Source organism: Microbacterium lemovicicum (assembly GCF_003991875.1).
GTDB lineage: Bacteria > Actinomycetota > Actinomycetes > Actinomycetales > Microbacteriaceae > Microbacterium > Microbacterium lemovicicum.
On the sequence record NZ_CP031423.1, the window covers coordinates 2,508,453 to 2,622,218 of the forward strand.

General features: G+C 71.8%; 104 protein-coding genes and 1 tRNA gene (2 of these 105 running past the window's edge). 34 read left to right on the forward strand and 71 right to left on the reverse strand.

Annotated elements, in window-relative coordinates; all coding sequences use genetic code 11:
• Positions 1–451, forward strand: partial view of a hypothetical protein gene (locus tag CVS47_RS11750; protein ID WP_127096244.1) — the 3' portion only. It extends 320 nt beyond the left edge of the window; the window shows 451 of its 771 coding nt (coding positions 321–771); its start codon lies off the left edge, out of view; the stop codon is at positions 449–451.
• Here the strand turns inward: CVS47_RS11750 and CVS47_RS11755 are convergent.
• The 5 genes from CVS47_RS11755 to CVS47_RS11775 all read right to left on the reverse strand — a co-directional run bounded on the left by CVS47_RS11755 (position 420) and on the right by CVS47_RS11775 (position 4,580).
• A complete protein-coding gene (locus tag CVS47_RS11755) occupies positions 420–1,316 on the reverse strand; it encodes an SDR family oxidoreductase (protein WP_127096245.1) in 897 nt (298 codons plus the stop codon). The two genes, CVS47_RS11750 and CVS47_RS11755, sit on opposite strands and share 32 nt — an antisense overlap.
• 38 nt (positions 1,317–1,354) lie before the next feature.
• Entirely contained in the window at positions 1,355–3,187 is a 1,833-nt protein-coding gene (locus CVS47_RS11760) for a glycoside hydrolase family 15 protein (RefSeq protein ID WP_127096246.1), read from the reverse strand.
• A 112-nt stretch (positions 3,188–3,299) separates the two neighbouring features.
• Positions 3,300–3,494 (reverse strand): hypothetical protein, encoded by a 195-nt coding sequence (locus CVS47_RS11765; RefSeq protein WP_127096247.1) that lies wholly within the window; start codon positions 3,492–3,494, stop codon positions 3,300–3,302.
• Between the two features lie 169 nt (positions 3,495–3,663).
• Positions 3,664–3,918 (reverse strand): hypothetical protein, encoded by a 255-nt coding sequence (locus CVS47_RS11770; RefSeq protein WP_127096248.1) that lies wholly within the window; start codon positions 3,916–3,918, stop codon positions 3,664–3,666.
• Between the two features lie 80 nt (positions 3,919–3,998).
• Positions 3,999–4,580 carry a bifunctional nuclease family protein gene (locus CVS47_RS11775; RefSeq protein WP_127096249.1) on the reverse strand — a complete coding sequence of 194 codons (582 nt, stop codon included), beginning with the start codon at positions 4,578–4,580 and terminating at the stop codon, positions 3,999–4,001.
• A gap of 117 nt (positions 4,581–4,697) precedes the next feature.
• Between CVS47_RS11775 and CVS47_RS11780 the strand changes: the two genes are divergently transcribed.
• The gene (locus tag CVS47_RS11780; RefSeq protein WP_127096250.1) at positions 4,698–5,723 is read left to right on the forward strand and encodes an LLM class flavin-dependent oxidoreductase; all 1,026 of its coding nucleotides are present in this window, start codon (positions 4,698–4,700) and stop codon (positions 5,721–5,723) included.
• A 25-nt stretch (positions 5,724–5,748) separates the two neighbouring features.
• On the opposite strand, the gene CVS47_RS11785 is transcribed toward CVS47_RS11780, so the two are convergent.
• The 5 genes from CVS47_RS11785 to CVS47_RS11805 form a co-directional block, all read right to left on the reverse strand.
• Positions 5,749–7,170, reverse strand: a complete 1,422-nt coding sequence (locus tag CVS47_RS11785) for an SDR family NAD(P)-dependent oxidoreductase (protein ID WP_241240355.1) — start codon at positions 7,168–7,170, stop codon at positions 5,749–5,751.
• Positions 7,171–7,262: 92 nt separating this feature from the next.
• Positions 7,263–7,751, reverse strand: coding sequence for an NUDIX hydrolase (locus CVS47_RS11790; protein ID WP_164734646.1), 489 nt, complete (start codon positions 7,749–7,751; stop codon positions 7,263–7,265).
• Positions 7,748–8,701 (reverse strand): aldo/keto reductase, encoded by a 954-nt coding sequence (locus CVS47_RS11795; protein WP_127096253.1) that lies wholly within the window; start codon positions 8,699–8,701, stop codon positions 7,748–7,750. Before CVS47_RS11795 ends, CVS47_RS11790 begins: the two co-directional genes overlap by 4 nt.
• Before the next feature lie 28 nt (positions 8,702–8,729).
• Positions 8,730–9,257, reverse strand: coding sequence for a GNAT family N-acetyltransferase (locus CVS47_RS11800; protein WP_206502619.1), 528 nt, complete (start codon positions 9,255–9,257; stop codon positions 8,730–8,732).
• 39 nt (positions 9,258–9,296) lie between these two features.
• Positions 9,297–10,382: a DNA glycosylase AlkZ-like family protein gene (locus tag CVS47_RS11805; protein WP_127096254.1), complete on the reverse strand. Its 1,086-nt coding sequence runs from the start codon at positions 10,380–10,382 to the stop codon at positions 9,297–9,299.
• A 228-nt stretch (positions 10,383–10,610) separates the two neighbouring features.
• Between CVS47_RS11805 and CVS47_RS11810 the strand changes: the two genes are divergently transcribed.
• Positions 10,611–11,663 carry an aggregation-promoting factor C-terminal-like domain-containing protein gene (locus CVS47_RS11810; protein ID WP_241240136.1) on the forward strand — a complete coding sequence of 351 codons (1,053 nt, stop codon included), beginning with the start codon at positions 10,611–10,613 and terminating at the stop codon, positions 11,661–11,663.
• A gap of 62 nt (positions 11,664–11,725) precedes the next feature.
• On the opposite strand, the gene CVS47_RS11815 is transcribed toward CVS47_RS11810, so the two are convergent.
• On the reverse strand, positions 11,726–12,220 hold the full coding sequence (locus CVS47_RS11815) for a metallophosphoesterase family protein (protein ID WP_127096255.1): 495 nt from the start codon (positions 12,218–12,220) through the stop codon (positions 11,726–11,728).
• Positions 12,221–12,272: 52 nt separating this feature from the next.
• The gene (locus CVS47_RS11820; RefSeq protein ID WP_127096256.1) at positions 12,273–12,875 is read right to left on the reverse strand and encodes a M15 family metallopeptidase; all 603 of its coding nucleotides are present in this window, start codon (positions 12,873–12,875) and stop codon (positions 12,273–12,275) included.
• Positions 12,876–12,962: 87 nt separating this feature from the next.
• Here CVS47_RS11820 and CVS47_RS11825 point away from each other — a divergent pair, with 87 nt between their 5' ends.
• Positions 12,963–13,640, forward strand: a complete 678-nt coding sequence (locus CVS47_RS11825) for a response regulator transcription factor (RefSeq protein WP_127096257.1) — start codon at positions 12,963–12,965, stop codon at positions 13,638–13,640.
• Positions 13,637–14,734: a sensor histidine kinase gene (locus CVS47_RS11830; RefSeq protein ID WP_127096258.1), complete on the forward strand. Its 1,098-nt coding sequence runs from the start codon at positions 13,637–13,639 to the stop codon at positions 14,732–14,734. The genes CVS47_RS11825 and CVS47_RS11830 overlap by 4 nt, the downstream gene beginning before the upstream one ends.
• On the opposite strand, the gene CVS47_RS11835 is transcribed toward CVS47_RS11830, so the two are convergent.
• The 3 genes from CVS47_RS11835 to CVS47_RS11845 all read right to left on the reverse strand — a co-directional run bounded on the left by CVS47_RS11835 (position 14,700) and on the right by CVS47_RS11845 (position 17,116).
• Positions 14,700–15,200 carry a VanZ family protein gene (locus CVS47_RS11835; RefSeq protein ID WP_127096259.1) on the reverse strand — a complete coding sequence of 167 codons (501 nt, stop codon included), beginning with the start codon at positions 15,198–15,200 and terminating at the stop codon, positions 14,700–14,702. The two genes, CVS47_RS11830 and CVS47_RS11835, sit on opposite strands and share 35 nt — an antisense overlap.
• Positions 15,201–15,267: 67 nt before the next feature.
• Complete coding sequence (locus CVS47_RS11840; protein WP_127096260.1) at positions 15,268–16,491, reverse strand: MFS transporter; 1,224 nt, start codon at positions 16,489–16,491, stop codon at positions 15,268–15,270.
• 10 nt (positions 16,492–16,501) lie between these two features.
• Positions 16,502–17,116: a MerR family transcriptional regulator gene (locus CVS47_RS11845; RefSeq protein ID WP_127096261.1), complete on the reverse strand. Its 615-nt coding sequence runs from the start codon at positions 17,114–17,116 to the stop codon at positions 16,502–16,504.
• A 98-nt stretch (positions 17,117–17,214) separates the two neighbouring features.
• On the opposite strand from CVS47_RS11845, the gene CVS47_RS11850 reads away from it, so the two are divergent.
• Positions 17,215–17,706 carry a DUF4188 domain-containing protein gene (locus CVS47_RS11850; protein WP_127096262.1) on the forward strand — a complete coding sequence of 164 codons (492 nt, stop codon included), beginning with the start codon at positions 17,215–17,217 and terminating at the stop codon, positions 17,704–17,706.
• A 17-nt stretch (positions 17,707–17,723) separates the two neighbouring features.
• On the opposite strand, the gene CVS47_RS11855 is transcribed toward CVS47_RS11850, so the two are convergent.
• Both CVS47_RS11855 and CVS47_RS11860 read right to left on the reverse strand, forming a co-directional pair.
• On the reverse strand, positions 17,724–19,112 hold the full coding sequence (locus CVS47_RS11855) for an amidase (RefSeq protein ID WP_241240139.1): 1,389 nt from the start codon (positions 19,110–19,112) through the stop codon (positions 17,724–17,726).
• Positions 19,113–19,142: 30 nt separating this feature from the next.
• Positions 19,143–19,361 carry a hypervirulence associated TUDOR domain-containing protein gene (locus CVS47_RS11860; protein WP_127096263.1) on the reverse strand — a complete coding sequence of 73 codons (219 nt, stop codon included), beginning with the start codon at positions 19,359–19,361 and terminating at the stop codon, positions 19,143–19,145.
• Positions 19,362–19,615: 254 nt separating this feature from the next.
• Here CVS47_RS11860 and CVS47_RS11865 point away from each other — a divergent pair, with 254 nt between their 5' ends.
• Entirely contained in the window at positions 19,616–20,113 is a 498-nt protein-coding gene (locus CVS47_RS11865) for a Dps family protein (protein WP_378791040.1), read from the forward strand.
• A 93-nt stretch (positions 20,114–20,206) separates the two neighbouring features.
• Positions 20,207–20,605, forward strand: a complete 399-nt coding sequence (locus CVS47_RS11870; protein ID WP_127096265.1) for a nitroreductase/quinone reductase family protein — start codon at positions 20,207–20,209, stop codon at positions 20,603–20,605.
• Positions 20,606–20,646: 41 nt separating this feature from the next.
• Here CVS47_RS11870 and gnd read toward each other — a convergent pair whose 3' ends face one another.
• The 3 genes from gnd to CVS47_RS11885 all read right to left on the reverse strand — a co-directional run bounded on the left by gnd (position 20,647) and on the right by CVS47_RS11885 (position 22,865).
• Positions 20,647–21,705 carry a phosphogluconate dehydrogenase (NAD(+)-dependent, decarboxylating) gene (gnd, locus tag CVS47_RS11875; protein WP_127096266.1) on the reverse strand — a complete coding sequence of 353 codons (1,059 nt, stop codon included), beginning with the start codon at positions 21,703–21,705 and terminating at the stop codon, positions 20,647–20,649.
• A gap of 105 nt (positions 21,706–21,810) precedes the next feature.
• Positions 21,811–22,143, reverse strand: a complete 333-nt coding sequence (locus CVS47_RS11880; RefSeq protein ID WP_127096267.1) for a DUF3140 domain-containing protein — start codon at positions 22,141–22,143, stop codon at positions 21,811–21,813.
• Between the two features lie 65 nt (positions 22,144–22,208).
• The gene (locus CVS47_RS11885) at positions 22,209–22,865 is read right to left on the reverse strand and encodes an SGNH/GDSL hydrolase family protein (RefSeq protein ID WP_127096268.1); all 657 of its coding nucleotides are present in this window, start codon (positions 22,863–22,865) and stop codon (positions 22,209–22,211) included.
• 235 nt (positions 22,866–23,100) lie between these two features.
• On the opposite strand from CVS47_RS11885, the gene CVS47_RS11890 reads away from it, so the two are divergent.
• Positions 23,101–24,909 carry a glycoside hydrolase family 2 protein gene (locus CVS47_RS11890; protein ID WP_127096269.1) on the forward strand — a complete coding sequence of 603 codons (1,809 nt, stop codon included), beginning with the start codon at positions 23,101–23,103 and terminating at the stop codon, positions 24,907–24,909.
• A gap of 672 nt (positions 24,910–25,581) precedes the next feature.
• Here the strand turns inward: CVS47_RS11890 and CVS47_RS17040 are convergent.
• On the reverse strand, positions 25,582–26,808 hold the full coding sequence (locus CVS47_RS17040) for a GNAT family N-acetyltransferase (RefSeq protein WP_338142366.1): 1,227 nt from the start codon (positions 26,806–26,808) through the stop codon (positions 25,582–25,584).
• A gap of 99 nt (positions 26,809–26,907) precedes the next feature.
• Between CVS47_RS17040 and CVS47_RS11905 the strand changes: the two genes are divergently transcribed.
• The 3 genes from CVS47_RS11905 (at position 26,908) to CVS47_RS11915 (ending at position 31,749) form a co-directional block, all read left to right on the forward strand.
• Positions 26,908–27,927: an XdhC family protein gene (locus CVS47_RS11905; protein ID WP_127096270.1), complete on the forward strand. Its 1,020-nt coding sequence runs from the start codon at positions 26,908–26,910 to the stop codon at positions 27,925–27,927.
• A 157-nt stretch (positions 27,928–28,084) separates the two neighbouring features.
• Positions 28,085–28,897, forward strand: a complete 813-nt coding sequence (locus CVS47_RS11910) for an FAD binding domain-containing protein (RefSeq protein ID WP_127096271.1) — start codon at positions 28,085–28,087, stop codon at positions 28,895–28,897.
• Complete coding sequence (locus CVS47_RS11915) at positions 28,894–31,749, forward strand: molybdopterin-dependent oxidoreductase (RefSeq protein ID WP_127096272.1); 2,856 nt, start codon at positions 28,894–28,896, stop codon at positions 31,747–31,749. The genes CVS47_RS11910 and CVS47_RS11915 overlap by 4 nt, the downstream gene beginning before the upstream one ends.
• Before the next feature lie 4 nt (positions 31,750–31,753).
• On the opposite strand, the gene add is transcribed toward CVS47_RS11915, so the two are convergent.
• The 11 genes from add to allB all read right to left on the reverse strand — a co-directional run bounded on the left by add (position 31,754) and on the right by allB (position 44,829).
• Positions 31,754–32,785 carry an adenosine deaminase gene (gene add / locus CVS47_RS11920; RefSeq protein ID WP_127096273.1) on the reverse strand — a complete coding sequence of 344 codons (1,032 nt, stop codon included), beginning with the start codon at positions 32,783–32,785 and terminating at the stop codon, positions 31,754–31,756.
• Positions 32,786–32,845: 60 nt separating this feature from the next.
• Positions 32,846–33,757: an ABC transporter permease gene (locus CVS47_RS11925; protein WP_127096274.1), complete on the reverse strand. Its 912-nt coding sequence runs from the start codon at positions 33,755–33,757 to the stop codon at positions 32,846–32,848.
• Positions 33,754–34,590: an ABC transporter permease gene (locus tag CVS47_RS11930; RefSeq protein WP_127096275.1), complete on the reverse strand. Its 837-nt coding sequence runs from the start codon at positions 34,588–34,590 to the stop codon at positions 33,754–33,756. Before CVS47_RS11930 ends, CVS47_RS11925 begins: the two co-directional genes overlap by 4 nt.
• Positions 34,580–35,404, reverse strand: a complete 825-nt coding sequence (locus CVS47_RS11935; RefSeq protein ID WP_241240140.1) for an ABC transporter ATP-binding protein — start codon at positions 35,402–35,404, stop codon at positions 34,580–34,582. The genes CVS47_RS11930 and CVS47_RS11935 overlap by 11 nt, the downstream gene beginning before the upstream one ends.
• Positions 35,405–35,426: 22 nt before the next feature.
• Positions 35,427–36,506 (reverse strand): ABC transporter substrate-binding protein, encoded by a 1,080-nt coding sequence (locus tag CVS47_RS11940; RefSeq protein WP_127096276.1) that lies wholly within the window; start codon positions 36,504–36,506, stop codon positions 35,427–35,429.
• A gap of 144 nt (positions 36,507–36,650) precedes the next feature.
• Positions 36,651–38,018 (reverse strand): amidohydrolase family protein, encoded by a 1,368-nt coding sequence (locus CVS47_RS11945; RefSeq protein ID WP_127096277.1) that lies wholly within the window; start codon positions 38,016–38,018, stop codon positions 36,651–36,653.
• 22 nt (positions 38,019–38,040) lie between these two features.
• Positions 38,041–39,339: an allantoate amidohydrolase gene (locus CVS47_RS11950; protein ID WP_127096278.1), complete on the reverse strand. Its 1,299-nt coding sequence runs from the start codon at positions 39,337–39,339 to the stop codon at positions 38,041–38,043.
• 4 nt (positions 39,340–39,343) lie between these two features.
• Positions 39,344–40,576 carry a pyridoxal-phosphate-dependent aminotransferase family protein gene (locus CVS47_RS11955; RefSeq protein WP_127096279.1) on the reverse strand — a complete coding sequence of 411 codons (1,233 nt, stop codon included), beginning with the start codon at positions 40,574–40,576 and terminating at the stop codon, positions 39,344–39,346.
• Positions 40,573–42,180 (reverse strand): AtzH-like domain-containing protein, encoded by a 1,608-nt coding sequence (locus CVS47_RS11960; protein ID WP_241240141.1) that lies wholly within the window; start codon positions 42,178–42,180, stop codon positions 40,573–40,575. The genes CVS47_RS11955 and CVS47_RS11960 overlap by 4 nt, the downstream gene beginning before the upstream one ends.
• Complete coding sequence (locus tag CVS47_RS11965; RefSeq protein WP_127096280.1) at positions 42,173–43,378, reverse strand: acetamidase/formamidase family protein; 1,206 nt, start codon at positions 43,376–43,378, stop codon at positions 42,173–42,175. The genes CVS47_RS11960 and CVS47_RS11965 overlap by 8 nt, the downstream gene beginning before the upstream one ends.
• Before the next feature lie 17 nt (positions 43,379–43,395).
• Positions 43,396–44,829, reverse strand: a complete 1,434-nt coding sequence (allB, locus tag CVS47_RS11970) for an allantoinase AllB (protein ID WP_241240142.1) — start codon at positions 44,827–44,829, stop codon at positions 43,396–43,398.
• Between the two features lie 299 nt (positions 44,830–45,128).
• Here allB and uraD point away from each other — a divergent pair, with 299 nt between their 5' ends.
• The 3 genes from uraD to pucL are packed head-to-tail and all read left to right on the forward strand — an operon-like array spanning position 45,129 to position 46,895.
• A complete protein-coding gene (uraD, locus tag CVS47_RS11975; RefSeq protein ID WP_127096281.1) occupies positions 45,129–45,650 on the forward strand; it encodes a 2-oxo-4-hydroxy-4-carboxy-5-ureidoimidazoline decarboxylase in 522 nt (173 codons plus the stop codon).
• Positions 45,647–45,982, forward strand: a complete 336-nt coding sequence (uraH, locus tag CVS47_RS11980; RefSeq protein ID WP_127096282.1) for a hydroxyisourate hydrolase — start codon at positions 45,647–45,649, stop codon at positions 45,980–45,982. Before uraD ends, uraH begins: the two co-directional genes overlap by 4 nt.
• A 1-nt stretch (position 45,983) precedes the next feature.
• Entirely contained in the window at positions 45,984–46,895 is a 912-nt protein-coding gene (pucL, locus tag CVS47_RS11985; protein ID WP_127096283.1) for a factor-independent urate hydroxylase, read from the forward strand.
• A 184-nt stretch (positions 46,896–47,079) separates the two neighbouring features.
• Here the strand turns inward: pucL and CVS47_RS11990 are convergent, their stop codons facing one another.
• From CVS47_RS11990 to CVS47_RS12010, 5 genes are all read right to left on the reverse strand, one after another.
• A complete protein-coding gene (locus CVS47_RS11990) occupies positions 47,080–48,636 on the reverse strand; it encodes a nucleobase:cation symporter-2 family protein (protein WP_127096284.1) in 1,557 nt (518 codons plus the stop codon).
• Between the two features lie 220 nt (positions 48,637–48,856).
• The gene (locus CVS47_RS11995) at positions 48,857–50,458 is read right to left on the reverse strand and encodes an SDR family oxidoreductase (protein WP_127096285.1); all 1,602 of its coding nucleotides are present in this window, start codon (positions 50,456–50,458) and stop codon (positions 48,857–48,859) included.
• 65 nt (positions 50,459–50,523) lie between these two features.
• Complete coding sequence (locus tag CVS47_RS12000; protein ID WP_127096286.1) at positions 50,524–52,554, reverse strand: helicase HerA-like domain-containing protein; 2,031 nt, start codon at positions 52,552–52,554, stop codon at positions 50,524–50,526.
• A gap of 63 nt (positions 52,555–52,617) precedes the next feature.
• Complete coding sequence (locus CVS47_RS12005; RefSeq protein ID WP_127096287.1) at positions 52,618–53,301, reverse strand: phosphatase PAP2 family protein; 684 nt, start codon at positions 53,299–53,301, stop codon at positions 52,618–52,620.
• Positions 53,302–53,373: 72 nt separating this feature from the next.
• Positions 53,374–54,759 carry a multidrug effflux MFS transporter gene (locus CVS47_RS12010; protein WP_378790312.1) on the reverse strand — a complete coding sequence of 462 codons (1,386 nt, stop codon included), beginning with the start codon at positions 54,757–54,759 and terminating at the stop codon, positions 53,374–53,376.
• Positions 54,760–55,121: 362 nt separating this feature from the next.
• Here CVS47_RS12010 and CVS47_RS12015 point away from each other — a divergent pair, with 362 nt between their 5' ends.
• Genes CVS47_RS12015 through CVS47_RS12025 form a run of 3 tightly spaced genes read left to right on the forward strand, consistent with a single transcriptional unit; the run spans position 55,122 to position 56,988 of the window.
• On the forward strand, positions 55,122–55,832 hold the full coding sequence (locus tag CVS47_RS12015) for a DUF3105 domain-containing protein (protein ID WP_127096288.1): 711 nt from the start codon (positions 55,122–55,124) through the stop codon (positions 55,830–55,832).
• A gap of 9 nt (positions 55,833–55,841) precedes the next feature.
• On the forward strand, positions 55,842–56,525 hold the full coding sequence (locus CVS47_RS12020; protein ID WP_127096289.1) for a DUF305 domain-containing protein: 684 nt from the start codon (positions 55,842–55,844) through the stop codon (positions 56,523–56,525).
• Positions 56,526–56,547: 22 nt separating this feature from the next.
• Positions 56,548–56,988 (forward strand): hypothetical protein, encoded by a 441-nt coding sequence (locus CVS47_RS12025; protein WP_127096290.1) that lies wholly within the window; start codon positions 56,548–56,550, stop codon positions 56,986–56,988.
• 30 nt (positions 56,989–57,018) lie between these two features.
• Here CVS47_RS12025 and CVS47_RS12030 read toward each other — a convergent pair whose 3' ends face one another.
• The 4 genes from CVS47_RS12030 to CVS47_RS12045 all read right to left on the reverse strand — a co-directional run bounded on the left by CVS47_RS12030 (position 57,019) and on the right by CVS47_RS12045 (position 63,361).
• Complete coding sequence (locus CVS47_RS12030; RefSeq protein ID WP_127096291.1) at positions 57,019–59,448, reverse strand: HAD-IC family P-type ATPase; 2,430 nt, start codon at positions 59,446–59,448, stop codon at positions 57,019–57,021.
• Between the two features lie 126 nt (positions 59,449–59,574).
• Positions 59,575–60,552 (reverse strand): carbohydrate ABC transporter permease, encoded by a 978-nt coding sequence (locus CVS47_RS12035; RefSeq protein WP_127096292.1) that lies wholly within the window; start codon positions 60,550–60,552, stop codon positions 59,575–59,577.
• Positions 60,549–61,898, reverse strand: a complete 1,350-nt coding sequence (locus CVS47_RS12040) for a carbohydrate ABC transporter permease (protein WP_378790313.1) — start codon at positions 61,896–61,898, stop codon at positions 60,549–60,551. Before CVS47_RS12040 ends, CVS47_RS12035 begins: the two co-directional genes overlap by 4 nt.
• 149 nt (positions 61,899–62,047) lie before the next feature.
• Entirely contained in the window at positions 62,048–63,361 is a 1,314-nt protein-coding gene (locus tag CVS47_RS12045; RefSeq protein WP_241240143.1) for an ABC transporter substrate-binding protein, read from the reverse strand.
• A gap of 310 nt (positions 63,362–63,671) precedes the next feature.
• Between CVS47_RS12045 and CVS47_RS12050 the strand changes: the two genes are divergently transcribed.
• Positions 63,672–64,712, forward strand: a complete 1,041-nt coding sequence (locus tag CVS47_RS12050) for a LacI family DNA-binding transcriptional regulator (RefSeq protein WP_127096294.1) — start codon at positions 63,672–63,674, stop codon at positions 64,710–64,712.
• Positions 64,713–64,776: 64 nt separating this feature from the next.
• Here the strand turns inward: CVS47_RS12050 and rplL are convergent, their stop codons facing one another.
• Together rplL and rplJ are read right to left on the reverse strand one after the other, a co-directional pair.
• Entirely contained in the window at positions 64,777–65,163 is a 387-nt protein-coding gene (rplL, locus tag CVS47_RS12055) for a 50S ribosomal protein L7/L12 (RefSeq protein ID WP_127096295.1), read from the reverse strand.
• A 49-nt stretch (positions 65,164–65,212) separates the two neighbouring features.
• Positions 65,213–65,728: a 50S ribosomal protein L10 gene (rplJ, locus tag CVS47_RS12060; protein ID WP_127096296.1), complete on the reverse strand. Its 516-nt coding sequence runs from the start codon at positions 65,726–65,728 to the stop codon at positions 65,213–65,215.
• A gap of 324 nt (positions 65,729–66,052) precedes the next feature.
• On the opposite strand from rplJ, the gene CVS47_RS12065 reads away from it, so the two are divergent.
• From CVS47_RS12065 to CVS47_RS12085, 5 genes are all read left to right on the forward strand, one after another.
• Entirely contained in the window at positions 66,053–66,709 is a 657-nt protein-coding gene (locus tag CVS47_RS12065) for a YqaJ viral recombinase family protein (protein WP_127096297.1), read from the forward strand.
• Positions 66,710–66,727: 18 nt separating this feature from the next.
• Positions 66,728–67,120, forward strand: coding sequence for a barstar family protein (locus tag CVS47_RS12070; RefSeq protein ID WP_127096298.1), 393 nt, complete (start codon positions 66,728–66,730; stop codon positions 67,118–67,120).
• Between the two features lie 108 nt (positions 67,121–67,228).
• Positions 67,229–69,076: an MDR family MFS transporter gene (locus CVS47_RS12075; RefSeq protein ID WP_378790314.1), complete on the forward strand. Its 1,848-nt coding sequence runs from the start codon at positions 67,229–67,231 to the stop codon at positions 69,074–69,076.
• 11 nt (positions 69,077–69,087) lie between these two features.
• The gene (locus tag CVS47_RS12080; protein WP_127096299.1) at positions 69,088–69,564 is read left to right on the forward strand and encodes a MarR family winged helix-turn-helix transcriptional regulator; all 477 of its coding nucleotides are present in this window, start codon (positions 69,088–69,090) and stop codon (positions 69,562–69,564) included.
• Between the two features lie 183 nt (positions 69,565–69,747).
• Positions 69,748–70,779, forward strand: a complete 1,032-nt coding sequence (locus tag CVS47_RS12085) for an NADP-dependent oxidoreductase (RefSeq protein WP_378790315.1) — start codon at positions 69,748–69,750, stop codon at positions 70,777–70,779.
• Here CVS47_RS12085 and CVS47_RS12090 read toward each other — a convergent pair.
• Positions 70,766–71,665: a LysR family transcriptional regulator ArgP gene (locus tag CVS47_RS12090; protein WP_127096300.1), complete on the reverse strand. Its 900-nt coding sequence runs from the start codon at positions 71,663–71,665 to the stop codon at positions 70,766–70,768. The genes CVS47_RS12085 and CVS47_RS12090 overlap by 14 nt on opposite strands.
• Before the next feature lie 71 nt (positions 71,666–71,736).
• Between CVS47_RS12090 and CVS47_RS12095 the strand changes: the two genes are divergently transcribed.
• Positions 71,737–72,414, forward strand: a complete 678-nt coding sequence (locus CVS47_RS12095; protein ID WP_127096301.1) for a LysE/ArgO family amino acid transporter — start codon at positions 71,737–71,739, stop codon at positions 72,412–72,414.
• A gap of 34 nt (positions 72,415–72,448) precedes the next feature.
• Entirely contained in the window at positions 72,449–72,724 is a 276-nt protein-coding gene (locus tag CVS47_RS12100) for an acylphosphatase (RefSeq protein ID WP_127096302.1), read from the forward strand.
• On the opposite strand, the gene CVS47_RS12105 is transcribed toward CVS47_RS12100, so the two are convergent.
• From CVS47_RS12105 to CVS47_RS12155, 11 genes are all read right to left on the reverse strand, one after another.
• On the reverse strand, positions 72,721–73,764 hold the full coding sequence (locus tag CVS47_RS12105; RefSeq protein ID WP_127096303.1) for an NAD(P)H-dependent flavin oxidoreductase: 1,044 nt from the start codon (positions 73,762–73,764) through the stop codon (positions 72,721–72,723). The two genes, CVS47_RS12100 and CVS47_RS12105, sit on opposite strands and share 4 nt — an antisense overlap.
• Positions 73,765–73,897: 133 nt before the next feature.
• Positions 73,898–74,587 carry a 50S ribosomal protein L1 gene (rplA, locus tag CVS47_RS12110; RefSeq protein WP_127096304.1) on the reverse strand — a complete coding sequence of 230 codons (690 nt, stop codon included), beginning with the start codon at positions 74,585–74,587 and terminating at the stop codon, positions 73,898–73,900.
• Positions 74,588–74,601: 14 nt separating this feature from the next.
• Positions 74,602–75,033, reverse strand: a complete 432-nt coding sequence (gene rplK, locus CVS47_RS12115; protein ID WP_127096305.1) for a 50S ribosomal protein L11 — start codon at positions 75,031–75,033, stop codon at positions 74,602–74,604.
• 519 nt (positions 75,034–75,552) lie between these two features.
• Positions 75,553–76,383 carry an endonuclease domain-containing protein gene (locus CVS47_RS12120; RefSeq protein WP_127096306.1) on the reverse strand — a complete coding sequence of 277 codons (831 nt, stop codon included), beginning with the start codon at positions 76,381–76,383 and terminating at the stop codon, positions 75,553–75,555.
• A 703-nt stretch (positions 76,384–77,086) separates the two neighbouring features.
• Positions 77,087–78,304: a transcription termination/antitermination protein NusG gene (gene nusG, locus CVS47_RS12125; protein WP_127096307.1), complete on the reverse strand. Its 1,218-nt coding sequence runs from the start codon at positions 78,302–78,304 to the stop codon at positions 77,087–77,089.
• 59 nt (positions 78,305–78,363) lie between these two features.
• Entirely contained in the window at positions 78,364–78,639 is a 276-nt protein-coding gene (gene secE / locus CVS47_RS12130; protein ID WP_127096308.1) for a preprotein translocase subunit SecE, read from the reverse strand.
• Between the two features lie 72 nt (positions 78,640–78,711).
• A tRNA-Trp gene (locus CVS47_RS12135) sits at positions 78,712–78,784 on the reverse strand.
• Positions 78,785–78,993: 209 nt separating this feature from the next.
• Positions 78,994–80,517 (reverse strand): aminomethyl-transferring glycine dehydrogenase subunit GcvPB, encoded by a 1,524-nt coding sequence (gcvPB, locus tag CVS47_RS12140; RefSeq protein ID WP_127096309.1) that lies wholly within the window; start codon positions 80,515–80,517, stop codon positions 78,994–78,996.
• Complete coding sequence (gcvPA, locus tag CVS47_RS12145; RefSeq protein WP_127096310.1) at positions 80,514–81,893, reverse strand: aminomethyl-transferring glycine dehydrogenase subunit GcvPA; 1,380 nt, start codon at positions 81,891–81,893, stop codon at positions 80,514–80,516. Before gcvPA ends, gcvPB begins: the two co-directional genes overlap by 4 nt.
• A 62-nt stretch (positions 81,894–81,955) precedes the next feature.
• Positions 81,956–83,086 (reverse strand): ATP-NAD kinase family protein, encoded by a 1,131-nt coding sequence (locus tag CVS47_RS12150; RefSeq protein WP_127096311.1) that lies wholly within the window; start codon positions 83,084–83,086, stop codon positions 81,956–81,958.
• Between the two features lie 2 nt (positions 83,087–83,088).
• The gene (locus tag CVS47_RS12155) at positions 83,089–84,462 is read right to left on the reverse strand and encodes an aminotransferase (RefSeq protein ID WP_127096312.1); all 1,374 of its coding nucleotides are present in this window, start codon (positions 84,460–84,462) and stop codon (positions 83,089–83,091) included.
• A gap of 114 nt (positions 84,463–84,576) precedes the next feature.
• On the opposite strand from CVS47_RS12155, the gene CVS47_RS12160 reads away from it, so the two are divergent.
• The 3 genes from CVS47_RS12160 (at position 84,577) to CVS47_RS12170 (ending at position 88,041) form a co-directional block, all read left to right on the forward strand.
• Positions 84,577–86,046, forward strand: a complete 1,470-nt coding sequence (locus CVS47_RS12160; RefSeq protein ID WP_127096313.1) for an NAD-dependent succinate-semialdehyde dehydrogenase — start codon at positions 84,577–84,579, stop codon at positions 86,044–86,046.
• Positions 86,047–86,076: 30 nt separating this feature from the next.
• Entirely contained in the window at positions 86,077–86,880 is an 804-nt protein-coding gene (locus tag CVS47_RS12165; protein WP_127096314.1) for an IclR family transcriptional regulator domain-containing protein, read from the forward strand.
• Between the two features lie 78 nt (positions 86,881–86,958).
• Complete coding sequence (locus CVS47_RS12170) at positions 86,959–88,041, forward strand: NADH:flavin oxidoreductase/NADH oxidase (protein ID WP_127096315.1); 1,083 nt, start codon at positions 86,959–86,961, stop codon at positions 88,039–88,041.
• 135 nt (positions 88,042–88,176) lie between these two features.
• On the opposite strand, the gene CVS47_RS12175 is transcribed toward CVS47_RS12170, so the two are convergent.
• The 7 genes from CVS47_RS12175 to CVS47_RS12205 are packed head-to-tail and all read right to left on the reverse strand — an operon-like array spanning position 88,177 to position 95,665.
• Positions 88,177–88,524: a (2Fe-2S)-binding protein gene (locus CVS47_RS12175; RefSeq protein WP_127096316.1), complete on the reverse strand. Its 348-nt coding sequence runs from the start codon at positions 88,522–88,524 to the stop codon at positions 88,177–88,179.
• On the reverse strand, positions 88,521–89,462 hold the full coding sequence (locus CVS47_RS12180; protein ID WP_127096317.1) for a dihydrodipicolinate synthase family protein: 942 nt from the start codon (positions 89,460–89,462) through the stop codon (positions 88,521–88,523). The genes CVS47_RS12175 and CVS47_RS12180 overlap by 4 nt, the downstream gene beginning before the upstream one ends.
• A gap of 42 nt (positions 89,463–89,504) precedes the next feature.
• Positions 89,505–92,201 carry an FAD-dependent oxidoreductase gene (locus CVS47_RS12185; protein WP_127096318.1) on the reverse strand — a complete coding sequence of 899 codons (2,697 nt, stop codon included), beginning with the start codon at positions 92,199–92,201 and terminating at the stop codon, positions 89,505–89,507.
• 3 nt (positions 92,202–92,204) lie between these two features.
• Positions 92,205–93,071 carry an ABC transporter substrate-binding protein gene (locus tag CVS47_RS12190; protein WP_164734647.1) on the reverse strand — a complete coding sequence of 289 codons (867 nt, stop codon included), beginning with the start codon at positions 93,069–93,071 and terminating at the stop codon, positions 92,205–92,207.
• Between the two features lie 58 nt (positions 93,072–93,129).
• On the reverse strand, positions 93,130–93,906 hold the full coding sequence (locus CVS47_RS12195; protein WP_127096320.1) for an amino acid ABC transporter permease: 777 nt from the start codon (positions 93,904–93,906) through the stop codon (positions 93,130–93,132).
• Positions 93,906–94,661, reverse strand: a complete 756-nt coding sequence (locus CVS47_RS12200; RefSeq protein ID WP_315268681.1) for an amino acid ABC transporter ATP-binding protein — start codon at positions 94,659–94,661, stop codon at positions 93,906–93,908. Before CVS47_RS12200 ends, CVS47_RS12195 begins: the two co-directional genes overlap by 1 nt.
• Before the next feature lie 41 nt (positions 94,662–94,702).
• A complete protein-coding gene (locus CVS47_RS12205) occupies positions 94,703–95,665 on the reverse strand; it encodes a VOC family protein (protein ID WP_164734648.1) in 963 nt (320 codons plus the stop codon).
• 173 nt (positions 95,666–95,838) lie between these two features.
• On the opposite strand from CVS47_RS12205, the gene CVS47_RS12210 reads away from it, so the two are divergent.
• The 5 genes from CVS47_RS12210 to CVS47_RS12230 all read left to right on the forward strand — a co-directional run bounded on the left by CVS47_RS12210 (position 95,839) and on the right by CVS47_RS12230 (position 101,090).
• On the forward strand, positions 95,839–96,624 hold the full coding sequence (locus tag CVS47_RS12210) for an SDR family NAD(P)-dependent oxidoreductase (RefSeq protein ID WP_164734649.1): 786 nt from the start codon (positions 95,839–95,841) through the stop codon (positions 96,622–96,624).
• A 13-nt stretch (positions 96,625–96,637) separates the two neighbouring features.
• Complete coding sequence (locus tag CVS47_RS12215) at positions 96,638–97,387, forward strand: SDR family NAD(P)-dependent oxidoreductase (RefSeq protein WP_127096324.1); 750 nt, start codon at positions 96,638–96,640, stop codon at positions 97,385–97,387.
• Between the two features lie 44 nt (positions 97,388–97,431).
• Positions 97,432–98,598, forward strand: coding sequence for a 3-hydroxyacyl-CoA dehydrogenase (locus CVS47_RS12220; protein WP_206502620.1), 1,167 nt, complete (start codon positions 97,432–97,434; stop codon positions 98,596–98,598).
• A gap of 75 nt (positions 98,599–98,673) precedes the next feature.
• Positions 98,674–99,420 carry an HpcH/HpaI aldolase family protein gene (locus CVS47_RS12225; RefSeq protein WP_127096325.1) on the forward strand — a complete coding sequence of 249 codons (747 nt, stop codon included), beginning with the start codon at positions 98,674–98,676 and terminating at the stop codon, positions 99,418–99,420.
• A complete protein-coding gene (locus CVS47_RS12230) occupies positions 99,417–101,090 on the forward strand; it encodes a DUF885 domain-containing protein (protein WP_127096326.1) in 1,674 nt (557 codons plus the stop codon). Before CVS47_RS12225 ends, CVS47_RS12230 begins: the two co-directional genes overlap by 4 nt.
• A gap of 75 nt (positions 101,091–101,165) precedes the next feature.
• Here the strand turns inward: CVS47_RS12230 and CVS47_RS12235 are convergent, their stop codons facing one another.
• From CVS47_RS12235 to CVS47_RS12275, 9 genes are all read right to left on the reverse strand, one after another.
• Entirely contained in the window at positions 101,166–102,260 is a 1,095-nt protein-coding gene (locus tag CVS47_RS12235) for an ABC transporter ATP-binding protein (RefSeq protein ID WP_164734650.1), read from the reverse strand.
• Entirely contained in the window at positions 102,257–103,822 is a 1,566-nt protein-coding gene (locus CVS47_RS12240; protein ID WP_127096328.1) for an ABC transporter permease, read from the reverse strand. Before CVS47_RS12240 ends, CVS47_RS12235 begins: the two co-directional genes overlap by 4 nt.
• 9 nt (positions 103,823–103,831) lie before the next feature.
• The gene (locus CVS47_RS12245; RefSeq protein ID WP_127096329.1) at positions 103,832–104,896 is read right to left on the reverse strand and encodes an extracellular solute-binding protein; all 1,065 of its coding nucleotides are present in this window, start codon (positions 104,894–104,896) and stop codon (positions 103,832–103,834) included.
• A 63-nt stretch (positions 104,897–104,959) separates the two neighbouring features.
• Positions 104,960–108,127, reverse strand: a complete 3,168-nt coding sequence (locus CVS47_RS12250) for a glycosyl hydrolase (RefSeq protein WP_127096330.1) — start codon at positions 108,125–108,127, stop codon at positions 104,960–104,962.
• The gene (locus CVS47_RS12255) at positions 108,124–108,528 is read right to left on the reverse strand and encodes a PPOX class F420-dependent oxidoreductase (RefSeq protein WP_127096331.1); all 405 of its coding nucleotides are present in this window, start codon (positions 108,526–108,528) and stop codon (positions 108,124–108,126) included. The genes CVS47_RS12250 and CVS47_RS12255 overlap by 4 nt, the downstream gene beginning before the upstream one ends.
• A gap of 13 nt (positions 108,529–108,541) precedes the next feature.
• Positions 108,542–109,501 carry an ABC transporter permease gene (locus CVS47_RS12260; RefSeq protein WP_127096332.1) on the reverse strand — a complete coding sequence of 320 codons (960 nt, stop codon included), beginning with the start codon at positions 109,499–109,501 and terminating at the stop codon, positions 108,542–108,544.
• Entirely contained in the window at positions 109,498–110,553 is a 1,056-nt protein-coding gene (locus CVS47_RS12265; RefSeq protein ID WP_127096333.1) for an ABC transporter permease, read from the reverse strand. The genes CVS47_RS12260 and CVS47_RS12265 overlap by 4 nt, the downstream gene beginning before the upstream one ends.
• Entirely contained in the window at positions 110,550–112,394 is a 1,845-nt protein-coding gene (locus CVS47_RS12270) for a dipeptide ABC transporter ATP-binding protein (protein ID WP_127096334.1), read from the reverse strand. Before CVS47_RS12270 ends, CVS47_RS12265 begins: the two co-directional genes overlap by 4 nt.
• A gap of 40 nt (positions 112,395–112,434) precedes the next feature.
• Positions 112,435–113,766: the 3' portion of an ABC transporter substrate-binding protein gene (locus tag CVS47_RS12275; protein ID WP_164734651.1), read on the reverse strand. The gene runs 453 nt beyond the window's last position; the window shows 1,332 of its 1,785 coding nt (coding positions 454–1,785); its start codon lies off the right edge, out of view; it ends in the stop codon at positions 112,435–112,437.

A 113,766-nucleotide genomic window follows, 5' to 3' on the forward strand; every position in this document is an offset into this window, starting at 1 on the left:
TCCGGGGAGGTTCCTGCTCCTCCCCCGCCTGACCGTGTCGCGGGCGACCTTCGCCACGCTGTTGCCCTACCGCACGGACGGCGGCCCCGTGCACGTCTCCGCGCGCCGGTCGGGCCGGCGGCTCCCCGCCGACCTGGCCGCCCTCCGCCACGCGCTCGCCTCCGAGCCGCTGCGTCTGGAGCTGTCGTTCGCGCGCGGGTCGGGGCCGTGGCATCCGTTCGCCGTCGTCACGCTTCGCGTCGACCCCGATCAGGACGATCGGACGCTGCGCTTCGACGCCGTCCGGCACGCGATCCCCGGCGCGCGCGCCTACGAGGCGGTGCGCCTGCTGCGCCAGCCGTCGTACCGGCTCGCGCAGGACGGTTCGGGCCGCACGACGAAGGCCCCCCGCGGGACGCGGAGGGCCTTCCTGGCACGGATCAGGGAGTGGGCATCCCGCCGTTCACGTTGAGCGTCTCGCCCATGACGTAGCTGGACTCGGGCGACGCGAGGAACACGTATGCGGGGGCGAGCTCGGCCGGCTGGCCCATGCGTCCGAGCGGGGTGTCCTCGCCGAAGCTGTCGATCTTCTCCTGGGGCTGACCGTCGCTCACCTGCAGCGGGGTCCAGATCGGTCCGGGGGCGACTGCGTTCACGCGGATGCCCTTCGGCGCGAGCTGCTGGGCGAGCGCCTTGGTGAAGGCGTTGATGGTGGCCTTCGTCGAGGCGTAGTCCACCAGGATGTCCGACGGCGAGTACGCCTGGATCGACGTGGTGTTGATGATGGCCGAGCCGGGCGTCAGGTGCGGCAGCGCGGCCTTGGTGATCCAGAACATAGCGTAGACGTTGGTCTTGAAGGTGTCGTCGAACTGCTCGTCGGTCAGCGTGGTCAGGTCTTCGTTGAAGACCTGCTTGCCGCCGTTGTTCACGAGGATGTCGAGGCCGCCCAGACCCTCGACGGCCTGGGCCACCAGGTCGCGGCAGTAGTCGGGATCGCGCAGGTCGCCCGGGATGGTGAGAACCGTGCGGCCCTCGTCGCGCACGAGGCCGGCGATGCGCGCGGCATCCTCCTCCTCCTCGGGCAGGTACGACAGCACGACGTCGGCGCCCTCGCGGGCGAAGGCGATCGCGGTGGCGGCTCCGATGCCGGAGTCTCCGCCGGTGATGAGCGCCTTCCGGCCGGTGAGGCGACCGGTGCCGCGGTAGGTCTTCTCGCCGAGGTCGGCGCGCGGCGTCATGTCGGCGTCGAGTCCGGGCTCGGGCTGGTGCTTGGCCTCGGGCTGGATGTCGGCGTACATGGCGGTGGGATCGGTGAAGGTGTACTGGTCCGTGGACATTCGTCTCTTCTCTCGTCGGTGTTCAGGTCTGTGGCGAGTCAGGGGGTGAGTTCGTCGATCGTGAGCGCCGCCGTGATCAGGGCCAGGTGGCTGAGGCCCTGCGGCAGGTTGCCCCAGAAGGAGCCGTCGGCGGGGTCGATCATCTCGGCATAGAGGCCGACGTCGTTGGCGTCGTCCACGAGCGCGTCCATCGCCTCGACGGCCTCCTCGTGACGGCCGACGCAGGCGAGGGCGGCGGCACGCCAGAAGCCGCACGCGACGAAGGCGTACTCCTCCTTCTGCATGCCGGAGTAGCGGTAGAGGTGGTGGCCGGCGCCGAGCTCCTCGGTGAGCCGGTCGATCGTGGCCGACATCCGCTCGCCGCGGTCGAAGCCGCTGGGGGCGTGGAGCAGCACCGAGGCGTCCAACTCCGTGGTGTCGGGGTGCATGACGTACGCTCCGGCCGCCTCCGACCAGCAGTGCTCCGCCACCCAGGCCTCGATGCGGTCGCGCTCGACGCGCCAGCGCTCGGCGCTGCCGGGAATCTGGCCGACCTCGGCGAGATGCACGGCGTCGCGCAGCGCCTGCCAGCAGCCCATCTTCGAGGAGGTGTAGTGGTGGTGCTCCGGAAGCTCCCACATGCCGGCATCCTCGTTGCGCCACACGTCGCACGTGCGATCGGCGATCTCGGCCAGCAGGCGGCTCGTGCCGATGTCGAGCACGTTGCCCGCATCGACGTACGTGCGGCAAATCGCGATGAGGTCTCCGTAGACGCCCAGCTGCAGCTGCCCCTGCGCCGGGTTGCCGGTGACGACGGGGCCGATGCCGCGCCATCCGTCGACGTCGTACTCCCGCGTGCCGTCGGGTACCGTGCCGTCGAGGCCGTAGAAGATGTGCAGCTCCGGCCCGTTCTCACGGATGGTCTGCAGCATCCACGACAGGGCGGCGTGCGTCTCCTCGCGGAGTCCGAAGCGCACGAGCGCGTGCACCGTGTATGCGAGATCCCGCACCCAGGCGAAGCGGTAGTCCCAGTTCTTGTCACCGCGCGGATTCTCGGGAAGCGACGTCGTGGCCGCTGCCGCGATCGCGCCGGTCGGGCTGTAGATGAGGAGCTTCAGCGCCAGCGCGCTGCGCTGGACGGCCGCGCGCCATGGGCCGTCGTACGAGAATTCCGACGACCAGTGCTCCCAGTTGGCGATGGTCCGGTCGATGCCGATGTCGACGTTCGCCGGGACGGGAACGTGCAGGGGCTCGTCGTGGGTGGCCACGATGATCAGGAGCGATCGCGACCCCTTCTCCGTGGCGAAGGCGCCGGCGATCTCGGCGACGCCGTCGGTGATGGCCTTCGGCCGGCCATGGCCCTCGCCGACGACGGCGATCGCGGTCTTCCCCGTACGGATCATCGGCCCCTGCGGCGTCTGGTCGATCCACGGCGAGGCGGTGCCGAGTGCCGTGCCGGGACGGACGTGCCAGCGGAAGCGGACCGCGCCGCTCACGCCGTCGATGCGCCTCGCGAGCTCGGCCCACGGCAACCGCCCGGCGATGCCGGTCACGAGCGCGTCGGTGACCGTCGCGACGCCGTCCTCGGTGGTGAAGGTCGTGGTGAGCACGTTGGTGTCGGCGACGTAGGCGCGGGTGACGGTGTACTCGCCCACCGGCTCGAGCTCGATGCACCCGCCGGTGTCGTCGTCGAGCAGCCGCGCGAAGACGGGCAGGGAGCCGAGATTGGGCACCGGCATCCAGTCGACCTGGCCACGCAGCCCGATGAGGGCGACCGTCCGGCCGTCGCCGATCGCGGCATAAGAGGAGAGGTCCTCCCCCGCGGGCTGACGGGACGAGGACGGCGTGGAGGATCGGGACACGCTTGTCACGCTAGGCGCGCCGCGCGACATGGTCGGGGCCTTGCGCGCGGAGGCCGCGTGGGGCATCCTGCACGTGACACGCCGCGCGGCAGGTTTGGGGCCCTGCGCGCGGCGGCCGCGTGGAGCATCCCGCACTCGCAGTTCAGCCGCCGGACGGATTGTCAACGGGCTGTCCGCCGTCGTCGGTCGACTCTTCGCCGGCACCGCTCGCATCGGTCTCGCCCGTGTAAGTGCTCTCGGGCGTCTGCGGGTCTTCCGGTGCTCCGCCCGAGGCCGTGTCGGCTTCGGTGTCGGCTCCGGGATCGCCCTTAAGATTCGCGTCAGCGTGGTCGCTCATGTCGACCTCCTTTCGATGGAGATGTCAGTGTGCGTCGACAGCGGCGCGATGGTCGAGACGCTTGACCTCGAGACGGGAGTCTGATCGGATGCGGCGGACCGGGGGCGGACGCTTCTCGCCGACCGAGTCCGGCCGTGCGTGTCAGAACGTGCGTTTCTGATGGTGCGCGTCAGCAGGCGACCGCGTCGGAGCCGCCGACGAGGTCGTGGCGGTCGTCGTCGCTGAGCCGGTCGGCCTCGCCCACGGCACAGCCCGCGGCGCGCTCGATCTCGCGCAGCACCCGCGACGGGAACGGGCCGTCGAGGTCGCGGAGGATCGCATGCCGGGCGCCGTCCGTGAGGTGCGGCCACCACTGCGCAAAGGGCGGCAGCACGGCGGATGAGGCGCCGTCCACGGTGTCGGCCAGGGTGGCGGTGCGGTGCATGACGACCTCCTCCCCCGACTGTGCACCGGCTCGGCGGCGAGCGTTCCGGGGTTGACAACTCACCCGCAGTACGTGTGGGGTCAGTCGTCGCGGAAGTCGTCCGGGTCGACGTCGTCGAGGAAGCGCTTGAATTCGTCGACGCGCGCCTCGGCGTCGGGGGCGGTGATGGCGGGGGTCGCCGTCGGCATGCCCGCGGCCTCCTCCTCATCGTCGCCGTCGTCGTCGTCGTCGGTGACGGTGTCGGGGATCCCCGCCTCCTCCAGCACCGCCGTGGACACCCAGATGGGCGCCTCCGTGCGCGAGGCGAGCGCCAGCGCGTCGGACGGACGGGCGTCCAGCCGGCGGACGCCGGACGATGCGGACAGGACCACTTCGGCGAAGAACGTGCCGTCCTCGATGCGGACGATCTCCACCTCATCGACGGTCGCGCCGAGCGAGTCGAGCATGTCGCGCATGAGGTCGTGCGCGAGTGGGCGTGGTGCGCGCGCGCCCTGGACCGCCACCAGGATCGACGTCGCCTCCTGCTCGCCGATCCAGATCGGCAGGATGAGGCCCTCGTCCTCCTCGTCGGCCAGCGGCTTGAGCAGGATCACGTGCTGCCCGGAGCCGTCGACGGCGACGCCGGCGACCCGCACCCGCACTCGCTCTCCGCCCGCGCTCATGGGGCCATGCTAGAACGCGCCGACGCCACGGTGCCCGGCGCTGGGCGGTCCGGAGACGGCGTGATCCCGGCATCCATTCACAGGAATGGATGCTGCGGCGATACCGTTGCATCCATCATGGAACGATTCGGCACCCTGTCCTTCGGACACTACGGACCCCTCGGCAACGGCCGCCAGCTGACCGCGGGCGACTCGATGCTGCAGGCGATCGACCTCGCGCAGGGCATGGACGACCTGGGCGTGGACGGCGCGTACTTCCGCGTGCACCACTTCGCCCGGCAGCAGGCCGCGCCCATGCCGCTGCTGGCTGCGATCGCGGCCCGCACGCGCCGCATCGAGGTCGGCACCGGCGTCATCGACATGCGCTACGAGAACCCGCTGTACCTCGCGGAGGAGGCAGCCGCGGTCGACCTCATCAGCGACGGGCGACTCGCCCTCGGCGTGAGCCGGGGGTCACCCGAGACGGTCACGCGCGGCTACGAGACCTTCGGCTACACCGCCGGGGATGAGCGCGGCGCCGATCTCGCACGTGAGCACTTCGACCTGTTCCTGCGGGCCGTCGAGGGCGAGGGACTCGCCGAGCGCGACCCCCTGAGCCCGTTCGGCGGCGGGTCGGGACGGCAGCGCATCGAACCGCACTCCCCGGGACTGCGCTCGCGGATCTGGTGGGGAGCGGGAAACCGCGACTCCGCCGAATGGGCGGGCCGCATGGGCGTCAACCTGATGTCCTCGACGCTGCTCACCTCCGCCGACGGACGGCCGTTCGACATCCTCCAGGCGGAGCAGATCGACGCGTTCCGGGCCACCTGGAGCGCCGCAGGACACGAGGGCACCCCGCGTACATCGGTGAGCCGCTCGATCTTCCCGCTCACCACGGCCGAGGACCACATGTACTTCGGCGGCCGCCAGGACGGCGATCAGATCGGCATCATCGACGGCATGCGCTCGACCTTCGGCAAGACCTATGCCGCGGAGCCCGACGAGCTCATCGAGCAGCTGAAGAACGACGCGGCGATCGCCACGGCCGACACGCTCATGCTGACGATCCCGTCCCAGCTCGGCGTCGCGTTCAACCTAAGGATCGTCGAGTCGTTCGCGAAGTACGTCGCTCCGGCCCTCGGCTGGGTCGGCACGCGGGTCTGACCAGACGCTTCTCGCGCGCCCGGCTTCACCAGGAGCCGGGCGCGTAGTCCTTGAGGAAGACGCCGAAGAGATCCTCGCCGGACTCGCCGCGCACGATCGGGTCGTAGACCCGGGCGGCGCCGTCGACGAGATCGAGCGGGGCGTGGAAGCCCTCCTCGGCCAGCCGCACCTTCGTGTGGTGCGGGCGCTCGTCGGTGATCCAGCCGGTGTCGACGGCGGTCATCAGGATGCGGTCGCTCTCGAACATCTCGCGGGCGCTCGTGCGCGTGAGCATGTTGAGGCCGGCCTTCGCCATGTTGGTGTGAGGATGCCCCGGGCCCTTGTACCCGCGACCGAAGACGCCCTCCATCGCCGAGACGTTCACGATGTACGTGCGCCGCGCGGACGACGAAGCGAGCGACGAGCGCAGGCGCGACACGAGCAGGAACGGTGCGGTCATGTTCGCCAGCTGCACCTCGAGCATCTCGAGGGGCTCGACCTCGTCGACGCTCTGCGTCCAGCTGTTGACGTGATGCTCGTCGGGGAGCAGCCCGCCGGCGTCGATCGCGGTGCCGGCCGCGAGCCGCTCGAGTGACGACGACCCCGCCGCCATCGCCTCGGCGGTGAGCTGGTCCGCTGTGCGGGCAGCCGAGGCGAGGATCGGATGGCTCGAGACGGACTGCGCCAGCGCCAGCGGGTGCGCGTCGTTCGTGTGCCCGAACGTGAGCAGCTTCGGAAGCGGGCCGGACGGCAGGGGCGCGAGCTCCGCATCGACGAGCGGCTTGTAGGCGCCCGCCGAGCGTCGCACGGTCTGCGCCGCGTTGTTGATGAGGATGTCCAGCGGTCCGTCGGCGGCGACGGCGTCGGCGAGCGCGATCACCTGCGCGGGGTCGCGGAGATCGATGCCGACGACCTTGAGGCGGTGGATCCACTCGCCCGCGTCGGGGAGGGCGGTGAACCGGCGCACCGCGTCGCGCGGGAATCGCGTGGTGATCGTGGTGTGCGCGCCGTCGCGCAGCAGACGCAGGGCGATGTACATGCCGATCTTGGCGCGTCCGCCCGTGAGGAGCGCGCGCCGGCCTGTCAGGTCGGTGCGGGCATCCCGCTTCTCGTGACTCAGCGTCGCGCAATCCGGGCAGAGCTGGTGGTAGAACGCGTCGACGACCGTGTACGGCTTCTTGCAGATGTAGCAGCCGCGCGCCTTGATCAGCTCGCCCGCGGTCGGGGTCGCCTGACGCGCGGCGAGCGGGATGCCGCGGGTCTCGTCGTCTATGCGGTCGGGTGCACCCGTCGCGGTCGCGGCGACCACGGCGCGGTCGGCCGCGGCGATGCGCGCGCGCTTCGCCAGACGGCCGAGCCGTTTGACGTCCTTGTACATCTTCCCCGTCGCCCGGCGGAGGGCGATGTAGTCGGGATGCTCGGCGTCGAGGTCGGCCACGGCGTCGATGACCCGCAGCGCGACGGCCAGCTCCTCCGGCGAGAAGGAGGCGACGGCTGCGGCGTCAGCGGGGTCGTCGGTGGACGAGGCGGCGAGGACCGAGTCGGAAGGCACAGATGATTCTATCGGAGGCCTTCCTGTGACCTTCCGGCGCGCAGCGCCTCGGTGAGCACCGAGCGGACGCCCTCGGGGTCGAAGTCCTCCCCCGGGGCCTCGAGCTCGTCGAGCGCGAACCAGCGGACGCCGACGATGTCGTCCTTCTCACTGTCGGTCCAGTCCGCATCCGACAGCTCGAAGCGCGGGGTGCGCAGCAGGAAGTACGTGGCCTCGCGCACCTGGTACTCCTCGGCGGGCGGGAGCGCGATGCGTCGGAACGCGACGGGATCACCGAGCGCCGCGGCGTCCGTCAGCGTCAAGCCCGTCTCTTCGAAGAGCTCCCGCACTGCGGCGGCGCGCTCGTCCTCCCCCGGATCGATGCCGCCGCCGGGTGTGAGCCAGCGGGCGGGGAGAGTGCGCTGTCCCCAGTGCGTCTTCATCAGCAGGACCGACCCGCCCTCGTCGAGGACGAGGATGCGGGCGGTCCTGCGGACGCGCGGCTCGCCGGTGCTCACGCGCCGGCCGGGGTCCATTCCGAGACCCGGCCGAGCTCGGCCAGCTCGTCGGCGGTGAGCTCGAGTCGGGCGCCGGTGAGGAGGTCGGCCACCTGCTCGACGCGCGAGGCGCTGGCGATCGGAGCGGCGACCGTGGGCTGCGCGCGCAGCCAGGCGAGGGCCGTCGCGGCGATGGAGGCGTCGTGGGCGGAGCCGATGCTCTCGAGCGCGTCGATCACGCGGAGGCCCTGCGCCGTCGCGTACTTCGCCGCGCCCTCGGCGCGCGGGGAATCCTGCCCCTCGGCGCTCGCCGAGCGGTACTTCCCGGTGAGGAATCCGCTGGCCAGGGCGTAGTACGGCACCAGGCTCATGCCGTACTCGCGGGCCACCGGCACGATGGTCTCCTCGACCTCGTTGCGGTGGACGAGGTTGTAGTGCGGCTGGATCGCGACCGGCTTCGGCAGGCCCTCGGCCTCGGCGATGCGCACCCATTCGCGGATGCGCTCCGCGCTATAGTTCGACACGGCCGTGTAGCGCACGAGCCCGTCGGTCACGAGCTGGCCGAAGGCGGCGACGGTCTCCTCCAGCGGCACGGAAGCGTCGTCGAAGTGCGCGTAGTAGAGGTCGATCGACTCGACGCCGAGTCGGCTCAGGGAGGCCTCGGCCGCGGCACGGACGTTCGCCGCCGACAGTCCCTTGAAATCAGGATGCTGGCTGACCTTCGTCGCGACGACGACTCCGCTCGGGCGGCGCGATGCCAGCCACTCGCCGATGATGGTCTCGCTCTCGCCACCGGAGTTGCCCGGCACCCACGCGCTGTACGCGTCGGCGGTGTCGACGAAGTCGCCGCCGCCGGCGTGGAACGCGTCGAGGATCGCGAAGGACCGTTCGCGGTCGGCGGTCCAGCCGAACACGTTGCCGCCGAGGGACAGGGGAAGGACGTCGAGGTCGCTTGTTCCGATACGGGTCATGCTTGTCGCCAACGACCGGGGCCTCCGATTATTCCGGTCTCGCGCTCATCTCGACGGCGCGGCGGGCGAGAGCGGCGAGGGCATCGCCCGTGAGGCGCTGGCTCGTCCACTCGCTCTGAGGCTGCGCGCCGAGGGATCGGTAGAAGGCGATCGAGGGCTCGTTCCAGTCGAGCACAGTCCACTCGAGGCGGCTGTAGTCGCGGGCGACGCAGACGTCGGCGAGCGCGGCGATCAGGGCGAGACCCCAGCCCTGGCCGCGACCCGCCTCGTCGACGAAGAGGTCCTCGAGCCAGATGCCGTGGCGTCCGGTCCAGGTCGAGTAGGTGAGGAACCAGACCGCGATGCCTCGGATGACGCCGTCCTGTTCGACGACGTGGGCGAAGACGCGCGGCTCGTCGCCGAACAGGGAGGCCGTGAGCGCCTCGACCGTGTTCTCGACCGCGTCCGGCTCGCGTTCGTAGTCGGCGAGCGCCTGGATGCACGCGAGGATGCCGAGCTCATCGCCCGGGCGGGCGACGCGGAGCACGGCGTCGCCGGCGAGGTGTCGGAGGGTCATGTTCCGAGAGTAGGGCTGACGAACCGCTCCGGTCCGACGTCACGGCAGTCCGGTGACGCCCACCCCGAGCCAGGCGGCCAGCTCATCGATCTCCGCACGCACCATCTCCGTCTCCTCGGCCTCGAACGGGAGGAACTCGTGGACGGCGATGACCCGCAGCATCCCCTCCTTCCGGTCGACCTCCGCGTTCAGCATCCCGGCGAACCGGTCGCCCAGGAGGATCGGATGCGCGAAGTAGCCGTAGACGCGCTGGAGCGCCGGCTTGAACTGCTCGAGAACATAGGTGAACTCGAACAGCTCCTCCAGCCGGCGCCGATCGAACAGCAGGCTGTCGTAGGGATTGAGGAACGCGACGCGGCCTCCGTCGTCGTCGCGCAACGCGGCGAGGGCCTCCGGGTCGACGCGGTAGGCCGTCGAGACGCCCTCCACCACGGCCGGCTCGCCCGTCGTCCTGCCGACGCCGCTCCAGTGGCGGTGGATACGCGCGATCCCCGACGAGCGGAGGCTGCGCTCCTCGTGCATCACGGCCGCTTCCTCGGCGCCGATCTCGGGGAGATCGGCCGGGTAGACCCGCTCGGCGAGATCCCACACGCGGTGCCGGCCCTCGCGTCCCGCGATCGCCACCTCACCCTGGCGCAGCAGGAAGTCGAGCATGTGCGGCACCTGATTGGAGCCCGACCACCCGTCGGGCGGGCGGCTCACCTCGGCGGTGTCGGGGATCGCCGACGCCGGCATCGGGCCCTCGGCGCGCAGCCGCGCCAGCACGTCCGCCCGGAAGCGGCTGTTCGCCTCCAGCCACTGGCGGGTGCTCTCGCGCCGCGGCCACTCCTTCATCTCCGGGCGCATCAGCGGCAGCAGGCTGACGGGCCGGAACGCGCCGTCGAACTCGAACAGCAGTCGGTCCTGCTCGACCGCCTTCTTCAGCTGCCCGGCCTCATACGACCAGCCGATGCGAGACCACAGCACGGTGTGCTCGCAGGGCGCGATCGTGGCCGTCGGATCGATCTTGACGTACCCCAGCTGCTCTGCCACCTCGACGACGTCGCCGGGCCGATCGGCGTCCAGCAGCTGTGCGCGCACGACCAGCCGTCGCGCCTCGTCGCGGGTCAGTCTGTGCGGCTGCATGCGGCTCACCGTAGCCGTCACCGGTGACACGCGCACCGGTCCGCGGGGATGAGAGTGCTCTCATCCCCGCGCCGCCCGTGACGCCGAAACCAGGGAGCAGGACCCGCCGCGCCCAGGAAACTCCCTGGAAGCGTCCAGAAAACCCCGGCAGACTGCGTGACTTGTGCCCGCCTGCGCGGGCCTCGAGCGCCGACCCGATGGCGCATCCCCTATACGGAACCGGTTTTCATGCGCCCGAACACGCCTTCTTCCTCGTCGCCCACCACCGCCTCCCTGCCCGTGACGACGGGATCCCACGCCCGCCGCCAGCGCCGCATCACCGAGCGCCGCACGCGCCGTCGCCCCGCCCTCGTGGCCGCCGGCGTCGCCCTGGCCATCGTCGCCACGGCCGGCTTCACCGGGACCGTCCCGGTCTCCGGTGCCGCGGCATCCGCCCCGACAGGCACCAGCTTCGTCCTCGCCTCCTACTCGACGCCGTCCACGGCGACGAAGACCGCGACGGACACCGCGACGAGCGAGGCCGAGACCGCGCTCACCGCCGCCGACGACGCCGTATCGGCCGCGCAGTCCGTCGCCGCCGACATCGCCTCCTCCGGACTCGACGTCGGCACGCCCGACACCACCGTCGACACCACCACCCTCGAGACCGCGGCCCAGCGACTCGAGACCGGCGCCGCCACGCTGCCGGCCCCGCTGGTGCCCGACCTCACCGAGCACGTCACCGACGAGGTCGCCGCCGTCAGCGCGCAGGTCTCGAGCCTGCGCGGCAGCCTCGACGCCGCCGTCGCGCTGAAGGCCCAGCAGGAGGCCGAGGCCGCCGCGGCAGCAGCCGCCGCCGCTGAGGCCGAAGCCGCCGCGAAGGCCGCTGAGGCCGCCGCAGCCGCCGAGGCCCAGGCCCCGCGCTCGTCGAGCTCGTCGTCCGGCGGATCGTCCGCTCCGGCACCCGTCTACGCCCCGAGCGGCGGCGGCGACAACAGCCCCGGCGGTGCGCAGGCGTCCGCTCGCGCGATGCTCGGCAACTACGGCTGGGGCGAGGACCAGATGGGATGCCTCGTCTCCCTCTGGAACAAGGAGTCCGGCTGGAACTACCAGGCCTACAACGCCGGCAGCGGTGCCACCGGCATCCCGCAGGCCCTCCCCGGCAGCAAGATGGCCTCCGCCGGCGCCGACTGGCAGACCAACGCCGCCACGCAGGTGGCCTGGGGCCTCGGCTACATCTCGGGCCGCTACGGCTCGCCGTGCAGCGCATGGGGTCACTCGCAGTCCGTCGGCTGGTACTGACCTCCTGATCCCGCCCGTGAGGCGTCGCATCTGCGGATGCGGCGCCTCACGGCGTTTCCGGGTCAGAGGGCGACGAGCTCCACGTCGCGCAGCCGGCCGTCGTCCACGACCGCGGTCATCATCGTGTGTCGCGGCTGGCGGCGGCGATCGGTCGGCGACCCCGGGTTCAGCAGCCGCAGGCCGCCCGGAGTCACGGTGTCCCAGGGGATGTGGCTGTGGCCGAAGACGAGCAGATCGGTCGCTGGGAAGGCCGCGTCCATCCGCATCTCCCGGCGCCGGGCGTCACCGGTCTCGTGGATCACGGCCATCCGCAGACCCTCGACCTCCCGTCGTGCGATCTCGGGGAGCCGGTCGCGCAGGTCGTCTCCGTCGTTATTGCCGTAGACGCCGACGACCTCGCCGTGACGCTCGAGCTCGTCGAGCACTGCCGCCGACACCCAGTCGCCGGCATGGACGATCAGGTCCGCCGCATCGGCCGCCGCCCGCAGGGCGTCGGGCAGGCGGCGCGCGCGTCCGGGGATGTGCGTGTCGGAGACCAGCAGCAGTCGGGTGCTCATCCCCCGATCCTCCCCGATCGGCAGCCCGTGAGGTGAGACGGATGCTGCGGCCTCAGCCCGCGGCATCCATCCGCTGCGGCGGGCAGGTGCCGCCCGGCGTCGTCGCCCGCTCGTAGTGCCAGCGCTCGTTGGCGAAGATCTGGCACAGCCCCCACCGCGCGCCGTGCTCCATCATCCAGAACTGCGCGTCGAGCGGACCGACGTCCACCGCCCGCCCGCTGACGTGCGCGGACGTATCCGGAGAGGCGACCCAGCGTGATGCCTCCGCCGCGCTGCCGTAGGTCGTGACCGCCTCATCGAGCATCAGCTGCTGGTAGCGGGCGCTGCGCCATCCGCTCGTGATCTCCATCACGATGCCGTCGGCGGCCGCCGCATGGGATGCCTGACCGACCGCGTCGCGTAACGCGGGATCGAGGCGGGCGATCGCCGGCTCGCCGGTGTCGAGGATCGACACGGACGAGACCAGGATGCCGTCGTCCGCACCCGGCGGCCCGTCGAATGCCGGCACCGCGGCGGCCCCCGGGCTCCGGGCCGCCCACAGCAGACCGGCCGTCGCGCCGGAGGCGAGCAGGACCACCGCCAGGACGACGGCGACGGCGACGGCGGCGCGTCGACGGCGACGCGGCACGGGAACGGGGGCAGCGAGCGAGATCATGGTCCGATTCCAGCGACCGGCGCGTTGCCCGGGCGTACGCGCAAACGCATACACCCGCGATACGGGCCGCCGCCTAGGCTGAACGGCATGCGGGTGCTGATCGTCGAGGATGAGCCGTTCCTCGCCGAGGCCATCCGCGACGGGCTCCGGCTCGAGGCGATCGCGGCCGACCTCGCCGGTGACGGCGACACCGCGCTGGAGCAGCTGTCGGTGAACCGCTACGACGTGGTCGTGCTCGACCGCGACATCCCCGGCCCGAACGGCGATGAGATCGCCCGTCGGCTCGCGCGCTCCGCAGAGAGCCCGCGCATCCTCATGCTCACCGCGGCCGCGCGGCTCCACGAGAAGGAGAGCGGCTTCGAGGCCGGCGCCGACGACTACCTCACCAAGCCGTTCGCGCTGCGCGAGCTCGTGCTGCGCCTGCGGGCGCTCGAGCGCCGTCCGTCGGCCGGGGCGCCGCCGGTGCAGGAGTACGCCGGGGTCCGCCTCGACGCCTTCCGTCGCGAGGTGTACCGCGACGGACGCTACGTCGCCCTCACGCGCAAGCAGTTCGCCGTCCTCGCCGTGCTGATGGCCGCGGGCGGCGGGGTCGTCAGCGCCGAGGACCTCCTCGAGCGCGCGTGGGACGAGAACGCGGACCCGTTCACCAACGCCGTGCGGATCACCATCTCCACCCTGCGCAAGCGGCTCGGCGAGCCGTGGGTGATCGAAACCGTTCCGGGCGTCGGCTACCGCCTCGCCGCGGTGCCGGGCGCGACGCCGTGACGGCCGCCGTCGCCCGGCGCGGCGGGCTGTCGCTGCGGATCAAGCTGACGCTGAGCTACGCCGGCCTCGTCGTCGTCGCCGGCGTCGCCCTGTTCACCGTAGGCTTCCTCGTGCTGCGCTTCATCCCCGACGGCAACCTGTGGCTCAACGACGGCAGCTGGGCGCCCAACAAGCGCGACCTGCTCCAGGTCTTCGTGAAGTACACGTGGTGGGCGATCGGAACCCTCGTGGTGATCGGCCTCGTCGGCGGCTGGCTGCTCGCGGGGTTCATGCTCCGCCCCCTCGACCGCATCACCGCCGCGGTCCGGCGCGTGGGCGACGGCGCGCTCGGCGAGCGCATCGCGCTGCCCGGACCCCGCGACGAGCTCACGGAGCTGGCCGACGCCTTCGACGCGATGGCCGCCCGCGTGCAGCACACGATCCAGGAGGAGCGGCGCTTCGCCGCGAACGCCTCGCACGAGCTGCGCACGCCGCAAGCCATCATCCGCACGCTGCTGGAGGTGGGCGAGGCCGACCCTGCCGGACGCGACGTCGACACCCTGCTCCGCCGCCTGTCGGCCACCAACGACCGCTCGATCGCGATCATGGAGTCGCTGCTGGCCCTCGCGCACGGAGATCTCGGCGAGACGGCGCCGGTCGATCTCGCGGCGGTCGTCGCCGAGGCGATCGACGAGCACGGTCCGGATGCCGCGGCCCGCGGCATCCGTCTGCATCCGTCCCTGCGCCCGAGCCTGGTCACGGCCGACCCCACGCTGGTCGCGCGGCTGGTGGCGAACCTGGTGCGCAACGCGATCGTCCACAACGTCGGCGGAGGTGTGATCTGGCTCTCGGCGCGCCCCGACGACGGGGATGCGGTGCTCACGGTCAGCAGCACCGGGCCGCAGATCGACGCGGCGCTCGCCGCCACGCTGACCGAGCCGTTCGTCCGCGGCGCCGGGCGCACGCGCGGCACCGACGGACCGCAGGGGTCGGGCCTCGGCCTGGCGATCGTCGCGTCGATCGTCCGCGCGCACGACGGCGCGCTCGAGGTCGTGCCGCGCGCCGGCGGCGGGCTGACCGTCAGCGTCCGACTGCCCGCCAGCCGTCGCGCCTGAGCCCGCGACGCGCGCGGCGGACCAGCCACCACAGCCCCATCGCCGACGCGGCGAGCACGGCGCCGATGAGCGAGCCCGCGCCGTTCCACAGCACGTCGGCGAGGTCGGGGACGCGTCCGGGTATGCCCTCCTGGGCGAACTCGACGGCCGCCGACAGCCCGAACCCCGCGGGGATCGCCAGCAGCCACCAGCGTCCGAGCAGGAGGGCCACCGCCGCGCCGAACGGCACGAACAGCAGGGCGTTGAGGACGGTGTCGACGGAGAGCGAGGGCAGCCCCGCGAGCGTCGGGACGGCGAGGTCGACCCGCTCGAGGAAGGCGCCGCGGGCGGGCGCGACGAGGCGTCGCGGAGCGAGGGTGAGCGCCGCCACGACGGCGGTCGCGAGCGCCGCCGCGAGCAGCCGGGGGGCCATCGGCGCGGTGCGCGTGCGCGGAAGCAGGTGCACGGGGGATGAGGTGCGGGTCATGGGAGGGCCTCTCGTCGGTGACCCCATCCCAGCGCCGCGCATGTTGCGGGAGCGTATGCGTCCCGGGCTACGCCGGTGGGGGGCTCCGGAGGAGCAGGGCGGCGAGCACCGCGGCCAGGACGACGAGCGCGGCAACCGCCGAGACGACGGCGGGCCAGCCGCCGCCGACGACCAGGAGTCCCAGCATCCACCCGAAGAGGCTCGATCCGCCGTAGTAGCCGAGGTAGTACAGCGACGACGCCTGGGCCCGGGCATCCGCCGGGCTGTCGACGGGCGCCCAGCCGGAGGCGACGGCGTGGGCGGCGAAGAAGCCGGCCGTGAAGACGAGCAGGCCGGCGAGCACCACGAGGAGCGACGGGACGAGGGTGAGCAGGGCGCCGAGTGCCATCACGCCGGCCGACACCAGCAGCACCGGCAGGCGACCGTGACGGGCGGCGAGTCCTCCGGCGATCGGCGAGGTGACGGTGCCGGCCAGGTAGGCCGTGAAGAGCAGGCTGACCGCCCACGTCGGCAGCGAGAAGGGCGCCGCGGTCAGGTGGAAGCCGAGGTAGTTGTAGAGCGCGACGAACGCGCCCATGAGGAGGAAGCCCTGCGCGTACAGCGCGAGCTGACGCGGCGAGCGCAGGTTGGCGGCGAGCCGGCGGCCGAGGGGGCGCGGCACGTCGGGCGTCTCCGTGCGTCTCCGCTGCGGCACGAACCCCTCAGCGCGCGGGACGAGCACGAGGAACAGCACGGCGGAGGCCGCGCACACGACGGCGACCACGAGCACGCCGACGTGCCAGCCGCCGAGGTCGCCGAGCGGACCGGCGATGATGCGGCCGGAGAGCCCGCCGATCGTGGTGCCGGCGATGTAGCTGCCGGCCGCCGCGGCGGTGTGGCGCGCGTCCACCTCCTCGCTGAGGTAGGCCAGCGCGATCGCCGGGACGGCGCCGAGCCCGACCCCCTCGAGGAGCCGCAGGACGAGGAGCGTGGTGAGGTCCGCGCTCAGGGGCGCCAGCAGGCCGAACGCCGTGGCCACCACGATGCCGACGGTCATCGCCGGCACCCGCCCGATGCGGTCGGCCACCACCGACCACGGCAGCACGGTCGCGGCGAGGGCCAGCGTCGTCGCCGACACGGCGAGCGCCGCGGTCGAGGGGACGACCTGGAATTCCACGGCGATCTGCGGGAGCACCGCCTGCGGGGAGTACAGCTGGGCGAAGGTGGCGACGCCGGCGAAGAAGAGCCCGGCCAGCAGCCTGCCGTAGGCGCGGTCTCCGGGCAGATGGCCGGTGAACGCTCCTGTGGACATCGGCTCCAGGCTACCCCCGCGCCTCGCCGAACCGCTCCGCCGAGGCGACCTGCTCCGCCACGCGGCGCAGGGCCAGGAGCAGCGGCTCGACCATCACCGAGCCGAGCACGACGTAGCGCACGGCCGACTCGACCGAGTCGGTCGGGACGCCCGCGATCTCGGCGCGGGCGATGTCGCGCATCGAGGACAGGTACACGGGCATCACGTGCTCGGGGACCGTGAAGCCGACGGCCGTCAGCGCGTCCAGGGCCGCGGCGACGGCGTGCAGCACGGTCTCGTCGCAGAGCCCCGGCCGCCATCCGAGCTGGGCGACGAGCTCCTGGGCAGCGGTGAGGTCGCGCTCCCCCGTGACCACCGGGGTCACGGCCGCGTGGGCCGCGCCGAGCAGCTCGTGCGGGTCGGCGGGCGGCTCGTCGAGCGCGGCGACGACCTTGCGGGTCTCGGCGACGCTCACGCCGGAGCCGATCAGGGCGCGCACGACGCGCAGACGCTGCGCGTGGCGCTCGTCGTAGACCGCCTGGGTGGCCGCAGTCCGCTCGGCCTCGGGCAGCAGGCCTTCGCGCAGGTAGTACTTGATGGTCGGGACGCGCACGCCTGTCGCCGACGCCAATTCCGAGATCCTCATCGTCACCTCTTGACATCGATAGTAGCGCTATCCAATATGGATAGCGGCGCTATCCAGCGTCATGGCGTGCCGTCCGCGGCCCGACGAGAGGTGACACCATGGCCCGCATCATCCCTGGACGCATGACCCATCGACACGAGGGCGAGTTGGTGGTGTTCCACATCGGCATGCAGATCAACCGCTGGTGGCGGCCCGATCTCTGGCTGCCGGTCTCGATGGCGATGCCCCGGATGCTGCGCGAGCTCTCCATGGACCCCGATTCGGGTCTCCTCGGCTTCCACCTGCTGGTGGGCGCCGGCGGTCCCTACGTCGTGCAGTACTGGTCGTCGATGGAAAAGCTCTACGCGTACGCGAGCAACCCGGCGCAGGAGCACCGCCCGGCCTGGACGCGGTTCAACCGCATGGCCCGGAAAGCCCCCGAGGCCGTCGGGGTCTGGCACGAGACCTTCCTGGTGGAGCGCGCGGAGAGCATGTACGTCAGCACCAGGGCCATGGGCCTGCCGAAGGCGACCGAGCTCATCCCCGTCGCCTCGCGGCACGATCGCGCGAGCGCCCGCATGGCCGACGGCGCCACCGCGGCGGCCCGCTGACACCGTGATCCCGTGACTCAGAAGGCGGAGATCCCGGCTTCGACGTCGCGCGCCGCCGTCAGCGCCAGCGCGTCCGCGTGCAGCGGAGCGATGAGCTGCACGCCCACCGGCAGTCGGTCGCGGTCGGTGCCCGCGGGCACGGTGACGGCGGGCAGGCCCAGGAAGTTGACGGCGACGACGAGTCGCAGCATCCGCCACGCCGTCGTCGTGGCGTCCGGTCCGCCGAGGTCGAAGTCGACCGCGGGCAGTCGCTCGGTGGCCACCGGCCCGAGGATGACGGGGTGCTCGCGCTGGAACCGGCGCCAGTCGGCGGCGATGACGGCGCGCCGCGCCCAGGCCTGCGCGTAGTCGGCCGCCGACTCATAGGGCACGGCGGCCGCAGTGCCGTCGCGGAGGAAGGCGGTCGCCGACCGCCCCAGCGGCACGGGCAGCCGGTCGGGGGCGAGCGAGATCGCCATGTCGGTGCAGGCGAGGCGCCGCCACAGCAGCGCGGCCTCCTCGAGGTGCGGCGGATCGACGTGCTCCACCGCCCAGCCGGCGGCCGCGAGCGCGGCGGCCGCGGCGTCGACACCGGCGGCGATGTCGTCGTCGACGCCGCCCCCTGGCGGGGTGCGGGTCACCGCGACCCGGCGCGGCAGTTCGGCGCCCGGACGGACGTCGAGCGAGACGGGGTCCTCGGTGTCGACCCCCTCCAGCACGCCGAGTGCGAGAGCGAGATCGTCGACGGTCCGGGCGAGCGGCCCGTTCACGGAGAACTGCTGCAGCGTGGGCATGACCGGGTCGACCCGGACGGCCGCGCGGGGAACGCGGCCGAACGAGGGCCGCAGCCCGCAGATGCCGAGCGCGGAGGCCGGCAGCCGGACCGACCCGCCGAAGTCGTTGCCGAGACCGATCGCCGACATGCCGGTGGCCACCGCGACGGCGTCTCCCCCACTCGAGCCGTACACGGTACGGGTGGCGTCCAGGGGGTGGAGCGTGCGGCCGTACAGGTCGTTGTCGGTGTCCCACCGCATGCCGAAGTCGGGCATGTTGCCCCGGCCGATCGGCACGCCGCCCGCATCGCGCACGCGACGGACGACGGTGGCGTCCTCGGCCGGGACCGCATAGACGCCACCGCGCCATCCCTGCGTCGTGGCCGACCAGGTGATGTCGATGTTCTCCTTGACGCTGATCGGCACGCCGGCGAGCGGGCCGGGGTCGCGCCCGGCCGCGACGAGCGCGTCGACCTCGTCCGCCGCCCGTCGCGCCCGATCGGCGTAGACGACCGGCAGCGCGTTCAGCACCGGGTTGCGCTCGGCGATGCGCGCTAAGTGCGCATCGACGACCTCGGCGGCGGTGAGGCGCCCTGCCCTCACGTCCGCGGCCAGCCGGGCCGCCGGCATCCGTGTCGCATCCGACTCATCCACGCGGCGGTCTCCGTCCCGACCGCATCACGGTCACTTGTCGGCGAGCTTGCGCAGCGCGCTCCTCTTGTGAGCGGCCTCCGCGCCGGTCTTCTCCGACGTCACCATGTACATCGGCTCGTCCTTCGATGCGGTGAAGTGCTGGTCGGCGAACTCGAAGTCCGACGTGCGGATCCGGGTCACCTCGCCCTGCGTGCGTCCCTGCGACGTGCCCCAGCTGACGCGGTCGCCCTTCTTCAGTTCCTCGGCCATGATGCCTCCTTTTCCCCGAAAGTACGTCCGCGCTCCCGGCACCGACGCGGGCTTGCCTCCACCGGCGTGCACGCGCTAGGTCGCGCTTCCCGGGGCGCGGAGCCTTGTCAAGGCCCCGGTCGCCGACGGGGGCCGCGGGTACCGTCGGGACCACACGACAGGAAGGACGGACAGTGGCCACCACGACTGCAACCGCCAAGAAGAGCACCGCCCCCGCGGCACCGCGCAACAAGCGCCGGCCGGCCCGAGGAGGAGTGGGCGCCGAGCTCACGAAGGAGCAGAACGCCGAGCAGGGCTTCCAGGCCTCGGAGTCTCTGAGCGCGAACCTCCAGCGCGTGCTCGTCGACCTCATCGAGCTGTCGCTGCAGGGCAAGCAGGCGCACTGGAACGTCGTCGGCACCAACTTCCGCGACACCCACCTGCAGCTCGACGAGATCATCGAAGCCGCCCGCGAGTTCGCCGACACGGTCGCCGAGCGCATGCGCGCGCTGCACGCACTGCCCGACGGCCGCAGCGACGTCGTCGCCGAGACGACCACGCTGCCCGAGATCCCGCAGGGCGAGATCGCGACGAGCGAGGTCGTCGACCTGATGACCGAGCGGCTCGACGACGTCGCCACGACCTGCCGCGACGTGCATGACGACGTCGACGAGGAGGACCCCACCAGCGCCGACATCCTCCACACGATCCTGGAGCGTGTCGAGCAGCTGTCGTGGATGGTGAGTGCGGAGAACCGGACCCCCCGCCGGTAATCCGCTCGTCGACGCCCGCCTGCTCCCCCCGGCAGGCGGGCGTCGTCATGTCCGGGAGGCGCCGCGCACCGCCGGAAGGCGTAGCGTGTCAGCGTGAGCGCCTGGGACGACAAGATCATCGAAGAATTCCGCGAGAACGGCGGCGAGGTGGGCCAGTTCGGCCGTTCGCTCGTGCTGATGCACCACAGAGGCGCGAAGAGCGGCACCGAGAGGGTGACGCCCGTGATGGCGATCCCCGACGGAGACGGCTGGCTGGTCGCCGCGTCCAAGGCCGGCGCGCCCGACAACCCGGCCTGGTTCCACAATCTGGTCGCGCACCCCGACATCGACCTCGAGACACCCGACGGCACCGTCGCGGTGCGCGCCGAGGTGCTGGCCGGAGACGAGCGCGACCGCGGGTGGGCCCGCTTCACCGACGCGAGCGAGGGCTTCCGCGAATACGAGAAGCGCACCTCGCGGACGATCCCGGTGGTGCGCTTCTCCCGACGCTGACGCGACGACGTGGCGTGTCGCCCGCCGTCAGCGCACGGCGCTCAGGGCTGCGACTCGGCCTTGCGGCCGCCCGCCTCCAGCACGTCGCCCGACGGCAGCTCCTGGTGGCCGCCGAACTGCAGGCGCATCGCCGAGAGCAGCTGGTTGGCGTAGTGGTCTTCGCCGCGGGACGCGAAGCGCTCGAAGAGGGATGCCGCGAGCACCGGCACCGGAACGCCCACGTCGACGGCGGCCTTGACGGTCCAGCGACCCTCGCCCGAGTCCGACACGCGTCCGGCCAGCCCGTCGAGGGTGGGGTTCTGCGCCAGCGCGGCGGCCGTGAGATCGAGGAGCCACGAGGAGATGACCGACCCTCGGCGCCACAGCTCGGACACGGCGGGCGTGTCGATCGTGAACTGATAGAACTCCGGCTCCTCCAGCGGGGCGACCTCGGCGGAGTGCTCGGCCTCGCGCACGCCGGCGTCGGCGTTCTCGAGGATGTTGAGGCCCTCGGCGAGCGACGCCATGATGCCGTACTCGATGCCGTTGTGCACCATCTTCACGAAGTGCCCCGCGCCCGACGGTCCGCAGTGCAGGTAGCCGCGCTCCTCGGGGGTCAGGTCGCCCGTGCGCCCCGGCGTGCGCGGGATCTCGCCCGGGCCCGGTGCGATCGTGCGCAGCAGGGGCTCGATGCGGGTGAACGCCTCGTCGGGGCCGCCCACCATGAGGCAGTAGCCGCGCTCGAGTCCGAAGACGCCGCCCGAAGTGCCCACGTCGACGTAATGGATTCCCGACTCCGTGAGCTTCGCCGCCCGGCGCACGTCGTCGCGGTAGTTCGAGTTGCCGCCGTCGATGATGATGTCGCCGGGCTCGAGCACGGCGGCGACCTGGTCGACGACCTTGCCGGTGATGCCCGCCGGGATCATCAGCCACACGGCGCGGGGCGCCTGGAGCTTCGAGACGAAGTCCGCGATGTCGTGGATGCCGGTGGCACCCTCCTTGGCGAGCGTGTCGACCGCTTCGGCGCTGACGTCGTAGACGACGCACTCGTGGCCGTCCGCCATGAGGCGCCGCACGATGTTGCCGCCCATCCTGCCGAGTCCGATCATTCCCAGCTGCATGGCCGCTCCTTCTGTCGTCGATGCCGCGGCCGGCTCCCCGTGGGAGCGGCCTCGGCGATGCATCCGAAGTCTAGGCCTCGGTCGTGTCCGGCTTCCGCGAGCCGGTCACTTCTGCGGGTCGTGGCCCCAGTTCATCAGCGAGTAGCGCCAGGGCGTGTCGGCGACCTCACCGGACGGCTTCTGCGCAAGGTGGCGCTTCACGTACCCGACGACCTTGCGCATGTGGGCGAGGTCCGCATCCGTCAGGTCGTCCTTCTTCGTGCGGAGGATCTCGATGATGTGCCGGCCCGACGCGTGACCCGTCGACTCCCCGCCGCCGGACTTGTCGCCGACCTCGCGGGACTCGTCGGTGTCCAGCCACGTCTCCAGTTCGGAGGCGGTCATGTTCACCGCCTCGTCGAATTCCTTCCGGGTCTTCTTCGGGTCGTCGTCGCTCATGACGCCAGTGTCCGCGATCCCGCCGCACCCTCATCCGGGGTTGACACCGCGCGGCGCGCGCAGGCTCACAGGCCGAGCCGGTCGAGCGCGGCATCCATCCGCTCGGTCATCGCGTCGTATCCGGCATCGTTCGGATGGAGGCCGTCTGCCGCCATCTCCCCCGGCCGTCCCTGGATCCACGACGAGGCTCCGGGGATGTAGTCCGCATCGATGGATGCCGCGCCCTCTTCGACCCAGCCGATGACGGCCTCCAGGCCCGGCCGTCGATCGGCGGTGTACCAGAAGGGCTCCACGACGATGAAACGCGCGTCGGGCAGGGCGTCGTGGAGTCGGGTCAGGTCCTCGCCGATCTGCGCGTGGATCTCGTCGGCCGCGGCGTCGTAGCTGAACACGTCGTTGAGCCCCATCGTGACGAAGACGATGTCGGGATCGACGGCGATGATCTCGCCGGGAAGGTCGCGGCGAGCCGTCCGGTGAGTGACGAAACCGAGGCCGTTGACGCTGGGGTTGTACTCCTGCCAGCCCCGTTCGTCGCAGATGCGGGTCGACCAGCGCTTCGACGGATCGGATGCGCCCGTGCCGAGCGTGTAGGAGTCGCCGTAGAACGCGACGACCGGGCCGTCGGAGGCCGGTGAGAAGGACGGCGCGGATGCTGCGGGCACCGCGCACCCGGTGAGCGCGGCAACCGCCGCGAGCACCACGACCATGGCCCACTTTCGCATGCGCGCCTCCTTCCCTCCTCTTCGTCGTCGAGGAGCGATCAGGTTGGAGCTGTCGATGCCGCGTGCCTCCGACGGCTCGCACCGGTGGACTGAGATCTCCCATGTACGTCGCTCACCTGACGCCTCATGCGCCTTCGATGCGGACGTCGCGCCCTTTCGCGTCAGGTGGGCCGGCGGACGGATGCCGGGCGGCGCGGAAACCGCGGGCACAGGGGGCTGGTGCATGCTGGTGGCCATGATCAGCGATGACCTCGCGCGCCTCCCCGTCGCCAGCACCCAGCCCGGCGACCACCCTCGGCCGCAGCTGCTGCGGGAGCGCTGGACCGATCTGTCCGGCGCGTGGGGCTTCGCCCACGACGACGCCGACATCGGGCTCGCGGCGGGGTGGCCGCGGCATCCGTCCTTCGATCGCACCATCCAGGTGCCGTTCCCGCCCGAGTCGGCGGCGTCGGGCGTCGCCGACACCGCGCACCACCGGGTGCTCTGGTACAGCCGCGAGCTGACCGCCGCCGATCTCTCCGGGACGGGCTTCGCGGAGGGCGATCGCCTCATGCTCCGCTTCGGTGCCGTGGACTACCGCTGCCGCGTGTGGGTCGACGGGCAGATGGTCGGCGAGCACGAGGGCGGGCACACGCCGTTCTCGTTCGACGTGACCGATGTGCTCTCCGACACGGCGACGCACACCGTCGTCGTCCGCGCGGAGGACGACCCGGAGGACGTGGCGCAGCCCCGTGGCAAGCAGGACTGGCGCGAACACCCGCACGTGATCTGGTACCACCGCACGAGCGGCATCTGGCAGCCGGTGTGGCTGGAGGCGGTTCCGGCCGTCGCCGTGACGCACCTGCACTGGATCGCGGACGTGCGCGCGGCATCCGCCCGCGTCCGCATCCGGCTGTCGCGGGTGCCGTCCGAAGCGCTCCCGGTGGAGGTCGTCCTGCGCGACGGCGACGTCGAGCTCGGGCGGACGTCGACCACCACCAGGCGCGACGAGCTCGACGTCTCCGTGGCGATTCCCGCGCTCACGAACGGCCAGGCGTACGAGGAGCTGTTGTGGGCGCCCGAGCACCCGCGGCTCATCGACGCGGTCGTCGCGGTGGGCGGTGACGCCGTGTCGTCCTACCTCGGGCTGCGCACCGCGGAGGTGGGAGCCGGCCGCTTCCTGCTCAACGACCTCCCCTTCTCCGTCCGCTCGGTGCTGAGCCAGGGGTACTGGCCGGAGTCGCACCTCGCGGCACCGTCCGCCGACGCCCTGCGCGCGGAGGTGCAGCTGATCAAAGACCTCGGCTTCACGGCGGCGCGCGTGCACCAGAAGTTCGAGGATCCCCGCTTCCTCCACTGGGCGGATCGCCTGGGACTGCTCGTCTGGGGCGAGGCTCCCGCGACCTTCGCCTTCACGCCCACGGCGGTCGCCCGGTCGGTGCGCGAGTGGCTCGAGGTGGTCGACCGCGACTTCTCGCACCCGTCGATCGTCACCTGGGTGCCGCTGAACGAGAGCTGGGGCATCCCGCACGTCTCCCGTGACGAGCGGATGCGGCACTACGCCCGTTCCCTCGTCGGCCTCACGAAGGCGCTCGACCCGACGCGTCCGGTCGTCTCCAACGACGGCTGGGAGCAGGTCGACACCGACATCGTGGCGATCCACGACTACGCGTCGGACCCGGAGGTGCTCGCTGCGCGCTACCGCGACCGCGCGGCCGTCGATGCCATGATCGCGGGCGTCGGGCCGGCCGGCCGGCGACTGGTGCTGACCGGCGACGTCGCCGACGCCCCGATCATGCTCACCGAGTTCGGCGGCATCTCGTTCCACGTCGACGCGGCCGAAGGCTCCTGGGGATACTCCGCCGCCCGCTCGGCGGAGGACTTCGATGCGCGGCTCTCGGGCCTGCTCGACGCCGTCCACGCGAGCGGCGTGCTCGCCGGGTTCTGCTACACCCAGCTCACCGACACCCTGCAGGAGACGAACGGCCTGGTCGGCGCGGATCGGGTGCCGAAGCTGCCGATCGAACGGCTGCGCGAGATCATCACCGGGACGCGCGCGGAGTGACCCCTTCGCGGGTGTCGCTGCCGCAGCATCCGCTCACCTGACGCGAACTGCGGTCACCGGCGGGACTTCCGGCAGCGCGCGTCAGGTGAATAGACGGATGCTGCGCCTGCGGGTGTGCGTCACGTCGGCGCTTCGGGACGCGCGCGGAGTGACCCCTTCGCGGGTGCCGCAGCCGCCGCCTCCGCTCACCTGACGCGATCTGCGGTCACGCGGCGGCGATTACGGCAGCTCGCGTCAGGTGAATCGACGGATGCCGCGCCTGCGGGTGTGCGTCACGTCGGCGCTTCGGGACGCGAGCGAAGTGACCCCCTCGCGGGTGCCGGGGCCGCAGCATCCGCTCACCTGACGCGAACTGCGGTCACCGGCGGGACTTCCGGCAGCGCGCGTCAGGTGAATAGACGGATGCTGCGCCTGCGGGTGTGCGTCACGTCGGCGCTTCGGGACGCGCGCGGAGTGACCCCTTCGCGGGTGCCGCAGCCGCCGCATCCGCTCACCTGACGCGATCTGCGGTCACGCGGCGGCGATTACGGCAGCTCGCGTCAGGTGAATCGACGGATACTGCGGGTGCGGGTGCGCGTCACGTTGGTGCTTCGGGATCCGCACCCGTCACGTGACGCGATCTGCGGTCACCGGCGGGAAATTCCGGCAGCTCGCGTCACCTGAGCCCGCGGCTCAGAGAGTGCGGCCGAAGGGCCGCACGTCCGGACCCGAGGGAAGCGGGGTGAAGCCGACACGCGGGTAGAAGGCGGCAGCGCCGGCGTTGTCGGCGCCCGCGACGAGGTGCACGCCGGGCACCCCCGCCCGGCGCAGGTCGTCGACGAGGGTGTCGATCAGCCGTCGACCCCACCCCTGGCCCTGCAGCTCCGGCAGGAGGTCGATGTGCAGGTGGGCGGGATACTCGGCCGCGTACGGCTCCGCCCCGCGCCCGCGTCCGGCGGCGTAGCGCAGCAGCCCCTCCTGCCGCGGCGGACCCGGCTCCCACCGGCCCGCCCGCTCGGGCCACCACTCGTCGCGGAACCACGCCTCGAACGCGACCGTGTCGGGCGTTCCGACGGTGTACCCCTTGACGCGGCCGCTCTCGGAGCGCACGACCGACGCGAACTCCGGATGCCGCACCACGTACGGCAGCACGAAGATCTCGGCCCAGAGACGGTCGTCGGGCAGCATCCCGGTCGCGTCGGCTCCGGCATCCGCCGTGCGCACGCAGATCTCGACCAGGTCGTCGTCGTCGCCGGGCCGGTACCGATCGAGGCGATTCCCGTGCGGCTCCGGCCGCCGGTCGACGCGGTTCCCCTGCGGCTCCAGGCGCGCGTCGACGCGGTACCCCTGGCGCTGCGAGCGCCGGTCGACGTCCGCCCCCGACCACAGATCGCCGCACTCGACCGCGAGGGCGCCGTGTGCGCGGAGGTAGGGGCCGGCGCCGCGATCCCCCACGACGGTCGCCGCCAGCGCCTCCCAGTGATCCCGGCCGATCAGCACGGGGTGGCCCGGGTCACCGCGGTACACCGCCCGGGCCAGCGCTGAGCTCAGCGGACCGGCGACGGCCGCGACGACGCGGGTCGCCGCATCCGCCACCGCCGCCGGCGTGTCCACCGGCGTCACCACGAGGGCGTCGCCGGGAAGAGCGGATGCTGCGCCCAGCCCCGCGCGCAGCGACGCCCCGAGTCCGTCGCGCCAGTCGTCGACGAGGACGGCGGTCGCCCCGTGCGGCACAAGGGACACGGCCTCGTCGGCACCGGCTCCGAGCGTCACCAGCACCGTTGCGCACCCGGCGTCGCGCAGCATCCGCACTGCGAGTTCGACCCACGGCGTGCCGTCGTCCTCGCGGGCGAGTGCCTTGGGTCCGCCGAAGCGCGAGCCGGCACCGGCGGCGAGCACGAGTCCGATCACACCAGGCATGCCCTCACGCTAGCCCCGCGGCGCCCGACGTCCTCGGCGCGCGCGACGGATGTCCCGCGCGTAGCCGCACCGAAACACAAGCCGTCTAGCGTTGCATCCATGCTCGAACTCGCCGCCGCCCTCGTCCCGCGACTCCGCGCCGGCGAGCGGGTCGCCGTGATCACCGTGACGGCTGTCGCGCGCAGCGCGCCGCGCGGTACCGGGTCGTCGATGGCCGTCACCGCCGGGGGCGACGTGATCGGCTCGATCTCGGGCGGGTGCGTGGAGGAGGATGCCGTCATGCTGGGCCTGCGCGCCCTGTCGACGGGATCGGGACTCGCCGCGTCCTTCGGCTTCACCGCGGAGGCGGCCCACGCGGCCGGCCTCGCGTGCGGCGGGGCGATCGAGGTCGTCGCCTATCCGCTCTCCGGCGAGGACACTGTCGCCATGGCCGCGCTGGAGGCGGCGCTGCGCGACGAGCCGACCGCGCTCGGACTCGTCGTCCGCGACGGCGCCGCCGCCCCGCTCGGCACCCTCCTGTCCGTATCGGCGGAGGAGGGCGTGCTCACGCTCTCGCACGCACCGCGGGCGCGCCTCGTCATCCTCGGCGCCGGCGACCACGCCGCCGCCCTGTGCCGCGTCGCGGCGGCGGCCGGGTTCGCCGTGACCGTGTGCGACGGCTGGGGACTCCTCGTCACGCCCGAGCGCTTCCCCGACGCCGACCGGCTCGTCGTCCAGGCGCCCGACCAGTACCTGCGCACGTCGGCCGACGAGTTCGACGCCCGCACCGCGATCTGCGTGCTCACCCACGACGAGCGCGTCGACATCCCCGCCCTCGCCGTCGCGCTGCGGCTGCCGGTCGCGTTCGTCGGCGCGATGGGCGCCCGCTCCACGGTCGGACGGCGGGCCGGGATGCTGCGCGAGGCCGGACTCGACGACGACGAGCTCGCGCGGCTGCACTCGCCGCTCGGGCTCGACCTGGGCGGGGAGAGCCCCGAGGAGACGGCCGTCGCGATCTTGGCCGAGATCATCGCTGGCCGGCGATCTGGCTCGGGTCTGCCCCTGCGCGCGCTGTCCACGCCGATCCACGGCGACCCGAACGCGTCCTGCGCCGCTCCCCGGGTCGGGGAGCGCGCGTGACCGTGGACGCCGGGACGCCGCGCGGAAGCGGGGCATCCGCCGGACCCTGATGGCGCAGAACGGCCAGGAAACATCGGGGTAACCGACCGGTGCTTCACTGACAGCACGGCGCGCACACCTCGACGCGCACCCGCACATCGGCTCGGAAGGGGGCATCGTGGACATCCACACCGTCACGAGCTTCCGCAGCGCCCGCACGCGCGCCGACCTCGCGCTCGCGCCGGGCGAGACCCTGCTCGGCGGCGGCACCTGGCTGATGAGCGAGCCGCAGCCCGGCACGACCGGTTTCGTCGACCTCACCACGATGGACTGGCCCGACCTCGAGGTCACCCCCGCAGGGCTCCGGATCGGCGCCACCTGCACCATCGCCCGCTTCGTCGCCTGGGCGCATCACGAGGCGCCGTCCGACTGGCCGGCGACGGCGATGATCCCGGATGCCGCGAACGCCCTGCTCGCGAGTGCGAAGGTGTGGAACACCGCCACCGTGGGCGGCAACATCTGCCAGTCGTTCGCCGCCGCCGCGATGGTCGGCCTGACCGCCGGCTTGGACGCCGAGGCGGTCGTCTGGACGCCCGACGGCGGCGAGCGCCGCGAGCCCGTCGCGACCCTCGTCACCGGCAACCAGCAGAACTCCCTCGCTCGGGGAGAGGTGCTGCGCGCCGTCGAGATCCCGGTCGCGGCCCTGCGCTCGCGGTTCGTGCTGCGCAAGATCGCCCTCGCCGAGTACGGCCGCTCCGGCGCGGTCGTGACGGGTCGCGTCGACTCCGACGGCACCTCGGTGTTCGGCATCACCGCGGCCACGTGGGCGCCGACCGTGCTGCGCTTCGCCGTGCTGCCCGATCGCGCCGCGCTGCGCGCCGCAGTCGATGCGGCGTCCGGCTACTACAGCGATCCGCTGGGCTCGGCCGACTGGCGCCGAGGCGTCAGCGGCGTGCTCGCGGAGCGCATCCGGACGGAGCTGCCGGCATGAGGTTCGAGGTCAACGGTCACGAGATCGAGGCCGACCCGCGGCCGGGCCAGTCGCTGCGGACCCTCCTGCGCGAGCACGGGCACAGCGAGGTGAAGAAGGGCTGCGACGCCGGCGACTGCGGCGCGTGCGGCGTGATCCTCGACGGGGAGCCGGTGCATTCGTGCATCATCCCGGCGATGCGGATGCCGGGGCGCTCGGTGACCACGGCGGCCGGGCTGGCCGACGGCGACGACCTGCATCCGGTGCAGGAGGCGATCGCGTCGGGCTTCGGCTTCCAGTGCGGCTTCTGCACTCCGGGCATGACCGTGACCGCTTCCACTCTGACCGCCGACGACCTCCCCGACCTCGACCGCACCCTGCGCGGCAACCTCTGCCGGTGCACGGGCTACCGCCCGATCCGCGAGGCGATCCGCGCGTCGGTGCTCGGCCCCGTGCGCGAGACGGGCGCCGCGGCGGGGAGCTCCGCGGGCGCCGGGCACGCGACCTGCGAGCACCCCGCCCCCGTGACCGGCGGCGTGGGCGCCTCTGTCGCGCCGCCGGCCGCGCGACGGATCGTGCAGGGCCTCGAGCCGTTCACGTTCGACGAGCCGGTGCCGGCCGATGCGGTCCGGGCCGCGGAGGGCACCCTCGTGCTGCGGGTGCTGGGATCTCCGCACGCGCACGCCCGCGTCAGGTCGATCGACACGGCCGCGGCGTCGGCCGTCCCGGGAGTCGTCGCGGTGCTGACCTCCGCCGACGCCCCCGCCGTGCGCTTCTCCACCGCCCGCCACCATCACCGCACCGACGACGCCGACGACACGCGGATGATCGACGACGTGCTGCGCTTCGTCGGCCAGCGGGTGGCCGTCGTCGTCGCCGAGAGCGCGGGCGCGGCCGAAGCCGGGTGCCGCGCGCTGCAGGTCGAGTACGAGGTGCTGCCGGCCGTGTTCGACCCGGAGGAGGCGCGCTCCCCCGGCGCTCCCCTGCTGCATCCCGACCGCACGCCGGACGACCGTGTGGCCGACGCCGCGCGCAACGTCGTCGCCGTGCTGCACGAGGAGGTCGGCGGCGACGTCGCCGCCGCCCTCGCCGGCAGTGCCGTGCGCGTCGACGGCACCTGGCAGACCAGCCGTGTCTCGCACGCGCAGCTCGAGACCCACGGCGCTCTCGGCTGGGTCGACGCCGACGGGCGCCTGGTCATCCGCTCCAGCACCCAGGTGCCGTTCCTGACGCGCGACGAGCTCGCCCGCGTGCTCGACCTCGACCCCGACGGGGTGCGGGTGCTGACCGCACGTGTGGGCGGCGGCTTCGGCGGCAAGCAGGAGATCTTCGCCGAAGACCTCGTCGCCCTCGCCGTCCTGCGCACCGGACGACCCGTGGCCTATGAGTTCTCGCGCACCGAGGAGTTCCTCCGCTCCTCCGTGCGCCACCCGATGCGCGTGTCGGTCTCGCTCGGCGCCGACGCCGACGGCCGCCTCACCGCCATGCACGTCGACGTCCTGAGTGACACCGGCGCCTACGGCAACCACGCCGCCGGGGTCATGTTCCACGGCGTGGCCGAGTCGACCCTCGTCTACCGCTCCCCCGTGCGGCGCATCGACGCGGAGGCCGTCTACACGAACACCATCCCGTCCGGCGCCTTCCGCGGCTACGGCCTCGGTCAGGTGATGCTGGGCGTCGAGTCGGCCCTCGACCTGCTCGCCGAACGCCTCGGCATCGACCCGTTCGAGCTGCGCCGCCGCAACGTCGTCCGCGAGGGCGACCCGCTGCATCCCGGCACCGAGGACGACGTCGACGCGCTGCCCGCCGATGCGCACGAGGACGACCTCGTCTGGGGCAGCTACGGACTGGACCAGTGCCTCGACCTCGCCGAGCGGGCCCTCCGCCGGGGCAACGGCGCGGCGGCTCCCGACGGACCGGACTGGCGGGTCGGCGAGGGCATGGCGCTCGGGATGATCGCGACGATGGCGCCCCGCGGTCACGTCTCGCACGCGTCGGCGGCGCTCCGGCCCGACGGCACCTTCCTGCTCCGCACCGGCACGGCCGAGTTCGGCAACGGCACGACCACCGTGCTGCGCCAGATCGCGGCATCCGATCTGTCCGCCTCCTTCGACCGCCTCGAGCTGCGCACCGCCGACACCGACGCGGTGAGCCACGACACCGGCGCGTTCGCCTCAACGGGCATCACGGTCGCCGGCAAGGCGCTGCACGCGGCGTGCCTGGCACTGCGCGAGCGGATGCTGCGGCTCGCCCTCGCACGGCTGGGCGCGAGCGACGCGGGCGACGCCGAGCTGACCGCCGACGGCGTGCGGGTGGGGACGCGGCTCGTCGGCTTCGCCGACATCGTCGCCGAAGCGCCTGCCGACGAGCGCGGCGACGCCGGACTGATCGCGCACGGCGCGGAGTACGGCGATCGGCGCTCGCTCGCCTTCAACGTGCACGCGGTGCGGGTGGCGGTCGACGTCGCGACGGGCACCGTCCGCATCCTGCAGTCGGTCCACTCCGCCGACGCCGGCTTCGTGATGAACCCCGCCCAGGCCCGCGGGCAGATCGAGGGCGGCGTCGCGCAGGGCATCGGCAGCGCGCTCTACGAAGAGATCCACCTCGAGGAGGGACGCGTGCAGAACCCGGTGTTCCGGCTGTACCGCGTGCCGCAGTTCGCCGACGTGCCCGACACCGAGGTGTACTTCGCCGACACCTCCGACACGGTGGGTCCGTTCGGCGCGAAGTCGATGAGCGAGTCGCCCTACAACCCCGTCGCTCCGGCGATCGGCAACGCGATCGCCCGGGCGCTGGGAGTCCGCGGCTTCCACCAGCCGTTCTCGCGCGACCGGGTCTGGCGCCTCGCGGCGCCGCTGCGCGCGGAGGACTGACCCGTTACTGCGGAACCGCGACGCCGTTCCCGGCGGCGTAGTCCCGCACGCGGGCGATGAAGTCCGCGCGGCGCGAGGCGGTGAGCCACGACGCCTCGAACGAGTTGATCGCGAGACGCACGAGGTCGGCCGCGCCCAGACCCGCGTGCTCGGCGAGCGCGACGTAGTTGTCACCGACGTAGCCGCCGAAGTAAGCGGGGTCGTCGGAGTTGACCGTGACCTTCAGGCCCGCGTTCAGCAGCGAGACGATCTCGTCGGACTTCATCTGCGCCGTGACGAACGAGTTCGACACCGGGCAGGTCGTGAAGCCCAGCCCGCGCTCCTTCGCGAGCGCTACGAGGGAAGGGTCCTCCACGATGTTCGTGCCGTGGTCGATGCGGTCGACGCCGATCTGCTCGATGACCGCACGGATGTTGTCGATGGAGCCGACCTGGTCGATGTCGCAGTGCATGGTGAGGAAGAACCCCTCCGCCTTGGCGCGGGCGAAGACCTCCGCGAACTTCGTGGGCGGGTTGTCGCGCTCGTCGGAATCGAGACCGACGCCGACGATCCACGCCTTGTAGGGCAGCGCCTCCATGAGGGTGGCCATGGCGTACTCGGCGGAGAAGTCGCGCAGGAAGCACAGGATGAGCTCGGCCGAGATGCCCAGCTCGTCCTGCGCGCGCACGACCGCCCGACGATAGCCCGTGATGACGGTGTCGAAGGGGACACCGCGGCCGGTGTGCGCCTGCGGGTCGAAGAACATCTCGGCGTGCACGACGCCCTGTGCCGCGGCCTTCTGCAGGTACGCCCAGGCGAGGTCGTGGAAGTCCTCCGCGGCCTGCAGCACCCGCATCGCCGGGTAGTAGACGGCGAGGAAGCTCGTGAGATCGGTGAAGTCGTAGGTCGCCCGCACCTCCTCCACCGTGGTCTCGTCGAGTTCGATGCCGTTGCGGGCGGCGAGCGCGAACTTCAGCTCGGGCTCGAGGGTGCCCTCGAGGTGCAGGTGCAGCTCGGCCTTGGGCAGGCCGTGGGCGAAGGCGGCGAGATCGGTCACGTGTGGCTCCAGTGCAACGGGAAGGGATGCCGCGGCGACGACCGCGGGCGAGGGTGGGCGTCAGATGCGGTTCGCCATGCCCATGCGGGTCAGGACGAACGACTCGAGGATCTGGACGATGTTGTAGAGGATGAGCGCGGCTCCGGTCACGAGCACGACCGCCGTCCACACGGCGGAGAACTGCGCGCCGGTCATGTAGCCGCCGACCGCTCCGCCGATGCCGCCGCCGACGGCGAGCCACTCGGCCAGCAGGGCGCCGGTGATCGCGCCGGGCACCGAGATGCGCACGGCGGCGAAGAACTCCGGCAGGCAGCTCGGCAGGGCGACCTTCCGCAGCTTCGTCCACGACGTGCCGCCGTAGACGGCGATGAGGTCGTTCATCTGCGGCGAGGCGGACTTGAGGCCGAACGCGATCGTGACCAGGGCCGGGAACAGCACGACGATGCCGCCGATCACGGCGATCGACGAGAAGTCGCGGCCGAAGATCATGATGATGACCGGCGCCATCGCCACGAGCGGCACCGAGCGCAGCAGCATGGCGAGCGGCATCAGCGCATGCTCCACTCCCCTGCTGAGCTGGAACACCATCGCCACCACGAGCGCGGCGACCAGGCCGGAGGCGAATCCCACGACCGAGTGCCCGAGCGTGACGCCGAGCTGACCGAACAGCTGCGCGCGGTTGGCCTCGGCGTTGGGCGTCGTGAAGAGGAAGTTCCAGACGTCGATCGGCCCTTTGGCGACGTACGGGGTGAGGGTGAAGGCCCAGATCGATCCGACCCAGATGACCAGCAGCGCGAGGATCGTGAGGAGGAAGGTCGTGAGCGAGCGGCCCACTGCCCGGAGGGCGGCGCGGCGGGTCTCGCGACGCACGTCGGCGGACACGTCGCTCCGCGGAGCCTGGGCGGCGGCCCGGCGGCCAGGGGCCGGCGGGGCGGAGGGGGTGCGCGCGGCGACGCCGGCCTCGGCGGTCATCGCACGCCTCCCTTCGACCAGGGTGCCGCGGCGCGCGCGACGAGGCCGACGAGGGCGTAGCCCACGAGGGCGACCGCGCCGGACGCGAGGGCGATGTCCCAGACCCGCGCGGCGTTGAGTCCCTGCTGGGCGGCGATCATCCCGGGTCCGACGCCGAGCGTCGCCCCGCGGAAGAACTCCCCGAGCACGGCGCCCAGGAAGGCCGCGGGCACGGCGATCTGGAGGGCGTTGAGGGTCGCGGGCAGCGCGGCGATCACGCGCACCAGGCGCAGCTGCGTGAAGCGGCTGCCCCCGTAGACGGTGATCAGGTCGAGGGTCGCCTTGTCGGCAGCCTTCAGCCCGAGCAGCGTGCCGACGACGGTGGTGAAGAAGCAGCTCAGCGCGGCGAGCGCGATCGCCGTCGGAAGCGGCTGACCCGCGCCCGGCACGGGGGCGATGGCGGAGATGAGCAGGCCGATGGCCACGATCGGCACGCAGTACGTGATGATCGCCACCTGCATGACCATGCCCTCGAGGCGCGGCACCACGAGCACGAGCGCCGACAGCGCGAGCGCGAGGCCGTTGCCCCACAGGTACCCGATGCCGGCTTCGGCGAGCGTGACGCTGAAGTTGCGGACGTAGTAGTCGACGCCGGTCTCGGCGTACTCCACGACCACCTGCAGCGGGGTCGGGATCGCCTGCACGCCCCCCGGACCGACGCTCGAGAACACCGTGGCTGCGAGGATCCACCACACCAGCACGATGCCGACGGCTCCGATGAGCCCCGACACCCACGCGGGCAGACGGACGTCCTCCCACTGGATGCTGCGACCCCGCCGCGCCTCAGTGGTCATCGGTCGCGGCGCCTCCCGCGCCGAACAGCAGCTCGGACGCGTGGTCGACGTACGCGTGGAACTCCGGCGTGCGCATCATCTCCGGCGTGCGCGGACGCGGGAGGTCGATGGTCATGACCTCGGTGATGCGCCCGGGCCGCGGGCTCATGACCGCGACCTGGTCGGAGAGGAAGATCGCCTCGGAGATGCCGTGTGTGACCAGCAGGGTGGTCGCCGGCTTCTCGGTCCAGATGCGCAGGAGCTCGAGGTTGAGGCGCTGGCGCGTCATGTCGTCGAGGGCTCCGAAGGGCTCGTCGAACAGCAGCACCGAGGGCTTCATGATGAGCGAGCGGGCGATGGACACGCGCTGGCGCATCCCGCCCGACAGCTGCGCGGGCTTCGCCTTCTCGAATCCGGTGAGCCCGACGAGAGCGATCATCTCGGCGACGTACGCCTTGTCGACGGGCTTCCCGGCGACCTCGAAGGGGAGCTGGATGTTCGAGGTCACGCTCCGCCACGGCATGAGCGCCGAGTCCTGGAACGCGATGCCCAGCTCGTTGCCGCGCCGCAGCTCCTTCGGGGTCTTGCCGTCCACGCGCGTCGTTCCGCTGGTCGGCTCCTCGAGCCCGGCGAGGATGCGCAGGATGGTCGACTTGCCGCACCCCGAGGGGCCGAGGAGGGCGAGGAACGTGCCCTGGTCGGTGTGCAGGTCGGCGTCCTGCAGCGCGACGACGCTCTTGCGCCCCACGCTGAAGACCTTGTTCAGGCCCGTGATCTGCAGGCCGGTGCCGAGGCTGTCCGCCTGGGCACCGGGTGCGGTGATCGTGTCGGTCACGATGACTTCTTCCCGCGGACGATCAGCCCGCGTAGTTCTTGAGGTCGGGGTTCTCCGCGTAGACCTCGTCGAGCAGGCTGAGGTCGAACAGATCGCCCGCCTGGAGCGTGATGCCCGCCCCGGCCAGGCTGTCGACGGTCATCGACTGCAGCGTGTCGGAGATGGTGAACAGGCCGTTGGCCTCGGTCTCGTCCGAGGTGACGAGCTTGTTCTGGGCCTCGGAGCCGGCGAGGGTCTTCGCGGGCTCGAGGTCGAGGTCCTTGCCGTAGACCTCCATGGCGAGGTCCGCGCCGCCCTGGGGGTCCTTGACCGCGTCGGTCCAGCCCTGGATCTCCGCCTTCAGGAACGCCTTGAGCATGTCGCGCTTGTTCGCGATCGTCTCATCGGTCGTGGCGACCGTCTCGGCGACGAACGGGAGCCCGTTGTCCGCGAACGGCAGGTTCGTGGTCGAGACGCCCGCCATCTCGACCGAGATGGCCTCGTTCGTCAGGTAGGCGACGAAGCCGTCGACCTCGCCGTTGACCAGGGGCGCCGGGTCGTACTGCACGGGCACGATGGTGAGCTCCGACGGGTCGATGTCGTTCGCGGCGAGGAGCGCGTTGAACAGCGTCGTGTTGGAGTCCTGCACGCCGATCTTCTTGCCGATCAGGTCCTTCGGGCCGGCGATGTCGCCGCCGTCCTTCAGCGACAGGATCGTGAAGGGGTTCTTCTGGAAGGTCGCGCCGATGATCTTCAGCGGTGCGGACTCGTTGGCCACCGCGGCGCCGATCGACACCGAGTCGCTGAGCGCGATGTCGGCCGATCCGCTGAGCAGCGGGGCGACGCCCGTCTCGGGTCCGGGCACGAGGTTGACCGACGAGAAGCCGGCATCGCTGTAGTAGCCCTTGCTGTCGGCGAAGTACTCGCCCGCGAACTCCTCGTTGAGGATCCAGCTGAGCTGCAGGGTGATGTCGCCGTAGCCCGCCGCGCCGTCGGCCGACGCCGACGAGCCGCCCGCGGAGGTGGAGCCGGAGGCGCATGCCGAGAGCGCGAGCGCGGACAGGGCGACGCCGGCGAGGGCCGCGACGAGGCGCGGTGCGCGCCGGGAGGGAAGGAACGTCATGGGCTGTGTCTCCAGTGGGGGTGCGTCGGGTGAGGCGGGGCACCCTGACACGCGGTGCCCTCGCGTGGCTCGACGCTACGAGACGGAGATTTCGCCGACACCGGCGCGGTGTTTCCGGGCCGTTACACGTTCGCGCCCGGGGGCTCAGCGCGGGTGTCCGTGGCGAGCGGCGATCGCCGGCAGCGCCTCGTGCACGCGGGCCGACGCCTCGTCCCCCAGCGGATTGGTCGACGCGCTCCCGTCGTGCACGAGCTCACCGCCGACGTACACGCCCCTGAGATTCCGCGGCGTCATCGAGAGGACGTACGAGCGGACGGGGTGCCAGAGCGGTCCGACGTCCGGATGCCGCGGGTCGACGACCACGAAGTCGGCGAACTTCCCCACCTCGAGGCTGCCCACGCGGTCGTCCACGCCGAGGATCTCGGCGCCGCCGAGCGTGTGCAGCCGCAGCACGAGCTCCGGCATCATCGACAGCGGATCCTTCGTGCGCGCGCGCTGCATGGCGATGCCCATGCGCATGTTCTGCCACGGGTCCGAGACGTCGGTGCACGCCTGGTCGTCGAGCCCGATCCCCACCTTCATGCCCATGGCGAGCATCTCCGGCACGAGCGCGACGCCGGAGGCCAGCCGGCCGTTCGACGCCGGCTGCCAGGACATCGACGCACCGCCGGCCACCGTCTCCTCGATGATCTCCGGCGTGGTCTGGATGAAGTGGCCGAACATCATGTCGGGACCGAGGGCTCCGGCATCCCGGTACAGGGCGAACTTCGCCCGCTGCTCGGCGATCTGCTCCGGCGACTCGAGGAAGTGAGCCTGGTTGGTGACGCCGAAGCGGCGCATCGCCGCGACCTCGAACTCCGCGGCGTCGGCGCGGGGCGACCACTGCACCTGCCCCATGATCGACGCCCCCAGGGCGAGGTCGGGGTCGAGGCCGCGCGTGTGGGCGACGGCGGCGGCGAACCGCGCGAAGACCTCGTCGTCGGTGCCGGCCGTCACGTCCATCGCGATCGCGTCGACGAAGCGCAGACCGGCATCGCGGCAGGCGTCGGCCTGGCGCGTGTGATACTCCAGCGGCCGCAGCGGGGCGCGCCCGGCGCGGCTGCCGGCGATCATCGGCTCCCATGCCTGCTGCGGATCGGTGAAGTTGTACGCCGTGGTCACGCCGTTGCCGAGGAAGTCGAGCGCGCCGTGCAGCGTCGACCAGTACATGTCCTCCGGGCCGAAGTGCGCGGTCGTCCCGAGCATGGAGTCGCACCAGCCGTACAGCGTCTCGCTGACCCCGAGGCCGCGGAGGCCGCTCGTGAACAGGTGCGAGTGCGACGAGACGAAGCCGGGCGCGACGAACGCGCCGTCGACGTCGAGCGTCTCGTCGCCCGTCGTCGTGGGCGTGCCCGATCCGACGGCGGCGATGCGCCCGTCGTCGACCAGCATCCATCCGTCCTCGATGTAGCCGGGATCGTCGGTGCCGGCGGGGACGGTGATGAGGCGGGCGCCTGTCACGAGAAGCGACACGGGGACTCCGTTCGAGGGGGGATCAGGGGCGGGGCTCGGCGGCGAGGTGGGCGACGGCTTCGGCGAGCGCCCGGATGCCGCGCTCGACGTCGTCGCCGCTGACGGCCTCGTCGGGGTGATGGCTGATCCCGTCGGGATTGCGCAGGAACAGCATCCCGACGTCGGTCACGGCGCCCATCGCCATGCCGTCGTGGCCGGCGCGGCTGAAGATCGTCGCCGGGAGGTCGGAGCCGTCGGGGAGTGCGGCGACGATGCCCTCGCGGACGACGTCCTGCAGCAGCGGCGCGCACCGGAGGGCGGGGGCGGTGTGCACGCCGCGGGCGTGCCAGCGCAGCCGACGCCGGCCCATGATGGCGTCGATCTCCGCGGAGATCTCGTGCCACACGCGATCGCGGTCGCCGTCGTGCTCGGCGCGCAGATCGAGGCTGAGATGCGCCTCACCGGGCACGACGTTCACGGCACCGGGGAACGCCTCGAGCCTGCCGACGGTGCCGATGACGTGGTGCTCGCCGCGGCAGATGCGCTCGACGGCGAGGGCCGCCTCGCTGGCGCCGAGCAGGGCGTCGCGGCGCATGTCGTAGGGCGTGCCGCCGGCGTGGCGCGACTCCCCCTCGACGACGAGCTGGAAACGGCGCGCGCTGGCGATGGACGACACGACGGCGAGCGACTCGCCGCGGCGGTCGAGCTCGGGTCCCTGCTCGATGTGCGCCTCGAGGTAGGCGACGAGGTCGTCCGGGCGGCGGGCGGCCTCGCCGACGCGTCCGGGGTCGAGGCCGAACTCCCGGAACGCCTCGCGGAGGGTGATGCCGTCGGCATCCGTCAGGTCCCACCACGCGTCGTTCCACGACCCGGCCACGGCGGAGGAGCCGAGCAGCGCCGTGCCGAAGCGGGTGCCCTCCTCGTCGGCGAAGGCGATCACCTCGAGGGCGAAGGGGAACGGCGAGACGTGGCCGGACGTGGCCGGGACGCGCAGCAGCCGCACGACCTCGAGGGCCATGAGCACCCCCACGATGCCGTCGAACCTGCCCGCGTCGGGCACCGTGTCCAGGTGCGACCCCAGCAGGATCGCGGGGGCGTCGGGGTCGGCGGCGGCCAAGCGCCCGATCTGGTTGCCCGCGGCATCCTGACTCGTCATCATGCCGAGCTCGCGCATCCACTCCGCGGCGAGACGGTTCACCCGCGCGTGCTCGGTCGACAGGTACACCCGCTCGATGCGGCCGGGCGCGGCGGTGACCCGGGCGAGCTCGTCGCACCGGATCATGACGCGGCGCGCCGCGGACGCGGTCACGTCGGGCGGCAGCTCGGGAAGGCGGGTGCGCATGGGCTCAGGCGCCCGCCCCGGCGTAGACGTCGAGCGCGGCGTCGACACCGCCGCCCGACGGCACCGACGCACCGTGGCGGCGGAGCACGGCCTCGAGGCAGGCGAGCGTCGTGAGCACGGCGTCCTTCCGCGCGTTGTAGCCCATCGTGCCGATACGCCACACCCGCCCGTGCAGCGGCCCGAACGAGGTGCCGATCTCGATGCCGAAGTCGGCGAGCATCGCGGAGCGCGCGGCATCCCCGTCGACGCCCTCCGGGATCTCCACGGCGACCACGTTAGTCATCTTGTGCGCGACGTCGCCGAAGACGACGAGCCCGAGTCCCTGCACCCCGGCCAGCATCGCCTCCCCGTGCAGGCGGTGGCGGGCCATCACGGCGTCGCGGCCCTCGATCAGCATCAGCCGGGCGCACTCGCGGGCGCCGTAGAGCATCGAGGTCGCCTCGGTGTGGTGGTTGAGGCGGCGCGGACCCCAGTAGTCCAGGATCATGCCCAGGTCGAAGTAGTTGGAGCGGATGAAGTCGGGGGCGTCCTCGTCGCCCTCCTCGCGGATGCCCGCCTCGATGCGGCGACGCCCGCCGATCACCTCGACCGCCCGCTCCGACAGCGTGACCGGCGCTGAGCCCGACGGGCCGCTCAGGCACTTCTGCAGACCGGCGGTCGCGGCATCCAGCCCCCAGGCGTCGGCCTCGAACGGATTGCCGCCCAGCGACGCGGTGGCGTCGCTGTAGAAGAGCACGCCATGACGGGCGCACAGCGCGCCGATGTCCTCGAGCGGCTGGAGCATGGTCGTGGAGGTGTCACCCTGCACCAGCGCCAGCAGGTGCGGCTTGACGCGGACGACGGCCTCCTCGATCGCCGACACCGGGAAGACCTGCCCCCACGGCACCTCGATCGTGTGCACCTCGCCGAGCGCGCGCTCGGCGATCTCGGCCAGCAGGTGGCCGAACCGGCCGAACACCGGCACGAGCACCCGGTCGCCGGGCCGGATGAGCGAGATGAGCGCGGCCTCGATGCCCGCGCGCGACGTGCCGTCGACCAGCAGCGTCGCCTCGTTCGCGGTGCCCCAGACCTGCCGGTACAGCTCCTGCGTCTCGGTCATCGTCGCCGTCATGAACGGGTCGTACTGGCCGACGAGCTCGGAGGACATCGCCCGCAACACCGACGGGTACGCCGAGATCGGGCCGGGGCCCATGAGCAGGCGCGGCGGCGGCGAGACGGGACCGGGGAGGGCGGTCATGGCAGCTCCGATCGGAGGGTCGCGCGGGCGAGGCGGCGCGCGAGGCGGACGAGGGCGATGTCGGTGCCGGCGCGGGCGGTCACGCAGACGCCCACCGGTGCGCCGTCGACCCGCAGCAGCGGGATCGACAGCGACGGCAGCCCGGCGACGGCAGCCGGGGTGGTGAGGCGCAGCGTCGCCGCCCGGACGGCGTCGACGCGGTCGCCGGCGGCGGTGCGGCGCGGCGCCGGCCCGGGAACGGCGGGCATGAGGATGACGGCGTCCTCCACGGTCGCCTGCAGGGCGGCGGCGAGGGGCTCGAGCGCGCGCCGGGCGTCGGACTCCTCGGCGGCGGTGATGACGGATGCTGCGGCGAACCGCTCCGCGACCGCCGGGCCGAGCGCATCCGGGTGCGCCCGCACCCAGTCGCCGTTGTTGCGCCACGCCTCGGCGCCCTGCACCGTGCGGAACGGGACGAGGTAGCCGTCGAGGTCGCCGATCGGGCGTCGCACGATCGGCGCGGCATCCGTCTCCTGCAGGCGTGCGAGCAGCTCCTCGAAGGCGACGCGGGTGGCGGGCTCGGCGGCGGCGAGCGCCTCCGTCGGCACGAGGAAGCGCCACGGCAGGTCGTCGTCGGACTCGCCGTAGACGTTCTCGGTGGAGGCGGAGCCGTCGTAGCTGAGACACCAGTCCACGACGCGCTGCATCGTGTCGCCGTCGCGGGTCAGCCAGCCGACCGTGTCGAAGCTCTGCGCGAGGGGCAGCAGGCCCTGGCGCGGCACGAGTCCGTGCGTCGTCCGCAGACCCCAGAGCCCCTGGTAGGAGGCCGGCACGCGAACAGACCCCGCGGTGTCGGTCGCGAGCCCGATGTCGGCCTGGCCGGTCGCGACCGCTGACGCCGGGCCGCTGGAGGACCCGCCGGGGAGGGCGCCCGGCACCGCACCGTTGGGCGGAGTGCCGTAATGGGCGTTGTCACCGGCGATGCTGTACGCGAATTCGTCGGTGCGCGCGATGCCGCGCAGCGACGCACCGGCGCGCAGCAGGTCGGCGACGGCCGCGGCGGTGGTGTGCTCGGCGCGCGCCTCGGCGAGGAAGGCGGGGTTGCCGGCGCCGATGCGGTAGCCCTTGATCGCGAAGAGGTCTTTCACGGCGACGGTGAGACCCGCCAGCATCCCCTCCCAGGCGCCCTGCCAGAGCGGGTCGCCGACGGTCCGCCACACCGAGCGGTCGAGGGCCTGCGCACGGGGCGTCACGTGCGCCGCGGTGATGAGCCAGGCGCCGTCGATGCGCTCCCAGACCTGCGTCTGCAGGCCCGTGCCACCGCCCCCGAAGCGCGACACCGAGACGATGAGGCTCACATCGGGCGCGAGCGCGCGATGCTCGATGCGCTCGATCGCCCGCGGCGGCACCCCGCCGCGGAGACCGCGGAACGCGCTGATGGCGTCGTGGCCGACGAGCAGTCCGGCGCCGTCGCCGCGCATCGTGCCGGCGCCCGGGGCGAAGGCGGCGTCGAGGGCGTCGAGGTCGTTCGCCATGATCGCCCGCTCGTAGGAGGCGAAGGCCGCGAGCAGGTCGGCGGGGACGGATGCCGCGCCGTCGAGATCCTCGATGCGTGTCTCACCCACGGTCGGCCGCTCGTGCGCGACCGGTGGTTCCGGCGGCGACAGTCAGGTCGGCGGCGAAGGGTCCCGTCCCCGCCGGATCGACTGTCCACGGCCGGCGCCCGCGGGCCGCGTCGATCGCCGCGAAGTCGGACTCCCGGATGCGGGCGTGCACGCCGCACACCATGTCGACCACCTGCGAGATGTCGAAGTCGGTGGCGGCGCTGAGGTAGGCGTAGGCGAGGTGCTCCTGCAGCCCCCAGCGGGCCTCGACCAGCGTCAGTGCCGCACGCACGCAGGCCCGCATCGCCTCGTTCAGGTCGGGGTGCAGTCCCGTCGGCACGAGGTACTCCGCGGTCCGCACCAGCGGCCCCGCCACCTCGCCGAATTCGGCGAGCGCTTCGGCGCGCGGGATGACCTCGAACCGCAGCGTCGCGCGCAGCGATGCCTCGAGGGCGGTGAGCGCGACCTCGCCGTCGCCCTGGGCGAAGTGCGGGTCGCCCACGTACGCGAGGGCGCCGGCGACCTGCACCGGCAGGTAGAGCGAGGTGCCCTCGACGAGCAGGTTGATGTCGATGTTGCCGCCGTGCGATCCGGGCGGCACCGAGTGCGGCCGCTCGGCACCGGCGACGGCGACGCCCATCGTGCCGAGGAACGGCGCGAGGGGGAAGGCCACGGTGCGCTCTCCGCCGTCGACGGCGGGCAGGAGCCCGACCAGCCGCCCGTCGCGCTCCTCGACGGGCGTGAACACGCTGACGTGGGAGTCGCCGCGCGGCAGCTCGCCGACGAGCGCACCTCTGCCGTGACGGTTGGAGATCACGCCGTACGGCACGCGCGGCTGCAGGTCGACCACGACGATCCGCAGCAGGTCGCCGGGCTCGGCCCCCTCGATGCGGATCGGCCCGGTGACGACGTGCGGCCCGTCGGCGGCCCGATCGCGGGACAGGCCGCCGGCGATGGCGATCGCATCCTCCAGGATGGCGTCCGGCGCGACGCCCTGACCCGTGAAGTACCCCAGCGGATCTTTGCCGTGGTCCTCGAGGATGCCCTCGTGACTCACGGTGTCGATCGTCACGGTCTCACCGGAGCGGATGGTCAGCACCGCGGCATCCGCTGCGCACGGCAGCCGTCCCCACAGCACCGTCTCCGGCGACGCGGGCAGGTAGTGGTCGCCCGGCAGTGCGCCGGCGCCCGGCTGCAGCACCGCGAATGCCGACGTCATGACCCCATCCAACTGCATCAGCCCGCTGCCGACGCGACCACGGCCGGCCGTGACGGTCTCGCCGCAGCCGCGGACAGGAGCCGTCCTCGCGGCGAGCCGCGGAAGCGGGGCGCCTCCCCCGGTCCGCCGTCGGTGGCGTCGAACACCTGCTTGCCGTGCAGCCACGTGCGGCGGACGCGTCCGCGCAGCTCACGGCGGTCGTAGGCCGTGATCGGGTTCTTGTGCAGCAGGCGGGCCGCGTCGATGACGTACCGGTCGTCCAGGCCGAACGCGGCGAGGTGCGCGGGCGCGCCGATCGCGATCCGGCCGACGTCGGTCAGCCCCGCGACGGAGGCGGGTCCGGTGGTGAAGAGCGGCAGGAGCGTCTCGAGGGGGATGCCGCGGCTCCGCGCCTCGGTCCACACGGCCGACAGCCCGAGCTGGAGTCCGGCGATGCCGCCCCACGCGAGGCCGAAGTCGCCGCCGCCCGAGCGCTTCAGGTCGATCGTGGACGGCGAGTGGTCGCTGACGATCGCATCGATGGTGCCGTCGACGATGCCGGCCCACAGCAGGTCGCGGTTGGCGGCTCCGCGGATCGGCGGGCAGCACTTGAACTCGCTCGCGCCGTCGGGGATGTCCTCCGCGACGATCGTGAGATAGTGCGGGCACGTCTCGACGGTGAGGGCGACGCCCGACGCCTTCGCCGCGCGGATGGCGGGAAGCGACCCCGCGTCGCTGAGGTGCAGGATGTGCGCGCGGGCGCCGGTGCGGCGGGCCTCGGCGATGACGGCGTCGATCGCGGAGGCCTCGCTCTCGGCGGGCCGAGAGGCGAGGAAGGCGTCGTACCCGCGGCCGAGCTCGGCGTGGTCGTGCAGCAGCGCAGGATCCTCCGCGTGGACGATGAGGCGTGAGCCGAGATCGGCGACCTCCTCCATCGCGGCGGCGAGCTGCGCGCGGTCGAGGTGCGCGAACTCGTCGACCCCCGACGGCGAGAGGAAGCACTTGAAGCCGTAGACGCCGGCCTCGTGCAGCGGACGCAGCGATCCGAGGTTCTCGGGCACGGCACCGCCCCAGAAGCCCACGTCGATGAAGGCCGAGGGGGCCGCGGCATCCCTCTTGATCATCAGCGCCTCGGGCGTGACGGTCGGCGGCAGGGAGTTGAGCGGCATGTCGACGATGGTCGTCACGCCACCCGCGGCCGCCGCGAGCGTCGCGGAGCGGAACCCCTCCCACTCCGTGCGCCCCGGCTCGTTGACGTGCACGTGGGAGTCGACGAGCCCGGGCAGCAGCACCGCGTCGTCGGGAACGAGCACGGTCGAGCCGATGACCCGGTCGCGCACGCCGACGATGTCGACAATGAGGCCCTTCTCCACGACCACCGTCGCCGGGAAGAACGCCCCGTCGATCCACGTCCGCGCGGCGCGGATGACCTGCCGCTTCCGGATGCTGCGTGTGCTCCGCTCGTGTGCCACGGTCCTGCCTCTCCCGTCCGCTGCCGGCGTGCCGCGCATCGGCGCCGTCATCGTCCGGGTCTCAGCCTCCCCCACGTGTGTCACGGGCGGGGGCGTCCGCGTTTCCGGCCTGTAAATCCTGCCCTCGCGAACGATGTGCGGCGCCGATGCGGCAGCCGGGCACGGCACCGCGCGCATGCCGAGCCCGGAGCACGGCACTCGTGCCGCCGGGCGCAGAGCGACGGGCGTCCGGCGCCCGGCAGCCGAGCACGGCACACGGGCGTAACCCGGGGGAAACGCACCGCGACTAGCGTGACGCCATGCACCTCGACGAGTTCAACGCCGCGGCACCGGAGGCCGCGGCATCCGTCGTCCTCGTCTGGGCCGCCGTGCCCGCCTGGGCCGACGCGATCGTCGCCGGGCGACCGTACGCCTCGCTCGACGCGCTGACGGCCCGCGCGTCCGCCCTCGCCGACCGGTGGACCGTCGCCGACCTCGACGCCGCGCTCGCCCACCACCCGCGCATCGGCCAGCGTCCCGTCGGACCGGGCGCGTCGGCGGCGGCGTCCCGGCGGGAGCAGGCGTCGATGGCGGATGCTGCGGCCGAGGTCACCGCCGCCATCGCCGCCGGCAACCAGGCGTACGAGGAGCGCTTCGGGCGCGTCTTCCTCATCCGCGCCGCCGGCCGAACACCGCAGCAGATCCTCGCCGAGCTGCAGCGCCGCCTCGGCGACGACGACGAGACCGAGGCCGCCGAGGCGATCGGTCAGCTCGCCGAGATCGCCATCCTCCGCCTCCGGGGTTCCCTCGCCGACGCGGTCGGCGGGAGGATCGGGCCATGAGCCGCCTCACCACGCATGTCCTGGATGCCGATGCCGGCACCCCCGCCGCCGGCATCGCCGTCGAGCTCGCCGGGCCGCGGAGCCTTCCCATCGACGCCGGGGTCACCGACGCCGACGGCCGGGCCACGCTCGGACCGGAGCAGCTGCCGGCGGGCGAGTACACCCTCGCCTTCCGCACCGGCGCGTACTTCGCCGAGCGCGACATCCCCACGTTCTATCCCTTCGTCACCGTGACCTTCACCGTCGAGATCGCGCCAGACGGCTCGCAGCGGCACCTGCACGTGCCGCTGCTACTCAGCCCGTTCGCCTATTCGACCTATCGAGGGAGTTGACATGGTCTCCGTGAGCCTGGGTGCCAACAAGTACGGCAAGGCCGAGAACCGCATCGTGCGGATCTACCGCGACACTCCGCGGCACGAGATCGTCGACCTGAACGTCACGTCGCAGCTGCGCGGCGCGGCGCTGCGGGACTCCTACCTCACGGGTGACAACGCCCTGGTCGTGGCCACCGACACGCAGAAGAACACGGCGTTCGCCTTCGCCAAGGAGCACGGCGTCGCCTCCCCCGAGGAGTATCTGCTCGCACTGTCGGCGCACTTCGTGGACGGCTTCGACTGGATCGAGGGCGGGCTCTGGCAGACCGAGCAGTACGAGTGGGACCGCATCGCCGTCGACGGCCGCCCCCACGATCACGCGTTCGTGCGCCGCGGGCAGGGAACGCGGCTCGCCACCGTGCAGGTGGTGGACGGCGCGACCCACGTCACGGGCGGCGTCACGGACCTCACCGTGCTGAAGTCCACCGGCAGCGAGTTCTCGGGGTTCCCGCGCGACCGCTACACGACCCTCGTCGAGACCGACGACCGCATCATGGCCACCTCCGTCACCGGCCGCTGGCGGTTCCTGCCGGAGGCGGTCGCGGCCGGCATCGACTACAACGCGCTCTACGCGGAGGTGACGGCGGTGCTGCTGTCGACCTTCGCCACCGTGCACTCGCTCGCCCTGCAGCAGACGCTGTTCGCCATGGGCACGGCGGCCATCGAGGCGCGTCCCGAGATCGCCGAGGTGCGGTTCGCGATGCCGAACAAGCACCACTTCCTCTCCGACCTCTCCCCCTTCGGACTCGACAACCCCGGCGAGGTCTTCTACGCCGCCGACCGGCCGTACGGCCTCATCGAGGGCACGGTTACCCGCGACGGCGTGGATGCCGCACCCGCCGCCTGGCTCGACCTGCCCGGGTTCGTCTGACTCGTCCGCGGTCCCGGACTCCGGCGGCCGGCGTGTTCGTGTCCCACTTTCTGCACACCTCTACGGCGAGTTGTGCAGAAAGTGGGACATGCTACGGGTCTGTCACGGCAGGTCTCCGCTGCGAGACCCCGCTCCTCCGGGGCGCCGCCGAGATTCAGAGCTGTGCCGGGCCGCGGAACCCTGCTCAGTCGTGCGGGGGCGTCGCCGCCGCGTCGCGCGACCGTTCCGCCGCGTCGATCGACGGCGCCTCCACCGGCATCCCGTCGCCGCCCTGCTCGGCGGCGATCTCGTCCGACAGCGCCTGCGTGGGGATGAGACCCGTGCCCTCCGCCTGCGGGTGGACGAGCGCCGCGGCAGCGGGGCCGCGCACGGCGTCGTAGGCGCCCATGTGCGCGTCGCCGCCGTGCGTCCGGCGCATCTCATCCGAGTTCAGCACGAGGTTCAGGACGATCGCCGTGATCGCGCCGGCGCTGATGCCGGAGTCGAAGATCAGCGTGAACCACTGCGGGAACTGGTCGTAGATCGTCGGCGTCACCGTCGGCAGCAGCGCGACCCCGACCGAGACCGCCACGATCAGCACGTTCTTGTTGTTGAAGCGCACCTTCGCGAGGGTGCGGATCCCGGATGCCGCGACCATGCCGAACAGCGCGATGCCGGCGCCGCCGAGCACGGCCCGCGGAACGCCCTCCACGATCGCGGAGATCTTCGGGATGAGGCCCAGCACCACGAGGATGCCGCCGGCCATGGTGGCCACCCACCGCGAGCGCACGCCCGTGAGCGAGACGAGCCCGACGTTCTGGGCGAACGCGGTGTACGGGAACGTGTTGAAGATGCCTCCGATGACCGTGCCGAGTCCGTCGGCGCGCAGTCCATCGGCGAGCTGCCGGCGGTTCACGGGCTTGTCGACGATCTCGCCGACCGCGATCATGTCGCCCGTCGTCTCGGTCATGATGACGATCGCGACGATGAGCATCGACACCACGGACGCGATCTGGAAGGTCGGCAGACCGAAGTGGAACGGCGTGACGACCGCGAACCAGTCGGCCTCGCCGACGGCCGACCAGTCGACCATCCCCGGCACGAAGAGGGCCGCCACCGTTCCCAGCACGAGGCCGAGCAGCACCGAGACACGCTGCAGGGCGGGCGGCGCGAAGCGCTCGATCAGCACGATGAGCAGCAGCGTCCCGAACGCGAAGGCGACGTTGATCGGCGGCGCGCCCTCGGTCGAGCCGTCCACGATCCAGCCGGCGGCGACCCGCATGAGCGAGAGGCCGATGATGAGGATCACCGTGCCGGTGACGATCGGCGGGAAGAAGCGCAGCAGCTGCGAGAAGAACGGCGCGATGAGGATCATGAAGAGCCCGCACGCGATCGTCGCGCCGAACACCGCCTGGATGCCCTCGCTCTGTCCGATCGCGATCATCGGGCCGACCGCGGCGAACGTGACCCCCTGCATGAGCGGCAGCCGCACGCCGAAGCGCCAGAAGCCCACCGACTGGATGATCGTCGCGATCCCCGCGACGAAGAGGTCGGCGCTGATGAGGAAGGCGAGGTCCTGGGCCGAGTAGCCCAGCGCGCCGCCCACGATGAGCGGGACCGCCACGGCCCCCGCATACATGGCCAGCACGTGCTGCAGGCCGAGGGGGAACAGGCGCGCTAGCGGCGGGATGCCGTCGACGGTGTTGCCCTCCCGCCGTGCGGCCTTCGCCGCCCTGCGGTCGGTGACGTCCGGTGCAGCCATCGGGTCCACTCCTCTCCGGGAGCGGGCCGCCGGGACGAACCGCCCCATCGCTTGCGGGCAGACTACGTCCGCCCGCGCGGGGCCGCCGCTCCCGCGGCGAAGTCTTAATCGCGCTGTTACGCGGCCGCAACGCCGCTCTCGGATGATCGAGCACACGCGCGGGTCGCAGGTCGGGGGGTCTGCGACCCGCGCGCAGGGATCCGACCTCGTCGGAGCACGCTCAGGCGGCGGCTTCGGCCTTCTCCGCCGCGACGGCGGCGGCATCGTCCGGCGCGGCGCCGCCCGCGGCCGCGTCCGTCCGCTGCTCGGCCGCCGCGGTGATGCGCGCCGCCATGCCGCTGAAGATGAACCCGTGGAAGGGCAGCACCGCCAGCCAGTACAGGCGTCCGGCGAGGCCGAGCGGGAAGAAGATGGCGCGCTGGTCGTAGCGGCTTCCGGTGGGCGTCGGCGTCGCGCGCAGCTCGAGCCACGCGGTGCCGGGCACCTTCATCTCGGCCCGCAGCCGCAGGAGGCTGCCCGGCTCGATGGCCTCCACGCGCCAGAAGTCGAGGGCGTCGCCGACCATCAGCCGACCGCGGCTGCGGCGGCCGCGGGCGAGGCCCACACCGCCGACGAGCTTGTCCATCCAGCCGCGGATGGCCCACAGCACCGGCGAGGAATACCAGCCGTTCTCGCCGCCGATCGCCTGGATCACGTGCCACAGCGACTCCGGAGGTGCGCTCGTCTCGGTCGACCGGGCGTCGGTGTAGACGGTGCGGCCCGCCCACTCCGGGTCGCTCGCCAGGGGATCGCTGGGCGCGCCCAGCACATCGGCGTCCTGCCAGCTCGTCTCCACCTCGTCTTCGCGGATGCGGCCGAGGGCGAGCTTGACCGCCTGCCGGTACGGCGTGAGTCCCTGCTCCGGCGGCGGGATGAGCCCGTCGACGTCGTGGTCCTTCATCACGCAGTCGTTCTGCAGCGACTCCACCAGCGGCCGGGCGAGCGCCGCGGGGATGGGCGTGACCAGGTTGACCCAGTGCGAGGCGAGTCGGGGTGTCAGCACGGGCAGCGCCGCGATGCCGCGCTGCTTGAGGCCGGCCTCGACGGCATAGCCGTTCATCATCTGCCCGTAGCGCAGCACGTCGGGCCCGCCGATGTCGACGGCCGTGTTCACGTCCGCCGGAACGCGCGCGGCCCCCAGCAGGTAGTGCATGACGTCGCGCACCGCGATCGGCTGGATGTGGTTGCGCACCCACTTCGGCGCGGGCATGTAGGGCAGCACCTCGGTGAGGTGGCGGACCATCTCGAACGACGCGGATCCGGAGCCGATCACGACGCCCGCCTGCAGCACCAGCGACGGCACACCCGAGCGCAGGAAGATGTCGCCGACCTCGACCCGTGACCGCAGGTGCGCCGAGAGCGGGGCGTCATCGGGATGCAGCCCGCCGAGGTAGATGATGCGACCGACGGATGCCGCGGCCGCCGCCGTCGCGACGGTACGGGCCGCGGTCTGGTCGGCCGACTCGAACGCCTTGCCTGCCGCCATGGAGTGCACGAGGTAGTAGAGCACGTCGACGTCCTCGACCGCGGCGGCCATCGCCTCCGCGTCCTCCGCCACGCCCTCGGTCACCTCGACGCGATTCCCCCACTCGTGGTTCGCCACGCGCGAGGCGTCGCGCGCCAGCACGCGCACCCGGTACCCGGCGGCCAGCAGGCGCGGGACGAGCCTGCCGCCGATGTAGCCGGTGGCTCCGAGCACGAGCGCGCGGGGTGACGTGCCGTCCGGGCGGGGCACCGCCCGCAGAGTCTCTTCCCGACCGGTGGGCGCACTGGTATCGACCATGCTCGGAGCCTAGGTCGCAGCATCCGCCTCGACGAGGGCTTGACGCCGGGCACGCACGTGCCTCGCTAGCGGCGTCCGTTGCCGAAGAGCCCCCGGATCACGCCGCTGAGGATCGTCTGGGTCGACCGCGACCCCAGCACCTGCTCGATGGTGGACTTCTGCGGGCGCGACGACGTGCGCGTCGTCCCCTGCGTGCGCTTGAGCAGCCGCTCGTACTCCGCCTGCGCCTTCTTGTCGGCCGCGGCCTTCGCCTTGTCGGCGGCGGCCTGCTGCTTGGCGAGCTCCGCCGCGGCCTTGGCCTGCTCGACGGCGGCCTGTTCGGCGGCGTGCTTCTGCTCGGCGGCGTTCATCCGCTCCGTCAGGATCTCGCGGGCCGACTCGGGATCGATCGCCGTGCCGTACTTCGGCAGCAGGGGCGATGCCGACACCGCGGCATCGATGCGGTCGTCGGGCGTCGGCGACATCAGCCCCTGCGGGGCGCGCAGCCGCGTCCAGGCGACGGGCGTGGGCGAGCCCTTCTCGCTCATCACGGTGACGATCGCCTCGCCGGTTCCGAGCTCCTGCAGCACGCGCTCCAGGTCGTAGCCCGACTTCGGGTAGGTGCCCACCGTCGCGCGCAGCGCCTTGGCGTCGTCGGGGGTGAACGCGCGCAGGGCGTGCTGCACGCGCGAGCCGAGCTGCGCGAGCACGTCGGAGGGGACGTCCTTCGGGGTCTGGGTGACGAAGAAGACGCCGACGCCCTTCGAGCGGATCAGCCGCACCGTCTGCACGATCGCGGCGGTGAAGTCCTTCGACGCGTCGCGGAAGAGGAGGTGCGCCTCGTCGAAGAAGAAGACCAGCTTCGGCTTGTCGAGGTCGCCGACCTCCGGCAGCAGCTCGTACAGCTCCGCGAGCAGGTACATCAGGAAGGTCGAGAACAGCGCGGGCTTGTCGGCGACCCCCGGCACCTCGAGCAGGCTGATGATGCCCCGCCCGTCGGCGGCGGTGCGCAGGAACTCCGTGACCTCGAACTCCGGCGCTCCGAAGAACACGTCGGCTCCCCCGTCGGCGAAGGTGATCAGCTCGCGCAGGATGACCCCCGCCGTGGCGGACGACAGCCCGCCCAGGTTCTTCAGCTCGCCCTTGCCGTCGTCGCTCGTCAGGTAGCTGAGCACCGCGCGCAGGTCGGACAGGTCGACCAGCGGCAGCGCGTTCGCGTCGGCGTAGTGGAACACCAGCCCGAGGCTCGACTCCTGCGTCTCGTTGAGACCCAGCACCTTGCTCAGCAGCAGCGGCCCGAAGCCCGAGACGGTCGCCCGCACCGGAACGCCCTTGCCGACGCCGCCGAGGGCGAAGTACTCGGTGGCGGATGCCGCGGGCGCCCAGTCCTGTCCGATCGCCCGCGTGCGCGCCAGCAGCTTCTCGCTGGACTCCCCCGGCGTGGCAACGCCCGACAGGTCGCCCTTGATGTCGGCGGCGAACACCGGCACGCCCTTGGCGGCGAGCTGCTCGGCGAGACCCTGCAGCGTGCGGGTCTTGCCCGTGCCGGTCGCCCCGGCTACCAGCCCGTGGCGGTTCATCATGCCCAGCGGGATGCGCACCTGAACGTCGGCCCGCGGCTCGCCGTTCACCAGCGCGCCGAGGTCGAGCGTGGCGGCCTCGAACGTGTATCCCTTCGTGACGGCCGCGACCTGCGTCTCGTCCAGCGGCCCCTCAGCGGGTGCGGCCTGGGCGACGGCGGTTGCGGCGTCCGGCGCCGGCGCTGCCGGCGCGGGCGCTGCCGGCGCCGGCGCTGCCGGCGCGGGCGCTGCCGGCGCGGCGGCCGGCGCCTCCCCGGCCGCTGCGGCCGCGGCATCCGTTCCGGCGACAGGTGAGGCGTCGGCGACAGGAAGGTTTCCGGCGGATTCCCCTGTCGCAGGCCGAGCACCTGTCGCGGCCGGCGCCGGAGCGGCGCCCGCCTGCGCCCGGGCGGCGGCGGCCTCCGCGGCGGCGAGCGCTGCACGGGCCTGCGCGGCCTTGAGCTGCGCCTCGGCGGCCTCGGCCTCGGCGCGCAGCCGGGCGAGCTCGGCCTCGGCGGCGGCGACGGCGGGATCGGTCGGGGACGAGGGGTCGCTCATGCGCTCAGCCTAGTGAGCGGGGCATGCGGCGGCGCGGCCGGATCCGGCCGGCAGCGGCAGGACTCAGACGGGGGCGCGGCGGAGAGTCGCGGCATCCGCTCGTCTGTCCGCCTCCGCGGTGAGCCGGGGCGCCAGGACGGCCACCAGCACGAGCACGGCGCCCGTGCCGACGAGCGCGCCGCCGATGGTGTCGGTGAGCCAGTGCGCGCCGAGGTAGGTGCGCGAGAAGGCCATGAGCAGCACCCACGCGATGCCGACGATGCGCACCCACAGTCGGGGGAAGAGCACCATCAGCGCCACCGCGATCGTGGTGGCGTTCGCGACGTGGCCCGAGGGGAACGACCCGAAGTCGGAGACGACGATGATGTCCTCCGGGCGCGCCCGGCCGAACGTGTGCTTGAGGATCTGCACGAGGCCGGCGCTGAGCACCTCCGCCGCGAGGAAGAACACCAGGGCCCACGGCCGTCGCGCGATCGCGAGCGCCGCCGCGATGATCAGCGGCAGTCCGAAGATGCCGAACCACCCGCCGCCGAGCCAGTTCATCGCGAACGACACCCACAGCAGGCTCTCGGTGCGGCTCTGGGCGAGGAGGGTGTTCCACCAGACGTCCACGGCGAACGGGGCGTCGCCGCGCGCATACAGGATGACCGCGCCGAGCGAGGTCGCAGCCGCGCACAGCGCGAGGGCGATCCAGAGGTACGTCAGTCGGCTCCACCGGAAGGGGCGCACGCTCGACGACGGGGACATCGCCCCATCATGCCAGCCGTCACCGCTCGTGGGACGCGGCTGCACGCCGGGCCCGTCCGCGCTTCCCGCCGGTCAGGGAGCGAGCTGGCCGACGGTGCGCGGCCGCACGAGCAGCCACAGCGAGAGCAGGCCGATGACCGCGCAGCCCGCCATGACCGAGGCCATCGTGGTCGCGGTGATGCCGGCGTCGTGGGCGACCCAGCCGACGACGGGCGAGATGAGGCCCGCGACGCCGAAGTTCACGGCTCCGATGAGGGATGCCGCGGTGCCGGCCGCGCTGCCGTGACGGTCCAGCGCCAGCACCTGCACGCAGGGGAAGGTGAAGCCGCAGGCGGTCATGAACAGGAACAGCGGCACCATGATGCCCCACAGGCCGGCGCCGGCCTGATCCAGCACGATGATCGCGATCGAGGCGACGACGAGGACGCCGGTGGAGAACGCCATGACCCACTGGGGGCCGAAGCGCGCCGCCAGACGCGACGCGAACTGCACGCCGGCGACCACGCCGAGCGAGTTGACGGCGAAGAGCAGCCCGTACTCCTGCGCCGAGAAGGCGTAGGTGACCTGGAAGAGGAACGACGAGCTCGACAGGTAGGAGAACAGCCCGCTGAAGGTCATGCCGCCGATGACGAGCACGCCGATGAAGACGCGGTCCGACAGCACCGACTTGTAGCGCTGCAGCACGGTGGTGGTCTCGCGGTCCTGGCGGCGGGAGCGCGGCAGCGTCTCGGGCACGAGGAACAGCGCGCACACCAGCATCACGAGGCCGTAGATCGCGAGGACGACGAAGATGCCGCGCCACGACATGACCAGCAGCAGCGCGGAGCCGACGAGCGGGGCCGCGACGGGCGCGACGCCCGAGACGAGCGCGAGGCGCGACAGCATGACGACGAGACGGCGGCCCCCGAACAGGTCGCGCACGATCGCCATGGCCACCACGCCGCCGGCGGCGGCGCCCATGCCCATGAGCACGCGGGCACCGCCGAGCAGGAGCAGCGTCGGCGCGAGGGCGGCCGCGACGCTCGCGAGCACATGGAGCGCCGTGACCGCCAGCAGCGGGATGCGACGCCCCACCTTGTCGCTGAGCGGACCGACGATGAGCTGCCCCAGCGCGAAGCCGAGCATCGTGCCGGTGAGGGTGAGCTGGATGGCGGTCGCCGAGGTCTGGAAGTCGGCCTCGAGCACCGGGAACGCCGGCAGGTAGAGGTCGATCGTGAACGGGCCGAGGGCCGTCAGAGCACCGAGCAGGATGATGTAGACGATGCGGCGCGGCGTGGAGATCGAGTCGCCGGGGTGCACGGTCGTCCCGGACGCACCCGCGGTGCGGACGGCGCCGGTCATGGGCGTGCCGCCCACGGTCACGATGGTGCCGGTGGGCGTGGCGTCGGATGCGCGTCGATCGACGCTCTTCTCCGGGGTGGAGGGACGGACGGCGGGCGTGGAGGAAGTGTCGAGCACGGCTTCTTCTTCGGGAACGAGGACACGTCGTGACGCCGACGGAGTCGGGCACGGCGGAACAGTGACGGATGGGAGTGGCGAAGAGCGGGAGCGGTCACCGGCGAGAGAGGAAAAGAGCCGATGGGACGCATCGAATCGATTCGACCTTCATCGTAGCAAAGGCGGCCCGGCGCCGCGATATTCCTTCCCGGCCAGCGGGACGCCCCGCCGGCCCGCTGCGTCGCGACCGAGACAGCGCCCGTTCCCGGGCCGCCGGCATCCTGAGCACCTTCTCAGACCCAGGACCATGCGCCCGCATAGGCTGGACGAGCACCTTCCGAGACCGCCCAGCCCGCACGGGCTGCCCAGCCGAGAGCCCGCACATGGCCCCGACTCCCCCTGAGAAGCGCACGAGCGGCAATCCGGCGACACGCGCCGACATCGCCCTGACCACGAAGCAGCAGCGCGAGCAGAAGCGGCAGGAGAAGCTCGCCGAATACCAGAAGCAGCTCGCCGCCCGCCGGCGCAGCAAGCTGGCCTGGTGGACCATCGGATCGGCGGCCGCCGTCATCGTGGTCGGCGTGGTCGTGGCATCCTTCGTCTTCGCTCCGAAGCCGGCGGTGACCTACGGCGCGCTCGACAGCACGGGCGCGGAGATCGAGGGCGTCCAGACCTTCACCAACACCTCGCGCCACGTCGACGGTGCCGTCGACTATCCGCAGACGCCGCCCGCCGGCGGCGACCACAACGCCGTCTGGCTGAACTGCGGCATCTACACCGAGCCCCAGGTCAACGAGAACGCCGTGCACGCCCTCGAGCACGGTGCCGTCTGGGTGACCTACGACGCCGCCGCCCTGAGCGACGGCGACCTCGCCACGCTGAAGACGAAGCTGCCGTCGAGCTATGTGGTCCTCTCGCCCTACGAGGGGCTCGACTCCCCCCTCGTGCTCAGCGCCTGGGACCACCAGCTCGCCCTCGACTCCGTCGACGACCCGCGCATCGGCGACTTCTTCGAGGAGTACTGGCGCAGCCAGAACGCCCCCGAGCCCAACGCCGCGTGCTCGGGCGCGATTAACGGCCCCGGCAAGCAGTAGCTCCCGCTGATGACCGACGCGACCGACGACGAGCAGGACGGGCCGACCCTTCCGCCTGCCCGCCGGTCGTGGGCGCTGATCGTGCTGGGCATCGTGGCGGTCGCCGCGCTCGCGTTCGCCATCGGGCGGTTCACCGCGTTCGGCACGGTCGCCGAGCCCGCCCCCAACGCCGCCGACATCGGCTTCGCGCGCGACATGCAGGTGCACCATGCGCAGGCCGTGGAGATGGCGATGGACATCTACCGCGCCACCGACGACGACGAGCTGCGCATCCTGTCCTATGACATCGCGACGGGACAGTCCGCCCAGAAGGGCGAGATGTACGACTGGCTCGCCCAGTGGGGTGAGCCGCAGAGCGGCGGTCCGCTCATGCAGTGGATGTCGGCGGCCGACGGCCACGCGCACGGCGGCGACGACGGCGCGCAGCAGACCGACGCCGAGCTGCAGGAGGCGATGGGGATGGCCACCCCGGCGCAGCTCGACGACCTGCGCGCCGCGACGGGCACGGCCGGCGACTGCCTGTTCCTGTCGCTGATGACCCGCCACCACCAGGGTGCCGTGCAGATGGTGGATGCCGTGCTCGAGCTCGGCTCGAAGCAGAACGTGCAGCACACGGCCGCGGCGATGAAGCAGACGCAGACCGCGGAGATCGACGCGATGGCGTCGCTGCAGGCGCGCCTCCGGTGCGGGTGAGCCCGGCCGCTACAGTGGTCGCGTGAGCGCCGAGACCCCGCCCGTCCTCCGCCGCCCCGTGGTGGTCACGGTCGCGGTCGTCCTGGTCTACCTCTCCGGCATCCTGAACGTCATCGTCGGCACCTTCGTCCTGCTCAGCCGCTACGACGTCGCACCGGACGACGTGCTGCCGGTGTCGCTGCTGGGTGCCGGGCTCATCCTGTTCGGCCTGCTCACCCTCGCCGTCGCCTCCGGGCTCTCGCGCGGAAGCCGCCTGTCGCGCATCCTCGTCACGCTCTACCTGGTCGCACAGCTCGTGCTCCATGTCATCACGATCGCGGTGGCCGACGCGTGGGACTGGACGGAGGCCGCGCAGATCCTGCTCGAGCTGCTCATCCTCGCCGCCGTCTGGGCGCCGCCGGGCGCTCGTTTCTTCGTGCGGCGCACCGCTGCCGTCGATTCCCCCGTGCCGATGGCGGCCTGAGCGGGTCGGATCGATCGGCGCGGCTGCGCGTCAGGCGGTGCGCCCGGCTCTCGCGATCACGCGGCGGTGCACGAAGCGCACGACCTCGATCCCGCCGATGGTGAGCGCCGTGACGAGGGCGACGAGGTAGGCCGCCTCCTTGCCCGGGTCGACGAGCTGGAAGAACTGCGTCGCCGGCGGCACGGTGAACACCACGACCAGGGCGATGAACATGGCGCCGATCACCAGCGTCTTGAGCCGCGTGATCGGCCGCGCGAGCACGGTGAGCACCCATATGCCGACGATGGCGAGGATGATCGTGGCGCCGGTGCGCAGCTCGGGCTCCGGCACCTCGAGTGCCATCGCGCCGCGCGTGTAGAGGGTCAGCGCGACCGCGATGATCAGCCCTGCCGGAACGGCGAAGGTCAGCGACCGCCGGAGGAAGCCGGGCACGTAGCGCTGGGTGTTGGGCATCAGGGCGAGGAAGAACGCCGGGATGCCGATCGTCAGCCCGTCGGTGATGGAGAGCTGCCGCGGCAGGAACGGGAATTCCAGGACCATCACCCCGAACAGGATCGCGAGGCCCGTGGCGTAGACCGTCTTGGTGAGGAACAGCATCGAGACGCGCTCGATGTTGGCGATCACCTGGCGCCCCTCCGCCACGACGTCCGGCAGGTGCGAGAACTGGCCATCGAGCAGCACCAGGCGCGCCACCGCCTTGGTCGCGGCCGCGCCCGAGTTCATCGCGATGCCGATGTCGGCGGTCTTGATCGCCAGGGCGTCGTTGACGCCGTCGCCGGTCATGGCCACCGTGTGACCCCGCGACTGCAGCGCGACCACCATGCGCTTCTTCTGATCGGGCGTCACCCGGCCGAAGACGTGCTCCCGCTCCAGCACGTCGGCGAGGGCCTCGTCGTCCTCCGGCAGCCGGCGCGCATCGAACCCCTCCGCCACGTCCAGGCCCACCTCCCGCGCGATGGCGGCCACGGTGCGCGGGTTGTCGCCCGAGATGATGCGGATGCCGACGCTCTGCCGCCGGAAGTACGCGAGGGTGTGCGCGGCATCCGGTCGCACCTTCTCGCGGAAGGTGAGCACGGAGACCGCCCGGACGCCGGCGGGCAGCGTCTCGTCCTCGGCCTGCTGCGCGGTGAGGGGCACGGGCGCGTGCCCGAGCACGAGCGTGCGCCGGCCGGTGGCGGCAAGCTCCGTGACCACGGATCCCAGCTCCGTGGAGGGGTCGGCTGCGGCATCCCCGAACACCATCTCCGGCGCCCCGAAGACCCAGGCGCCCGCGGCCGGTCCCCCGGCGAACGAGACGGCGCTCCACTTCCGCGCCGACGAGAACGGGATGGTCTCATCCGGCACGAGCGGCTCGCCGACGGGGTAGGGCTCCTGCAGGCAGCGGGCGGTCGCGTTCGCGCCGGGGGCCGCGCCGTACCACGCCAGCACCTGCTCCCAGCCGGGCGCCGGCGACGGGAGCCCGTGCGCGCCGTCGAAGCGGATCTCGCCGAGCGTGAGGGTGCCCGTCTTGTCGAGGCAGATGACGTCGACGCGGGCCAGACCCTCGACGGCGGGCAGCTCGTTGACCAGCACCTGCCGCGCCGCGAGCCGCGAGGCGCCGACCGCGAAGGCGATGGAGCACATCAGCACCAGCCCGAGCGGGATCATGGCCGTGAGCGACGCGATGGTGTTGACGACGGCCTGCACCCAGCTGCCGGTGCGCCACGCCTCGGCGTAGCCGCCGGCGACCAGGACCTGCGCGTTGAAGACGAGCAGGCCGATGGGGCCGATGCCCCAGCTCACCCACGTGAGCACGCGGTTGACGGAGGTGCGCAGCTCGCTCGCGACGAGCGAGAACCGCTTCGCCTCCGCGGCGAAGGTGTTGGCGTACGAGTCCGCCCCGACGCGGATGACCTGCGCCGCGCCGTCGCCCGCCACCACGAGCGAGCCGGAGAGCACCTCCGTGCCGGGCGCCTTGTCGACGGCATCCGATTCGCCGGTGAGCATGGACTCGTCGACCTGGAGGCCGCGCGCCTCGAGGATGCGGGCGTCGGCGGGGATCTGGTCGCCCGCACGCAGCACCAGGACGTCGTCCAGCACCACCTCCGGCGGGCGGATCTCCGCCTCGGCTCCGTCCCGCCGCACGCGCGCCAGCGGCGCGTTGAGCAGCGCGAGCCGATCGAGCGCGGCTTTGGCGCGGAACTCCTGCACGCAGCCGATGATGGCGTTCGCCGTCGCGGCCAGGCCGAACAGCGCATCCTGCCAGCGCCCGAGCACGAACAGCAGGAAGAAGCATCCGAAGACGATCCCGTTGAAGAGCGTGAAGACGTTGGCGCGGATGATGTTCCACGCGCTGCGACTCGAGTCGGCCGTGAATGCGTTCGATCGACCGGACGCCGCGCGCTCGGCCACCTCCGTGGCCGACAGTCCCCTGCCCGCATCGACGACGGTCAGGTCGGGCGACGCGGGCGAGGCTGTCATGCGATCACCATAGCGGGGCGACGATGCCCGCCCGGGCGGCGCAGGCGGGCATACTCCGCCCGGACGGACGAGAGGGGCCGGTGCGGATCTCTCGATCCGCTCCGGCCCCGCTCGCTCCGTGAGGGACTACCCCTTCGTGGCCCCGGCGAGGAGTCCTCGGACGAAGAACCGCTGCAGGGCGAAGAACACGATCAGCGGAACCAGGATGGAGATGAACGTTCCCGCGGACTGCAGGAACCACTGGTCGCCCCACGTGCCCGACAGGGAGTTGAGCGACTGCGTCAACGGCAGAGATGACGATGGTGCGAAGATCGTCGCCACCAGCAGGTCGTTCCACACCCAGATGAACTCGAGCACCGCGAACGACGCCAGGGCCGGCGCGGCGAGCGGGAGGATGAGCCGGAAGAAGATCTGGCCGTGTCCTGCGCCGTCCACCCGCGCCGCCTCGATGACCTCGTGGGGGATCTCGGCGATGAAGTTGTGCAGCAGGAAGATCGCCAGCGGCATCGCGAAGATCACGTGCGCGATCCACACCGTGGCGAAGCTGTGCTCCACCCCGCGCAGGTCGAAGCCCGGGAAGATGGTGACCTCGTTGATGGTGAGCCCTCGGGAGAAGAGGCTCAGCAGCGGGACGAGGGCCATCTGCAGCGGCACGATCTGCAGCGCGAAGATGAAGATGAAGAAGAAGTTCCGGCCCTTGAACTCGATCCAGGCGAACGCGTACGCGATGAGCGAGGCGATCGCCAGGGCGAACACCACGACGGGGATCGTGATGGCCAGCGAGTTCAGGAACGACGCACCCAGGGTGAGCGCGGTGCCTCCCGACGTCAGGGCGAGGCGGTAGTTCTCGAGCGTGAAGCCCGGGTCGGTGAAGATCGTCCACCAGCCGGTCGACTGCGTGTCGGCACCTGGACGGAACGAGGTGACGAACAGGCCGAACGTCGGGATGGTCCACACGAAGGCGATCGCGACGGCCGCGATCGTGGCTCCCTTGGAGGTGAGGCGCTTCTGCGCCGAGTTCTCGCTCCGGCGGGTGTCGCGCGCCACCTGACGGGCGGTGCGGGTGTCTGTCGTCGGCTCGAGGACGACTGTCGAGGTGGTCATCGGATCTCCCTCTGCTTCCGGATCTGGCGGACGTTGAAGATGATCAACGGCAGCACGAAGATGAACAGCACGACCGCCAGGGCCGCGGAGTGCCCGTAGCTCTGGAAGCGCTGCTGCTGGTTCACCATCTCGAAGGCGAGGACGGTGGAGTCGTTGCGGCCACCGGTCATGACGGCGACGATGTCGTACACCTTCAGGGCGCCGATGGCGATGGTCGTCAGGACGACGATGAGGGAGGAGCGGATGCCGGGGATCGTCACGTTGACGAAACGCTCCCAGGCGTTGGCCCCGTCGAGCTCGGCGGCCTCCATCTGCTCCGGCGGCACGGCCTTGATGGCCGCGGACAGGATGACCATGGCCAGACCCGTCTGCGACCAGATGAACACCACGACCAGGAGGAGGGTGTTCACCAGCGGGGCGGCGGCGAGCCACGACACCGGCTCTCCCCCGAACGCGGTGACGATGGCGTTGAGCGCACCGATCTGCTGGCCCTGGCGGAAGTCGTACACGAACTTCCAGATGATGCCGGCGCCGACGAACGAGATGGCGAACGGCATGAAGATGAGGATCTTCAGCACGCGCTCGCCCTTGGCCCGGTCGATGAAGACCGCGTAGGCGAGGCCCACCGCCGTCGCGATGGTCGGAGCCAGCAGCACCCAGATGATCGTGTTGATGACCGACCAGAATCCCTCGGGGTTCGTGAAGGTCCAGACGTAGTTGTCGAGGCCCACGAACTCCGACCCGGTCTTGTCCATGAAGGACTGCACCAGGGTCGACAGCGCCGGGTAGATGAGGCCGATGAGGAGGAGGATCGCGGCCGGGGCGGCGAAGAGGACGAGCTGGAACAGGTAGCCGGCACCCTCACGCGAGCGGTAGTCGGCGTAGAACAGCACGCCGCCCAGGATCACCGCGATCGCGAGGACGTAGATGACCGCGTTCTGGTACGGACGCAGCAGCATGAACGCGATGACCGGGATCAGGAAGCAGGACGCCAGGCGCAGCCAGAAGTAGAAGCGGCCGGCTCGGGGCGCGTACTCGATGAGCAGCAGCAGCAGGCCGACGACGACGCCGAACACCAGCACGATGATCGGGATCTGGACGATCGGGCCGAGCTCGCCCAGCCACTTGAAGAAGCTGTTCAGCGAGAAGCCGAGCGTTGTCGGCTTCGTCTCCGCGGGCGCCCGCGTGATCATGAAGATGAAGAGTGCGACCGCGAGGATCAGCGCGATGGCGATGACGAGGCCGGTCGTGCGTCGGGTGCGCGCCACCCGCTCGTCTTTGCGCTCGACGCGTCCGGGGTCCGGCGGTGGAGCCGCCGTGGCTGGAGCCTGCCTGATATCGGTCATGATTACCCTTCCGAGCACGTCGTCGGACTCATGGATGGATCTCGCCGGCGGTCGACGAATTACCGCCGGCTGTCCCGTCTGCCTCGGGACGTATCCGTCCGATGGGCCGCCCGCGGAAGCGAACGGCCCATCGGACGTGCAGTGTCAGATCAGTTGTCGTAACCGGCCTGGATGTCGCTCAGCACGGTGTCGGTCGGCGTGCCGTCGATCCAGCTGACCATGCCCTTCCAGAACGAGCCCGAACCCACCGTCGCCGGCATCAGGTCGGACGCGTCGAAGCGCAGCGTGGTGCTCGGGTCCTGGAGGACCTTCATGGCCTCCTGGAGGAACTCGCTGGAGGCGAGGGACGGGTCGGCACCCTTGTTGGCCGAGACGACGCCGCCGAGCTTGACGCGGGCGTCAGCGAACTCGGGGGTCGACATGAACTCCGTGACCTTCTGGACGGCCTCGTCCTCGGAGAAGGCGGCGACGAACTCTCCACCACCCTCGACGGCGAGCTCACCCTCCTTCACACCGGGGAGGATGAAGGCGTAGACGTCACCGTCGGGGGCGATCGTCGGGGTCTCGCCCGCCGCGTTCTTCACGGTGAGGAAGTTCGCCGAGAGGAACGACGCCTGGTGCGTCATCGGGCAGGTGCCGTCGGCGACCTTGGCCGCGACATCCGCGAACGCCACCGAGTTGATGCTCTGCACGTCGCCGAAGCCGGCGTTGACGTAGTTCGGGTCGAGGAGGATCTTGCCGACGGCGTCGAACGCTTCCTTGATCTCGGGGTCGGTGAACTTGACCTCGTTGGCGACCCACTTGTCGTAGACGTCGGCGCCCGACTGACGCAGGACCATGTCCTCGATCCAGTCGGTGCCGGGCCAGCCCGAGGCGGCCTCGGACGCAAAGCCGGCGCACCACGAGGGGCCACCCGACTTCTGCGCGATGGTCTGCGTGAGGGTCATCAGCTCGTCGAACGTCTTGGGAACCTCGACGCCCCACTCCGCGAACTTCGCCGGGGAGTACCAGACGTAGCCCTTGAGGTTGGCGAGCATCGGCGCGGCGTAGAACGTGTCGTCGAACGTGCCGTACGACTTCCAGCCGGCGTCCCAGTACTCGTCGACGTTCGCGGAGACCTTGTCGTTGCCGGGCTTGACCTCGCCGGTTTCGACGAGGGTCTTGAGCAGACCGGGCTGCGGCACGATCGCGATGTCGGGGGCGTCGCCGCCGCTGACCTTCGTGACGATGTTGCCCTCGAAGCCCTTGTCGCCCGTGTAGACGACCTTGATGCCGGTGTCGGCGGTGAACTGCTCGAACGACTGGTTCAGCGCGTCGGCCTCGGTGCCGGTGATGCCGCCCGAGACGCGGACCGTGGCACCTTCCGTGCCGCCGGAGGCGGTGCCGCCGCCCGAGTCGCCGCCTTCAGCGCAGCCCGCGAGGGTCAGGGCGCCGATGGCGACCAGACCCAATCCCACCGTCATGCGGCGGTGCAGGGTTGACCGCATTCCATTCATGTACTGCCTCCTCGTCGAGTTCGTGCGCGCCAGCGCGCACGAAGCTGTTGCCCCTGGATCGATGCTTAGGGAACCGATTCCATGCACACGCTAGGCGATCACCGACCACGGGTGCAACACCCGTTCATCACAACTCGATAACCCCCGGAATGACAACGTGGTAGCGCTCCCACGGCGTCACCGAATCGTGACTGGAATCGGTTCCATTCCTGCGCGCCCGAAGCTATCCTCGAAGCGGTCGCGCAGCAGGCGTCACCGCCCGATGGAGGGAGGGATCGTGAGCGGGATCTCCGATGTCGCCCGCCGCGCCGGCGTCTCCAAAGCCACCGCCAGCCGGGCCCTCACCGGTCACGGCTACGTCTCCCCCGACACCCGCGCCCGGGTGCAGGACGCCGCCCGCGCGCTGGGCTACGTCGCATCCAGCAACGCCGCGAGCCTCGTCACGGGGCGCACGCGCACCATCGGCGTGATCATGCCGTACCTGAACCGCTGGTTCTTCGCGGAGGTGCTGGAGGGCATTCAGGACGCGCTGCTCGAACACGGCCTTGATCTGACCCTGTACGACGCGCGTCCGGGCTCGCACGGACGGCGGCTCATCTTCGAGGACTTCCTGGCGCGCAAGCGGTTCGACGGACTCATCGCCGTGGGCCTCGAGCCGGAGGACCGCGAGCTCGAGAGGCTCGTCGCCGTCGGCCGCCCGACCGTCAGCGTCGTGGGCGTGGGGGCCGACTCCAGCGCCATCACGCTCGATGACGACGCGGCCGCGCGCCGCGCCGCAGAGCACCTGCTGGCGCTCGGCCACCGGCGCATCGCCTTCCTCGGCGGCGACCCGCACGATCACTGGGCCGATGTCGACCGGAGACGGCTCGACGGCTACATGCGGGCGATGACCGACGCCGGGCTCGCGCACGAGGTGTGCCACATCCCCTCGGCTGTCACGATGCCGGGCGGCTACGCCGCGGCCGTCGACCTGCTGAGCGACGCGAGCCGGCGGCCGACCGGGCTCGTCGGCGTGTGCGACGAGGTGGCCATCGGCGCGATCATCGCGGCGCGCCGCCTGGGCATCCTGGTGCCCGGCGACCTCAGCGTCGTCGGCATCGACGACCACGAGTTCGCGGAGATGTTCGCCCTCACCACGCTGGCGCAGGATCCGCGCGCCCAGGGTGCCGAGGCCGTGCGGGTGCTGCTGGACCACATCACCGATCCCGGCGCGGCGCCCGTCGAGCTCCAGCTGCAGGCGCGGCTCATCGTGCGCAGCTCCACCGCTCCGGTCGACCGGGCGTCCTCCGCGATCGAGGCGAACACCGGCCGTCGCTGACCCGTCACACGAGAAAGGCCCCGGATGCTTCCGCATCCGGGGCCTTCGTTCGACGTGAGTCGAATTACTTCAGGGTGACCGTAGCGCCGGCCTCCTGCAGAGCGGCCTGAGCCTTCTCCGCGGCCTCCTTGGTCGCGCCCTCGAGCACAGCCTTGGGGGCACCGTCGACGACGGCCTTGGCCTCGCCGAGGCCGAGCGAGGTGAGCTCGCGGACGACCTTGATGACCTGGATCTTCTTCTCGCCGGCAGCCTCGAGGATGACGTCGAATGCCGTCTGCTCCTCGACCTCTTCGGCGGCGGCGCCACCGGCGGCGGCGGGGCCGGCAACGGCGACCGGAGCAGCGGCGGTGACGTCGAAGGTCTCCTCGAAGGCCTTGACGAACTCGCTGAGCTCGATGAGCGTGAGCTCCTTGAAGGCGTCGAGAAGCTCGTCAGTGGTGAGCTTTGCCATGATGTTTCTCCTTGTTGGTGTGTCGAATCAACCGCGGTGAGGCCGGAACCTACGCCGCGGACTCCTGCTTCTCGCGCAGTGCGTCGACCGTGCGAACGGCCTTCGACGGCAGTGCGTTGAAGACATAAGCGGCCTTCGTCATCGTCGCCTTCATCGCACCGGCGAGCTTCGCCAGCAGGACGTCACGGGACTCGAGGTCGGCGAGCTTGTTGACCTCATCCGCGGTCAGCGGGTTGCCATCGAAATAGCCGCCCTTGATCACGAGAAGAGGGTGTGCCTTGGCGAAGGCACGCAGACCCTTGGCGACGGAGACGGGGTCTCCGTGCACGAAGGCGATGGCCGAGGGGCCCTTGAGACCCTCATCCAGCGCCGTGATCCCCGCGTTGTTCGCGGCGATCTTGGTCAGCGTGTTCTTCACCACGGCGTATTCCGCGTCCTGACGGATGTCGCTGCGGAGCTGCTTGAGCTCCGCAACCGTCAGACCGCGGTACTCGGTCAGCAGAACGGCGGTCGAGTTCTCGAAGTTCTTCGTGAGCTCGGCGACCGATGCATCCTTCTGCGCCATGGCCACTCCTTGTATGTACGAGACGCTCCGCGGTGGCGGGCGTCGGCCGCGGCATCCGGTCTTCTCGGCACACATGCAAAAAGCTCCGGCGCAAGCGCACGGAGCTGGATTCCCGAAGGAGATTCGTTCGTGACACCTGCGCGGGCCTCTGCGATGCAGTGCTTCGATCCTCATGCGCGTGAGCGCACTCCGATGACCGGCGGTCTTTGGCTTCGTTCAGAGTACGCGACGTCGGCGCCACGGCAAAATCGCCGCCGACCGCCCGGGATGGGCGACACGGCCGTCGCTGCGGACTTCGTCGGCGGCCGGGGTTAGCCTCGAGTGGTGACTCCCGAGCTCGCTGCCCGCATCGTCGCGGACTCCCGCGATCGAGTGGCGTGGGTGCGCGCACGCTCGCGCGGGATCACGGCGACCGATGTGGCGGCGCTCACCAGCGAACGGGTCATCCCCCGCGCGGCGGACGCCAAGCTGATGGGCTCGAACTTCTCCGGCAACGCCTACACGGCCCACGGTCGACGGCGCGAGCCCGAGATCGCCGGCTGGGTCGCGGCGACCCACGGCATCCTCCCCTCCAGCGCGCTCTTCCACGCGGAGGTGGAGAAGCGGCACCTGGCGACGCCCGACGGCATCGCCGTCGATCGCGACGGTCGCGTGACGCTCTGCGAGATCAAGACGACCAACAAGGCGTGGCGCAGCATCCCCCGCTCCTATCTGCGCCAGGTGTGGTGGCAGCAGCACGTGCTCGGGGCGGAGCGCACGCTCGTCGCGTGGGAGCAGCACGCGGAGTTCGTTCCGATCCGCGACGAGCCGCACTGCGCGTGGGTGGAGCGCGACGAGGTCGAGATCGCCTCGCTGGTGCGCCTCGCCACGGCGCTCATCGACGAGCTGCACCGTCGTCATCTGCGGGGCCGGCAGGACGAGCGGATGCCGCAGCCGACCGCTCCGCGGGAGCCCTTCCGCGCGCTGGCGCTGGCTGACTGAGGCGTACCGGTTCGCTCCGTGACCACCTTCACCGTCGAAGGAGCAGCCGTCCGCGGCATCCCCTCGTTCTACGACGAGATCAACCGCGTCTTCATGGGCGGCGAGGACTGGCGGCTCGGCGACAGCCTGGACGCGCTCGACGACCTGCTCTACGGCGGCTTCGGCGCCCTCGCGGTCGCGACCGACCCGGTGCGCGTCGTGTGGCGCGACGCCGAGGCGAGCCGCCAGGCGCTCGGCCGCAGCGAGACCGTCGCGTACTACCGCCGGAAGCTCGAGCAGCCCGAGCTGTTCGACCAGGAGCGCTTCCGCCGCCGGCTGGCCGAAGCGGAGTCGGGAACGGGGCCCACGTACTTCGACATCGTGCTCGACGTGTTCGCGGGGCACCCGGAGGTCGACCTCGTTCTGGAATGACGCGATCGCATAGTTGACACGTGTCAACCATCGGCCTATCGTTGATACGAGTCAACTAACGCGCCATCGTCGTCGCGGAGTCATCCCCGTTCAGAAGAAAGCCGCGTCATGGCCACCACAGCCCCCACGCCGTCCCGAGCCGCCGCGCTCGACGACGACCGCCCGAAGATGTCGCACCGGCAGGTGCTCGAGGCCCTCTCCGGCCTGCTGCTGGGCATGTTCGTCTCGATGCTCGCCTCGACCGTCGTCTCGACGTCGCTGCCCGTGATCATCCACGATCTCAACGGCACCCAGACCTCCTACACGTGGGTCGTCACCGCGACCCTGCTCACCACGGCCATCTCCACCCCGATCTGGGGCAAGCTCGCCGACCTCACCAACCGCAAAGTGCTGTTCCAGCTCGCGATCGTCATCTTCGTGCTGGCCACCGCCGCCGCCGGCTTCTCGCAGAACCCCGAGACGCTGATCGCCTTCCGCGCCGTGCAGGGCCTCGGCGCCGGCGGCCTGGCCGCCCTCAGCCAGGTGCTGATGGCCGACATCATCAGCCCCCGCGAGCGCGGCCGCTACATGGGCCTGTTCGGTGCCGTCATGGCCGTGGCCACCGTCGGCGGCCCGCTCCTCGGCGGTGTGATCACCGACGCCTGGGGATGGCGCTGGAACTTCTACGTCGCGCTCCCCTTCGCCATCGCCGCGCTCCTCATCGTGCAGCGCACGCTGCACATCCTGCCCCGCGCCCGCCGCAAGGTCTCGATCGACTACCTCGGCATCGTCCTGCTGTCGGCCGCGGTCTCGCTGCTGCTCATCTGGGTGACGCTGGCCGGCGACTCCTTCGAGTGGTGGAGCCTCAGCACCGCCCTCATGGTCGGCGGCGCGCTGCTGGCCGCCGTGCTGTTCATCATGAACGAGCTGCGCGCGCCCGAGCCGCTGGTGCCGTTGTCGCTGTTCCGCAACCGCACCTTCACCCTCGCGGTCGTGGCCTCCATCGCCACCGGCATCGCGATGTTCGGCGCATCGGTCTTCCTGAGCCAGTACATGCAGCTGGCCCGCGGCGCGACCCCCACCGAGGCCGGCCTCATGACCATCCCGATGATCGCCGGACTGCTGCTGTCCTCCGTCGGCGTCGGCGCCCTCATCACCCGCTACGGACAGTGGAAGCCGTACCTCATCACCGGAGCCGTGCTGCTGACCGCGGGCGCGTTCCTGCTGTCGACCATCCACTACGACACGAACTTCGCCCTCGTCTCGGTCTACATGTTCCTGCTCGGCGCCGGCGTCGGCATGACGATGCAGAACCTCGTGCTCGTCGTGCAGAACACCTCGTCGCCCTCCGAGATCGGCGTCGCCAGCTCCGGCGTCACGTTCTTCCGCAGCCTCGGCGGCACCATCGGCGTCTCGGTCATGGGGGCGGCCCTGGCCACCAGCGTCACGACCCAGCTCGGCGACCGGCGCGACGAGCTCCAGACCGCGCTGATGAGCCTCGGCGCGCAGGCCCAGGAGTGGGCGGCGCAGCTGCAGTCGGGCACCCTCCCTCAGGTGCGCGACATGCCCGCCGCGCTCCAGGTCATCTTCGAGGACGTCTACGCCACCGGCATCTCGCACTCCTTCCTGATCGCGGTGCCCTTCGCCGTGGTGAGCCTGATCGCCGTCCTCTTCCTGCCGAACAAGCCGCTCACCACGATGACCACCAGCGAGCGCCTGCAGGCGGCCGAAGCCGACGTCGCCACCGTCTCGGTCCCCGAGGCGATGGGCACCCTCACCGCGACCGGCACCGTGCGGACCGTGGCGGCCGACGACGCCGCCGCGGAGACGGCTCAGCCCGCCACCCGCACCGACGGCTCGCTGCGCGCCGACAAGAGACTGCGCGCCGACAGCCCCGTTCGCGCCGACGGCCCGCTGCGCACCCGGCGCGGCAATCCGGTCCGCACCCCGTCCGAGACCCGTCTCAGCCGCCGGTAATGTCGAGGACGATGACCACTCCCGAGAGCCTCGAGGCGCGCACCGCTGCGGTGCGCGCCCTCGAGGCGGAGTTCGGGGAGCTGCTCAACCGCGTTCGCCGCATCATCTCCGCCAACGCCGAGCGCGTCAGCCCCGGCATGCTGCCCGGCGCCTACAAGGTGTTCACCACCATCGTGAACCGCGGCGCGGTCACGCAGTCCTCCCTCTCCGAGACGCTCATGGCCGACAAGGGGCAGATCAGCCGGACGGTGCGCGAGCTGGAGAGCCTCGGGCTCGTGGAGCGCACGCCCGATCCGGCCGACGGTCGCTCCAGCATCCTGTCTCCGACCGAGCTCGGCCGGCAGCGGCTGGCCGCCGCGCGCGAGCCGCAGGAGGACACGCTGATGAAGACGCTCGACGCCTGGCGGATCGATGACATCGGCAACCTCACGCGCCTGCTGCACGCCCTGACCGCGGGCATCACCCCGTCGTCGACCGAGGGCTCCTGACCTCTTTCCGAGGCTCCTGACGCCGGCTCAGGGCTTCCGACGTCCGCCCGACACACGCGGGCCGCAGGATTAGTGCGCCGGTAGCACCGGCGTAACACCGCGGAGACACAGCGACGTTTGACTGGAACTCCTCTCGATGAGGAGTGCGGCCGACGTCGGCGCGCACGCGGAAGGAGCCGTGCGATGAAGACCCGCCCGCTGCGCACCACCGTCAGTCGCCCTGACGCACTCGCCACCGTGGAGACGCCGCCCGAGACGATGCGCGCCGCCGTCATCGACGGCCCCGGACCCGCGTCCGCGCTCCACCCCGCCACCCTGCCGACCCCCACGCCGGTGCTCAGCGAGCTGCTCGTGCGCGTCGTGGCCGCCGGGGTGAATCCGATCGACGCCGAGACGCGGGCGGGCGCCGGCGTCTCCTCCGCGATCGACGCCTACCCGGCGGCGCTGGGCTTCGACTTCAGCGGCGTCGTGGTGAGCTCCGCCTACGAGTCGCACCCCCTGCCGGTCGGCACCTCGGTCTTCGGCATGGCGCCGTTCCCCCGCTCCGGCGGCAGCTACGCCGAGTACGTCGTCGTGCCGGCGCTGTCCGTCGCCCGCAAGCCCGCCGCGCTCTCGCATGTCGAGGCCGCCGGCGTGCCGCTCGCGGCCCTGACCGCATGGGGCATCGTCGTGGAGACCGCCCATGCCCACGAAGGCCAGCGGATGCTGATCCACGCCGGCAGCGGAGGCGTCGGGCACTTCGCGGTGCAGTTCGCGGCGTACCTGGGGGCGTCGGTCACGACGACGGCGTCGGCGCGCAACGCCGCCTGGCTGCGGGAGCTGGGCGCCACCGTGGTCATCGATCACACCACGACCCGGTTCGAGGACGTGGTGTCGGGAATGGATGTCGTCATCGATCTCGTGGGCGACCTGCACGATGCCACGAGCACCCGCTCCCTCTCGGTGCTGCGACCCGGCGGCCTGCTGGTCGTGGTGCCCTCGGGCTCCTCCCCCGGGTTCGCGGAGGCGGCCCGGGCCGCCGGGGTGCGCGCGACCGGCTACCGCGTCATCCCCGACGGCAGCGCCCTGGCCACGATCGCGCGGCTGCTGGACAGCGGCGCGGTGCAGGTCTACGTCGACCGGGTGTTCGGCCTCGACGATGCCGCGGCCGCGCACGCGCAGCTCGAGGACGGCCACACGCGCGGCAAGATCGTGCTGCGCATCACCGACGACTGACCGGGTCGAGCACCCGGCGTCCCTCGGTGATGACCGCGTCGGCGACGGCGTCGAGCAGCTCGGACCGCAGGTTCCACTGCTGCCAGTAGAGCGGCACGTCGACCGGATCGCCCGGCAGGGCGATGAGCCGCCCCGCCCGCACGGCGTCGGCCGACTGGAAGGGAGGGAGGAGTCCCCACCCGAGCCCCGCCGACACCGCGGCGGCGAAGTCGGCGGAGGCGGGGATGCGGTGCCGTGGAGGAACCGCCGCGTCCACGCCTCGCGCGCGCAGCCACCGGGTCTGCAGGTCGTCGCGCCGGTCGAAGTCGACCACCGGTGCCGCCTGCAGCTCGTCTGCGGTGACGCCCTGGCCGAACCACCGCGCCGCGAAGGCCGGCGTCGCCACCGCCTCGTAGCGCATCGATCCCAGCGCACTCACCCGACAGCCCGCGACCGGGATCTCGCGGGAGGTCACGGCCCCCATCACGGTGCCCGACTCCAGCAGCTCCGAGGTGAACTCCTGGTCGTCGCGGTGGATGTCGAAGACGACCGCGCGCTCCTCCGACAGGCGGGCGAGAGGCGGCAGGAACCATGTCGCGAGCGAGTCCGCGTTCACCCCCAGCGGGATGCTGACCCGTGCGCCCTCGTCTCCCACGCCGAGCTCCGAGACGGTGTCGTGCGCGAGGAGCGCGACCTGGCGCGCCAGCCGCACCACGGCCTCGCCGTCCGGCGTCGCGCGCGCCGGCCGGGAGCGCACGAGCACGACCTTCCCGATGATCTCCTCGAGCGACTTGATGCGCTGGCTCACGGCGGACGGGGTGATGTGCAGCGTGCGCGCGGCGGCGTCGAGCGTGCCCTCGTCCACGACGACGGCGAGCGTCTCTGCCAGCTCGAGGGGGATCCTCATCGTAAGACAGGCTAATGCAGCGGAAGTCACGTGAGCTGTACTGAACACGCTCTTCGCTCTAGCGTCGAATCGTGTTCACCTCCGTCCTCGCCGGCCTCGGCCTCGGCTTCTCGCTCATCGTCGCCATCGGAGCGCAGAACCTCTTCGTGCTGCGCCAGGGCCTCCGCCGCGAGAACGTGGTCGTCATCGCCGCGATCTGCGCGGTGTCGGATGCTGCGCTCATCATCCTCGGAGTCTCGGGCATCGGGCTGGTCCTGCAGGCCGTGCCGTGGCTGATCGACGTCGTCAGATGGGCCGGGGCCGCCTTCCTGCTCGTCTACGGGCTGCTCGCCGCCCGCCGGGCCTGGCGCCCCTCGGGTCAGGCGCTCGAGGTCGCCGAGACGGAGCGCATCGCCGACGGCGTAGCCCCGGCGACGGGCGGCGCAACCGCGACGCGCACGATCTCCACACGCGCCCGCACCGGTCTCGTCCCCGCGGTCCTGACGTGCCTCGCCCTCACCTGGCTGAATCCCCACGTCTACCTCGACACGGTGTTCCTCCTGGGCACCGTGGCCAACACGCACGGCGCGGACCGCTGGTGGTTCGCCGCGGGCGCGGTGACCGCCAGCATCCTGTGGTTCTTCGGTCTCGCCTTCGGCGCCCGCTTCCTCGGGCGCTGGCTGTCCACGCCGCGCGCGTGGCGCATCCTCGACGGCGTCATCGCGATCGTCATGATCGCTCTGGCCGTCAGCCTGGTGCTGCCGCACTGAAACGAAAGGCCGCGGCATCCGGCACGATGAGGGGATGAAGCGCGTGCACGTCCTCGTCCGCGGCGAGGTCCAGGGGGTCGGCTACCGGTACACCGCGAAGATGACCGCCGACGAGGCGGGCGTCACCGGCTGGGTGCGCAACCGCCGCGACGGATCGGTCGAGGCCGAGGTGCAGGGCAGCGCCGCCGCCGTCGACGAGATGCTGGCCTGGATGGCTCAAGGTCCGCCGGGTGGCCGTGTGGACGCTGCGCAGGTCGACGACCGCGACGCCGTCGACGAATCCGGTTTCGAGGTCCGCGCGACGGCCTAGGGCAGCCCGGCCGCCAGCTCGGCGAACACCTCGGCCGCGTCGTCGCGGTCGCCGATCGCGGCCGATTGGCCCGCCCACAGCGACAGCAGATCCTCGTCGCCGCGGGCCGAGGCCGCGGCCCGGAAGACCCCGGTGAGCCAGTTCTGCGCCGGGAACGGCGCGATCATGCCGCTCGCCTCGATATCGCGCACGGCGCGGTTCGGGATGCCGCGGGCCAGCCTTCCGCTCATCGCGCGGGTCAGCACGGTGCCGGTGTCGGAGGACGCCGCCAGCGCCCGCCGGTGCGCCTCGGTCGCGGCCGACTGCCGGGTGCGCAGGAAGGCGGACCCCACCTGCACGCCGGACGCGCCCAGCGCGAACGCCGCCGACACCCCGCGACGATCGGCGATGCCGCCGGCGGCGATGACGGGCACCCGCACGGCGTCGACGACCTGCGGTACCAGCGACATCGTGCCGACCAGCGACTCCTCGGCGCGCGCGAGGAACGAGACGCGGTGTCCGCCGGCCTCGCTGCCGCTGGCCACGACGGCGTCCACGCCGCCCTCCTCCAGCGCGACCGCCTCGGCGACGGTCGTGGCGGTGCCGATGAGACGGATGCCGCGGCTCCGCGCCTCCTCGACCTGGTGCGGCGCCGGCACCCCGAACACGACGCTGACGGCGGCGGGTGCAGCATCCCTCACCGCCTCCCACTGCTCATCGACGGACGGCAGGAAGGCGGCGGGCGTCTCGGGGACGTCGACGCCCGCGGCCGCGAAGAGCGGGGCGAGGGCGTCGAGGAACGGCGCCAGCGGCGGATCGCCGGGGAGCACCTCCTCGCCGGTCGGCAGCCAGAGGTTGAGCGCGAACGGGCGGCCGGTCCGCGCTCGGAGCTCGGCCGCGGTCTGCGCGATGCGCTCCGCGGCGTATCCGTACAGTCCGTAGCCGCCCAGTCCCCCGAGCTCGCTGACCGCAGCCGTCAGGGCGACGCTCGAGAGCCCGCCGAACGGTCCGAGCAGGATGGGCGTCTCGATGCCGAGCAGATCGGCGAGCGTGCGGGTCATCCCCGTGACGCTACCGGGCGAGCCGAGCGGAGGGATGCATCCCGCACCGGGGCGACGCCAGCACCCCATCCGCGGCCGGGAACGGCAAAGGGCCCCACCCGGAGGTGAGGCCCTTCGTGCGATGCGTGTCGGCTCAGAGAGCGTTGACGTCCAGCGGGATGCCGGGGCCGAACGTGGTCGACACCGCACCCTTCTGGATGTAACGGCCCTTGGAGCTGGACGGCTTGAGGCGGACGATCTCCTCGAGCGCGGCGGCGAAGTTCTCGTCGAGCTGCTCGTGCGAGAACGAGGCCTTGCCGACGACGAAGTGCACGTTGGCGTGCTTGTCGACGCGGAACTCGATCTTTCCGCCCTTGATCTCCTCGACGGCCTTGGCCGGGTTCGGGGTGACCGTGCCGGTCTTCGGGTTCGGCATCAGACCGCGGGGTCCGAGCACCTTTCCGAGACGGCCGACCTGGCCCATGAGCTCGGGGGTGGAGACGGCGGCGTCGAAGGCGGTGTAGCCCCCGGCGACCTTCTCGATGAGCTCGGCGCCGCCGACCTCATCGGCACCCGCGGCGATGGCGGCCTCGGCGGCCGGACCGGTCGCGAAGACGATGACGCGGGCGGTCTTGCCGGTGCCGTGGGGCAGCATGACGGTGCCGCGCACCATCTGGTCCGCCTTGCGGGGGTCGACGGCGAGCTTGAGCGCGACCTCGACGGTCGAGTCGAACTTCGCCGATCCGGTGTCCTTCGCGATCGCGACGGCCTCGGTGGGCGAGTAGAACGTGTCCGGCGCGATCTTCGCGGCGGCGGCCTTGTAAGCCTTGGACTTGGTTGCCATGATCCTTATTCCCCTCAGCCCTCGACCGTGATGCCCATGGAGCGGGCGGTACCGGCGATGATCTTCGCCGCGGCGTCGATGTCGTTCGCGTTCAGGTCGGGCTGCTTCGTCTCGGCGATCTCGCGGACCTGAGCCTGCGTGAGCTTGCCCACCTTGGTGGTGTGCGGCGTCGCGGAGCCCTTCGACAGGCCGGCGGCCTTCTTGATGAGCTCGGCTGCCGGGGGCGTCTTCAGGATGAACGTGAAGCTGCGGTCCTCGTAGACGGTGATCTCGACGGGGATGACGTTGCCGCGCTGGGCCTCGGTCGCCGCGTTGTACGCCTTGCAGAACTCCATGATGTTGACGCCGTGCTGACCGAGCGCGGGCCCGATCGGGGGCGCCGGGTTGGCGGCTCCTGCCTTGATCTGGAGCTTGATCAGGCCGGTCACCTTCTTCTTGGGTGCCATGTCTCTTCCTTTCGTTCGAACCGGATGCCGTGGCATCCTGTTCTCCCGCGTGCCCGGCATCTCCGGACCGCGGTCGTCCGCGCACGCCGAAGCGACGCAAACCACCCAAGCTTACCTCATGCGGGGCGGACCCTCTCCCGCGGGGCAGCCCGACTGTGGCCCGCTCCCCGGCTGGCTGCCGGTGGCCCCGTCCTCCCCCGGGTGGCTGCCGGTGGCCTCGTCCTCCCCGGGTTACCCGCTCCGGCCCGCCTCTCGCGTGCACGATCGCGGAGATGTGCAGGATGACGGATGCTGGGGGCTGCAGCATCCGTCCTCATCCTGCACATCTCCGTCGCCACGCCCGCCGGGTGGCTGCCGGCGGCCCCGTCCTCCCCCGGCCTACCCGCTTCACCCGGACCCGCCTGACCTCCCCTCACCCCGGCGCGCCTCTCGCAAGCACGATCGCGGAGTTGTGCAGGATGACGGATGCTGGGGGGCTGCAGCATCCGTCATCCTGCACATCTCCGTCGCCACGCCCGATCACGCGGCGCGGTGAAGCCCCTGCGCGACGGCGAGCACGATCACGTCATGCACCTCGGCCCATCGCGTCATGATCTGCACGTAGTCCAGGCGGATGACGTGGAAACCCAGCAGCATCAGCCGCGCGTCATGGGCGATGTCGCTGCGGCGCTGAGCCCCGACGTGGTGTCCGCCATCGACCTGCAGGACAAGACGATCGCCGATCAAGAAGTCGACGCGATGACCACCGAGCCATACCTGCTGGCGGATCGGCAGCCGGAGGAACCGCAGCCGCACGGGGATGAACGTCTCGAGCCCAGAGTCGGAGTGCACGGAGCACGCCTCGAGGAGCGAGCGCGCGGCGGTCGACAGTGGCAGGAGACGGACGGCCTCACGCGTCACGTGCCCGTGCCGGAGCGCCGACTCCCACACAGCGAGGGCGCGCTCGTGCGGCTGGCAGCTCACGACTGCGGCAAGCGCGTTCTCGACGCGGTCCACCAGGACATCCGGATGCCGCGGCACCAACGGTCGCGCCCAGTGGACGCGGGTGCCCTCCCGGACTTCGCCGATGTGCCGATGCGGATCCGCCGCCACGTGGACTGCGCCGTCGTCGAAGACCCAGAGTCCGAGACGTTCCGCCTGAGTGAGGCAGGTGAGCACCACGCCCGCGCGAGCCGCGGCCATCAGCGCAGGATCGGCCTCCGGGAGCGCGACCCAGCCGTTTCGCGGACGCAGCAGCACGCGCGCCGCGACCGCCTGCTCGATCGCCCGGCGAGGCACACCCGCGTGCCGAAGGGCGGCCACCCGCATGACGCCGCCGGCCACGGCGACCGCCTCAGTGAGAATCACCATCCCGGCAGGCTCGCGCATGACGGTGGAGGCAGGCCCAGTTCCCGTCACGATCGGAGAGTATGCGCGCCGGCCGCCTAGATGGGGAGGGATCGGTCCCCACGCAAGAGTGCGGAAATGTGCAGGATGCCGGACCACTCGGGCCCGAAGCATCCGCCATCTCGCACATCTCCCCCGTCCTGCACACCCACTCGAAATCCCTCCCGGCGCCGCACATCTCCGCGCACTGCGCAAGAGTGCGGAAATGTGCAGGATGCCGGACCACTCGGGCCCGAAGCACCCGTCATCTCGCACATCTCCGCCGTCCTGCACACCCGCTCGGAAACCCGCCCGGCGCCGCACATCTCCGCGCACTGCGCAGAAGTGCGGAAATGTGCAGGATGCCGGACCAGTCGGGCGCGAAGCATCCGCCATCTCGCACATCTCCGTCATTCTGCACAGATGGGGGACGAAGGGACCGAGGAACCGAGGAACCGAGGAACCGAGGAACCGAGGAACCGAGGAACCGAGGAACCGAGGAACCGAGGAACCGAGGAACCGAGGAACCGAGGAACCGAGGGACGGAGCGACGGGGGCCGAGGGAGCGAGGAACCGAGGAACCGAGGAACCGAGGAACCGATCAGAACCGTCCACGTAGATCAGAGACACCCCCGAAACGCCGAAAGCGCCCCGTCTCAGACGGGGCGCTTCCGGTGACAGAGATGGGTCAGAGCTTGGTGACCTGGTCGAACGAGAGCTCGACGGGCGTCTCGCGCTCGAACAGCGAGACGAGCACGGTGAGCTTGCCGCTCTCGGGCTTGATCTCGGAGATCGTGCCGGGGAGCCCGGCGAACGAGCCCTCCTTGATCGTGATGGTCTCGCCGACCTCGAAGTCGACCTCGGCCGGGATCGAGCGCGCGACCGGCTGACCACCCTTGCCGGAACCCGCCTTGGCCGGAGCGACCTCCTTGACCTCGACGAGGCTCTTCAGCATGTTGAAGGCCTCCTCGAAGCGCAGCGGCGTCGGGTTGTGCGCGTTGCCGACGAAGCCGGTGACGCCGGGCGTGTGGCGCACGACCGACCAGGTGTCCTCGTTGAGGTCCATGCGGACGAGCACGTAGCCGGGGATCCGGACGCGCGTGACCATCTTGCGCTGGCCGTTCTTGATCTCGACGACGTCCTCCATCGGGACCTCGACCTGGTAGATGTCGTCCTCGACCTCGAGCGTCGACTTGCGCTGCTCGATGTTGGCCTTCACCTTGCGCTCAAAGCCGGCGTAGGAGTGGATGACGAACCACTTGCCGGGAAGCGACCGCAGCTCGGCGCGGAACGCCTCGTACGGGTCGACGTCCTCGTCATCCTCGTCACCGTCGACCGGCGACTCGTCACCGTCGGCCGGCGACTCGTCACCGTCGAGCGGCGCCAGATCGTCGACCGCTTCGGCGTCGGCGACGTCGACGTCCACGGGGGCCTCGGCGGCGTCCGCCGGGTCGACGGAGGCTTCGACCTCGTCGACGACGGATGCCGCGGCATCCACCTCCTGGACGAAGTCGGCGTCGAGCACCGGCTCGTCCTCGTCGCCGTTGACGTCGGGTCCGTCGTACGGCGTGACGTCGTCGGCGTGGGCGGCGACGTACTCCGCCTCCTCCTCGGCGAGCGAGTCGGTGAGGACCTCCGCTGCGGCCTCGGCCTCGGCGGCCTCGTCGATGTGCAGGGCGTCGTTCACGATGGCGTCGGCCTCCGGGTCTTCGATGTCGATCTCATCCAGGTCGGAGTCGTCCGTCTCGTCGTCGGAGTCGTCCACGACGTGCAGAGCGGCGTGCTCGGCGGGCTCGACGGAACGCTCGTCGGCCGCGAGCTGGTTGCCCTCCTGGGCCTCGTCGTCCTCCGAGGACTGCTCCGCAGCGGTCGCCCAGTCGGCGTCGTCGACATATCTTTCAGTCACAAGAAATCACTTCCGTTGGTGGTGCGGATCGGTCGTGCCGTTCCGCCCGCGTCGTGGGCTCAGGGGGTCGCGCCGCCCGGAACGCCGAACACGACGGTCGTGATCCAGACGAACAGCACGTCGAGGCCGTAGACGACCGCCATCATGACGACGACGAATCCGAGCACGACCGCCGTGAACTTCAGCAGCTCCTGGCGCGTCGGCGTGACGACCTTGCGGAGCTCTGCGAAGACCTGGCGGATGAAGATGGCGATGCGCTGGAAGAAGTTGGGCTTCTTCTCGCGCGGGGCATCGCTCTTGGCGACGACCTCGCCCTTCGGCTCGTCTTGGACCATCGATCCCACCTGATTACCTTTCGTGTCAGCTTCAGCTGACGCATCGTGCACCGGCGCACGCGCCGATACGCGCAGGGCGGACAGGAATCGAACCTGCAACCTGCGGTTTTGGAGACCGCTGCTCTGCCAATTGAGCTACCGCCCTAGAGACCTGGGCCTCGGGCGTCTGCGTTTCGACCGCCGTGCCGGACCTTCGTGAGAAGCCCCGAGAACGGGGGGCATGGCGAAAGAATGCAGACTTCTACTGCACTCGCCAGTGTACGGCATGCCCCCGGCCGGGTCGAACTCGCACCGGGGTCCGTCGCACCGCGGGCGGCACGGCCGGAGACCGGATGCCGCGGCATCCGGTCTCTCTCACACGCCCTGGTGCTTGCGGCGATAGGCCGCCCACGTGACGGCCCACGTCGCGGGATCGTCGAGGCCGGAGCCGTCGATCTGGGCGACGACCTGGTTGTGCGGGGCGCTGCGCACCATCTCGGGGTCGCGCCGCCCCTCCTCGAGCACGTGCGCGAGCACGTCGATCCACTCGTCCAGGTCCTCCTTCGACCACATCTCCCCCGCCTCGGGGGTGAAGGGCTCCGGCGTCAGCCACGGCTCGTGCGCCAGCCAGTAGGCGTCGATCCCGAAGTCGGTCATGCGGTTCTGCACGTCGACGGTGGTGAGCCCCGTCTCGGCGGCGTACTCCTCGAGCGAGTAGCGCGTCATCTCCAGCCGCGGCAGCGCCTTGCCGGCGAAGGCCATCGTGACGCCGTCGAGCGCCATCAGGCGCGTCTCCATGTAGTTGTTGGCCAGCACCGACAGGTCGGCCGCCTCGCGGAGGCCGTCGGTGCCCATCGCCCGCGTCCACGAGTAGGCCTTGATGACCTGCGGCACGTTGCCGAGGAACTCCCGCACCCGCCCGATGCTCTGCTCCGGCTCGATGAGGTCGTACACGTCGCCGTTCTTGACGATGCGCGGACCGGGGAGGAACGGCGCGAGCGCCTCGGAGCAGCCGTAGGCGCCGACGGAGGGACCGTTGCCGCCCTTGTTCGCGCCGAAGCTCTTGTGGAGCATGTACATGCAGGCGTCGAAGCCGAGATCGTGGGCGCGCAGGCGGGTCATGACGCCGTTGAAGTTGGCGTTGTCGTAGAAGGCGAGCCCGCCGACCTCGTGCACCGCATCGATGAACTCGCGGATCCGCGGGTTGTAGATGCCCATGTCGTCGGGGTTGTTGAGCACGAGCGCCGCCGTGTCGGGGCCGATGACGGCCTTGAGCGCCTCGAGCGAGGGATACCCCTCCTCCTCCACGGGGAGCGTGATGACCTCGAAGCCGGCGGCCTTGGCCGTCGCGGGGTTGCACGGGTGCGCCTGGGCGGTCGTGATCACCTGCGTGCGCTGCGCGAGCTCGCCCCGGGAGGCGTGGTACGCCCGCGTGATGACGGCGTTCAGGTATGCGGCATCCGCCCCTCCCCCGGGCTGGAAGCTGAAGGCCGCCATCCCCGACAGGTTGCGCAGCTCGTCCTCCATGTCGTGGACGAGTCCGAGCACCCCCTGGTAGGTCGCGGGGTCCTGCCGGGGGTGCACCGCGGCGATCTCCGACCGGGCGGCGACGGCGTCGTTCACCGTCGGGTTGTGCTTCATCGTGCACGTGCCGAACAGGCTGATGCCCATCATCCCCATCGTCTGCTGCGACAGATGGGTGAAGTGGCGACGCACCTCGTACTCGGCGAGCTCCGGCAGGTCGGAGTCGCGCTCGCGACGGAGATCCTCGGGCAGAGCGGACGTGCCCTCCGGCGCCCACGAGGCCGGCGGGACGAATCCCCGGCGGCCGGGGGCGCCGAGCTCGTAGACGACCTTCTCGTCCCACGAGGCGGCGTGGAAGCGGCGGACGGCGCTCATCGGGCCGTCACCTCCTCCAGCGCGGTGATCAGGGCTCTCACATCGGCCTCCGTGGTGAGTTCGGTGACGCAGTACAGGGCGCAGCCGTCGAGCCCGTCGTGGCTGCCGGTGAGGTCGTGTCCGCCCAGGATGCCGCGGGTCAGCAGTGCGGCGTTGATGTCGGCGACCGGCATCCCGGTGCCGCGGAAGTCGACGACGAACTCCTTGAAGACGCGGTCGAGATGCGGCACGGACACCCCGGGGAGCGCATCGAGCAGCTCCGCCGTCGCGCGGGCGTTGGCCGCGTTCGTCTCCGCGAGCTCCCGCATGCCCGCCGGACCGAGGAGCGAGAGGTACACGGCCGCGCGGACCGCCCAGAGGTAGACGGAGTTGCCGGTCCAGTCGTTGCCGAGCTCCCGCGAGCCGTAAGAGCTCTGCGCGAAGAGCGTCATCCCGAACGCCCGCTCCCCCTCGCGCAGCGTCGGGGCGATGCTCACCTGAAGCGTGGGGAACTCGCGGGCGTAGCGCTCCTCGTCGCGCGAGGCGATGAAGCCGCCGACGCCTCCGCCGGCGTAGAGGTGGATGCCCAGCGGCTGGATGGAGCCGACCAGGATGTCGGCGCCTGCGGCCGCCGGTGAGGCCAGGGCGCCGAGCGCGATCGGGTCGACGCCGACGACGGCCTCCGCGCCCACGGCATGGGTCGCCTCGATCAGCGCGGCCATCTCGAGCTCGATGACCCCCCAGGAGTTCGGGGTCTCGAGGTAGACCGCGGCGACGTCGTCGTCGAGCACGGCGGTGAGCGCGGCCGGGGAGACGGTGCCCGTCGCCGGGTCGACGGCGACCTCGCGGACGGTGAGGGCGCCGTCCAGCTCGCGGGAGCCGCAGTAGGTGTCGATGACGAGGCGGCGCTCACGGTCGACGTTCGAGGGGATGACGACCACCGAGCGACCCGTGAGGCGCGCCGCCATGCGCAGGGCGTGGCCCGCCGCGCAGCCCCAGCTGTAGACGGGCAGCCCGACGAACTCGAGGTCGAGCAGCGCGCCGAGCTGCGAGGTGAACTCGAACCAGGCCTGGTTGCGCCCGTGGTCGGAGCTCGGCGTGCCCCACACCGACGTGGAGATCTCGGGACGGGCGGCGATCTCGTCGCAGAGCGCCGGCACGTAGTGCTTCCAGTAGCCGCCGCCGAGGAACGAGATGTGCGAGTCCGTCGAGATGCCGCCGCGGAGGCGGCCCTCCAGCATCCGTCGCAGCTCCAGCTCGGAGCGGATGCCCGGCCGCGCGGCGATGGCGTCATCGGCCCGGTCGCGCTCCGGGATCTGCGCGAACAGCTCTTCGGCCGACGCGACGCCGACCGCCTCGAGGAGGGCCTGGCCGCTCTGGGCGGCGGAGTTCGCCATATAAGGGTGCGCGGATGGTGTCATCGTGCTTCTCCTGATCGGGTGTTCCGGTCGATGCGCGGTCAGGCCGCGGCGTCGACGACGTTGAGGACGGTGGTCTGCCGGGCGCCGGTGCGCACGCGACGATAGCCGAGCAGCGGATGCCGCGACCCGGCCGGTTCGCCGCCGAGACCGTCGTCGGCGTCGATGTAGAGGACGGGCGGGACGAGCGTGGCGACCTTAGACGACGTCGCGACGATCGACACCCGGTCGGCGCCCAGTGCCGACAGCACCCGCGGGCTCAGCTCGTGGTTGCCGCGGCCCAGGAGGAAGCCCTGACCGCCCACGACGCCGAGTACGAGGCGGGGATCGGCGGCAGCGCTCACGACCGCCAGCAGGCGCTCCTCGTCGACGTCGAGCTCGACGGCGCCGGACGGATGCCGCACATCCACCCCGCGGAGGGTGCCGGCGACGCCGAGGGCGTCGGCCAGCGCGGCCGCGGTGGTGCCGGGGCCGATGATCCAGGTTGTCGCCGGTCCGCTCGCGCGCAGCAGCTCCGCCGCGATCGCGCGGCGCTCGCCCGCATCGGACGGTGCCGAGGAGCCGCCCTTCGCGCCCTGCAGGGGCTCGCCCGCGCGCGCGGCGCGCAGAGCGGCGATCACTCCCGGGGAGCCGTCGGCCGCGGCATCCAGGACGTCGGCGGTCTCGTCCCACGCCCGCCCGGCCGTCAGCTCGGCGAGCAGCCGCCCCGCGGCCTCCGGCGAACGGGAGAAGACCTGCGAGTGCATCTTCACGCCCGAGGGCACGCCGATCACCGGCACCGCCAGGCCGATCGCCTCGGCGATGTCGGTGGCCGTGCCGTCTCCGCCGGAGAAGAGGAGCGCGTCGATGCCGTCGGCGATCAGCCTCCGAGCCGCCGCCAGGGTGTCGCGGCGGGTGGTGGGGCCGGTCGCCTCCTCGACGACATCGACCCGCGCGTCGAACCCGGCGGAGCGCAGCGCGTCCGCGCCGAGCAGCCCGGGGGCCGACACGAGACGCGCCGCGCCGCCGCGCGCCTGCCAGGTCTCGAGCGCACGCACGAGGCGCCGGCTCGAGCGCCCGGCCGCGACCGCGTCGGCGAACCGATCGGCAGCGAGCAGGTCGGTGCCGTGCATCGCCAACGTGCCGCCGAACCCGGCGATCGGGTTCAGCAGCACGCCGACGCGCATGGTCATCGTCAGGACGCGCTCCGCCGGGCCTCGACGGCGCGATCGAGTCCGGCGCGGACGCCCACGACCATGCGCTCGAGCTCATCGCGGGTGGTCACGAACGGCGGGGAGAACGACACGGTGTCGGCCTCGGGCAGCGCGCGCGTGATGACGCCCGCCTCGCGGGAGTGGAGCGTGACCGCCGTCGCGAACGCGCCCTGCGCCGCGAACGGCCGCAGCGGCTCGCGGGACTCGACGAACTCCAGCGCGGCCATCAGGCCCTTGCCGCGGATCTCGCCGACGTTCGGGTGGTCGCCGAACTCCGCGCGCAGCAGCTCGTGCAGGTAGGCGCCGTTCTCGGCCACCTGCGCGATCAGGCCGTCGCGCTCGATGATGTCGAGGTTGGCCATGGCCGCGGCCGCCGCCAGGGGGTGCGCGGAGTAGGTGTAGCCGTGACCGAAGCTGCCGTACTTCGCCGACCCCTCCAGCAGCACCTGCCAGACCTTCTCACTGACGAGGACGGCCGAGAGCGGCACGTAGGCCGAGGTGATGCCCTTCGCGACCGTCATCAGGTCGGGACGCATCCCGACGGCGTCACTGCCGAACGGCACGCCCAGGCGCCCGAAGCCGTTGACGACCTCGTCGGCGATGAGCAGCACGTCGTAGCGGTCGAGCACCTCCTGGATCTTCGGGAAGTACGTGTCGGGCGGCACGATGACACCGCCGGCGGCCATGACCGGCTCGGCGATCATCGCGGCGACGGTCTCGGGACCCTCGTCGAGGATGAGGGTCTCGAGCTCCGCGGCGAGCGCGGTGGAGAACTCCTCGTCGCTCTGGCCCGGCGCCCGCTCCCACAGGCGGTGCGGCGGGCGGACGTGGCGGATCATCGGCAGCGGCAGGTCGAAGCCGTCGTGCAGGTTCTTGAGCCCGGTCAGCCCGCCGGACAGCACCGTCACGCCGTGATAGCCGCGGCGGCGGGAGATGATCTTCTTCTTCTCCGGCCGGCCGAGCACGTTGTTGTAGTACCAGACGAGCTTCGCCTGCGTGTCGTTCGCGTCGGAGCCGGAGTTGCCGAAGAACACCTTGCTCATCGGCACCGGCGCCATGCGGATCAGCCGCTCCGACAGCAGCGCCGGCAGCTCCGTCCCCATCGAGGAGAACGCGTGGAAGTAGGGCAGCTTCGACGCCTGCGCGTGGAGCGCGTCGGCCATCTCGGGGTGGGAGTAGCCGACGTTCACGCACCACAGCCCCGCCATGGCGTCGAGATAGTCCCGGCCGTTGCTGTCGGTGACGGTGGCGCCATGACCCTCGACGATCGTCAGCGGCGGCCCGTTCTGCTCGTGGGCCGCGAGGTTGGTCATGGGGTGGAACAGGTAGGCCCTGTCCAGCTCCTCGATCTGCATTCGGTACACCTTCGTTCGTTCGCTTTACGCACTACTGGTCGCATTTCGCACATTACCCGTATGCTGGACGCGGTTCAAACGATTTTCGATGTTCACAGAAAGCAGTAGGTGATCATGTCCTCCACCCGTCGCGCACTCCTCGAAGGCGATCTCCTGCGCACGCAGCTCCATTACGGGGGGCAGTGGCGCGACGGCTCCGCCGGCGAGCGCCGCCCGGTCACGGATCCGTCGACCGGCGAGGAGATCGTTCAGGTCGCCGTGGCCACGGCCGAGGACGTCGAGGCGGCCGTCCAGGCGGCGCACGAGGCGTTCCTGTCGTGGTCGAAGGTGCCCGCGCCCACCCGCGCCCGCACACTGCGCCGGTGGTACGACCTGGTGGTCGAGAACGCCGACGACCTCGCGCAGATCCTCACGTGGGAGCAGGGCAAGCCGCTGGCGGAGGCCCGCGCCGAGGTGCTCTACGGCGCCTCCTTCATCGAGTGGTTCGCCGAGGAGTCCAAGCGCCTCTACGGCGAGGTCATCCCCACGAACAACCCCGACCGCCGCATGATGACGACGCGCAACGCGGTCGGCGTCACCGCCGCGATCACCCCGTGGAACTTCCCCGCCGCGATGATCCTCCGCAAGGCCGCGCCCGCGCTGGCCGCGGGCTGCTCCATGATCATCAAGCCGGCCGGTGAGACGCCGCTGTCGGCCTTCGCGCTCGTCGCCCTCGCCGAGAAGGCGGGTCTCCCCGCCGGCGTGCTCAGCGTCGTGAACGGCTCCGGAGCGCTCATCGGCGAGGTGCTCACGAGCCACGACCTGGTGCGCACGATCAGCTTCACCGGCTCCACCGAGGTCGGGCGCACGCTCATGGCCCAGTCGGCCGGCACCCTCAAGCGGCTCGCCCTCGAGCTCGGCGGCAACGCGCCGCTCATCGTCTTCGACGACGCCGACCTCGCCAACGCGGTGAAGGGCACGATCGACTCGAAGTTCCGCAACGCCGGGCAGACGTGCGTGTGCGCCAACCGCATCTACGTCCAGGCCGGCATCCACGACCGCTTCGTCGACGCCCTCGCCGAGGCCATCGACAGGCTGCGGGTCGGCGACGGCCTCGAGCCCGACACCACCCAGGGCCCCCTCATCTCGCAGGCGGCCGTCGACAAGGTGGCCTCCCACATCGCGGATGCCACGGCCAAGGGTGCCTCGGTGGTGCGCGGTGGCGGCGTGAACGAGCGGGGCGGCACGTTCTTCGACCCCACGCTGCTCGTCGGCGCGACCCAGGACATGGTCGTCGCCCGCGAGGAGACCTTCGGGCCGCTCGCACCCGTCTTCAAGTTCGAGACGGAGGAGGAGGCCATCGCGATGGCCAACGACACCGAGTTCGGGCTGGCCGGCTACTTCTTCAGCCGCGACATCGGCCGGGTCACCCGTGTCGCCGAGGCGCTCGAGGTGGGCGTCGTCGGTGTGAACACCGGCCTCATCTCCTACGAGGGCGCGCCTTTCGGCGGCATCAAGCAGTCCGGCATCGGCCGCGAAGGGTCGCTGCACGGCATCGACGAGTACACCGAGCTCAAGTACATCTGCATCGAGGGCGTCTCGTGACAGATCCCACCCGCATCTGAGGAGCACGCCATGGTGATCACCGCGCCGGAGACGGACCGGGCCTCCGGAGAGTTCGTCCAGTCGCTCGATCGCGGACTGGCCGTCATCCGGGCGTTCTCGAACGACCACGACATGCTGTCGCTCGCCGACGTGGCGAAGATCACGAACCTCAGCAGGGCAGCGGTGCGGCGCGCCCTTCTGACCCTCGAGACACTCGGGTACGTCGGGAGCCGTCAGAGCCGCTTCTACCTCCGGCCGCGGGTGCTCGACCTGGGCTACGCGTTCCTGTCGTCCTCGTCGAGCATCGACATCACGCAGGACGCCCTGCGACGGCTGTCGGCGCAGATCGGCGAGTCGGTGTCGGCCTGCGAGTACGACGACGGCGACGTGGTCTACGTGGCGCGCGCCGCGACCGAGACGATCATGCCCATCCGGCTCGGGATCGGGCGGCGCCTGCCGGCGTTCTGCACCTCGACGGGCCGGGTGCTGCTGTCGCAGATGTCTCCCGGCGAGCTCGACGCGTACTTCGCGATGTACCCGCGCGAGAAGGTCTCACCCGTGACGGTGACCGACGAGCAGGCGCTCCGCGACATCCTCGCGCAGGTCCGGGAGCAGGGGTGGTCGCTGAACGACCGCGAGGTCGACCTCGGTGCGCGCTCGATCGCCGCACCGATCGTGGGCGCCGACGGCCGCTACGTCAGCGCCGTGAACATCTCCGTCTCGACCTCGCGCGTCTCTGTGGAGCAGCTGATGTCGGACCACCTCCCGCAGCTGCTCAGCGCGACCGCCAAGATCAGCGCGGACCTCGCGATGATCCAGCGCCGCGACACCTGATCCCGCCGGGGAGACCGGTGCGGCGCCGCCGCGCCGGTCGTCCCGCGCGACCGTTCCCGACCGAAAGAGAGACACCCCGTGGCACGTCCCGCCTCCCGTCTGTTCAGCCCCATCACCGTCAACGGGCTGACCATCCCGCACCGCCTCTGGGTGGCGCCGATGTGCCAGTACTCGTCGGTGGACGGGATGCCGGCCGAGTGGCACCTCGTGCACCTCGGATCCTTCGCCATCGGCCGGGCGGGCATGATCATGACCGAGGCGGCCGCCGTCTCGCCCGAGGGCCGGATCAGCCCGGACGACGTCGGCATCTGGAACGACGAGCACACGGCGGGCTGGCGGCGCGTGGTGGACTTCGTCCACGGCATGGACAGCCTCATCGGCATCCAGCTCTCCCACGCCGGCCGCAAGGCGTCGACCTACCCGCCGACCCGCGGCCGGGGGTCCGTCCCCGCCGAGGAGGGCGGCTGGACGACGCTGGGCCCGTCCGACACCCCCTACGGAACCTTCACCGTCCCCGTCGCCATGGGCACCGACGACATCGCGAAGGTCGTGCGCGACTACGCCGACGCCGCGACGCGCGCGGTGGAGGCCGGCTTCGACCTCGTGGAGATCCACGCGGCCCACGGCTATCTGCTCGGACAGTTCCTCTCCCCCACCTCGAACCGTCGCACCGACGCGTACGGCGGCGACGCCGCCGGCCGGGAGAAGCTGCTGCACGAGGTGATCGCGGCGGTGCGCGAGCGCATCCCGGCCGCCATGCCGCTCGTCCTGCGCGTCTCGGCCACCGAGTGGGTGCCCGACGGCGTGACCGTCGAGGACACCATCGAGACGCTGCGGCGCATCGACGGCGTGGATCTCGTCAGCGTCTCGTCCGGCGGCAACGACCCGCGCCAGGCCATCCCCTCCGGCCCCGGCTACCAGCAGCCCCTGTCCCGGGCCGTGCGCGCGGCCGTCGATCTGCCGGTCGGCGTCGCGGGTCTCATCACCACGCCCGAGCAGGCCGAGGCCGCGCTCGGCGCCGGTGACGCCGACGTGGTCTACGTCGCCCGCCAGTTCCTCCGCGAGCCGACCTTCCCGCTGCGCGCGGCGGCCGCCCTCGGAGGCGAGCTCGAATGGGCGTGGCAGTACAACCGCGCCAAGTACGTCGAGTCGATCCCCTGATCGGCGCGCGGGCGCCACGCCCCCGCACACGCGCAACGGCCGTCCGGATCACCGGGCGGCCGTTCCGCGTTCCGAGGCCGGACCGCAGGCCACGGACGAGCGGGAGAGCGGATGCCGCGGCATCCGCTCTCCCGATCAGTGCGTGTGGGGATCTCCCGCCGTGTCCGCGACGGCCGAGGCCGGGGAGGCGGCGATCTGGTGCTCCACCGTCATCCCCTCGCGCACCCACGTCACGCAGGTGCGGGTGTTCGGCACGCCGTCGACCACCATCACGCAGTCGAAGCAGACGCCCATCCCGCAGTAGTACCCACGGGGAGCGCGGCGCTCGGTCTCACGCAGGGCGAGGTCGCGATCGGCCATGACGGCCGCCGCGACGCTCTCGCCCTCGTAGGCGACGGCGGGACGCCCGTCGAGCACGATGCCCACCCGCGGGCCGCGCTCGAGGCCGTGCCCCGGCACACGTCCGGAGCGTGCGCCGCTCATACCGCCGCCTTCTCCGTGAGCATGCCCTCCTCCAGGAGGATGGCCCGCATCGCCTCGAGCTTGGCCGGATCGGTGACCGGGAGCCTCGGGCTGCGCACATGCCCGGCGGGCTGGTCGAGCATGTGCATGAGCGCCTTGAGCTGAGCCTGGTACGAGCCGAAGTGGCCGGCCCACCCGCCCGGCAGCCAGAGCCGGGGGAACAGCCGGTCGGCACGCTCGGCGTACTCCTCCATCGGAGCGAAGTCGCCGCGCCAGTAGTCCTCCCAGAACGCCGGGTCGGGCGAGCCGTTGAGCGAGCCTCCGCCGACGAACCCGTCGCCGCCCTCGGTGCGCAGCACCTCGACGCCGCGGGCCGACATGTACGGGCCGAAGACGCGCACGCGGTCGCGCACGCGACGCGCGGTCTCGAAGAACTGGTCGGCGTCGGGCGTGCTGTCCTTGATCGCGACGACCGACTCGATGTCGGCGAGGCGGTCGGCCAGGTCGCTGCCGATGTCGACGCCGGTGCCGTGCGGCCAGTTGTAGACCACCAGGGGCGCCTTCACCCGGTCGCTGATGTCCTCGTACCAGGCGATGACCTCGTCGGGGAACAGCTTGATGTACGGCGGCGGCGAGGCCAGCACGCCGTCGGCACCGGCGGCGAGCGCGTGGGAGGCCAGGTCCTGCACGTTCTCCGCGCGATTCGAGGTGCAGCCCACCAGCACGCGCAGCCGGCCGGCCGCAGCGGAAACCGCCGTCTCGGCGACGGCCTTGCGCTCGTCGGTGCTCTGGGAGAACCACTCGCCGCACGTGCCGTTGATGACGGCGCCGTGCATCCCGCGCTCGGCGTACTGGTCGATCAGCGCGGCCAGGGTGTCGAGGTCGAGGTCGCCCGACTCGGTGAAGGGGGTGACCACCGCCGGGAAGTAGCCGGCCCAGTCGACGTCGTCGCGGTTCATGCGTGTGCGCTCCTCAGATGTGCGGGGAAGGGATGCGGCGGCTCAGACCAGCGCGGCGTTGCCGCGATCCAGCGAGAACCGTTCGGGGAAGGGGGAGACCGTGCCGGGGCGGTCGAGGATGCTCTCGGCCACCTGACGGGCGTAGATCGGGGAGAACGTGAAGCCGGTCGTGGCGACGCAGGCGTAGTAGCCCGGGACGAGGGCGGACTCGCCGACGATGGGCGAGAGGTCGTCGGTGAACGCGATGACGCCCGACCAGGTGCGCACGACGCGCACGTCCTCCAGCGCGGGCACGACGTCGAGGGCGACCCGGAGGTTGCCGGCGGCGCTGCGCCACTGCGTCGGGTAGCGCCGCGGATAGCCGGTCGACCCCGTCGGCCAGCCGCCGCCGATGATGAACGAGCCGTGCGTGCTCTGCTTCAGCGTGAGTCGACGGCCGATGTGCTGCACCATCGAGGGCAGGAGGGGGCTCCGCGACTCCGTCACGTTCACGTGCAGGCCCTCGCGGCGGATCGGGAAGCGCAGGCCGACCATCGCCGCCTGCTCCCCCGCCCAGCCGCCGGCGCAGTTGACCACGCGGCGCGCGCGGATCGTCCCGCGCGTGGTGTGCACGGTGAAGCGGTGGGCGGCGGAGGCGTCGTCGACGTCGATCGCCAGCACCTCGCTGTGCGTGCGGACGCGGGCGCCGTGCTCAGCCGCGCGCCGCGCGTAGAGCAGCGCGGTGACGAGCGGGTTGGCGTGCCCCTCGAGGCCGCAGTAGGTCGCGCCGAGCACACGGTCGGAGAAGTAGGGCGCACGATCCCGCAGCGCTGCTCCGGTGAGCACCTCGGTCTCGATGCCCGCCTCCTCCTCGAGGACGTGCTTCTCGTGCAGCAGCGCGAGCTGCTCCGGCGTCTCCGCCACCATCCACCCGCCGGTCTGGTGCAGGCCGAGGTCGGCGTCGAGCTCCGCGCCGAGTCTCGTCCAGAGGCCGTACGCCTCGACGCTCGAGCGCGCGTCGCTCAGCAGCCGTGCGCGGTCGGCCTCGGCGCCGCGGCCGGAGAGCTGGTGGATGGCGAGCTGGAAGTGGAAGCTGCCGGCGTTGGTGCCGGATGCCTCGCGGTTCAGCTCGGCGCGCTCGAGCAGCTCGACCTCCACGCCCTCCTTCGCGAGGTAGTAGGCCACGGCGGCCCCGGCGATGCCGCCGCCGATCACGAGGACGTCGGTCTCCGTGACCGGACCGCGGGCGCTGCGCACGATCTCCTCGGCGACGAGGTCGGTGCGCGCCGGTTCGACCGGAGCGCCCTCCTTGGCCTCGAACAGCCCGGGGTCGGTCACCTCGGCGTCGGCGATCGCGCCGATGGCAGTCGGTCGCAGCGGCATGCGCGGTGTCGCGGGCGGAATCTCGGCGATCGGCACGTCGCGGGCGGCGGCGATCATGGCGGCGATGTGGCGGCCGCACATGCGCCCCTGGCACGGGCCCATGCCCGCGCGGGTCGCGCCCTTGACCGCGCTGACCTCCGGCGCCTCGGCGATGGCCTCGGCGATCGCCCCGGCGGTGACGCTCTCGCACCGGCAGACCACGGTCTCGGGGGTGGCCAGCTCGAAGATGCCGTCTCCGACGCGGTACATGCGATGGGTGGCGTCGGTGAGGGCACGGCGGCGGCCGACGCGTGTCAGCAGCGGGGCGGCGGACGCCGCGGCATCCGCTGCGCTCATCCGTCCGGCGTCCTGCGCCACGGCGAGGGCGGCGATGCGCCCCTCGTCCACGGCGACCGCGGAGCCCTCGACACCGGCTCCGTCGCCGACGGCGTAGACGCCGGCGACGTCGGTGCGGCGCCAGTCGTCCGTGCGGATGACGGGACCGCCGAGGTCCTCCCGGCTGTCGAACGAGCAGCCGACGAGGCGCAGCAGCTCCGTCGACGGAGTGAAGCCGTAGCCGACGCACAGCACGTCGGCCTCGACGGTGGTCTCGGTGCCCGGGATGACGCGCCAGTCGGCGTCGACGCGGGCGTGCACGACGCGCTCGACCCGGCCGTCGCCCTCGGCGCGCACGACGATGCGGCCGTACTTCAGGGGGATCCGGTGGCGGAGCAGGGCCGCCTGGTAGGCCGCGGCGTCGCGGAGCAGGCCGACGTTGCCGGGAGCCGCCCGCGCGATGCGGATCAGATCGCCCGGAGAGGGAGCGGGTCCGGCCTCGAGCGCGGCGACGATGTTCGCGCCGTAGCCGGCGAGCTGCGCGGGGAACGCGAGGGCGACGGGACCGGAGCCGGCGAACACGATGCGCTCGCCGGGGATGACCGACTGCGTCTTGGCCAGGGTCTGCAGGCCGCCGGCGGTGATCACCCCGGGGAGCGTCCAGCCGGGGAAGACGACGGGACGGTCGTTCGCGCCCGTCGCGACGATCACCCGCGCCGCGCGGACCGGCGCGACGGGGCCGCCGTCGGTCTGCACCATGGCCGTCCAGCCCTCGTCCGCCGGGGCGAGATCCACCACGGTCGTGCGCAGGAGGAGGTCGGCGCCGGAGGCCTCCGCCTCCTCGATGAGAGCGCGACCGGCCCGGTACTGCGCTCCCATCTCTCGGGCGTCGGTGACCCGCATGCCCGGTCCGGGCTGCTTGTAGACCTGCCCGCCCAGGGTGGGGCGCTCGTCGATGAGCGCGGCACGCAGCCCCGATGCGGCGGCGGTGGAGGCCGCCGCCATGCCGGCGGGGCCTCCCCCGACGATCAGGACGTCGTAACCGCGCTCATCGACCGCCATCGATCAGCAGCCGTCCGGCATGGCGGGCATGGTCGGGGCCATCCACGTGGTGTACAGCTTCTCGAGCGTGCCGTCGTCCTGCGCCTTGCACAGGAAGGCGTCGAGCTTCTCGGTCAGGGCGGAGTTGTCCTTCTGGACGCCCCACGCGCCGTAGTACAGGCTCAGCGGCTCGTCGAGGTCGAGGACCTCGAGCTGCCCGGAGTTGGAGCGGTCGAACTCGGCCAGGATGTAATCCTCGACCACCGTCGCGTCGGCGCGACCGGAGGCGACCTCCAGCAGGGCGGCGTTCTGGTCGGGGAAGGACGAGACCGTCGCGTTCGGGAAGGTGTCCTTGACGAGGGTCTCCGACGTGGAGCCCTGGAGCGCCGTGATGACGACGCCCGCCTGGTTGTAGTCGTCGATGCTGGTGCCGCGCGTCGAGCCCGGCTTGACGCCGAGGATCGTGGCGTAGGGCACGTATCCGCGGCTGAAGTCGATGACCTTCTTGCGCTCGTCCGTGGCTCCGAGTCCGACCGAGACCATGTCGAACTGCTTCGCCTGCAGGCCGGGGATGAGCCCGTTGAAGTCGAGGTTCTGGATCTGGAGCTCGACGCCCATGTCGTCGGCGAGCGCGTTGAGCACGTCGACGTCGTAGCCGCTGGGCTTGTCGCCATCGAGGAACATCTGCGGCTTGTACTGCAGGTTCATGCCGACCACGAGCGTACCCGGGGTCATGAGCCCGTCGCCGCCGGAGGCCGCGTCGCCTCCGGCCGCAGCCGAGCCCTCCGGTGCCGCGGTCGCCCCGCCGCCGCAGGCGGTGAGGGCCAGCGCGGCCGCGGCGACGGCCGCGATGAGCGGCAGCCGCAGCTTCTTGCTGAATCGTGCGTTCACGGTGATCTCCATTCGTGTGATTTCGGGATGCGGAGGTGGTGCAGAGTCGGAAGCCGTGTCACTTCACGGCGGGCATGGGCGTGGTGAGCGGCGACGCGGTGCGCAGGCGGTCCACCACGCGGGCGATCTCGCGCTGCTGCCGCGAGCGGAGCCACCGGCCGATGAAGCCGAGCGGGGGCCGCACGTAAGCGCCCTCGATGAGACGGAAGATGAGGTCGATCGCGAAGGCCGCCAGCACGTAGATGATCGCCGCGGCGGTGTAGAGGACGAACGGCTGGAAGGTCGTGGCCACCAGGTTCTGGGTGACGCGCACGACCTCGAGCAGGCCGATGACGGTGAAGGTCGAGGTGTCCTTGACCATGCCGATGAACATGCTGCCGATGTTGGGCAGGGCGATCTTGATCGCCTGCGGCAGGGTGACCGAGAAGAAGATCTGCACCGTGCGCATCCCGAGCGCCCAGCCGGCCTCGGTGTGCCCGGGAGGCACGGCCTGCAGGGCCGAGCGGAAGATCTCGGCGAAGAACGCGCTGTACAGCAGCGAGAGGGCGATCACGCCCGCCTGGAAGACCGTGAAGCGCACGCCGAGCAGCAGGGCCAGGCCGAAGTAGACCCAGATGACGCTGACGAGGGCGGGCACGCCGCGGAAGATGTTGATGTAGGCCAGCGCGATCCAGGCGACGGGCTTCGGACCCGAGCGCAGCACGGCCAGGAGCAGTCCGAAGACGAGCGAGATGAGCAGGCCGACGATGGCGACGGATGCCGCGGTCCACAGTCCGCCCAGGAGGGCGTCCCGGTTGTCCCAGATGAGACTCCAGTCGTAGTCGAGGATCGACATCACATCACCGCCCGGAGGAACTCGCGAGCGCGGTCGCTCGAGCAGTTCTCGTAGAAGCCTCGGGGTCCGGTCTCGACGATGCGGCCGTCCTCCATGAACACGTTGAGATCGCCGATCTCCTTGGCGAAGCCGATCTCGTGGGTGACGACGACCATCGTCATCCCCGTCTCGGCGACGAGGCGCATGGTCTTGAGCACCTCTCCCACGAGCTCGGGGTCGAGCGCCGACGTCGGCTCGTCGAACAGGATGACCTCCGGCTCGAGGGCCAGCGCGCGGGCGATGGCGACGCGCTGCTGCTGACCGCCCGACAGCTCGGCGGGGTAGTTGCCCGCCCTGTCGAGGAGCCCGACCTGCCGCAGGGCGACAGCCGCAGCATCCCGCGCCTGCTGCCGGCCCATGCCGTGCACCTTGCGCAGCGGCAGACCGACGTTGTCGAGGGCGCACAGGTGCGGGAACAGGTTGAACTGCTGGAACACCATGCCTACCTTGCGGCGGAGGGCCAGTCGTCCGCCGCGGCGCACGCCCGCCTCGCCGGGCAGGCCGGGTCCGTACTCGACGCCGTCGACCTGCAGCGAGCCCGAGTCGGGCTCGGCGAGGAGGTTGATGCTGCGCAGCACCGTGGACTTGCCCGAGCCCGAGGGTCCGAAGAGCACCACGTGCTGGCCGCGCTCGATCTCCAGGTCGATGCCGTGGAGCACCTGCGTCTTCCCGAAGGACTTGTTCACCCCCCGCAGCCGGATGATGGGGGTGTCCACGAGGGCATCCGTGGGGGATGCCGCTGCCGATGACCTCGTCCTCATGCCCTGACCTCCGTCACACTCACGTACAGCTCGTCCGGATCGCGGAAGTAGGCGTACCGCCAGCTCCGGCCGCCGCCGAGGTCGATGTCGACCGGCTCTCCGACGAGCTCCACGCCGAGCTCCCCGAGGTGCGCGACGGCGAGGTCGAGGTTGCGGGCGCCGAGGGAGAACTCGAAGGTGCCGAGGTGGCCCCACTCCCCGCGCATGTCGGGTCCGGCCGGGTCCTGCTGCACGGGCTCGAGCGAGCCGCCGTGCGGGCTCATCAGCAGCATCATGCGCTGGCTGGGAGGCGTGCGTCCGACGGCCTCGAACCACGGGTTCATGGGCTCGTTGACGCCCTCCATGTCGAAGAGCTTCGAGGTGAAGCCGAGCGAGCGGTAGAACTCCTCCGTCCGCGCGGAGCTGCCGACGCCGAAGGCCACGTGGTTCACGCCCTGCGGGCCACTGGGGTGCGGCCAGCCGGACTCCAGCGAGCGCCACTCGATGAACTCGATCTTCGCCCCGTCGGGATCCTCCACATAGGAGAGGCCGCAGTGGGTGTCGTAGGGCTCGAGGATCTGGTCGTTGGGGTCCATCAGGACCGTGTGGCCCGAGCGGACGAGCCCCTCGTGGAAATCCTCGTAGTCCTTCACGTGGATGCAGACCTCGCACACCCCGGGCTCGCCGTAGGCGAAGCCGTCGGGAAGGGGCGGCTGCGGGCGGTCGAGGATCTGCACGAGCTTGATGCCCGAGCGACCCAGCACGGTGGGCGTCGCGCTGCGCAGATACACGACGCGCGCGCGGGTGGAGGCGTGGCCCGTGACCTCCGCGAGGCCGCCCAGGTCGCCGGTGTGGTCGAACACCACGTCGATGAAGCCCAGTCCTGCGTAGAAGCGGACGGACCCGTCCATGTCGGACACCCCGACCCCGATGTGGTCGAGGCCCAGCAGGGTGCCGAACTGGTGGTGCGGTCGGCTCATTCCATCTCCCGTCGAGCTGCGACGCATGCACGTCGCTGACGTCGGCAGGGGCCGATCGCGTTGAAGCGATGTTTGCACAACGAACAATTGTCCGCAATACGCACACTATCGTTCGTATTGCGATTGTTCGTTCGCATATCGTACAGTTTGACGAATCCGAGGAGGGAGCCATCGTGATCGACGGCGCAGAGATGACGGGCCGCGAGCCCGTCCGAGCGGTGGGTCTTCTGACCGGCCGGCGCTTCCTCGTCACGGGCGGCGCACGCGGCATCGGCGCGGCGGTCGTGCACCTGCTCTCCGAGCACGGTGCGCACGGCGCCGTCATCGACCTGGGCGAGCCGGAGACGGCCGGCCCCTGGCCGGCACGGTCCGCCGACGTCGCCGACGAGCACGCCATGCGCGCGGCGGTCGCCGACCTGGTCGCGCAGAACGGGCCGTTCGACGGCCTCGTGGCCGCCGCGGGCGTCGTGCCGTCCTGGCACTCCCCCGAGGACATCGACCTCGACGACTTCGACCGCGTCCAGCGCGTGAACACCCGGGGGATCGTCGTGTCGCTCAAGACGGTCGTACCCGGCATGCCCGACGGCTCCACGGTCGTCGCCATCGGGTCGCTCAACTCGTGGAAGGGCGACGCGCACCTCCTCTCCTACGTCGCGAGCAAGCACGCGGTGCTCGGCATCGTCCGCTCCGCGGCTCTAGCCCTGGGCTCCCGCGGCATCCGGGTCAACGCCGTCGCCCCCGGCCCGGTGGCGACCGAGGCGCTCCTCTCGCGCATCGACAGCCGAGTGGATGCCACGGGCCGCACCCGCGACGAAGCGCTGGCCTCGTCCGCCTCGGCGACGGCCCTGCAGCGACTCGCCACTCCCGACGACGTCGCGGGCGCGGTGCTCTTCCTCTCCAGCCCCCTGGCGGCGGCGATCACCGGACATCTGCTGCCCGTCGACGGCGGCCTGTCGTGAGGAGGGCGGAGGGATGACCTCGCTCGACGGGCGCACCGCGCTCATCACCGGCGTCTCGGGCGGCATCGGCACGGCGCTGGCCGCGACCTTCGCCCGCGAGGGCGCGGCCGTCATCGGGACCTACCGGCAGCGCCGCGCCGAAGCCGAGACGGCGGTCCCCGGAGGGCTCGCCCAGCTGCTCGACGCCGACCTGTCCGATGCCGGCGCGGCGCGCGATCTCTGGCGGCGCGCGCGGGCCGCGGCATCCATCGACACCCTCGTGGTCAACGCGGCCACCCTCGTCCCCACGGCTCTCGACGCCGACGACGAGGACTGGGACGACGGCTGGCAGCGGTCGCTGCAGACCAACGTCGTCGCCGCCTCCACCCTGATGCGCGCCGCGGCCGCCGACTTCGCCGAGCGGGGGTCGGGGTCCATCATCGCGATCTCGAGCTGGGCCGCCCAGCAGGGGTCGCGCCTGCCCGACCTGGGCGCCTACGCCGCCTCGAAGGCCGCCCTCCGCAACTTCGCCCAGACGCTCGCCCGCGCGACGGCACGCGACGGCGTGCGCGTGTACACCCTCGCCCCCGGCCCCGTCGGCACCGGCATGGGGACGGTCGACCGCGACGACGACGAGATCCGCGCGGTCGCCGACGGCCTCGCGATGGGCCGCCACGTGGACGCGCAGGAGATCGCCGAGCTCGCCGCCTTCCTCGCGAGCGATCGCTGCCCCAGCCTGACCGGATCCACCCTCGACCTGAACGGCGCGAGCTACATCCGCTGACGCGGTGCCGCCGCCACGAGCACGACCTGCGAATCGGACGTCCCATGACCTCACCCTCCCGCCCCGCGTCACCCGACCCGACGGTCGACGCCGACACCGTCGCCGTCATCGGCGCCGGAGGGATCGGCGTCGCCTGGGCCGTGCTCTTCTCCGCCGCCGGCGTGGGGGTGCGCCTCCACGAGGCGAACGAGACGGTGCGCTCCCGGGCGATCGCGGAGGTGCGCTCGAAGCTGGCCGAGCTCTCGGGAGCCGGCCTGCTCGAGGAGGAGGTCGACGCGGTCATCTCGCGGGTGGCCGTCACCGAGACGCTGGAGGAGGCCCTCGCCGGCGCCGCGTTCGTGCAGGAATGCGTCGTCGAGGACGTCGACGTCAAGCACGCGCTCTTCGCCGAGATGGATCGGCTCGCCGACCCCGCCGCGGTGCTGGCCAGCTCCACCTCGACGATCATGGCCTCGCGCTTCGCCGACGGCCTCCCCGGCCGCCACCGCTGCGTCGTCGTGCACCCCGGCAACCCGCCCTACATCCTGCGCATCGCCGAGATCGTCCCGGCCGCCTTCACCTCGGAGGAGACGGTCGCCGCGGCGAGCGCCCTGATGCGCCGGGTCGGGATCACGCCGATCGTCCTCCATCACGAGATCGAGGGCTTCGCCTTCAACCGCCTGCAGGGAGCGCTGCTGCGCGAGGCGTACTGCCTCGTGCGCGACGGGGTGGTCTCGCCGGCCGACCTCGACACCCTGGTGCGGGAAGGACTCGGTCTGCGGTGGTCGGTCATCGGCCCCTTCACCACGAGCGAGCTCAACACCCGGGGCGGCCTGCGCCGCCACGCGGAGGTGCTGGGGCCGATCTACGCGCGCATCGGCGTCGAGCGCGCCACCGAGAACCCGTGGAGCCCCGAGACCGTCGAGCGGGTCGCCACGGAGATCGAGTCCCGCCTGCCGCACGCCGCCTGGGAGGAGAACGTGCGCGAGCGCGACCGTGCCATGATCCGGCTGTCCTCGCTGCTGCGCGGCTTCGCCAATCCGCTCGCTCCGGCTCCGGCTCCGGCTCCGGCTCCGGCTGACGCTCCCGGGCGGGACGGAGCAGCCGACGGCACGAAGCCGTCGCCCGCCACTCCGTCGGAGCACCGGGAGGCCCCGGCGCACGACGCTCGCACCGCCGCGGGCGCTTCTCGCACCGAACGGGTGTCCTCGGTTTCATCGTTGCGTATGTAAAGCTGTTGAGGGTTCTGACCGTCTCATCATCGACCTCGAGCGAGCGTAGACTGATCGTTTGTGAACACTGACGCGATGTCCTCCGTTCAGGTCGGCGCCTGGTCGATGCTCGGCACGGCCGCCGCGGCATCGCTGATGTCGCGAATCGGCGCCGACTGGGTGGTGCTGGACTCCCAGCACGGCCTGTACGACGACGCCGGCGTGATCGCTGCCGTCCCCGCCGCGGCGTCGGTGCCCGTCCATGTGCGGGTCAGCGCGAACACGCCCGCGCTCATCGGCCGGGCCCTCGACGCCGGAGCTGCCGGCGTCATCGTGCCGATGGTGCAGGATGCCGCGGAGGCGGTCGCCGCGGCGGCCGCCTGCCGCTACGCGCCCGAAGGCATCCGGTCATGGGGGCCGCTGGCCGCCTACCGCGGCGAGAGCACCGTGCCCCCCGCCGAGGCGAACGCACGCGTCTCGTGCGCGGTGATGGTCGAGACCCCCACCGCCGTCGCAGACGTCGAGGCGATCGCCGCCGCCCCCGGGGTCGACATCGTGTTCGTCGGCCCCTTCGACCTCTCGATCGCCCTCGGCGTCGAGGTGGCGGATCTTCTCGCCGACCGCACGCCCGGCAACCCGCTGGACCGCATCGTGGCCGCGTGTCGCGCGGCGGGCACCGTCGCGGGCGCCTTCGCCGGTGGAAGGGATGCTGCCGACGCCCTGCTCAGCCGCGGCTTCACCTGGATCGCCGTCGCCGTGGACACGCAGCTCATCACCGCCGCGGGCACCGCGCTCGTCGCCGACACCCGCGGCGCAGCCCGCCGCCCGGAGGAGAACCGATGACCGACACCGTCCGCCGCATCGCCGACGAGTACGTCCGCGCGCTGGCCGCGCACGAGCCCGCCGCCGCCCAGGCGCTCGGCGAGCGCCCGACCCGGCCGCTCGCCGACCTCTCGCCGGAGTGGCTGGAGGAGCGCTACGCGCTGCAGGGCGAGACCCTGCGCCGACTGGCCGGCCTGCCCGCCGACGCCGACGACGCGGTGCTGCGCTCGGCGATGACGGAGCGGCTCACCAGCGACCGCGGCTTCTACGACACGGGCTTCACCCCCCGGATGGTGGCGGGCCTCGCGAGCCCCGTGCATCTCATCCTGGAGAGCATCGAGGGACTCCCGATCTCCGACGACGAGGCCGGCATGGCCGTCCTCGAGCGGCTGGAGGCGGCACCGGCATCCGTCGACGACTACATCCGCGCGCTCGAGCGCGCACGGGAGCTCGGACGCCGAGGTCGCTTCACCGGCACGGGCGTCGCCGCTGTCCGGCAGATCGACCTCCTCGCCCAGCAGGTGGAGGGCTGGGTGGCCACCGACTACTTCGGCCGCGTTCCTCGCGAGGAGGGGCTCTCCTCCGCCGCCGCCGATCGCGCCGATCGGGCCGCGCGCGAGATGGCGGAGGCGCTGACGCGCCTCGCCCGCTTCCTGCGGGACGACCTCCGGGCGGATGCCCCCGAGGAGGACGCGATGGGCGAAGACGTCTACCCGGCGATGGTGGCGAGCATGCTGGGCACCCCGGTCGACCTCCGGGAGGTCTACGCCTACGGGTGGAGCGAGCTGGAGCGGCTGGTCGCGCAGTCGCGCGATCTGGCGTCGCGGCTCGGCGGCACGGGCACCGACCCCGTGCGCTCCGCGGGCGCTCTGCTCGACGAGGATCCGCGCTACCGCCTCGAGGGCGTCCCCGCGATCACCGCGTGGCTCCGTGAGCGGGTCGACGAGACCACGCGGGCCCTGCAGGGCGTCGCGTTCGACCTGCCCCCGACGATCGCGGACGTGGACTGCCTCGTGTCGCAGGCCTCCAGCGGCGTGGTCTACTACACCCCGGCGCCGCCGAACGCGGAAGTTCCGAGCCGCATCGTCTGGACCATCCCCAGCGGCGTGCCCTTCGCCGCCACGTGGCACGAGGTCTCCAGCGTCCATCACGAAGGCCTGCCCGGACACCACCTCGAGCACACGGTCAACCGCGCCAACGCCGACCTGCACCCCTGGCAGCGCTACCTGTGCGAGGTGCACGGCTACGCCGAGGGCTGGGCGCACTACGCGGAGGGGCTGTCGGACGAGCTCGGCCTGATCCGCGACGACGCCGAGCGTCTCGGCATGGTGCTGGGTCAGATCTGGCGCGCCGTCCGGATCGTGGCCGACATCGGCATGCACACCGACTGGCCCGTGCCCGAGACGCCCCTCACCGATCAGACGCGGTGGACGCCGCAGCTCGCGCGCGAGTTCCTCGAGGAGTTCGCCTTCGTCGAGCCCGACCTGGCCCGGTTCGAGGTCGACCGCTACCTCGGCATCCCGGGTCAGGCGCTCGCCTTCAAGGTCGGCGCCAAGCTGTGGGTCGACGCCCGCACCGCATGGCGTGCCCGCCACGGCGACGACGCACCGCTGCGCGACTTCCACCGCGACGCGCTCGCCCTGGGCCCCATGGGGCTGGGCCCGCTGCGCGACCTGCTGCTCGCGGACTGACCGGTCGACTCAGGCGCTCCCGACAGGTCGGGGCACCGTCTGCCCACACCGACGGATCGCGGGCGCCGTCGGTGCTCACGCCGGGTCGGGGGCGCCGTCGGCGCGGACCGTCGCCACCGGCCGCCTCACGGCGACGGCCACCTCGTCGCCGGTCCGGTGCTGCGCGGAGGCGGCGACCTCCACCTCGATGCCGGTCGACTCCCCCGCCCGTGGCGTGAGCCGCACGCGCAGCAGTTCGTCGGCGCCGCGGAAGCTCGCATCCACGACGGTCCCCCGGCGACCGCGCGCGCCCGGATCGACGAGTCCGAGGGTCTCGGGACGCAGCACGGCCAGCCGATCCCCCGCGGGCGTCCCCGGAGCGATCGCCACATCGCCCAGCGCGCTGCGGGCCGACGGGCCCCCGTCGACCTGCACCGGCAGAAGGACCGAGCGGCCGATGAAGCCCGCGACGAAGGCGTCCGCCGGGCGGTCGTACACCTCGCGCGGCGTGCCGCTCTGGCGGATGCGTCCGGCGCGCATCACCAGCACGCGGTCGGCGACGGCGAGCGCCTCCGCCTGATCGTGCGTGACGAGCAGGGCGGCACTGTCGGTGCGCCGGAGCGCGCGGATCATGTCGCCGCGCACCTGCTCGCGCAGCGAGGCGTCGAGGTGCGCGAACGGCTCGTCCAGGAGCACGAGTCCGGGGCGGGCGGCGAGGGTGCGTGCGAGGGCGGCGCGCTGCGCCTCGCCCCCCGAGATCTCGTGCGGGAGGCGCGGTGCCAGCGAGGCGATGCCGAGCACGTCGAGCAGGGCGTCGACGATCTCGCGCGACTGCCCCCGGCGCAGGCTGTACCCGACGTTCGCGGCGACGCTCAGGTGCGGGAACAGCACGTCGTCCTGGAACACCATGCCCACCCCGCGGTCCTCCGGCGGCACGGGCCGTCGACCGCCGGTCACGCGCACACCGGCGACGTCGACGGTGCCGTGAGCCGCGGCATCCAGTCCCGCGATGATCCGCAGCGTCGAGGACTTGCCGCACCCGGACGGCCCGACGAGGGCCACGATCTCGCCCTGACCGACCTCGACGTCGACGTGGTCGACCGCGATCCGCTCGCCGTGACGGCGGACCAGCCCGCGCGCCGCCAGGGCAGGGGCGCCGGTCGCGCGAGCGCCGACCGCGGACCCGCTCACGCCGACACCGCCGCGCGCGCCGCCGACCGCTCGTGCAGGGCGAGCAGGGGGACGCTCAGGGCGACCATCAGCAGCGCGGCGATGCTCGCCGTGGTGTACTGCCCCTCCACGATCGCCCCCCAGACGCGGATGGCGAGCGTCTCCGATCCGGTCGGGCGCAGCAGGAGCGTGACGGGCAGCTCGTGCAGCGCGGCGAAGAAGACGAGCGTCGCGCCCACGAGCGTCGACCGGCGCACCAGCGGCGCCACGACCCGCAGCGCCGTCCGCACCGGCGGATCGCCGAGGGTGCGGGCGACGTCGATGAGTCGGGGGTCGATTCGTCGCAGCGCGATCACGAGGGGGCCCAGGGCCAGCGGGAGGAAGAGCACCGCGTAGGCCAGGACGAGCGTGGTGGTCGACTGGTAGAGCACCCGCGGCCCGATGAGCGACAGGACGAGCACGGCCAGCCCGACGGCCAGGTGCGGGAGGGAGTGCGTCACCCACGGCAGTCCGTCGACGACACGGGCGAGCGGCGAGCGGCGGCGGGCGACGAGGGCCACGGGCACCGCGAGCGCCGTCGTGACCACCCCCGCGAGCAGAGCGAAGTACAGGGCGTTGCCCGCCTCGGCGAGCACCGGTCCGGGCTGCACGCCGTTCGCCAGGCCCCGCACCGCCCAGGTGGCCAGCGTCGCCACCGGCAGCACCGTCGAGAGCAGCACGACCGCGGCCAGCACGGCGGTGCCGGCCAGGATCGCTCCGCGGCCGATGGCCACTGGGACGATCGGCCGCGCCCGCGCGGCGACCGCGCGCTCGCGTCCCCGCAGCACCGCCTGCGCGAGGATGAGCGCGAGCGCCACGAGCACGAGCACCCCGCACAGCGCGAAGGCCGGCGCGAGGTCGACCCGGCCGCGGAACTGCGCGTAGACGGCGCGCGTGAACGTGTCGTAGCGGAGCATCGAGACGGCGCCGAAGTCGGACACGACGTAGAGCGCCACGACGCACCCGGCCAGCGCGAGGGTGCCGCGCAGGTGCGGCAGCGTCACCCGCACGAAGGCCCGGATCGGCCCGTCGCCGAGCAGCCGGGCGCTGTCGAGGAGCGCCGGGTCCTGACGCGCCAGCGCCGCACCCACGAGGGTGTGCACGATCGGCACGCTCACGATGGCCAGGCACGCGGTCGCCGCCCACAGCCCGGTCGCGGGAGGCAGCCGGTCCACTCCGAGCGGGGCGAGCCAGCCGGTCAGCACGCCGCCGCCGCCCAGCATGCCCGACAGGGCCACGGCGAAGACGTAGGCGGGCAGCACCAGCGGCACGCAGACCAGCACCGACCAGATGCGGCGGCCCGGAAGGGACGTGCGCCGTGTCAGGAGCGCGGTCGTGGTGCCCAGCACCCCGGAGACGGCCACCACGAGCACCGTGAGCAGGAGGGTGTTGCCGAGGAGCTCGAGGAGACGGGATGCCGGCACGGTGGCGGCCGAGCGCCCCAGCCACGCCTGCACGACGAGGACGATCAGCGGCGGAACCGACAGTCCGGCGACGATGACGACCGCGAGGACCGTCGCCGTCCGGCCGAGCGCGCTCCTCATCACGTCACCCTAGATGAGCCCCGAGCGGGCGATGAGGTCGGTGGCGACGTCGAGGTTGCCGGCGACCTCCGGCAGGCGCATGTCGCGGATGAGCGCCGGATCCAGGGGCCGCTCGCCCTCGGGAGTGCCGATGCCGTCGGCGAGCGGGTACTCCCCGACCTCCTCGAGGAAATGGCGCTGGGCATCCTCCGACAGCAGGAAGCGCACGAAGTCGACCGCCGCCTCCGGGTGCGCGCCGGCGGCGAGCGCGCCGATCGTCGTGGGCATGACGACGTCGCCCGGGTCGCCCGCGGCGAAGGAGTGGTTGCGCACGGGGAAGGCCGGGTCCTCGGTCACGAGGCGGTGCACGTAGTAGTGGTTGACGAGCCCGGTGTCGAGGTCGCCCGCCGCGATCGCCCGCAGCTGCTCCTCGTTGCCGTCGAAGATCTGCGGGTCGTTCGCGGCGACGCCCTTGAGCCAGTTCAGGGTCTCGTCCTCGCCGCGCATCGCGACCATCGCCGCGACGAACGAGACGAAGGAGCTGTGCGTGGGCGACACGCCCACCCGTCCCCGCCAGGGTTCGCCGGTCAGCTCGAACACCGAGGCGGGCAGCTGCGCATCCGGGGTCTGCGCGGGGTCGTAGGCCAGCACGCGCCGGCGCGCGGTGACGCCCACCCAGTCGCCGTCGGCTCCGGAGATCCCCGCGGGGACCCTCTCGATCACGTCGGCCGGAAGCGGTGCGAGCAGGCCGGCCTCGGAGACCGCTCCGATGTAGACGGGGTCCTGCGTGAAGAACAGGTCGGCGGGCGAAGTGCCGCCCTCCTGCAGGATCGTCGTGGCGAGCTCGCCGGTGCTGCCGTACCGGGCGTCGACCTGGAGGCCGGTGCTCTCCTCGAACGCCTCGACGAGGGGGCGGACGTGGTCCTCGTTGCGGCCCACGTACACGACGAGGTCGGCCCCGTCACCGCCCGTCGCCGCGTCGCCGCCCGGGGTCGCGCCGCCTGCCGCCGATCCGCCGGCGGTGGAGCCGGCGGCACACCCGGTGAGGGCGAGGGAGGCGGCGAGGAGGATGACGGTGAGGCGGGACGTGCGCATGCGGGGAGGCTCCGATGGGGTGACGGCCCGGCCGTCGGGTGAAGAGGGGCGGGCGCCGGGGCGTCAGGGGGCGATGAGGGTGAAAGCCGGGTCCGCGCGCAGCGCGGCCTCCAGCTGCGGGACGTCGACGGTGCGGAGCTGATCGAGCCGGTCGAGCGAGGCATCCGCCTCCGTCTCGAATCGGTCGAGCACCTCGTACACGCCGGGCACCGGGCGCGTGTCGGACAGCTCGACGACGATCTCGGGAAGCAGCACGATCTTCTGATCGAGCCCTGCCGGCATCTTGAGCGCGTCGTTGTGGTTCTGCAGATCGGGGTTCGTCAGCACCCGCCGCTCCGCGTCGATCGCGGCGGCGACCTCGGCCAGCCGGTCGGCGAGCGCACCGTCGCCGACGCGCTCCCGCAGGTCGCTGACCGCGGTGTGCGCGGCGTCGCTCCAGCCGATGCCGTCGCCGATCCTGCCGAGCAGGTCGCGGATGCGGATGAGCAGGCGGTACTGCTCCTCGAGGTCGGCGTCGTCGGCGATCCCACGGGGATCCCGGAGGACCGTCAGCTCGCGCGACGACCGGTGCGTGCCGTCGTCGAGGGTGAGCGTGTAGGTGCCCGGGGGCACCCGCGGTCCCGGGTGGATCACCGTGCGCGGCGAACCGTCCCGCGGCGCGGTCAGCGCCGGCTCGATGCGGAGGTCCCACAGGAACGCGTGGGTCCCCGCCTCGCGGGCGAGGAGCTCCGCCGGCCCCAGGTCGCGGTCGCCCGGCGCCGTCGACGAGAACCTCCGCAGGACGGTGCCCGCGGCATCCGTCACCGACAGCGTCACCGTCTCGGCGGCGTCCGCCAGCCGGTAGATCAGCTGCGCACCGTTCGGCGGGTTCTTCCCGCCGTCGAGCCATACGGACTCGACGCTGCCGTCGGGGTTCTTCCGCCGCGTGAAGGTCGCGCCGCCGAGGGGGACGCCCGGGAAGCCTCCCACCCACGACCCCTCACCGGGCATGTCGAACCCGTCGGGGGTGGCGTAGCGGTGCACGAGCGGAGGGGTGAAGAAGACGGCCGGGTCGCCCGCCGTGCCGCGCGCCTCCCGCAGCGGGGTGACGTCGTCGAGGATCCAGAACGCCCGGCCGTGGGTGCCGGCGACCAGCTCGTGGTCGCGCACCTTGATGTCGTAGACCGGCACGGACGGCATGTCGCCGCGCAGGCTCGCCCAGGTCGCGCCGCGATCGACCGAGAACCAGACGCGGCGCTCGGTCGCCAGGTAGAGGAGGTCGGACGACACCGGATCCTCGCGGACGCTGCGGGCCCACTCCCCGTCGGGCAGCCCGTCGACGATCGGCTCCCACGTCGCACCGAAGTCGTCGGTGCGCCACACGAGCGGCCGCGTGTCCTGGATGCGGTACGCGTGGGCGGCCAGGTACGCCGTGCCGGCGCGATGGGCGGACGGCTCGATGCGCGCGATGGTCGCCCACTCGGGCAGACCCGGCACGTGCAGCTCGGTCCAGGCGCCGCCGGCGTCGCGGGAAACGTGCACGCGGCCGTCGTCGGTGCCCACCCACAGCTCGCCGGCCGTCAGGGGCGACTCGGCGAAGGCGTAGATCGTGCAGTACACCTCGGCGCCCGTGGAGTCGCCCGAGATGGGGCCGCCCGTGGGGCGCTGCTTCGACGCGTCGTCGCGCGTGAGGTCGGGACTGATGGCCGCCCACGTGATGCCGCCGTCCGGCGACCGGAACACCCGCTCGCCGGCGACGTAGAGCACGCCCGGCTCGTGCGGCGAGAACTCGATCGGGTACGTCCAGCCGAAGCGGTGACGCATCTCGCTCGCGCCGATGCCCATGAAGTACTCGGGCCACACGGCGACGTCGCGCGCCTGCTCCGTCACCTGATCGAAGCGCAGAAGGGGCCCGGGGTGGCCGAAGCCGGCGCCGCCGAGCATCACGAAGCGGGGGTCGGAGCGGTCCAGCGCGACGTCGCCCGCCTCGGCCTCGCCGAGCTCGACGCAGTCGGGCCAGCGCAGGGCGCCCTTCCACGAGCGGGAGGGCGCGCGGATGCCGGAGTTGTCCTGCTGCGTGGCGTAGAGGTCGTACGGGAAACGGTGGTCGATGTCGAAGCGGTAGAACTGCGCCGTGGGCTGGTTGTAGATCGACGACCACGTCATGCCGCCGTTGACGCTCACGCACGCTCCGCCGTCGTTGCCGTTGATCATCCGGCTCGGGTCCGCGGGGTCGATCCAGAGGTCGTGATTGTCGCCGTGCGGGGTCTGCACCTGCTGGAAGGTGCGACCGCCGTCGCGCGAGCGCCAGGCCCACGTGTTCATGCTCCACACCGTGTCGGCCTCGGTCGGGTGGGCGATGATGTGGCTGTAGTACCAGGGCCGGCCCTGCACGGAGCGCTCCTGCGACACCTGCTCCCACGAGAGGCCGCCGTCCTCGGAGCGGTAGACGCCGCCCTGCCCGCCGATCGCCTCGACGAGCGCCCAGACCCGTCCGGCGCGGGCGGGGCTGGCCGTCACGCCGATGCGGCCCAGCAGACCCGTCGCGAAGCCGGGGTTGTCGGAGATGCGCTCCCACGTGTCCCCGCCGTCGACGGAGCGCCAGAGACCCGAGTCCTCGCCGCCCGACACGATGTCCCACGGATGCCGCACCATCTGCCAGATGGAGGCGAACACGATCCGCGGATTGGTCGGGTCGATCGACAGGTCGGCGCCGCCAGCACGGTCGGAGACGTGGAGCACGAGGTCCCACGTGAGGCCGCCGTCGGTCGTCCGGTAGACGCCGCGTTCGGGGCTCGGTCCGAACACATCGCCGGTCGCGGCGACGAACGCCGTCTCGGCGTCGCGCGGGTGCACGCGCACCTTCGCGATGTGCTTGGTCGCGTCCAGCCCGAGGTGCTGCCACGTGCGGCCGCCGTCGACGGTGCGGTACACCCCGTCGCCGGGCACGACGTTGTTGCGCGCGAACGACTCGCCCGTGCCCACCCAGACGACCGAGGGGTCGGACTCGGCCACGGCGATGGCCCCGATCGAGGCCGTCTCGAGGAAGCCGTCGCTCATCGGGCGCCAGTACTGGCCGGCGTCGTCGGTCATCCACACGCCGCCCGAGCAGGCGCCCATCCAGAACCGCGAGCGATCCGACGGGTCGCCCGCCACGGCGACGACCCTGCCGCCCCGCGACGGGCCGGCGCTGCGCCAGTGGATGACGGCGTCGCCGAGCTGCGTGGCGACGTCGTGACTGGTGAGGCTCATGCGGTGGTCTTCCCCGCGGGTGCGGTGGCCGGACGGATGCGGCAGATCACGCGTTCGCTCTCGATCTGCTCCGCGATGTAGGGGCGGCCGAAGTACTTCTCCGACAGCTCATCGATGTGCGCGCGGGCGGGCGGGCCGAGGATGAACTCCACGACCTCTCCGCGGATCTCCGCGTAGGAGTACGGGTTCTCCTGATCGATGATGAGAACTGCCACGCGCGGGTCGCGCCGCATGTGGCGATACTTCAGACGGTGCACCTCGGTGTTGATGAGGATGTGCTCGTCGTCGCAGTCCACCCACATCACCTGCGCGGTCGGCGAGCCGTCCGCGCGGAGTGTGGTGAGCGAGGCGAAGTTGCGTCCCTTCGCCAGGCGTCGGGCGTCGTCGGTCAGACCGGTCATCGGCATGCTCCTGTCACTTGACGCGCACCCGCGAATCGAGCGCGGCGTAGACGATGTCGACCAGGATCGAGGAGAGCACGACGAACAGCGATGCCAGCAGCATGGTGCCGATGATCACCGGCTGGTCGCCGCGGTTCACCGACTGGATGGCGAGCCGGCCGATGCCGTTGATCCCGAAGATCTGCTCCGTGACCACCAGGCCGCCCAGCAGCACGGCGATGTCGAGGCTCACCTGCGTCACGACGGGGGTGAGGGCACTGCGCATCCCGTGCTTGTAGACGACCGTGCCCTCGGCCAGCCCCTTGGCGCGGGCCGTGCGGATGTAGTCCTCCCCCAGCACGCCGGCCAGCTGGCTCCGCGTCAGGCGGGCGTACGTCGCGGCCGAGACGAAGCCGACGGTGATCCACGGGAGCAGCAGGTGGCGCGCCCACTCGAGCGGGTTCTCGGTGAACTCGACGTAACCCGCGGCCGGGAAGATGGGCAGCCCGAGCACCGTGAGCTGGAAGAACAGCACGTACAGAAGGAGCAGGCCGACGACGAAGGTCGGCACGCTGAGTCCGCTCAGCACGAACACGGTGCTGAGACGGTCGCGGAGGGAGCCCGGGCGGCGCGCGGCGCCGATGCCGATGCCGACGCCGATCAGGAGCGCCAGCGCGAGCCCGCCGACGGCGATCGACGCCGTCTCGGGAAGGCGCTGCACGATCGACTCCAGCACCGGCTGCTGGTTGTAGAAGGAGTACCCGAGGTCGCCGGTCAGCAGGCCGCCCATGTAGAGGAGGTAGCGCTCGACGATCGGCAGGTCCAGGCCCAGGCGCTCCCGCACCAGCTCGACCTGGTCGTTCGTCGCCTGCACGCCGGCGATGGTGCGTGCCGGGTCGTTGGGCGCGACGTAGAAGAGGAGGAACATGATCGCGCTGATGGCGAGCAGGGTCAGGATGCCGGACACGACCCGCCGGCTGAGGAAGCGGATCATGCGCGGGCCTCCGCCTTCGCCGCGCGGCGTGCCGCACGGGTGCGGGCGAGCTTCCGTCGACCGGCGAACAGCGTCTGCCGCGGATCGAGGGCGTCGCGGATGGAGTCGCCGAGGAGGTTGAAGGCGAGCGTCACGGCCAGCAGCGCCGCAGACGGGAAGATCACCAGCCACGGAGCGATCGTGTACAGCGAGCCCTGCGACGCGATCGACAGCATGTTGCCCCAGGTGGCGGTCGGCGGCAGGACGCCGAGGCCGAGGAACGACAGCGTCGCCTCGAAGACGATCGCCTGCGGGATCAGGAGGGTGCCGTAGACGAGGATCGGCACGAGCAGGTTGGGCAGCACGTCCACGCGCATGATGCGCCAGTTGGACGCTCCGAGCGATCGGGCGGCCTCGACGAACTCGCGCTCCCGGAGCGAGAGCACCTGCCCGCGCACCACGCGGGCGATGGGCGCCCAGGAGAACAGCACGATCACCACGACGGTCGTGCCCAGCGACGGGCCCACGAGCGCGACCAGCGAGATCGCGAACAGCAGCTGCGGCAGGCTGAGAGTGGTGTCCATCAGCCAGGTGAGCACCGTGTCGACCCAGCCGCGGAGGAAGCCCGCGACCAGCCCGACGATCGTGCCGATGCCCAGCGCGCCGAGCGTGGCGGCGAAGGCGACGATGAGGCTGACCTGCGCGCCGTAGACGAGGCGGACCAGCACGTCGCGGCCGAGGTTGTCGGTGCCCAGGAGGAACTGTCCGTTCGGGCCGACCGGTGTGCCGAACTCCGTCAGTCCGTCGTCGCGGAACTGCTCGTCAGGGCCGTGGCCGATCCATGCGGCGATGAGGGGGGCGGCGAGGGCGGCGAGGATGACCAGGAGGATCACCGCGACGGAGACCATGGCCGTCGTGTCACGGCGCAGGCGGCTCCAGACGAGCTGGAGCGGACTGCGCGCGGCGACGGGGGCCTGCACGGTCAGCCCCGAGTCCGGGTGCTGGTCGATGATGCCCGACTCCTCGGCGGGCTCCACCTCGACGCGGGGGTCGGCGGGGTCGTGGGGACTCATGCGCGGCGCTCCCGTCCGTCGTTCGTGCGGGCGGGCGTCGTCTCGAGATCCGGTGCCGCCGCGAGGAGCGCCCGCGTGTACTCCTCGCGGGGCGAGCGGTAGACCTCCTCCACCGTGCCGTGCTCCACCACGACGCCCCGGTGCATGACGGCGACCGTGTCGGCGATGTGCTCGACGACGGCGAGGTCGTGCGCGATGAAGACGTAGGTGAGGCCGAGCTCGGACTGGAGCGAGCCGAGCAGGTTGAGGATCTGCGCCTGGATCGACACGTCCAGCGCGGAGACCGGCTCGTCGCACACGACGAGCTTGGGGTTCAGGGCGAGCGCGCGCGCGATGCCGATGCGCTGACGCTGCCCGCCCGAGAACTCGGCGGGGAAGCGGTTGTAGTGCTCGGGGTTGAGGCCGACGAGCTCCATCAGCTCCTGCACCCGCGGGCGCAGACCCGACGACGGGACGGCGCTGTGGATGATGAGCGGGTCGGCGATGATCGAGCCGACGCGGCGCTGCTGGTTGAGCGAGCCGTACGGGTCCTGGAACACCATCTGCACGTCGCGTCGCAGCGCGAGCCGCTGCGTGCGGCTGAGACGGGAGATGTCGCGTCCCTCGAACTCGACGCGGCCGCCGGTCAACGGGATGAGTCCCGTCAGCGCGCGGGCGAGGGTCGACTTGCCGCTGCCGGACTCCCCGACGATGCCGAGCGTGCCGCCCCGGGGGATGTCGAGACTCACGCCGTCCACGGCGACGATCGTCTCGCTGGTCAGTCCGAGCAGGCCCTTGCGCGCACCGGGGAAGGAGATCCGGACGTCCTCGATGCGGGCGAGCAGGTCGCGCTCCCCCGCCGCGACGGGGGGCGGCGCCTGGACGACGGGCAGGACGACGGGGGTCGCGTGCGAGGCCGGCAGCACGCAGGCCGAGCGCTGGCCGGCGCTCACCGGCTTCTCCTCCGGGAAGCCGTGGAGGCACGCGTCGTGCACCAGCGCGCAGCGCGCGGCGAAGGGGCATCCCGGCTGCTCGATGAGGAGGCTCGGCGGATTGCCGGGGATGGACTGCAGCACGGTCCGCTGCGAGCCGACGCGCGGCACGGAGGCGAGGAGACCGCGCGTGTAGGGGTGGTGCGGGTGGTCGAGCACGTCGGCGCGCGTGCCGCGCTCGACGATGCGGCCGCCGTACATCGTGATGACCCGGTCGGCCACCTGGGCGACGACCCCCAGGTCGTGCGTGATCATGAGGATGGCCGTGCCGTGCTCGCGCTGGAGGGAGTTCATGAGCTCCAGCAGCTGGGCCTGCACGGTGACGTCGAGGGCCGTCGTGGGCTCGTCGGCGATCAGCAGCGAGGGCCGCAGCGCGAGGGCGAGCCCGATCATCACGCGCTGGCGCATGCCGCCGGAGAACTGGTGGGGGAAGTCGTCGATGCGCTTCTCGGGGTGGGGGATGCCCACCTCGCCGAGCACGTCGATCACGCGGGAGCGCAGCAGCGTGGGCGACGTCTTCTCGTGGACGCGGATGGCTTCGGCGATCTGCGCGCCGACGCGGAACTGGGGGTGCAGCGACGACAGCGGATCCTGGAAGACCATGCCGATCCCCCGGCCGCGCACGGCGCGGAGGTCGTCGTCACCCATCGTGAGGAGGTCTCGCCCATCGAAGATCGCGCGCCCGGAGACGATCGCGCCGCTGGACAGACCGACCATGGCCTGCGTGCTCACGGACTTGCCGGAGCCGGACTCCCCCACGACTCCGAGGGTCTCCCCCTCGTCGAGGTCGAAGGAGATGCCACGCACGGCGTGCAGTCGCCCATCCCCCGTGTCGAACGACACGTCGAGATCTTCAACTTCCAGCAGCACGTGGCATCTCCTTCATCAGACGGTCCCTATCGGGCGTCGGTCACTCGTTGATGAACACATTCGTGACGTCGCCGTTCTTCGTCCACGCCAGGTACTCGAAGCCGCCGACGCGGCTCGAGTGGAACACCGGCGTGCGGGCGAAGGTGACGGGGATCCAGGCGGCTTCCTCCGTCGCGACGGCGTCCGCGGCGATCCAGGCCTCGTTCGCCTCCTCCGGCGTGGCTGCGGCGAGCGCCTCGTCGATGAGTCCGTTGAACTCCTCGTTGTTCCAGCCTCCGAAGTTGGGCGAGCCGGCGGCGTAGCCGCGACCGTCCAGCATCGGCACCAGGTACGGGCGGCCGCCGAAGTAGTCGGCGCTCCACGCGGCGATGGCGATGTCCCACTCGCCGGCCTCGGTGATGTCCTGGTTGAGGAGGAACTCGCTGTAGAACGCGTTCTGCGTGGTGACCTTCATCTCCACCTGGAAGCCGGCGGCCTGGAGGTCCTGCTGCATCGCCGCGGCGATCGAGGCGTACGGCTCGGTCTCGCGGTAGAGCAGGCGCACCGGGGCGCCGTCGGGGTAGCCGGCGTCGGCGAGCATCTGCTTCGCCTTCGCGGGGTCGCCGCTCTCGGGTACGCCGAGCACGTTCGCCTGCTCCGTGCCGAGCACCTCGGGGGGCAGGATCTGCGTCGCGACGGCCGCGAGGCCGGGTCCGCCGAGGATCTGCTGCACGGCGGAGCGGTCGACGGCGAAGTTGAGCGCCTGGCGCACGGCGGTCTTGCCGTACGCGCCGTCGGCGTTCGGGCTGAGCGTGTTGATCACGACATAGGGACGGATGGCTCCGTCGCCGCCGATCACGAGGCGCTCGTCCTTCGTGCCGAGCAGCGCCGGCACGGATGCGGTCGGGGTGACGGTGTCGGCCCACTGCATGTCGACGGTGCCCGCCTCCAGCTGCTGCTGCACGGCGGCGGCATCCTGACCCATCGCGATCTCGATCGCGTCGACGTTCGCCTTGCGGACGGGGTCGAGGTCGGCCTTCCACACGGGGTTGCGCTCGAGGGTGAAGCTCTGGTCGGGAACGTACTCCGCGATCCGGTACGGGCCGGAGGAGATGATGTTCTGACGCAGCTCGGGCGAGTCCGGCAGGTAGTCGAGGTACTCGACCGGCTGCGGCGCGAGGAAGACGCCGAGCGCGAGGATGTCGAGGAAGTCCGCGGCCGGCTGCGTGATCGTGAACTGCACGGTGCGCTCGGCCGTGGCCTGCACGCCGGCGATGTCGTTGCCCTCGACATAGGCCTTGATGGCGTCGACGCTCGGGTCGACGGCCGAGAAGCCCTCGCAGTAGGCGGCGAGTCCGACGATCGTGTCGGTGAAGTACGACAGCGCGTTCGA

Coding starts and splice junctions, on each gene's coding strand:
- CVS47_RS11755 (WP_127096245.1), bottom strand. CDS start 1,316: ATGTCCACGGACCAGTACACCTTCACCGATCCCACCGCCATGTACGCC.
- CVS47_RS11760 (WP_127096246.1), bottom strand. CDS start 3,187: ATGTCGCGCGGCGCGCCTAGCGTGACAAGCGTGTCCCGATCCTCCACG.
- CVS47_RS11765 (WP_127096247.1), bottom strand. CDS start 3,494: ATGAGCGACCACGCTGACGCGAATCTTAAGGGCGATCCCGGAGCCGAC.
- CVS47_RS11770 (WP_127096248.1), bottom strand. CDS start 3,918: ATGCACCGCACCGCCACCCTGGCCGACACCGTGGACGGCGCCTCATCC.
- CVS47_RS11775 (WP_127096249.1), bottom strand. CDS start 4,580: ATGAGCGCGGGCGGAGAGCGAGTGCGGGTGCGGGTCGCCGGCGTCGCC.
- CVS47_RS11780 (WP_127096250.1), top strand. CDS start 4,698: ATGGAACGATTCGGCACCCTGTCCTTCGGACACTACGGACCCCTCGGC.
- CVS47_RS11795 (WP_127096253.1), bottom strand. CDS start 8,701: ATGACCCGTATCGGAACAAGCGACCTCGACGTCCTTCCCCTGTCCCTC.
- CVS47_RS11800 (WP_206502619.1), bottom strand. CDS start 9,257: ATGACCCTCCGACACCTCGCCGGCGACGCCGTGCTCCGCGTCGCCCGC.
- CVS47_RS11805 (WP_127096254.1), bottom strand. CDS start 10,382: ATGCAGCCGCACAGACTGACCCGCGACGAGGCGCGACGGCTGGTCGTG.
- CVS47_RS11810 (WP_241240136.1), top strand. CDS start 10,611: ATGCGCCCGAACACGCCTTCTTCCTCGTCGCCCACCACCGCCTCCCTG.
- CVS47_RS11815 (WP_127096255.1), bottom strand. CDS start 12,220: ATGAGCACCCGACTGCTGCTGGTCTCCGACACGCACATCCCCGGACGC.
- CVS47_RS11820 (WP_127096256.1), bottom strand. CDS start 12,875: ATGATCTCGCTCGCTGCCCCCGTTCCCGTGCCGCGTCGCCGTCGACGC.
- CVS47_RS11825 (WP_127096257.1), top strand. CDS start 12,963: ATGCGGGTGCTGATCGTCGAGGATGAGCCGTTCCTCGCCGAGGCCATC.
- CVS47_RS11835 (WP_127096259.1), bottom strand. CDS start 15,200: ATGACCCGCACCTCATCCCCCGTGCACCTGCTTCCGCGCACGCGCACC.
- CVS47_RS11840 (WP_127096260.1), bottom strand. CDS start 16,491: ATGTCCACAGGAGCGTTCACCGGCCATCTGCCCGGAGACCGCGCCTAC.
- CVS47_RS11845 (WP_127096261.1), bottom strand. CDS start 17,116: ATGAGGATCTCGGAATTGGCGTCGGCGACAGGCGTGCGCGTCCCGACC.
- CVS47_RS11850 (WP_127096262.1), top strand. CDS start 17,215: ATGGCCCGCATCATCCCTGGACGCATGACCCATCGACACGAGGGCGAG.
- CVS47_RS11860 (WP_127096263.1), bottom strand. CDS start 19,361: ATGGCCGAGGAACTGAAGAAGGGCGACCGCGTCAGCTGGGGCACGTCG.
- gnd (WP_127096266.1), bottom strand. CDS start 21,705: ATGCAGCTGGGAATGATCGGACTCGGCAGGATGGGCGGCAACATCGTG.
- CVS47_RS11880 (WP_127096267.1), bottom strand. CDS start 22,143: ATGAGCGACGACGACCCGAAGAAGACCCGGAAGGAATTCGACGAGGCG.
- CVS47_RS11885 (WP_127096268.1), bottom strand. CDS start 22,865: ATGCGAAAGTGGGCCATGGTCGTGGTGCTCGCGGCGGTTGCCGCGCTC.
- CVS47_RS11890 (WP_127096269.1), top strand. CDS start 23,101: ATGATCAGCGATGACCTCGCGCGCCTCCCCGTCGCCAGCACCCAGCCC.
- CVS47_RS17040 (WP_338142366.1), bottom strand. CDS start 26,808: ATGCCTGGTGTGATCGGACTCGTGCTCGCCGCCGGTGCCGGCTCGCGC.
- CVS47_RS11905 (WP_127096270.1), top strand. CDS start 26,908: ATGCTCGAACTCGCCGCCGCCCTCGTCCCGCGACTCCGCGCCGGCGAG.
- CVS47_RS11915 (WP_127096272.1), top strand. CDS start 28,894: ATGAGGTTCGAGGTCAACGGTCACGAGATCGAGGCCGACCCGCGGCCG.
- CVS47_RS11925 (WP_127096274.1), bottom strand. CDS start 33,757: ATGACCGCCGAGGCCGGCGTCGCCGCGCGCACCCCCTCCGCCCCGCCG.
- CVS47_RS11930 (WP_127096275.1), bottom strand. CDS start 34,590: ATGACCACTGAGGCGCGGCGGGGTCGCAGCATCCAGTGGGAGGACGTC.
- CVS47_RS11940 (WP_127096276.1), bottom strand. CDS start 36,506: ATGACGTTCCTTCCCTCCCGGCGCGCACCGCGCCTCGTCGCGGCCCTC.
- CVS47_RS11950 (WP_127096278.1), bottom strand. CDS start 39,339: ATGCGCACCCGCCTTCCCGAGCTGCCGCCCGACGTGACCGCGTCCGCG.
- CVS47_RS11955 (WP_127096279.1), bottom strand. CDS start 40,576: ATGACCGCCCTCCCCGGTCCCGTCTCGCCGCCGCCGCGCCTGCTCATG.
- CVS47_RS11965 (WP_127096280.1), bottom strand. CDS start 43,378: ATGACGTCGGCATTCGCGGTGCTGCAGCCGGGCGCCGGCGCACTGCCG.
- uraD (WP_127096281.1), top strand. CDS start 45,129: ATGCACCTCGACGAGTTCAACGCCGCGGCACCGGAGGCCGCGGCATCC.
- uraH (WP_127096282.1), top strand. CDS start 45,647: ATGAGCCGCCTCACCACGCATGTCCTGGATGCCGATGCCGGCACCCCC.
- pucL (WP_127096283.1), top strand. CDS start 45,984: ATGGTCTCCGTGAGCCTGGGTGCCAACAAGTACGGCAAGGCCGAGAAC.
- CVS47_RS11990 (WP_127096284.1), bottom strand. CDS start 48,636: ATGGCTGCACCGGACGTCACCGACCGCAGGGCGGCGAAGGCCGCACGG.
- CVS47_RS11995 (WP_127096285.1), bottom strand. CDS start 50,458: ATGGTCGATACCAGTGCGCCCACCGGTCGGGAAGAGACTCTGCGGGCG.
- CVS47_RS12000 (WP_127096286.1), bottom strand. CDS start 52,554: ATGAGCGACCCCTCGTCCCCGACCGATCCCGCCGTCGCCGCCGCCGAG.
- CVS47_RS12005 (WP_127096287.1), bottom strand. CDS start 53,301: ATGTCCCCGTCGTCGAGCGTGCGCCCCTTCCGGTGGAGCCGACTGACG.
- CVS47_RS12015 (WP_127096288.1), top strand. CDS start 55,122: ATGGCCCCGACTCCCCCTGAGAAGCGCACGAGCGGCAATCCGGCGACA.
- CVS47_RS12020 (WP_127096289.1), top strand. CDS start 55,842: ATGACCGACGCGACCGACGACGAGCAGGACGGGCCGACCCTTCCGCCT.
- CVS47_RS12030 (WP_127096291.1), bottom strand. CDS start 59,448: ATGACAGCCTCGCCCGCGTCGCCCGACCTGACCGTCGTCGATGCGGGC.
- CVS47_RS12035 (WP_127096292.1), bottom strand. CDS start 60,552: ATGACCACCTCGACAGTCGTCCTCGAGCCGACGACAGACACCCGCACC.
- CVS47_RS12040 (WP_378790313.1), bottom strand. CDS start 61,898: ATGACCGATATCAGGCAGGCTCCAGCCACGGCGGCTCCACCGCCGGAC.
- CVS47_RS12045 (WP_241240143.1), bottom strand. CDS start 63,361: ATGACGGTGGGATTGGGTCTGGTCGCCATCGGCGCCCTGACCCTCGCG.
- rplL (WP_127096295.1), bottom strand. CDS start 65,163: ATGGCAAAGCTCACCACTGACGAGCTTCTCGACGCCTTCAAGGAGCTC.
- rplJ (WP_127096296.1), bottom strand. CDS start 65,728: ATGGCGCAGAAGGATGCATCGGTCGCCGAGCTCACGAAGAACTTCGAG.
- CVS47_RS12075 (WP_378790314.1), top strand. CDS start 67,229: ATGGCCACCACAGCCCCCACGCCGTCCCGAGCCGCCGCGCTCGACGAC.
- CVS47_RS12080 (WP_127096299.1), top strand. CDS start 69,088: ATGACCACTCCCGAGAGCCTCGAGGCGCGCACCGCTGCGGTGCGCGCC.
- CVS47_RS12085 (WP_378790315.1), top strand. CDS start 69,748: ATGAAGACCCGCCCGCTGCGCACCACCGTCAGTCGCCCTGACGCACTC.
- CVS47_RS12090 (WP_127096300.1), bottom strand. CDS start 71,665: ATGAGGATCCCCCTCGAGCTGGCAGAGACGCTCGCCGTCGTCGTGGAC.
- CVS47_RS12100 (WP_127096302.1), top strand. CDS start 72,449: ATGAAGCGCGTGCACGTCCTCGTCCGCGGCGAGGTCCAGGGGGTCGGC.
- CVS47_RS12105 (WP_127096303.1), bottom strand. CDS start 73,764: ATGACCCGCACGCTCGCCGATCTGCTCGGCATCGAGACGCCCATCCTG.
- rplA (WP_127096304.1), bottom strand. CDS start 74,587: ATGGCAACCAAGTCCAAGGCTTACAAGGCCGCCGCCGCGAAGATCGCG.
- rplK (WP_127096305.1), bottom strand. CDS start 75,033: ATGGCACCCAAGAAGAAGGTGACCGGCCTGATCAAGCTCCAGATCAAG.
- CVS47_RS12120 (WP_127096306.1), bottom strand. CDS start 76,383: ATGGTGATTCTCACTGAGGCGGTCGCCGTGGCCGGCGGCGTCATGCGG.
- secE (WP_127096308.1), bottom strand. CDS start 78,639: ATGGTCCAAGACGAGCCGAAGGGCGAGGTCGTCGCCAAGAGCGATGCC.
- gcvPB (WP_127096309.1), bottom strand. CDS start 80,517: ATGAGCGCCGTCCGCCGCTTCCACGCCGCCTCGTGGGACGAGAAGGTC.
- gcvPA (WP_127096310.1), bottom strand. CDS start 81,893: ATGGCGAACTCCGCCGCCCAGAGCGGCCAGGCCCTCCTCGAGGCGGTC.
- CVS47_RS12150 (WP_127096311.1), bottom strand. CDS start 83,086: ATGACCATGCGCGTCGGCGTGCTGCTGAACCCGATCGCCGGGTTCGGC.
- CVS47_RS12155 (WP_127096312.1), bottom strand. CDS start 84,462: ATGCAGATCGAGGAGCTGGACAGGGCCTACCTGTTCCACCCCATGACC.
- CVS47_RS12160 (WP_127096313.1), top strand. CDS start 84,577: ATGTCCTCCACCCGTCGCGCACTCCTCGAAGGCGATCTCCTGCGCACG.
- CVS47_RS12165 (WP_127096314.1), top strand. CDS start 86,077: ATGGTGATCACCGCGCCGGAGACGGACCGGGCCTCCGGAGAGTTCGTC.
- CVS47_RS12175 (WP_127096316.1), bottom strand. CDS start 88,524: ATGAGCGGCGCACGCTCCGGACGTGTGCCGGGGCACGGCCTCGAGCGC.
- CVS47_RS12180 (WP_127096317.1), bottom strand. CDS start 89,462: ATGAACCGCGACGACGTCGACTGGGCCGGCTACTTCCCGGCGGTGGTC.
- CVS47_RS12185 (WP_127096318.1), bottom strand. CDS start 92,201: ATGGCGGTCGATGAGCGCGGTTACGACGTCCTGATCGTCGGGGGAGGC.
- CVS47_RS12195 (WP_127096320.1), bottom strand. CDS start 93,906: ATGTCGATCCTCGACTACGACTGGAGTCTCATCTGGGACAACCGGGAC.
- CVS47_RS12205 (WP_164734648.1), bottom strand. CDS start 95,665: ATGAGCCGACCGCACCACCAGTTCGGCACCCTGCTGGGCCTCGACCAC.
- CVS47_RS12215 (WP_127096324.1), top strand. CDS start 96,638: ATGACCTCGCTCGACGGGCGCACCGCGCTCATCACCGGCGTCTCGGGC.
- CVS47_RS12220 (WP_206502620.1), top strand. CDS start 97,432: ATGACCTCACCCTCCCGCCCCGCGTCACCCGACCCGACGGTCGACGCC.
- CVS47_RS12225 (WP_127096325.1), top strand. CDS start 98,674: ATGTCCTCCGTTCAGGTCGGCGCCTGGTCGATGCTCGGCACGGCCGCC.
- CVS47_RS12230 (WP_127096326.1), top strand. CDS start 99,417: ATGACCGACACCGTCCGCCGCATCGCCGACGAGTACGTCCGCGCGCTG.
- CVS47_RS12240 (WP_127096328.1), bottom strand. CDS start 103,822: ATGAGGAGCGCGCTCGGCCGGACGGCGACGGTCCTCGCGGTCGTCATC.
- CVS47_RS12245 (WP_127096329.1), bottom strand. CDS start 104,896: ATGCGCACGTCCCGCCTCACCGTCATCCTCCTCGCCGCCTCCCTCGCC.
- CVS47_RS12250 (WP_127096330.1), bottom strand. CDS start 108,127: ATGAGCCTCACCAGTCACGACGTCGCCACGCAGCTCGGCGACGCCGTC.
- CVS47_RS12255 (WP_127096331.1), bottom strand. CDS start 108,528: ATGACCGGTCTGACCGACGACGCCCGACGCCTGGCGAAGGGACGCAAC.
- CVS47_RS12260 (WP_127096332.1), bottom strand. CDS start 109,501: ATGATCCGCTTCCTCAGCCGGCGGGTCGTGTCCGGCATCCTGACCCTG.
- CVS47_RS12265 (WP_127096333.1), bottom strand. CDS start 110,553: ATGAGTCCCCACGACCCCGCCGACCCCCGCGTCGAGGTGGAGCCCGCC.